The organism is Bacillus sp. OTU2372, from assembly GCF_038440275.1.
Lineage (GTDB): Bacteria > Bacillota > Bacilli > Bacillales > Cytobacillaceae > Neobacillus > Neobacillus bataviensis_B.
Window position 1 is genome coordinate 57,672 of the sequence record NZ_JASATK010000002.1, and the last position, 115,343, is coordinate 173,014.

Annotated in this window: 107 protein-coding genes, 2 pseudogenes and 1 riboswitch (2 of these 110 cut by a window edge); of the genes and pseudogenes, 23 read left to right on the forward strand and 86 right to left on the reverse strand. The window is 38.5% G+C overall.

Going from position 1 to position 115,343, the window contains the following annotated elements; all coding sequences use genetic code 11:
* The 16 genes from AAHB15_RS05260 to AAHB15_RS05335 form a co-directional block, all read right to left on the reverse strand.
* Positions 1-483, reverse strand: partial view of a branched-chain amino acid aminotransferase gene (locus tag AAHB15_RS05260; protein ID WP_335575164.1) — the 5' end (the start) only. 588 nt of this gene lie to the left of the window's left edge; the window shows 483 of its 1,071 coding nt (coding positions 1-483); its start codon is at positions 481-483; its stop codon lies beyond the left edge, outside the window.
* A 222-nt stretch (positions 484-705) separates the two neighbouring features.
* Positions 706-2,112: a GntP family permease gene (locus AAHB15_RS05265; RefSeq protein ID WP_342041913.1), complete on the reverse strand. Its 1,407-nt coding sequence runs from the start codon at positions 2,110-2,112 to the stop codon at positions 706-708.
* Positions 2,113-2,333: 221 nt separating this feature from the next.
* The gene (dmpG, locus tag AAHB15_RS05270; RefSeq protein ID WP_335575166.1) at positions 2,334-3,350 is read right to left on the reverse strand and encodes a 4-hydroxy-2-oxovalerate aldolase; all 1,017 of its coding nucleotides are present in this window, start codon (positions 3,348-3,350) and stop codon (positions 2,334-2,336) included.
* A gap of 24 nt (positions 3,351-3,374) precedes the next feature.
* Positions 3,375-4,262: an acetaldehyde dehydrogenase (acetylating) gene (locus tag AAHB15_RS05275; protein ID WP_342041914.1), complete on the reverse strand. Its 888-nt coding sequence runs from the start codon at positions 4,260-4,262 to the stop codon at positions 3,375-3,377.
* A 54-nt stretch (positions 4,263-4,316) separates the two neighbouring features.
* The gene (locus tag AAHB15_RS05280) at positions 4,317-5,093 is read right to left on the reverse strand and encodes an IclR family transcriptional regulator (RefSeq protein ID WP_335575168.1); all 777 of its coding nucleotides are present in this window, start codon (positions 5,091-5,093) and stop codon (positions 4,317-4,319) included.
* Positions 5,094-5,263: 170 nt separating this feature from the next.
* On the reverse strand, positions 5,264-5,533 hold the full coding sequence (locus AAHB15_RS05285; RefSeq protein WP_335575169.1) for an iron-sulfur cluster biosynthesis: 270 nt from the start codon (positions 5,531-5,533) through the stop codon (positions 5,264-5,266).
* Between the two features lie 139 nt (positions 5,534-5,672).
* Positions 5,673-6,371 (reverse strand): Na-translocating system protein MpsC family protein, encoded by a 699-nt coding sequence (locus AAHB15_RS05290; RefSeq protein ID WP_335575170.1) that lies wholly within the window; start codon positions 6,369-6,371, stop codon positions 5,673-5,675.
* A gap of 86 nt (positions 6,372-6,457) precedes the next feature.
* On the reverse strand, positions 6,458-7,150 hold the full coding sequence (locus AAHB15_RS05295; RefSeq protein ID WP_144567327.1) for a Na-translocating system protein MpsC family protein: 693 nt from the start codon (positions 7,148-7,150) through the stop codon (positions 6,458-6,460).
* Positions 7,151-7,403: 253 nt separating this feature from the next.
* On the reverse strand, positions 7,404-8,534 hold the full coding sequence (locus AAHB15_RS05300) for an ATP-binding protein (protein ID WP_335575171.1): 1,131 nt from the start codon (positions 8,532-8,534) through the stop codon (positions 7,404-7,406).
* A gap of 256 nt (positions 8,535-8,790) precedes the next feature.
* Positions 8,791-10,248 (reverse strand): protein adenylyltransferase SelO, encoded by a 1,458-nt coding sequence (locus AAHB15_RS05305; RefSeq protein ID WP_342041915.1) that lies wholly within the window; start codon positions 10,246-10,248, stop codon positions 8,791-8,793.
* Positions 10,249-10,419: 171 nt separating this feature from the next.
* A complete protein-coding gene (locus tag AAHB15_RS05310; RefSeq protein WP_342041916.1) occupies positions 10,420-11,046 on the reverse strand; it encodes a nucleotidyltransferase family protein in 627 nt (208 codons plus the stop codon).
* Positions 11,047-11,116: 70 nt separating this feature from the next.
* Positions 11,117-12,811, reverse strand: a complete 1,695-nt coding sequence (locus tag AAHB15_RS05315) for a sigma-54 interaction domain-containing protein (RefSeq protein WP_335575174.1) — start codon at positions 12,809-12,811, stop codon at positions 11,117-11,119.
* Between the two features lie 333 nt (positions 12,812-13,144).
* Entirely contained in the window at positions 13,145-14,608 is a 1,464-nt protein-coding gene (gene putP, locus AAHB15_RS05320; RefSeq protein ID WP_335575175.1) for a sodium/proline symporter PutP, read from the reverse strand.
* 117 nt (positions 14,609-14,725) lie between these two features.
* On the reverse strand, positions 14,726-16,297 hold the full coding sequence (gene pruA / locus AAHB15_RS05325; RefSeq protein WP_342041917.1) for an L-glutamate gamma-semialdehyde dehydrogenase: 1,572 nt from the start codon (positions 16,295-16,297) through the stop codon (positions 14,726-14,728).
* Positions 16,298-16,327: 30 nt separating this feature from the next.
* Entirely contained in the window at positions 16,328-17,242 is a 915-nt protein-coding gene (locus tag AAHB15_RS05330) for a proline dehydrogenase (protein WP_342041918.1), read from the reverse strand.
* 372 nt (positions 17,243-17,614) lie between these two features.
* Positions 17,615-18,844 (reverse strand): C40 family peptidase, encoded by a 1,230-nt coding sequence (locus tag AAHB15_RS05335; protein ID WP_342041919.1) that lies wholly within the window; start codon positions 18,842-18,844, stop codon positions 17,615-17,617.
* A gap of 480 nt (positions 18,845-19,324) precedes the next feature.
* Between AAHB15_RS05335 and AAHB15_RS05340 the strand changes: the two genes are divergently transcribed.
* Positions 19,325-23,299 (forward strand): endo-1,4-beta-xylanase, encoded by a 3,975-nt coding sequence (locus tag AAHB15_RS05340; RefSeq protein ID WP_342041920.1) that lies wholly within the window; start codon positions 19,325-19,327, stop codon positions 23,297-23,299.
* Positions 23,300-23,409: 110 nt separating this feature from the next.
* On the opposite strand, the gene AAHB15_RS05345 is transcribed toward AAHB15_RS05340, so the two are convergent.
* Positions 23,410-24,087, reverse strand: a complete 678-nt coding sequence (locus tag AAHB15_RS05345; RefSeq protein WP_335574173.1) for a uracil-DNA glycosylase — start codon at positions 24,085-24,087, stop codon at positions 23,410-23,412.
* 114 nt (positions 24,088-24,201) lie between these two features.
* Positions 24,202-25,716, reverse strand: coding sequence for a galactarate dehydratase (gene garD / locus AAHB15_RS05350; protein WP_342041921.1), 1,515 nt, complete (start codon positions 25,714-25,716; stop codon positions 24,202-24,204).
* A 124-nt stretch (positions 25,717-25,840) separates the two neighbouring features.
* On the opposite strand from garD, the gene AAHB15_RS05355 reads away from it, so the two are divergent.
* On the forward strand, positions 25,841-26,779 hold the full coding sequence (locus AAHB15_RS05355; RefSeq protein WP_342041922.1) for a LysR family transcriptional regulator: 939 nt from the start codon (positions 25,841-25,843) through the stop codon (positions 26,777-26,779).
* A gap of 472 nt (positions 26,780-27,251) precedes the next feature.
* Here the strand turns inward: AAHB15_RS05355 and AAHB15_RS05360 are convergent, their stop codons facing one another.
* The 8 genes and pseudogenes from AAHB15_RS05360 to AAHB15_RS05395 all read right to left on the reverse strand — a co-directional run bounded on the left by AAHB15_RS05360 (position 27,252) and on the right by AAHB15_RS05395 (position 36,234).
* Entirely contained in the window at positions 27,252-27,581 is a 330-nt protein-coding gene (locus AAHB15_RS05360; RefSeq protein ID WP_342041923.1) for a hypothetical protein, read from the reverse strand.
* A gap of 462 nt (positions 27,582-28,043) precedes the next feature.
* Positions 28,044-28,340: pseudogene (locus AAHB15_RS05365) on the reverse strand (RbsD/FucU domain-containing protein); the annotation flags it as partial.
* A 61-nt stretch (positions 28,341-28,401) separates the two neighbouring features.
* A complete protein-coding gene (rbsK, locus tag AAHB15_RS05370) occupies positions 28,402-29,280 on the reverse strand; it encodes a ribokinase (RefSeq protein ID WP_342041924.1) in 879 nt (292 codons plus the stop codon).
* Positions 29,273-30,261 (reverse strand): annotated as a pseudogene (locus tag AAHB15_RS05375) (LacI family DNA-binding transcriptional regulator). The gene rbsK and the pseudogene AAHB15_RS05375 overlap by 8 nt, the downstream one beginning before the upstream one ends.
* Before the next feature lie 295 nt (positions 30,262-30,556).
* The gene (locus AAHB15_RS05380) at positions 30,557-31,555 is read right to left on the reverse strand and encodes an agmatinase family protein (protein WP_342041925.1); all 999 of its coding nucleotides are present in this window, start codon (positions 31,553-31,555) and stop codon (positions 30,557-30,559) included.
* Positions 31,527-32,822 (reverse strand): imidazolonepropionase, encoded by a 1,296-nt coding sequence (gene hutI / locus AAHB15_RS05385; protein ID WP_335574167.1) that lies wholly within the window; start codon positions 32,820-32,822, stop codon positions 31,527-31,529. The genes AAHB15_RS05380 and hutI overlap by 29 nt, the downstream gene beginning before the upstream one ends.
* A gap of 21 nt (positions 32,823-32,843) precedes the next feature.
* Positions 32,844-34,517 (reverse strand): urocanate hydratase, encoded by a 1,674-nt coding sequence (gene hutU, locus AAHB15_RS05390; protein ID WP_342041926.1) that lies wholly within the window; start codon positions 34,515-34,517, stop codon positions 32,844-32,846.
* A gap of 196 nt (positions 34,518-34,713) precedes the next feature.
* Complete coding sequence (locus AAHB15_RS05395; protein WP_342041927.1) at positions 34,714-36,234, reverse strand: helix-turn-helix domain-containing protein; 1,521 nt, start codon at positions 36,232-36,234, stop codon at positions 34,714-34,716.
* 346 nt (positions 36,235-36,580) lie between these two features.
* Between AAHB15_RS05395 and hutH (AAHB15_RS05400) the strand changes: the two genes are divergently transcribed.
* On the forward strand, positions 36,581-38,095 hold the full coding sequence (gene hutH / locus AAHB15_RS05400) for a histidine ammonia-lyase (RefSeq protein WP_342041928.1): 1,515 nt from the start codon (positions 36,581-36,583) through the stop codon (positions 38,093-38,095).
* Between the two features lie 206 nt (positions 38,096-38,301).
* Positions 38,302-39,786, forward strand: a complete 1,485-nt coding sequence (locus tag AAHB15_RS05405) for an amino acid permease (RefSeq protein WP_342041929.1) — start codon at positions 38,302-38,304, stop codon at positions 39,784-39,786.
* 667 nt (positions 39,787-40,453) lie between these two features.
* Here AAHB15_RS05405 and AAHB15_RS05410 read toward each other — a convergent pair.
* Positions 40,454-40,933 (reverse strand): CBS domain-containing protein, encoded by a 480-nt coding sequence (locus tag AAHB15_RS05410; protein WP_342041930.1) that lies wholly within the window; start codon positions 40,931-40,933, stop codon positions 40,454-40,456.
* A 62-nt stretch (positions 40,934-40,995) separates the two neighbouring features.
* A complete protein-coding gene (locus AAHB15_RS05415; RefSeq protein ID WP_342041931.1) occupies positions 40,996-42,195 on the reverse strand; it encodes an MFS transporter in 1,200 nt (399 codons plus the stop codon).
* 170 nt (positions 42,196-42,365) lie between these two features.
* Between AAHB15_RS05415 and AAHB15_RS05420 the strand changes: the two genes are divergently transcribed.
* Positions 42,366-43,256, forward strand: a complete 891-nt coding sequence (locus AAHB15_RS05420) for a LysR family transcriptional regulator (RefSeq protein WP_335572657.1) — start codon at positions 42,366-42,368, stop codon at positions 43,254-43,256.
* Positions 43,257-43,553: 297 nt separating this feature from the next.
* On the opposite strand, the gene AAHB15_RS05425 is transcribed toward AAHB15_RS05420, so the two are convergent.
* The 3 genes from AAHB15_RS05425 to AAHB15_RS05435 all read right to left on the reverse strand — a co-directional run bounded on the left by AAHB15_RS05425 (position 43,554) and on the right by AAHB15_RS05435 (position 45,886).
* Positions 43,554-43,940 (reverse strand): DUF5071 domain-containing protein, encoded by a 387-nt coding sequence (locus tag AAHB15_RS05425; protein ID WP_342041932.1) that lies wholly within the window; start codon positions 43,938-43,940, stop codon positions 43,554-43,556.
* 28 nt (positions 43,941-43,968) lie between these two features.
* On the reverse strand, positions 43,969-44,610 hold the full coding sequence (locus AAHB15_RS05430; RefSeq protein ID WP_342041933.1) for a hypothetical protein: 642 nt from the start codon (positions 44,608-44,610) through the stop codon (positions 43,969-43,971).
* Between the two features lie 250 nt (positions 44,611-44,860).
* The gene (locus tag AAHB15_RS05435; protein WP_342041934.1) at positions 44,861-45,886 is read right to left on the reverse strand and encodes a DUF1835 domain-containing protein; all 1,026 of its coding nucleotides are present in this window, start codon (positions 45,884-45,886) and stop codon (positions 44,861-44,863) included.
* Positions 45,887-46,134: 248 nt separating this feature from the next.
* On the opposite strand from AAHB15_RS05435, the gene AAHB15_RS05440 reads away from it, so the two are divergent.
* Complete coding sequence (locus AAHB15_RS05440) at positions 46,135-46,668, forward strand: tubby C-terminal domain-like protein (RefSeq protein WP_342041935.1); 534 nt, start codon at positions 46,135-46,137, stop codon at positions 46,666-46,668.
* Between the two features lie 88 nt (positions 46,669-46,756).
* Here AAHB15_RS05440 and AAHB15_RS05445 read toward each other — a convergent pair whose 3' ends face one another.
* The 6 genes from AAHB15_RS05445 to AAHB15_RS05470 all read right to left on the reverse strand — a co-directional run bounded on the left by AAHB15_RS05445 (position 46,757) and on the right by AAHB15_RS05470 (position 51,349).
* Positions 46,757-47,038 (reverse strand): hypothetical protein, encoded by a 282-nt coding sequence (locus AAHB15_RS05445; RefSeq protein ID WP_342041936.1) that lies wholly within the window; start codon positions 47,036-47,038, stop codon positions 46,757-46,759.
* A gap of 134 nt (positions 47,039-47,172) precedes the next feature.
* Positions 47,173-47,793, reverse strand: a complete 621-nt coding sequence (locus AAHB15_RS05450; RefSeq protein ID WP_342042123.1) for a DUF3885 domain-containing protein — start codon at positions 47,791-47,793, stop codon at positions 47,173-47,175.
* Between the two features lie 544 nt (positions 47,794-48,337).
* The gene (locus tag AAHB15_RS05455; RefSeq protein WP_342041937.1) at positions 48,338-49,177 is read right to left on the reverse strand and encodes an Imm26 family immunity protein; all 840 of its coding nucleotides are present in this window, start codon (positions 49,175-49,177) and stop codon (positions 48,338-48,340) included.
* A gap of 202 nt (positions 49,178-49,379) precedes the next feature.
* Positions 49,380-49,934 carry a hypothetical protein gene (locus AAHB15_RS05460; protein WP_342041938.1) on the reverse strand — a complete coding sequence of 185 codons (555 nt, stop codon included), beginning with the start codon at positions 49,932-49,934 and terminating at the stop codon, positions 49,380-49,382.
* 104 nt (positions 49,935-50,038) lie between these two features.
* Positions 50,039-50,806: a DUF4304 domain-containing protein gene (locus AAHB15_RS05465; protein ID WP_342041939.1), complete on the reverse strand. Its 768-nt coding sequence runs from the start codon at positions 50,804-50,806 to the stop codon at positions 50,039-50,041.
* Positions 50,807-50,962: 156 nt separating this feature from the next.
* The gene (locus AAHB15_RS05470; protein WP_342041940.1) at positions 50,963-51,349 is read right to left on the reverse strand and encodes a DUF5412 family protein; all 387 of its coding nucleotides are present in this window, start codon (positions 51,347-51,349) and stop codon (positions 50,963-50,965) included.
* A gap of 507 nt (positions 51,350-51,856) precedes the next feature.
* Here AAHB15_RS05470 and AAHB15_RS05475 point away from each other — a divergent pair.
* Complete coding sequence (locus AAHB15_RS05475) at positions 51,857-52,141, forward strand: hypothetical protein (protein WP_342041941.1); 285 nt, start codon at positions 51,857-51,859, stop codon at positions 52,139-52,141.
* 24 nt (positions 52,142-52,165) lie between these two features.
* Here the strand turns inward: AAHB15_RS05475 and rlmD are convergent, their stop codons facing one another.
* The 9 genes from rlmD to cax all read right to left on the reverse strand — a co-directional run bounded on the left by rlmD (position 52,166) and on the right by cax (position 61,211).
* Positions 52,166-53,554, reverse strand: a complete 1,389-nt coding sequence (gene rlmD, locus AAHB15_RS05480) for a 23S rRNA (uracil(1939)-C(5))-methyltransferase RlmD (protein ID WP_342041942.1) — start codon at positions 53,552-53,554, stop codon at positions 52,166-52,168.
* 275 nt (positions 53,555-53,829) lie between these two features.
* The gene (locus tag AAHB15_RS05485; RefSeq protein ID WP_144567298.1) at positions 53,830-53,988 is read right to left on the reverse strand and encodes a DUF1540 domain-containing protein; all 159 of its coding nucleotides are present in this window, start codon (positions 53,986-53,988) and stop codon (positions 53,830-53,832) included.
* Between the two features lie 70 nt (positions 53,989-54,058).
* Positions 54,059-54,826: a delta-lactam-biosynthetic de-N-acetylase gene (gene pdaA / locus AAHB15_RS05490; protein WP_342041943.1), complete on the reverse strand. Its 768-nt coding sequence runs from the start codon at positions 54,824-54,826 to the stop codon at positions 54,059-54,061.
* 64 nt (positions 54,827-54,890) lie between these two features.
* Entirely contained in the window at positions 54,891-55,856 is a 966-nt protein-coding gene (locus tag AAHB15_RS05495; RefSeq protein WP_342041944.1) for a nuclease-related domain-containing protein, read from the reverse strand.
* Between the two features lie 269 nt (positions 55,857-56,125).
* A complete protein-coding gene (locus tag AAHB15_RS05500) occupies positions 56,126-57,673 on the reverse strand; it encodes a fumarate hydratase (RefSeq protein WP_335572652.1) in 1,548 nt (515 codons plus the stop codon).
* A 151-nt stretch (positions 57,674-57,824) separates the two neighbouring features.
* On the reverse strand, positions 57,825-58,022 hold the full coding sequence (locus tag AAHB15_RS05505; protein ID WP_342042124.1) for an SE1561 family protein: 198 nt from the start codon (positions 58,020-58,022) through the stop codon (positions 57,825-57,827).
* Between the two features lie 129 nt (positions 58,023-58,151).
* Entirely contained in the window at positions 58,152-58,961 is an 810-nt protein-coding gene (locus tag AAHB15_RS05510) for a YfkD famly protein (protein ID WP_144567294.1), read from the reverse strand.
* 102 nt (positions 58,962-59,063) lie between these two features.
* Positions 59,064-59,684, reverse strand: coding sequence for a YczE/YyaS/YitT family protein (locus AAHB15_RS05515; RefSeq protein WP_335572651.1), 621 nt, complete (start codon positions 59,682-59,684; stop codon positions 59,064-59,066).
* Positions 59,685-60,152: 468 nt separating this feature from the next.
* On the reverse strand, positions 60,153-61,211 hold the full coding sequence (cax, locus tag AAHB15_RS05520) for a calcium/proton exchanger (protein ID WP_144567292.1): 1,059 nt from the start codon (positions 61,209-61,211) through the stop codon (positions 60,153-60,155).
* A 173-nt stretch (positions 61,212-61,384) separates the two neighbouring features.
* On the opposite strand from cax, the gene AAHB15_RS05525 reads away from it, so the two are divergent.
* Positions 61,385-62,563: an MFS transporter gene (locus AAHB15_RS05525; protein ID WP_342041945.1), complete on the forward strand. Its 1,179-nt coding sequence runs from the start codon at positions 61,385-61,387 to the stop codon at positions 62,561-62,563.
* A 302-nt stretch (positions 62,564-62,865) separates the two neighbouring features.
* Positions 62,866-64,782: a heavy metal translocating P-type ATPase gene (locus AAHB15_RS05530; RefSeq protein WP_335572649.1), complete on the forward strand. Its 1,917-nt coding sequence runs from the start codon at positions 62,866-62,868 to the stop codon at positions 64,780-64,782.
* A gap of 231 nt (positions 64,783-65,013) precedes the next feature.
* On the opposite strand, the gene AAHB15_RS05535 is transcribed toward AAHB15_RS05530, so the two are convergent.
* Positions 65,014-65,850 (reverse strand): YihY/virulence factor BrkB family protein, encoded by an 837-nt coding sequence (locus AAHB15_RS05535; protein ID WP_335572648.1) that lies wholly within the window; start codon positions 65,848-65,850, stop codon positions 65,014-65,016.
* 25 nt (positions 65,851-65,875) lie between these two features.
* Positions 65,876-66,241, reverse strand: a complete 366-nt coding sequence (locus tag AAHB15_RS05540; protein ID WP_342041946.1) for a YtxH domain-containing protein — start codon at positions 66,239-66,241, stop codon at positions 65,876-65,878.
* A gap of 218 nt (positions 66,242-66,459) precedes the next feature.
* Here AAHB15_RS05540 and AAHB15_RS05545 point away from each other — a divergent pair, with 218 nt between their 5' ends.
* Positions 66,460-66,684 carry a DUF1128 domain-containing protein gene (locus AAHB15_RS05545; RefSeq protein ID WP_335572647.1) on the forward strand — a complete coding sequence of 75 codons (225 nt, stop codon included), beginning with the start codon at positions 66,460-66,462 and terminating at the stop codon, positions 66,682-66,684.
* A 176-nt stretch (positions 66,685-66,860) separates the two neighbouring features.
* Here the strand turns inward: AAHB15_RS05545 and map are convergent, their stop codons facing one another.
* Positions 66,861-67,610, reverse strand: coding sequence for a type I methionyl aminopeptidase (gene map, locus AAHB15_RS05550; RefSeq protein WP_335572646.1), 750 nt, complete (start codon positions 67,608-67,610; stop codon positions 66,861-66,863).
* A 308-nt stretch (positions 67,611-67,918) separates the two neighbouring features.
* Here map and AAHB15_RS05555 point away from each other — a divergent pair, with 308 nt between their 5' ends.
* The gene (locus tag AAHB15_RS05555; protein WP_098532827.1) at positions 67,919-68,248 is read left to right on the forward strand and encodes a helix-turn-helix domain-containing protein; all 330 of its coding nucleotides are present in this window, start codon (positions 67,919-67,921) and stop codon (positions 68,246-68,248) included.
* A gap of 44 nt (positions 68,249-68,292) precedes the next feature.
* On the opposite strand, the gene AAHB15_RS05560 is transcribed toward AAHB15_RS05555, so the two are convergent.
* Positions 68,293-68,436: an anti-repressor SinI family protein gene (locus tag AAHB15_RS05560; protein ID WP_144567268.1), complete on the reverse strand. Its 144-nt coding sequence runs from the start codon at positions 68,434-68,436 to the stop codon at positions 68,293-68,295.
* A 29-nt stretch (positions 68,437-68,465) separates the two neighbouring features.
* Positions 68,466-68,557, reverse strand: a riboswitch (cyclic di-GMP riboswitch).
* A gap of 457 nt (positions 68,558-69,014) precedes the next feature.
* Entirely contained in the window at positions 69,015-69,389 is a 375-nt protein-coding gene (locus AAHB15_RS05565; protein WP_144567267.1) for a DnaJ family domain-containing protein, read from the reverse strand.
* Between the two features lie 127 nt (positions 69,390-69,516).
* Between AAHB15_RS05565 and AAHB15_RS05570 the strand changes: the two genes are divergently transcribed.
* Entirely contained in the window at positions 69,517-69,729 is a 213-nt protein-coding gene (locus tag AAHB15_RS05570) for a hypothetical protein (protein WP_420489660.1), read from the forward strand.
* A gap of 12 nt (positions 69,730-69,741) precedes the next feature.
* Here AAHB15_RS05570 and hutH (AAHB15_RS05575) read toward each other — a convergent pair whose 3' ends face one another.
* A complete protein-coding gene (gene hutH, locus AAHB15_RS05575; RefSeq protein WP_335571426.1) occupies positions 69,742-71,259 on the reverse strand; it encodes a histidine ammonia-lyase in 1,518 nt (505 codons plus the stop codon).
* A 436-nt stretch (positions 71,260-71,695) separates the two neighbouring features.
* Here hutH (AAHB15_RS05575) and AAHB15_RS05580 point away from each other — a divergent pair, with 436 nt between their 5' ends.
* Complete coding sequence (locus tag AAHB15_RS05580) at positions 71,696-73,786, forward strand: DNA topoisomerase III (RefSeq protein WP_335571425.1); 2,091 nt, start codon at positions 71,696-71,698, stop codon at positions 73,784-73,786.
* Positions 73,787-74,094: 308 nt separating this feature from the next.
* Positions 74,095-75,327, forward strand: coding sequence for an aminopeptidase (locus tag AAHB15_RS05585; protein WP_335571423.1), 1,233 nt, complete (start codon positions 74,095-74,097; stop codon positions 75,325-75,327).
* A 62-nt stretch (positions 75,328-75,389) separates the two neighbouring features.
* Here the strand turns inward: AAHB15_RS05585 and AAHB15_RS05590 are convergent, their stop codons facing one another.
* From AAHB15_RS05590 to AAHB15_RS05600, 3 genes are read right to left on the reverse strand one after another with little or no spacing between them, the layout of a single operon-like run.
* The gene (locus AAHB15_RS05590; RefSeq protein WP_342041947.1) at positions 75,390-76,718 is read right to left on the reverse strand and encodes a DUF6230 family protein; all 1,329 of its coding nucleotides are present in this window, start codon (positions 76,716-76,718) and stop codon (positions 75,390-75,392) included.
* Positions 76,719-76,730: 12 nt separating this feature from the next.
* Positions 76,731-77,114 (reverse strand): DUF6114 domain-containing protein, encoded by a 384-nt coding sequence (locus AAHB15_RS05595; RefSeq protein ID WP_342041948.1) that lies wholly within the window; start codon positions 77,112-77,114, stop codon positions 76,731-76,733.
* A 19-nt stretch (positions 77,115-77,133) separates the two neighbouring features.
* The gene (locus AAHB15_RS05600; protein WP_335571419.1) at positions 77,134-77,709 is read right to left on the reverse strand and encodes a DUF6230 family protein; all 576 of its coding nucleotides are present in this window, start codon (positions 77,707-77,709) and stop codon (positions 77,134-77,136) included.
* 201 nt (positions 77,710-77,910) lie between these two features.
* Here AAHB15_RS05600 and AAHB15_RS05605 point away from each other — a divergent pair, with 201 nt between their 5' ends.
* The 3 genes from AAHB15_RS05605 to AAHB15_RS05615 all read left to right on the forward strand — a co-directional run bounded on the left by AAHB15_RS05605 (position 77,911) and on the right by AAHB15_RS05615 (position 80,605).
* On the forward strand, positions 77,911-79,404 hold the full coding sequence (locus tag AAHB15_RS05605) for a LuxR C-terminal-related transcriptional regulator (protein WP_342041949.1): 1,494 nt from the start codon (positions 77,911-77,913) through the stop codon (positions 79,402-79,404).
* 93 nt (positions 79,405-79,497) lie between these two features.
* On the forward strand, positions 79,498-79,890 hold the full coding sequence (mscL, locus tag AAHB15_RS05610; protein ID WP_098532814.1) for a large-conductance mechanosensitive channel protein MscL: 393 nt from the start codon (positions 79,498-79,500) through the stop codon (positions 79,888-79,890).
* Positions 79,891-79,966: 76 nt separating this feature from the next.
* Positions 79,967-80,605, forward strand: coding sequence for a Bax inhibitor-1/YccA family protein (locus AAHB15_RS05615; protein WP_342041950.1), 639 nt, complete (start codon positions 79,967-79,969; stop codon positions 80,603-80,605).
* 318 nt (positions 80,606-80,923) lie between these two features.
* On the opposite strand, the gene AAHB15_RS05620 is transcribed toward AAHB15_RS05615, so the two are convergent.
* From AAHB15_RS05620 to safA, 12 genes are all read right to left on the reverse strand, one after another.
* Positions 80,924-82,663 (reverse strand): aromatic amino acid hydroxylase, encoded by a 1,740-nt coding sequence (locus tag AAHB15_RS05620; RefSeq protein ID WP_342041951.1) that lies wholly within the window; start codon positions 82,661-82,663, stop codon positions 80,924-80,926.
* Between the two features lie 47 nt (positions 82,664-82,710).
* On the reverse strand, positions 82,711-83,220 hold the full coding sequence (locus AAHB15_RS05625) for an RNA polymerase sigma factor (RefSeq protein ID WP_342041952.1): 510 nt from the start codon (positions 83,218-83,220) through the stop codon (positions 82,711-82,713).
* Positions 83,221-83,308: 88 nt separating this feature from the next.
* Positions 83,309-84,643: a polysaccharide biosynthesis protein gene (locus tag AAHB15_RS05630; RefSeq protein WP_335571414.1), complete on the reverse strand. Its 1,335-nt coding sequence runs from the start codon at positions 84,641-84,643 to the stop codon at positions 83,309-83,311.
* Positions 84,644-84,748: 105 nt separating this feature from the next.
* On the reverse strand, positions 84,749-86,509 hold the full coding sequence (locus AAHB15_RS05635) for an FTR1 family iron permease (protein WP_342041953.1): 1,761 nt from the start codon (positions 86,507-86,509) through the stop codon (positions 84,749-84,751).
* A 30-nt stretch (positions 86,510-86,539) separates the two neighbouring features.
* A complete protein-coding gene (gene efeB / locus AAHB15_RS05640; RefSeq protein WP_342041954.1) occupies positions 86,540-87,829 on the reverse strand; it encodes an iron uptake transporter deferrochelatase/peroxidase subunit in 1,290 nt (429 codons plus the stop codon).
* Positions 87,830-88,678: an iron uptake system protein EfeO gene (efeO, locus tag AAHB15_RS05645; protein WP_342041955.1), complete on the reverse strand. Its 849-nt coding sequence runs from the start codon at positions 88,676-88,678 to the stop codon at positions 87,830-87,832. It lies immediately after the preceding gene.
* A gap of 136 nt (positions 88,679-88,814) precedes the next feature.
* Complete coding sequence (locus AAHB15_RS05650; RefSeq protein ID WP_342041956.1) at positions 88,815-89,447, reverse strand: response regulator transcription factor; 633 nt, start codon at positions 89,445-89,447, stop codon at positions 88,815-88,817.
* Positions 89,440-90,489 (reverse strand): sensor histidine kinase, encoded by a 1,050-nt coding sequence (locus tag AAHB15_RS05655; RefSeq protein ID WP_342041957.1) that lies wholly within the window; start codon positions 90,487-90,489, stop codon positions 89,440-89,442. Before AAHB15_RS05655 ends, AAHB15_RS05650 begins: the two co-directional genes overlap by 8 nt.
* Positions 90,486-91,220 carry a cell wall-active antibiotics response protein LiaF gene (gene liaF / locus AAHB15_RS05660; protein WP_335571408.1) on the reverse strand — a complete coding sequence of 245 codons (735 nt, stop codon included), beginning with the start codon at positions 91,218-91,220 and terminating at the stop codon, positions 90,486-90,488. Before liaF ends, AAHB15_RS05655 begins: the two co-directional genes overlap by 4 nt.
* Positions 91,221-91,589: 369 nt before the next feature.
* On the reverse strand, positions 91,590-92,234 hold the full coding sequence (locus AAHB15_RS05665; RefSeq protein ID WP_342041958.1) for a PspA/IM30 family protein: 645 nt from the start codon (positions 92,232-92,234) through the stop codon (positions 91,590-91,592).
* Positions 92,235-92,267: 33 nt separating this feature from the next.
* On the reverse strand, positions 92,268-92,615 hold the full coding sequence (locus AAHB15_RS05670) for a lmo0954 family membrane protein (protein WP_342041959.1): 348 nt from the start codon (positions 92,613-92,615) through the stop codon (positions 92,268-92,270).
* 153 nt (positions 92,616-92,768) lie between these two features.
* A complete protein-coding gene (gene safA, locus AAHB15_RS05675) occupies positions 92,769-93,380 on the reverse strand; it encodes a SafA/ExsA family spore coat assembly protein (RefSeq protein ID WP_098527293.1) in 612 nt (203 codons plus the stop codon).
* A 113-nt stretch (positions 93,381-93,493) separates the two neighbouring features.
* Here safA and AAHB15_RS05680 point away from each other — a divergent pair, with 113 nt between their 5' ends.
* From AAHB15_RS05680 to AAHB15_RS05690, 3 genes are all read left to right on the forward strand, one after another.
* A complete protein-coding gene (locus tag AAHB15_RS05680) occupies positions 93,494-93,880 on the forward strand; it encodes a DUF1360 domain-containing protein (RefSeq protein WP_335571406.1) in 387 nt (128 codons plus the stop codon).
* Between the two features lie 82 nt (positions 93,881-93,962).
* Positions 93,963-94,109: a hypothetical protein gene (locus AAHB15_RS05685; RefSeq protein ID WP_335571405.1), complete on the forward strand. Its 147-nt coding sequence runs from the start codon at positions 93,963-93,965 to the stop codon at positions 94,107-94,109.
* Positions 94,110-94,251: 142 nt separating this feature from the next.
* Positions 94,252-95,784, forward strand: coding sequence for an FAD-dependent oxidoreductase (locus AAHB15_RS05690; RefSeq protein WP_342041960.1), 1,533 nt, complete (start codon positions 94,252-94,254; stop codon positions 95,782-95,784).
* A gap of 187 nt (positions 95,785-95,971) precedes the next feature.
* Here AAHB15_RS05690 and AAHB15_RS05695 read toward each other — a convergent pair whose 3' ends face one another.
* The 4 genes from AAHB15_RS05695 to AAHB15_RS05710 form a co-directional block, all read right to left on the reverse strand.
* Positions 95,972-96,106 carry a hypothetical protein gene (locus AAHB15_RS05695; RefSeq protein WP_255286495.1) on the reverse strand — a complete coding sequence of 45 codons (135 nt, stop codon included), beginning with the start codon at positions 96,104-96,106 and terminating at the stop codon, positions 95,972-95,974.
* Positions 96,107-96,254: 148 nt separating this feature from the next.
* Positions 96,255-97,400, reverse strand: a complete 1,146-nt coding sequence (locus AAHB15_RS05700) for a DEAD/DEAH box helicase (RefSeq protein ID WP_342041961.1) — start codon at positions 97,398-97,400, stop codon at positions 96,255-96,257.
* A 100-nt stretch (positions 97,401-97,500) separates the two neighbouring features.
* On the reverse strand, positions 97,501-97,800 hold the full coding sequence (locus tag AAHB15_RS05705) for a DUF5658 family protein (RefSeq protein ID WP_144567246.1): 300 nt from the start codon (positions 97,798-97,800) through the stop codon (positions 97,501-97,503).
* A 125-nt stretch (positions 97,801-97,925) separates the two neighbouring features.
* Positions 97,926-98,774, reverse strand: a complete 849-nt coding sequence (locus AAHB15_RS05710; RefSeq protein ID WP_446715843.1) for an MBL fold metallo-hydrolase — start codon at positions 98,772-98,774, stop codon at positions 97,926-97,928.
* 268 nt (positions 98,775-99,042) lie between these two features.
* On the opposite strand from AAHB15_RS05710, the gene AAHB15_RS05715 reads away from it, so the two are divergent.
* Positions 99,043-99,399, forward strand: coding sequence for a hypothetical protein (locus AAHB15_RS05715; RefSeq protein ID WP_342041962.1), 357 nt, complete (start codon positions 99,043-99,045; stop codon positions 99,397-99,399).
* Positions 99,400-99,646: 247 nt separating this feature from the next.
* Here AAHB15_RS05715 and AAHB15_RS05720 read toward each other — a convergent pair whose 3' ends face one another.
* The 3 genes from AAHB15_RS05720 to AAHB15_RS05730 all read right to left on the reverse strand — a co-directional run bounded on the left by AAHB15_RS05720 (position 99,647) and on the right by AAHB15_RS05730 (position 103,892).
* Positions 99,647-101,614, reverse strand: coding sequence for a WG repeat-containing protein (locus AAHB15_RS05720; protein WP_342041963.1), 1,968 nt, complete (start codon positions 101,612-101,614; stop codon positions 99,647-99,649).
* Between the two features lie 150 nt (positions 101,615-101,764).
* The gene (locus AAHB15_RS05725; RefSeq protein ID WP_342041964.1) at positions 101,765-102,781 is read right to left on the reverse strand and encodes a 4Fe-4S binding protein; all 1,017 of its coding nucleotides are present in this window, start codon (positions 102,779-102,781) and stop codon (positions 101,765-101,767) included.
* A 130-nt stretch (positions 102,782-102,911) separates the two neighbouring features.
* Positions 102,912-103,892 (reverse strand): Gfo/Idh/MocA family protein, encoded by a 981-nt coding sequence (locus AAHB15_RS05730; protein ID WP_342042126.1) that lies wholly within the window; start codon positions 103,890-103,892, stop codon positions 102,912-102,914.
* Positions 103,893-104,121: 229 nt separating this feature from the next.
* On the opposite strand from AAHB15_RS05730, the gene AAHB15_RS05735 reads away from it, so the two are divergent.
* Positions 104,122-105,780: a glutamine--tRNA ligase/YqeY domain fusion protein gene (locus tag AAHB15_RS05735; RefSeq protein ID WP_342041965.1), complete on the forward strand. Its 1,659-nt coding sequence runs from the start codon at positions 104,122-104,124 to the stop codon at positions 105,778-105,780.
* Between the two features lie 212 nt (positions 105,781-105,992).
* Positions 105,993-106,457: a low molecular weight protein-tyrosine-phosphatase gene (locus AAHB15_RS05740; RefSeq protein ID WP_335575768.1), complete on the forward strand. Its 465-nt coding sequence runs from the start codon at positions 105,993-105,995 to the stop codon at positions 106,455-106,457.
* A 77-nt stretch (positions 106,458-106,534) separates the two neighbouring features.
* Here AAHB15_RS05740 and AAHB15_RS05745 read toward each other — a convergent pair whose 3' ends face one another.
* The 12 genes from AAHB15_RS05745 to AAHB15_RS05800 form a co-directional block, all read right to left on the reverse strand.
* A complete protein-coding gene (locus AAHB15_RS05745) occupies positions 106,535-107,563 on the reverse strand; it encodes a PAS domain-containing sensor histidine kinase (protein ID WP_335575769.1) in 1,029 nt (342 codons plus the stop codon).
* A 19-nt stretch (positions 107,564-107,582) separates the two neighbouring features.
* Entirely contained in the window at positions 107,583-108,035 is a 453-nt protein-coding gene (locus AAHB15_RS05750; protein WP_335575770.1) for a GAF domain-containing protein, read from the reverse strand.
* A gap of 12 nt (positions 108,036-108,047) precedes the next feature.
* Positions 108,048-108,701, reverse strand: a complete 654-nt coding sequence (locus tag AAHB15_RS05755) for a response regulator (RefSeq protein WP_098527306.1) — start codon at positions 108,699-108,701, stop codon at positions 108,048-108,050.
* 20 nt (positions 108,702-108,721) lie between these two features.
* On the reverse strand, positions 108,722-109,375 hold the full coding sequence (locus AAHB15_RS05760; protein ID WP_342041966.1) for a sensor histidine kinase: 654 nt from the start codon (positions 109,373-109,375) through the stop codon (positions 108,722-108,724).
* Positions 109,376-109,433: 58 nt separating this feature from the next.
* The gene (locus tag AAHB15_RS05765) at positions 109,434-109,715 is read right to left on the reverse strand and encodes a hypothetical protein (RefSeq protein WP_144567237.1); all 282 of its coding nucleotides are present in this window, start codon (positions 109,713-109,715) and stop codon (positions 109,434-109,436) included.
* Positions 109,702-110,013 (reverse strand): hypothetical protein, encoded by a 312-nt coding sequence (locus AAHB15_RS05770; protein ID WP_098996205.1) that lies wholly within the window; start codon positions 110,011-110,013, stop codon positions 109,702-109,704. The genes AAHB15_RS05765 and AAHB15_RS05770 overlap by 14 nt, the downstream gene beginning before the upstream one ends.
* Positions 110,006-110,197, reverse strand: a complete 192-nt coding sequence (locus AAHB15_RS05775) for a hypothetical protein (RefSeq protein WP_144567235.1) — start codon at positions 110,195-110,197, stop codon at positions 110,006-110,008. The genes AAHB15_RS05770 and AAHB15_RS05775 overlap by 8 nt, the downstream gene beginning before the upstream one ends.
* Positions 110,187-110,711 carry a QcrA and Rieske domain-containing protein gene (locus AAHB15_RS05780; protein ID WP_342041967.1) on the reverse strand — a complete coding sequence of 175 codons (525 nt, stop codon included), beginning with the start codon at positions 110,709-110,711 and terminating at the stop codon, positions 110,187-110,189. Before AAHB15_RS05780 ends, AAHB15_RS05775 begins: the two co-directional genes overlap by 11 nt.
* A 12-nt stretch (positions 110,712-110,723) precedes the next feature.
* Positions 110,724-111,284 carry a 4Fe-4S dicluster domain-containing protein gene (locus AAHB15_RS05785; RefSeq protein WP_098527312.1) on the reverse strand — a complete coding sequence of 187 codons (561 nt, stop codon included), beginning with the start codon at positions 111,282-111,284 and terminating at the stop codon, positions 110,724-110,726.
* Positions 111,284-113,452, reverse strand: coding sequence for a molybdopterin oxidoreductase family protein (locus AAHB15_RS05790; RefSeq protein ID WP_342041968.1), 2,169 nt, complete (start codon positions 113,450-113,452; stop codon positions 111,284-111,286). The genes AAHB15_RS05785 and AAHB15_RS05790 overlap by 1 nt, the downstream gene beginning before the upstream one ends.
* Positions 113,439-114,524 carry a hypothetical protein gene (locus AAHB15_RS05795; RefSeq protein ID WP_342041969.1) on the reverse strand — a complete coding sequence of 362 codons (1,086 nt, stop codon included), beginning with the start codon at positions 114,522-114,524 and terminating at the stop codon, positions 113,439-113,441. Before AAHB15_RS05795 ends, AAHB15_RS05790 begins: the two co-directional genes overlap by 14 nt.
* Before the next feature lie 147 nt (positions 114,525-114,671).
* Positions 114,672-115,343 carry the 3' portion of a hypothetical protein gene (locus AAHB15_RS05800; RefSeq protein ID WP_342041970.1) on the reverse strand. It continues 516 nt past the right edge of the window, so 672 of the gene's 1,188 nt are visible here — the last part of the coding sequence; its start codon lies beyond the right edge, outside the window; the stop codon is at positions 114,672-114,674.

Here is a 115,343-nt window from a genome sequence, read left to right on the forward strand (position 1 = left end):
AATCATAAATTGATAGCTGTTCGCAGGATGTACTCCCAGAAATGCTTCAGTCGCAATCATAAAAGGACGAATATAGAGGGATGTTCCTTCTCCAGAAGGAATCCATTCACGGTCAATTTGAATTAATTGCTTCAAAGCGCTTAATGCACCTTCTTCATCCAGCTTAGGCATACATAACCGGTCATTGGATCGGTTAAACCTTTTCATATTTTCATCAGGTCTAAACAATAAAATTTGTTCATCTTTTGTTAAATAGGCTTTAAGTCCTTCAAAAACCGTTTGCCCATAATGAAATACGGTAGCAGCCGGGTCTAACGTAATAGGCTGATACGGAATAATTCGTGCGTCATGCCAGCCTTTTCCTTCTGTGTAATTCCATACAAACATGTGATCAGTGAAGCTTTTTCCAAACTCCAAGTTATCAAACGATGGCTTTTGTTTCTTTTCTGTACTTAAAGTAACGTCAATTTTTAACTCCTGCATGTTTTAAGCTCCCATCCTTAGTCTCTATAAACTTTCTATAAAAGATATAGTTACATAATTTTAATACTATTTCGATTATTTTAACATATTTTTCGAAGAATAGGGTTAAATTTGATAGTATCTAATAAAAATAGGAATGTAACTTTTTGGAAAAGAAAAAGCAAGTAAACTTGTCAGATTAAAGACATTGTTTACTCGCCTAGTCTACTCTTATTTCTTCTATTAAACTAGTCCTGTTACTAAATAAACGCCAATGATAAAGAAGGCGGCGATTGTTTTAATAATAGTGACTGCAAAAATATCACGGTAAGACTGTTTATGTGTTAAACCTGTAATCGCAAGTAATGTGATGACCGCACCATTATGTGGCAGTGTATCCATACCGCCTGAGGCCATCGAAATAACCCGGTGCATGACTTCAAGAGGAATTCCAAATTGGTTGGCCAATTCAATATACTTGTCAGCCATAATTCCTAATGAAATTGCTATCCCCGCTGAAGCAGAACCAGAAATAGCCGAAAGAACGTTTGTGGTCACCGCACCGTTTAATAACGGATTAACAAATAATTTAGAAATGCCATCTCTCGCAATCGTAAAACCAGGCAGTGATGAAATAACAGCGCCAAAACCATATTCAGTAGCTGAGTTCATTATTGCTAATAGGGCTCCGGCAATCCCTACATTTATACCATCTTTAAAGTTAAGAACAATTGGTTTTCGATTATATAGAATAGTAGTAAGAATACCAACAATAAGTGCAATTTCAACCGACCATATACCCACTACCTGTGAAGTTTCAATATTAGGAAAATTTAAACCAATCTTTGAAAAATCAAATCCATTCGGATACCACGTAGGAATTAGGGTGGTTAACACTTTATTTAATACACCGACAAGTACAACCGGTACAAAGGCCAATATTTTACGTGCCATACTTTCTTGTAAATCAAGGTTAACCTCAATTTGTTTTTCTTTAATCGTTCCGAAGCAATCGTATCCTTCACCAGCTTTTTCAGCCTTTTTCCTGCGTGAGTTTAAATAAAGCATACCAAGTGTGAAGATAAAAATCGCACCTATGATTCCAAGGGTTGGTGCTGCATAAAGATCTGTTTTGAAAAATGTGGTCGGGATAACGTTTTGCACCTGTGGAGACCCTGGTAGTGAATCCATCGTAAAGGTGAATGAACCTAGCGCAATGGTACCCGGAATTAATCGTTTAGGAATGTTAGATTTTCTAAATAGGTTTGCTGCAAAAGGATAGACAGCAAAAGCAACTACTACCAAACTGATACCACTATAGGTAAGAATCGCACATAATAATACAATGACCAGCATGGCACGTTTACGCCCTACTAATTGTATAAGTGTTGTTGCAATAGAACGTGCTAATCCAGACATTTCAACAACCTTGCCGAAAATAGCTCCTAATAAGAAAATTGGAAAATATAGTTTAATATATTCAACCATTTTTCCCATAAATACATTTGAGAAAAACGGTAAAACGAAATCAGGACTTGTTAGGAATACGGCAAATAATGCACAAATAGGCGCAAACAAAATAACTGAAAATCCCCGGTAAGCAATAAACATTAACATTCCGAGTGCTAATAGGATAATAACGAGTTCCATAAAATCTCTCCTCTAATTCACGAGTTGATTCTAAGAAGTTGCAGCGAGGTATATTTTAGCAACCGAAGATAATGATCACAGAACATTAAAACCGCTTTCATTAAGTACTGCAGTAATTCGAAAAATATATATCCTTGCGTCAGTATGTTGGCGGAAAGGGTAATGTTTCCCTTTTCCGCCAATTCTTAGAAGTTATGAATCTTTTAATATTTAGCTTAACGCTACTTTACTATTTTTTTAGCAATCTCGGCCGCCACTTCGACAATCATATCCTCTTGGCCGCCAACCACTTTACGTTTTCCTAATTCTATTAAAATATCACGAGAATCAACGCCAAATTTTGCAGCAGCACGTTTAGCATGAAGGGCAAAGCTTGAGTATACGCCCGCATATCCTAATGTTAAGCTGTCTTTAGTAATTTCCTGCGGTACTTGTAAGATAGGAGCAACAATGTCCTCTGCTAAGTCCATCATTTTATATAAATCTACCCCTGTTTTAATTCCCATCCGTTCACAAACGGCAACCAATACTTCTGTTTGTGTGTTACCTGCACCTGCTCCCAAACAGCGTACACTTCCGTCAATTCGCGTTGCCCCTTCTTCAATCGCTGCGAGAGTATTGGCCATTGCGAGTGATAAGTTGTTATGACCATGGAACCCAACATTGATGCCAACTGATTCTTTCAAGGCATGAATCCTTTCACGTACTTGGTTAGGAAGTAAATATCCTGCAGAATCCACAACATAAACTGTATCAGCACCATAGCTTTCCATTAATTTAGCTTGTTCAACTAATTTATTAACGGGAGCCATATGATTCATCATGAGGAATCCAACTGTCTCCATCCCTAATTCCTTTGCATAAGCAATATGTTGGGGAGCTACGTCTGCCTCTGTCACATGAGTAGCAATCCGGGCCATTTTAGCCCCTAAATTAGCGGCTTCTTTCAACTCATGCAAAGTACCGATTCCTGGTAATAGAAGAACAGCAATTTTAGACTTATCAGCAACGGATACCGCAGCTTCAATTAATTCCATTTCATTTGTACGGGAAAGACCGTACTGTAAAGAGGAACCTGCTAGCCCATCTCCATGGGATACTTCAATAAATGGTACGCCCGCATCATTCAATGCTTTGGTAATTTTAAGTACTTGTTCCACTGTATATTGATGATTAATCGCATGACTTCCGTCCCGTAAGGCTACCTCGGTAATCAGGATATCTCTCTCATTTGTCATTTTTCTTTACCCCTTTCTAACAGCTTAAACTGTTTCTTTCGTTAATAGTTTTTTTGCAAATGCTTCAGCAATTCTTACACCAGCAGAAGTCATGATATCAAGGTTACCAGCATACACCGGCAAGTAATCACCAGCACCTTCTACTTCAAGGAAGATGGTCACTTTATTGCCATCGAAAATGGCTTCAGTGCGGAGACGGTAGCCTGGCACATAGGATTGAACTACTTTTTCCATTTCAGTGATGGATTGTCTAATGGCTGCTTCATCCATTTTTCCCTCTTCCACAAGTGTATAAACTGTATCACGCATCATAATTGGCGGTTCAGCTGGGTTTAAGATCATAATGGCTTTCCCTTTTTTCGCTCCTCCGACTACTTCAATTGCTCTGGAAGTGGTTTCCGTAAATTCATCAATATTGGCACGTGTTCCAGGTCCCGCACTCTTACTTGCAATGGTAGCAACGATTTCTGCATACTCAACTGGTGCAACACGGTTTACAGCATGAACCATTGGGATGGTTGCTTGACCGCCGCAGGTAATCAGATTGATATTATCTTTATCTAAATGGTCTTCAATATTAACGGCCGCACATACATATGGTCCTACTGCTGCTGGAGTCATATCAATTACTTTTATGCCGGCTTCTTTTAATACTTTTGCATTATATAAATGCGCTTTTGCAGATGTGGCATCAAAAACGATGTCAGCTTCTAAAGTTGGATCTGCAAGAAATCCATCAATTCCTGTATCAACCCCGGCATAACCTAATTCTCTCGCACGACGGAGTCCATCTGATTGTGGGTCGATCCCAATCACAGCAGTTAACTCTAATAGTTCAGAACGGCCTAGTTTAATCATCAAATCTGTACCAATGTTCCCTGATCCAAGAACGGCAACTTTTACTTTTGACAAGATAATTCTCCTCCAATACCTAAATTTATTAATTTATTCTCTGTGCTTTCTCTATTAAGATGCATTTTTCCCCTTATAACCTAACTGTCTTGAAATCTCAGCTGCTGCTTGTTTAATTCCCTTTATTACTTTAGGCAGACGCTCCTCATCTAACCTCATTTTAGGGGCAGCACAGCTTATTGAAGCGACAACATTCCCTTGATGATTAAAGATGGGTGCAGCTATGCATTTTAGTCCTAGTTCAATCTCTTCATCATCGAAGGCATAACCTTGCTCCCTGATTGTTGGCAAAATACTCTTGATCTCCTCGATATTTGTCATCGTAAATTCCGTGAATGCTTCCATGCTGACGGATGATAAAATACGATCTACCTCTTCTTCACTTAATTGGGACAGGATGGCTTTACCAACACCTGTACAATGAAATGGGGCCCTTTTTCCAATATGTGAATAAATCGTTAAGGCACTTGGACCTTCTACCTTTTCAATGTAAATTAGTTCATCACGCTGAAGCGTTACTAGGTGAACGGTTTCATTTAGTTCTTCAACAAGATCCTTTATGATAGGTCTGGCAATTCTTCCTATATCAAGATGTTTTCCTACGTAATTACCTAGTTCAAAAAGTTTAATTCCCAGTCGATATTTCAGATTGTCTGAATTTTGCTCCAGGTAACCTCGATGTTCCAAGGTTTTAATAATGCCGTGGACAGTACTCTTTGATAAGTTCAATCTGTCACTAATTTCTTTAATACTTTGTTCAGGATGTGAAGTCAAAAAAAGTTCGAGGATATCTGCAGCTCTTTCGATTGATTGAATCAAGCGTTCAGTCACTTTGTCCCTCCTCTACGTTCGACATTATCGAATGACATTCGTAAATACTAAGTACACTTTTATAGTACTCTTCGGTCATAATTCTGTCAACGTTTTCATTTGTACTATTTTCGATATAAAAAGCCGAATTCTCCTATTGGAAAATACGGCTTTTTTTAAAAATGATCGGACTAAATAATCTCAAATTGTTTAAATCCAGTGTGATCCGGAATATAATCTAACGTTTTATGATTGAAATAATGGCATTCTCCTGCATCAATAATGAAGTGCAGCCCCTCTTTTATGACTTCTGTATCACTTGCTTGAATAGCTTCTTCTAATGTTACCTTCACTTTCATAAAACAACTTTTCCGCATTTGCATCCGAATAAACTGTTTATGACCAAATTGCTGTAACCGATTTTGCAGCTCTTGATTTGCCGTTTCTGTAACAATAAACATAAAATCACCCCGTTTCTATTCATACCTAGGATGATTATGGCAGATTAACGGATGCATGTCATGGACAATAATTTAAGCATCCTATTTTAAAACTCTGCCAAAGTGCTGTTGTTATTACTTATCATATTGCTTTTACTTATTAACCCTTAAGAACGAAACACATAATGCTTCTATCCTCACTAAAGTCCCAATCCACAAAAATATCTGCAACAGGATTGCTAAAAATTTCTTCAAAGCGCCCATCCCGATGCAAATAAGATTTTTCCAGTTCATCTTTGGTGACCAAAAGCGTTTGTTCATATCCTTTTTCGATTAATGCCTTTTCAATCTGAACTAAAATTCCATCTCGTTTTATCAAATAAATTTTTGGCGAAATAAAATATGCTTCGGTTTTTTCAGGTCTTTTTTGTACCAATATACTAATCCTTTCAACCTCATCAATTAAAGGTTTGAGGTCCACAGGGTTACTAAGCTTACTGCCAACTTCCTCAATAATGTCACCTTCAAATTGGACAGTTATCATTCCTGTGTTTTGTGGATAATTCCAATCATGGTAAAAGGATTCAATATCTTGCGCAAATTCCAGCTCAAGAATACCTTTTAACTGGTTATGAACAGTTTTCATGACTATATTTCGTGAAATTTCGATATGATCGGAATTACCGTTCTCCAATAAAGCAGCTTCCAACGGCGACAGGAATCCCCTTATGTAAAAAACCAGAAACCTTTTATTCGCAAACGCATAACAGGATTCCGGCCCACGTCCAAAATTTTTTCTTAACAATTTACTAGTTAAACTGCTTATATCCATTAACTTTTGTTGTAGTGGAGATGACATAAGAATTTCAACCTCACTTTCGAAAAGGGCAAAAAAATACTGCCTGTCATTATCATGCCCAGGCAGTAAAATTTTTATCGTTTTTTTCAGATATATACTTTGTTGAAACTAAAGATCAAGTAACTTTTATTGTTTTTAAAATCCCGCATCATAAATAAATCCTCAATCGACCGATTAAACAGTTCTTCAAATAATTCCCTATGCTGATAATAACCCTTTTTAATTTCTCTAGTATATGTAAATAACAAGTCAGAATTCCCCTGTTCTACCATCAAATAGTCTAGTGGCAGCATAACACCTTTTGATTCAATCGCACAGATATTCTGAGTGTACTTAACAACCTTTAACTCGCTGGGAATTTTATGAAGCTGCGAACCCACTATTCGTACTAATTGAAATAACTTCCTCTCAAAACTTTCATCTATCTTCACATCAGGATTGAAACTATTATTCACTAATAGCAATATACCCGAGTTCGAATTATAGTTCCAATCTTGATAGAAGGAATCGAAAGTAATTCCTAAAACAAGCGATGCCTCTTGCACCAATTCTTGAGACAAAGCAGTTATGACAGACGACCGAAAATTCATCACCAAATTAAATTCTTGCTTTTCCGCTAAAATTTCTTCGGCCGGTGTCATAAAGTTACTGATATAAACGTATAATCTGTTTGCCCTTAAGACCGTATAACAGGTTTCAGGACCTCTACCAAACCCCCGCTTTATGACTTTACTAAAAGAACTGCTCAGAGACAGCAAATCTTCTTTAGTTGCAACCATTCAGATCCCCCTTGATACAATATAAAAAGGCCTAACTTCACAAAAAGGAAGTTAGGCCACGGTTAAGACGACTTTTAAAAAAATAGTTTCTACCATTTACCATCACAATGAGAATATATTTTTATAATAAAAATAGACTTTAAAACTGGTTTTTCAAAACTAATGACAGCAAGACATTAGACAAAATTCATAATAACATTAAATTTACAGGATAACAACAAAATTAGGTGAAAAAATAACGATGAATGAAAAATTATTGTTCAGAAGATAAAGGAAATTCTACATGAATAGTTGTTCCATTCCTACTACTTTCTATAAATAAATCCCCTTTATGTTCTTTTATTATTTGCCGGCTAACCAGCAACCCTAGCCCCGTTCCATTTTCTTTTGTGGTAAAAAAAGGCTGGCCTATTTGATTAAGTATGTCTTCAGGAATTCCGCTGCCTTGGTCAGTTATACTAACTCGGACCTGACCGCCAACAAGAGGGCTTGCATTTATTCCCAGCATCCCCCCCTCGGGCATTGCTTCGATTGCATTTTTTATATAATTAATAAAAACTTGTTTCAATTGATTATTATCGCCAATGATCCACGTATTAGTGAAATCAAACTGTGTTTCAATTTGAATATTATTTAGGAGGGCCTGCGAAGCCATTAAGGTTATCACCTGCTCTAATAAACTGTGAAGATTTACCCGCTCATATTTTTGTTTGGTTGGCTTTGCAAGGACCATTAATTCTTTTAGAATTTCTTCAATCCGGTCAATCTCTGAATTAATGATTTCAAAATAGATTCTATTACCAGCGTTTTCTCCCATTAGTAATTGTAAAAATCCTTTTATAGCGGTAATGGGGTTGCGGATTTCATGGGCAATCCCGGCAGCCAGCTGACCAGCAGTAGCTTGTTTTTCCGATAAGCGGGATAAATTGTTAATTAAGGTATGATACTCTTTTTCACGTTCCATTGTTAACCTTTTCTGTTTTATCGACGTTATATCCTTAATAACTAGATACGCGCCAAGGTAATCCTGTTCAAAAAAAATAGGAATTGAGGTAACATTTACATCTAAGATACTTCCATCAATGACTTGTATCTGGGCATCAAAGTTATCAAGTTTTTCCTGTACTCTCCCTTTAAAGAAGGTTTGCTCTTGAGTTAAAAAGTCTAAGACAAACAATTTATTTAGTGCTATTTGATGCAACGTATCCCTCGAATAACCTAATAAGGGTTCACAAGCATGGCTGGAATATTCAATTTTCCCTTCCAGGTCAACTAATATAAATGCATCACGGTTTTTAGATAGGATCGAAAAGTCCTTATCCATGTTCGTATCTCTATATACTTTTAACAGAACACTCTTTCGGCCGGTTCCATGCATAACCATAAGGCAGACCCTCCTTTCTTAATTTATCAAATAAAAAAGCCACAATAAGTGCAGGGGACTCCCTACATCTTACTGTGGCTTAAACATCTAGCATCAATTTCTAGAATTCGTTACCATTTTAAGTTTTTCCTATTTACTCAATTATCCGTTAGAATAGAGCATTTACTCTATATCCATCTTAACTATATTATATTTTTCCATTTTCGGCAATAAGTTATCAGTATTTTCTCAAAGTTCCATTAAAAATTTTTTCCACTCAAGTACCGCAAAAGGTTTGGTAAGGACGAGTAGACGGCTCGGGCAGTGTACAATATTCCTCCTGTCCAGGATTGTGTGCATACGGGTTTGAGAGTACTTGTAAAAGTTCGTTCATTACACTGTAATCTCCTTGAGTAACTGCTGCTGCAAGTGCTTCCTCTACCCGGTGGTTCCGGGGAATTACCGCAGGGTTACTGTTTTGCATTAACTGATTTGATTCTTCTTCCGTTTCCTTCTGCCTTCCAAGTCTGGCCTGCCACCGCTCCTTCCATTGTAAAAATTCAGGTTGCCCAAATAACTTGTTATCATCATATTGAGCATAGGTTAAGGAGCGGAAAGTATTAGTGTAGTCGGCCTGATACTTATGCATTAGATTTAGGAGCTCTTCAAATAATGATTCATCCTGTTCCTCTTCGTTAAAAATGCCTAGTTTTCCTCTCATTCCTGTGAGCCAATTGGTTTGATACAATTGTGTGAATCCTGAAATGGTCTCTTGCGCTAATTGGACAGCTTGCTCCTGATTTTCATGAAGAAGCGGCAATAAGGTTTCCGCAAATCGAGCCAGATTCCATCCGCCAATATACGGCTGATTAGCATAGGCGTAGCGCCCTTCTCTGTCAATGGAACTGAAAACAGTTGACGGATCATACTGATCCATAAAGGCGCAAGGTCCATAATCAATGGTTTCACCACTAATTGTCATGTTATCAGTGTTCATCACTCCATGGATAAAACCAACCAACTGCCATTTGGCAATTAGTGCAGCTTGACGTTTGATGACTTCTCGAAGCAGTGATACATACTTGTATTCATTATCTTTAATGTTTGGATAATGGCGCTTTATGGTATAGTCAGCCAATGCCCGCAGATCATCTATTTCCCCTCTTCCTGCAGCGTATTGGAAGGTTCCAACACGGATATGACTAGCAGCCACTCGTGTAAGAATGGCTCCAGGCAGCAGGGTTTCGCGAATAATGGTCTCGCCAGTTGTAACCACTGCCAGGCTGCGGGTGGTTGGGATTCCTAATCCATGCATAGCTTCGCTGATGATGTATTCACGCAGCATAGGTCCAAGTGCGGCACGGCCATCTCCTCCCCGCGAGTATGGGGTTCTGCCTGAACCTTTGAGCTGGATATCTACTCGTTCCCCTTTGGGTGTTATTTGCTCCCCAATCAATACGGCCCGCCCGTCTCCTAACATGGTAAAATGACCAAATTGATGGCCGGCATAGGCTTGAGCAAGCGGCTCGGCACCTTCAGGAATCTGGTTTCCTGCAAACGCTGCTATACCCTCCTCACTTTGAAGTGCCGAGATTTCAAGGCCTAACTCCTCTGCCAATGGTTCATTCAAAATCACTAGCTTTGGTGAATTTACAGGGCCTGGGTTTTGTCTTGTGAAAAATGATTCAGGAAGATGGGAGTAACTGTTATCAAAATTCCATCCTGTTTTTGTCATAGCAGCTCCTTTTCTACATATAATGCTCATTTTATTGTTATTCTTCGTAAAAAGGTGATAGCCCTTTTTAATTTTTGCCTTCGCATAGTTATTATACCTTTTCTCCTTCAAGGTAATGTGAGGTATGCATTGATCAGTTATAAAAAAAGCAGCTCCCTGAAGAGAGCAGCCTCATATAGAATGGTTAACTATATTTTGATAATCATCTTTCGTATCCACATCCAAAATCGTCCATTCATCATTTATTGGCACGTAAATATGTTGATCAGCAAATTTAAAAATCGGTTTCGCCCCCTGGTCACCGGTTATTGTTTTTAGATAAGGGATCATTGAGGCAGAAATAAAAACAGGATGTCCTGGAATTCCATTGTAGGTTGGTTGAACAATACATTTGGATTGAGCGAGTCCCTTTTCTATAATAACTTTGAGGATTTGGTCGATTGTCGATGGCCTTAAAAGGGGCTGGTCACCCAAGAAAACTAAAACACCACTTGTTTCATTATTACCGAAACAAATTGCTGCCTTTATCGAACCACTTAACCCTTCTAAGAATTTTTCATTAGTGATCCAATTGAACCGATCGTCTTCAAGATTTATCGCCTCTTTTAGTTCCTGTCCTTTATACCCAACAACTGCTAAGACTTCTTGAAACGGAAACGATAAAACTTTTGTTAAAACAATCTCAAGCATAGGTTTTCCATCAATCGGAAGCAAAGGCTTAAATTTTCCCATTCTTGAGGAAACACCTGCAGCTAAAACTACTGCTCTTATCTGTATCAAATTTATGGGTAGCCCCATGAATTTTTTCCTCCTCTTTTATCAAGCGTGAGGTCTAAAAAGACACACAGATGGTGTTTAATAGAATAGCTCAACCTAAACCATATTCTTTTATTTTGTTATAAAGAGTCCCCCGTGAAATACCGAGCAAACTAGCCGCCGCACTTTTATTTCCATATGTTTTTCTTAATGCCTCTTCTATTTGCAATGCTTCCGCATTCTTTGAGGAAATTTCTGCCAGGGTACTTTCCACTCCTTTTCCCTCGTTATTATTGTTGATTATTTTGCTCTTTATGTTCTCAGGCAATTGTTCACTTGTAATAGATGGCTTGTCATTCAGTAGAACGATTCGTTCGATGGTATTTCTGATTTCACGCACATTCCCAGGCCAATCATAGTTCACTATGTGGAGCATCGTTTCGGGATGAACCTCTGGAACCACTTTTTTATACTTAGCACTAAATTCATTGATATATTTATCAACCAATGTGACAATATCCTCTTTTCTGGTCCGAAGCGGAGGGATATCGATTGTTATCACCGAAAGATGGAAGTAGAGCTTCTCATTTAAACTCCCTTCCCTTAGCAGCAAATCAATGGGTTCAGAGGTGGACGTTATAATCCGGGTAGTAGATGCAATCTTCTCTACCCCTCCAACCCTGTAGAAACTATGGTCGACTAAGTAGTCCAGCAACTTGCCCTGGATGGATAGCGTCATTTTATCAACATCTTCAATATATAACGTACCATTAGACGCCTGCTCAATCCTTCCAATTTGTAAAGTTTGCTGCTCGGAGGTGTCGGTATCCTTTTGAAAACCAAAAAGTTCAATTTCTAATAATGCCGCAGGAATTACCGAGCAATTTAAAGTGATAAAAGCTCCATCTGCTTTTGCTCCACCATAGTGAATCGCTTGCGCTAACATTTCCTTGCCTGAACCAGGTTCCCCTGTTAAATGGACCGGTATATCAGCATGCGCTACTTTTTGCGCAATTTTCAATGACTCTTGAAATCTCGGGCTTCCAGTTACAATTGCAGAGAATGGATTTGTTTGAGGGACGAGTAAAGATGAGTTTGAGTCCAATTCTTCATTAAGCCGTATAATATTGGTAATATTATGTTCTGTAGCGACACCGCCGATAATTTTGTTTTCAATTATAATCGGTAAAGCATTAATTAGAACATGCGTATCTTTATTTGGACGATGGTACTCTCCTCTTACAAACCGCCCTTCATTCAGAATTCTATGAAGAATAACCGAGTCATCATTAAAGTGCTCACCAATCTTCTTACCCAGGATAAATTCCTTTTTAATCTTGTATATCTCTTCTGCCGTTGTATTCCAGTAAACAACATTTCCTGATTCATCCACAGCCGTAACAGAATCACTTATGGTCTCAGCCAAGGTTTCAAAATAAGCTGAAATCTTGTTCTTCTCTTCATTAAGTTTTTTAATTTCCTTTCCTGATGTTAAGATTCCCATGTATTCCCCTTCATTTTTAAAAAGGACCGGCCTTCTCCAGTCCACTTCCGACGGAAGACCTTTGTCAGTGGAAACGACAGTTGAAGGCAGCCATTTGAGATGCCGAAGCCAGTCAATAATAGGCATAGAATCGTTCCCTAAAGCCATCAGGTTATATTCATAGTTATTAATGATAAAGTATGTTCCACCTGCGACAATGACAAAATTATACTCGTTCAGTTTCTTTTTAATTTCAGTTAATGGTGTACGATCATTTACAATTGTAAAGGAGTAATCTAATTGATATTGTGCACTTTTGAACATACTAAAATCCTTTCTCACTTTTCTTTCACTTTAACACAAAATAAAACGCTATATCCATTTAATCGCATCAAAGATTGCTTCAACGCCTATAAAGCAAAAACATTATTATAATCACTGATTTTGTCTGAATTTTTAACAACGAGTTAATCTTTGTTAGATATTTTAACGCGCTGATTGTCAATCACAAAAGCTCAGATTAAGTATAAAAAAGCTGAACCCGTATGGAACGGGCTTCAGCTTTTTTAAATGGAATTACTGAATACATACCCACCAACTTAATCTAGAATTTTGACTTAACAATCAAAATCAGAAATATCTCTTGGGACTAAACGATTATGCTGATTGTTTGTATTGATCAAATTCTTTCTTTAATTGGTCACTCGGTTCCGGTGTAACCAGGCTGACAAACCATATTGCCGCTAACCCGATAATGAACCCTGGAATAATCTCGTAAAGACTTTTTGCCAATACAGGAACATTCGCCCAAACAATTACAGTAACTGCCCCGCCAATCATACCAGCAAGAGCCCCCCATCGATTCATCCGTTTCCAGTATAGGCTCAACAGAATAACGGGCCCAAAAGCTGCTCCAAAGCCAGCCCATGCATAAGCAACAAGGGAGAGAATAGTGCCATTTTTATTAAAGGCCAGAAAAACAGCTATAAAGGAAACAACAAGGACTGAAAGTCTGCTTACAAGCAACAGCTCTTTGTCTGTTGCTGACCTGCGGAAAAAAGTCTTATAGACATCTTCTGTCAAGGAGCTTGCCGTAACCAAAAGTTGAGAAGAAATCGTACTCATGACGGCAGCTAATAATGCCGCTAACAAAAATCCAGTAATGAGTGGATGGAAAAGAATTCCGCTTAATTTAATAAAAATTGTTTCTGGATCTGAAAGATTAAGTCCTTGCTTTGAATAATAGGCTAGGCCAATAAAACCAGTAAACATCGCGCCACCGACAGAGAAAATCATCCATCCCATACCTATTCTCCGAGCTTTCTTAATCTCTTTAACGGATGAGATTGCCATAAAACGAACAATGATATGAGGCTGTCCAAAGTAACCTAACCCCCATGCCATTAACGAAATAATCCCGATCAAGGAAGTCCCTTTAAAAATATCAAATAATTTAGGATCGATCCCTTTGATCTCACCAAATGCGGAGTCAAATCCGCCTACTTGCATAATAGTGACAGCGGGAACAAGAACTAGAGCAATCACCATGATTATTCCTTGGACAAAGTCGGTCCAACTAACCGCTAAAAATCCGCCAAATAAAGTATAGCCAATGACAACAGCAGCGATTATCCAAAGACCTGCCTGATAGTTAAGATTGAACGTTGACTCAAACAGAACCCCGCCTGATACCATTCCAGAAGAAACATAGAAAGTAAAGAATACAATAATGACAAGTCCGGAAGTTAACCGCAGTATTGACGATTTATCCCCAAAACGATTTTCCAAATAGGCCGGAATCGTCATTGAATTATTGGCGGTTTCCGTATAAATTCGCAGTCTTGGAGCGACGTACAGCCAGTTTAAATATGCGCCTATCGTCAGACCGATGGCAATCCAGGATGCACTCAAACCTTGGGTAAACATCGCACCAGGAAGCCCCATTAGCAACCATCCGCTCATATCGGATGCCCCTGCACTTAAAGCGGTGACCGCAGCGCCAAGTCCCCTTCCGCCAATCATATAATCGGACAGATTAGAAGTTCGTTTGTAAGCGAAATAACCAATTAATAGCATTCCCACCATGTAAATACCAATCGAGATAAGTATCTGTGTATTCAATCGTCATCCCCCGTTCTCCGTAATAATCCCCCAAAATAAAACATTTACATACATGAATTATCTCTGTCTAGTCTTCTGAAAAGAGCCCCCCTTCCAGGAGCTCCCCAATCTTTATTGTTAAAATAGTTTTTTAGATTTTAACTTTGCCTGAGTAAATAGGAGCAAGTAATCGTATCCTCCTGCTTTAGAATCGGTTCCAGACATATTAAATCCGCCAAACGGATGGGCTCCAACTAACGCGCCAGTACACTTTTTATTAATATACAGGTTTCCACAATGCATATTTTCAAGAGCATAATTGATGCGTTCCTCATCCTTAGAATGATAGGCACCTGTCAACCCATATTCAGTATCATTATAAATCTCAATTGCTTCCTTCCAGTCAGCAGCTTTTGCAATGGCAAGAACCGGCCCAAAGATTTCCTCCTGCATGATGCGGGCTTTCGGATTTACATCAGCAAAAATTGTTGGTTCAATATAAAAGCCGTTCCCTTCCGCTCTTGAACCGCCAGTAAGCAATCTGCCTTCCGTTTTACCAATTTCAATATAGTCCATAATTTTATCGACCGATTTCTGATCGATTACTGGACCAATTGGACAGTTTTCTTCAGGCAGACCAATGGATAGGTTCTTCGTCAATTGTACTACCTTTTCCACCACTTGGTCAAAAACTGATTCTACGATAATCGCTCTAGATCCAGCTGAACATTTTTGTCCTTGAAAACCATAAGCTGAAGCCACGATTGCTGCCGCCGCTGCATCCAAGTCAGCTGTTTCATCAACGACAACACCGTCTTTCCCACCCATTTCGGCGATGACACGCTTTAACCATAACTGGCCTGGCTGTACCTTTGACGCCCGCCCATAAATCCGGCATCCTACAGCACGTGAGCCTGTAAACGAGATGAAACGTGTTTTTGGATGTTCAACCAGATACTCACCCACGTCGATTCCATCCCCAGGCAAATAGTTAAGTACACCTGAAGGAAGTCCAACTTCTTCCATTAACTCCACAAATTTAGCTGCAATCACAGGAGTTGCATCTGCAGGCTTTAAAATAACTGTATTCCCAGATACAATCGCTGCCACTGTCGTCCCTGCCATGATGGCCAATGGGAAGTTGAATGGAGATATGACAATACCAACGCCCAGCGGGATGTAAGAAATTTGGTTGTCTTCCCCTTCGATTTTAGTAAGCGGCTGATGAATGCTTGTCTCACTCAGGCGAATCATTTCCCTCGCATAAAATTCCATAAAATCTATTGCCTCTGCTGTATCTGCATCCGCCTCAGCCCAGTTTTTACCTGACTCATATACAAGATAAGAAGAAAACTCATGCTTACGCTGTCTCATTAGGTCAGCTGCTTTGAATAAATACTCTGCACGTGCTGCAGGGTCAACCTTTTTCCAGGTTTCAAATGTTTTCAAAGCCTCCTGCATTGCCTTTTCAGCTAACTCCTGATTCCCTTTACTAACAGTTCCAATAATTTCATCGACATTTCCCGGATTAATAGAAACTGTTTGCTCTTCGGTAAACAGCTTATCTTTCCCAACTACTATAGGATACTTTTTGCCAAGCTCCTTTTTAACTTTTGCAAGAGCTGCATACATGGATTGTTTATTTTCCTCCATTGAAAAATCTGTAAAAGGCTCGTTTTTAAATGTAGCTGCTTGAATTGTTGTTGTCATAAGATTCCTACTCCTCTTTATATAAATTTGTTATTTTAATAGATTTTTAAGTACAAACCAGACATTTGCAGGTCTTTCTGCTAATCGTCTCATGAAATAACCAAACCAATCGACCCCATATGGTACATACACACGGACTTTAAAACCTTCTTTTACAAGTCTTGCTTGAATCTCTTCACAAATACCATAGAGCATTTGGAATTCAAATTGCTCTTTCGGTATTTGATGCTCATTAACGATAGACTTTGTATATTCAATCATTGTTTCATCATGGGTTGCGACAGCTGTATAGTTACCGTTTAGAAGGTGCTGCTTAATAATTTTTTTGTAGTTTTCATCCACATCTTTTTTCTCAGGAAAAGCTACAGACGGTGATTCTTTGTAAGCCCCTTTCACAAGGCGCAAGTTTGCATTCAATTGATTTAAGTCGGCGATATCCTGCTCGGTCCTAAATAGGTATGCTTGAATGACAAGGCCAACATTGTCATAATCCTTACGCAACTCTTTGTAAATATCGATTGATAGTTGGCAATGCTCATAATCTTCCATATCGATTCGAACAAAATTATTATGGAGTTTAGCCCGGTCAAGGATTTTACGCATATTTTTCATACATAGCTCTTTGCTTATATCAAGTCCAAGAGATGTCATTTTAAGGGAAAGATTTGAATTAACGCCTGCCTCATTAATAGCATCCAAGGTTTGAATACACATGGCAGCCGATTCAAGTGCCTCTTCATCGGTATAAACAAATTCACCTAAATGGTCCAAGGTCACAACCTTCCCCTCGCTATTTAGCCTTTTAACAACCTCAATAGCAGACTTAATAGATTCACCTGCTACAAAGCGGCTTGCCCCAAAACGTAATCCATATTTCTTTGCGAGTTTATTAGCAGAAGTGTTTTTCCCAAGTGTTTGAAACATGTTTCTCATTATTAATTCCAAATCCTTCAATCCTCCTTAAAATATTATGTAAGCTCTTACATAATTTTAATATTATTTAAACACTTTTGTCTACATATTTTTAATTTAAACAATATTGTTAACTTAATAAATTGATAATAAAGTATAATCGACACTTTTTGAACATTACTGTCACATTTTCTGACACGGTATTTACAATGGTGTTTATTCTATATGTTCACGAGTAAATATACAATTGGGGAATTTTGATATCCCTTAAGAACAAATTTATCCTTTTCTAATTTTCTAGTTACAAATCTAGTAACAAACTTTACTGCTCCACAAAAAAACATCCTATTCTCATAAATAGGATGTTTTTAGGATTATAGCTATATATATCAAAATGGATAGACCCTAACGTAAAACTCGAGCCGCACTTGAAAACTTAGACGGATCATAAGCAGCAATTTTCACAACGTCACCTGTTTGTGGTGCGTGAATATATTGTCCGCCTCCGATATAGATACCGACATGATAGGCTGGGTTACCTCTGAATACCAAATCTCCCGGCTGAACTTGACTCGGAGAAATTCTGGTTCCAACATTCTGCTGGTCTCGTGACACTCTTGGAAGATTGATTCCAGCTGCATTTCTAAACACGTATGATGTGAATCCCGAACAATCAAATCCACTTGGCGTAGACCCGCCCCAAACGTATGGAACACCTAAAAATTGTTTTGCATAGGCAATAATTGCACTTGCCGATCCAGAATTAGCTGGAGGGGCTGCAACTGTCGGTGGTGTAGACTCAGAAGGTGTGCTACTTACTGGCGTTTGCTGTATAACTGGCTGTTTGGTTTGTTGCGCAGGCTTTTGAGCCTGTTGAGTAGGCTTTTGAGCCTGTTGAGTAGGCTTTTGAGTTTGTTGTTGTGCTTGTGCTTGTTGTAGTGCAAGTTGTCTGGCCTGCTCAGCCTGTTGTTGTGCAAGTTTTCTAGCTTGTTCAGCCTGTTGTTGAGCCAATTGTGCCTGTTGGTTTTGTAATGTGTTTTTCGCGGCTGCTAATTCTGTTTGAATTTCTTTTTTATCTTGTTCAATCTTTTGTTTTTCAGAAGCTAATTCATTTTGGCTCTCTTTTAATTGGTCGATCTCAGTATGTAATTTTTCCTCTGCACTTTTTAATGCTTGTTCTTTTTCATTTAAACCATTTAGCAAGTCTGTATCACTTTGCATAATACTAGAAATGGCAGTAAACCGAGTTAAAAACTCAGAAATGTTATCAGATGACAACAAAAGTTCTGCGTATGCAGCTACGGATTGTTTTCCTTCTAATTGAATGGTTTTAAGCCTTTCAGCGTAGACTTCCTTGTGAGCATCTAGGGACTTTTGGGCTTCTGTGATTTCAGCCTTTGTTTCTTCAATTTTCCCTTGTTGTGTTTTTATTTGATCGTTAAGTTTTTGACTTTTCTCCATTGCAACCGAGATTCTATTGTCTAATTGTTGAACCTTTGTTTCAAAGTCATCAATTTGATTTTGTGTTTGATTGATTTGTCCTTGTGTGACTGGATTTGCAAAAGCAGGTGTAGCTGATATCATAGTGGCGATAATGGAAGCGGATACGGTATATTTTATTAACTTTTTTATCATTATAATATCTCCTCTTGTAACCTATCATTCTTAATAAATTCTTAATATGTTTCTAGTTTATATATTAAAGGGACGAAAAACAATGAATGAGTCGATAATGTAATATAAATGTAATTTTATGTAGAATAATCTGAAACAAATTCGACATATGCCACTTCTTTTTGAAATTTTTGTAAACAATAAATAAAAAAAGAAACAGGATATTCATGTCATTTCAATGGTTTACTTGTACATCCGACTCAGCTTTGCTAAATAGTGTGTATCGTACCTTCATGCAGCCTCCATGTTAAAATCCAATTTCCATCAGCAATTAGTAAGAATATTTAGTTTGTTAAGTATTATCTTTAGTTTTTATGGGTTAAATGTTTTGGTTGCCAAGCTAGAATAAAAGAAGAATAGATTGGGAGGAGGTTAGTTTCAGTTTTATTCTAAACGCTTCACCCTTTGTGATAAAAAATTTTTTATGGGGGAATGCAGTAAATGAAGAGAAAATTGAAAAGCTTGATTTCTTTACTTCTTGTAGCTTCTTTGGTAATCCCGTCAGGCTGGATTACGCATGTTGCAAAGGCGGCAACGGTAGATATTCCCGTTCTTTTGTACCATCGAATTGTCCAAACTCCTTCCAATCAATGGACGGATACTAGTATTGACCATTTTAACCAAGCCATGAAGTACCTTCACGACAATGGTTATAACACGTTGTCAGCAGAAGAATATGTGAACATTATGGAAGGTAAAGAAACGGCCCCTGCGAAGCCTGTTTTATTAACCTTTGACGATGCTACTCCAGACTTCGTTACCACCGCTCTTCCAGTATTGAAACAATATAACATGAAATCGGTTCTGTTTGTTGTCAGCAGTTGGATCGGCGGTAATTACAGCATGTCGCTAGCGCAGTTGCAAAGTTTAGTGAATGAACCTAGCGTCAGTATAGAGAATCATTCCAAAACTCATGACGCTGCTATTTGGAAAAATGGCGCTGCGGGTTCTAGCAGCATGACGGCTGAGCAAGCTACAGATGAAATTGTAACAGCAAGTGAATACTTAAAAGCATTGACAGGAAAATCCCCAATCCTATTGGCTTATCCTTATGGTTCTTTTAATAATACTGTAAAAGATGTAGCTAAAAACAACGGCATCAAGTATGCATTTAAAGTTGGCTACCCTAATGGTGACGATTATGCCATGGGTCGAGACTATGTATTAGATGCAGATTTAACCCAAATTGCAAACTGGGTTGGTGGACCGGCACCAACAACGACTCCGACAACTGGAGGCCAGACCTCGACGCAAACAACTTATCATGAAACCTTTGACAGTGGCCAGGGTGTTGCAACAAAAGCAGGCAACCCGCAAATAGATGCGGTTTCTGGAAAAGTTTTTGAGGGCAATGATGACGGAAAAGCGATCTATGTAAGCGGTCGAGTAAACAACTGGGATAGCGTTGATATCCCATTCAGCAAAGTTGGCATGCAAAATGGTAAAACATATACAATTACCGTCAAAGGTTATGTTGATGTTAGTGTAAGTGTTCCTGCAGGTGCACAAGCTTTGCTTCAGAATGTAAACAGCTATAATGGCTTGTATGTAGCATCGGATTATAAAGCAGGACAAGCTTTTAAGTTAACTGGAGAGTACACCGTTGATACGAGCAAAGATAACGCACTTCGCATTCAATCTAACGACGCAGGAAAAACAGTTCCGTTCTACATCGGAGATATTCTGATCACGGAAAAGGTAACTTCCGGCGGTGGCAGTGATCCCGTGGATCAAAGACCAGCTGCGCAAACCTTCAATCCAATTACGTTTGAAGATCAAACAAAAGGTGGCTTCGAGGGTAGAGCTGGTACTGAAACGGTTACGGTAACCAATGAAGAAAACCATACTTCTGGCGGTTCCTATGCTCTAAAAGTTGATGGCAGAACACAAGCTTGGAATGGTCCATCCTTACATGTTGAGAAATACGTTAACCTTGGACAAGAATATAAGATTTCAGCTTGGGTCAAGCTGATTTCACCAGAAAGCTCACAGCTTCAGCTTTCCACACAAGTAGGAAATGGCGGAGCTGCCAGCTACAATAACCTTCAAGGTAAAACAATCAACAAGGCAGACGGCTGGGTTAAGCTAGAAGGCACTTACCGTTATACCAATGCAGGCGGTGAATATTTGACGATTTATGTAGAAAGTTCAAATAACGCTACCTCCTCTTTCTTTATTGACGACATCACCTTTGAACCTACTGGTTCAGGTCCGATTGCAATCCAAGATTTAACTCCGATAAAAGATGTCTATAAAAATGACTTCTTAATCGGAAACGCAGTTTCATTGGCAGATCTTGATGGTGTTAGACTTGATCTCCTTAAAAAGCATTTCAATATTGTCACAGCAGAAAACGCCATGAAACCAGATCAAGCTTATAATGCGGATAGACAATTTGACTTTACTGATGAGGATGCTCTCATCAACAAAATCACAGCCGCAGGCCTAAAACTGCATGGACACGTCCTTGTTTGGCATCAACAGACACCAACATGGTTGTTTACTGCTGACAGCGGCCAACCATTGAGTCGAGACGAAGCACTCGCAAATTTACAAAACCATATTAAAACCGTCATTGAACATTACGGCAACAAAGTCGTTTCTTGGGACGTCGTAAACGAAGCCATAAATGACGGCTTGTCGAATCCGACAGATTGGAAAGCAAACTTGCATCAATCCGGATGGTATAAAGCGATTGGATCTGACTACGTGGAGCAGGCCTTCCTGGCAGCAAGACAAGTAGTTGACGAACATGGCTGGAATATTAAGCTTTATTACAATGATTACAATGAAGATAATCAGAATAAAGCTGAAGCAATCTATCAAATGGTCAAAGAACTCAACGATAGATATGCAAAGTCACACCCTGGAAAACTGCTAATTGACGGCGTTGGTATGCAGTCACACTACAACTTAAATACAAACCCGGCAAATGTGCAAGCATCTATGGAGAAATTTATTTCCTTAGGTGTACAAGTAAGCGTCACGGAACTTGATATTGCCGCTGGCAGCAACAGCCAACTTACCGAAAAGCAAGCGAACGATCAAGCTTACCTATACGCTCAATTGTTCAATATTTACAAGGATCACAAGGATCACATGGGACGCGTCACATTCTGGGGATTAAATGATGCGACTAGCTGGAGAGCTGCCCAAAGTCCGCTTGTTTTTGATAAAAACTTGCAAGCGAAACCAGCTTACTACGGTGTCACCGATCCGGATAAATTTATCGCAGAACATGCACCGGAAGTAAAAATCGCAAAACAATCTACTGTTTTATTCAGCACACCTACTATTGATGGAACAGTAGATGATGTTTGGAAGAATGCGCAGGAACTTCCTGTTAACCACTATCTACAGGCTTGGCAAGGGGCAAACGGCGTTTCCAAGGTCCTTTGGGATAAGGAAAACCTGTATATTTTAACGCAGGTGAGCGACTCCCAGCTTGACAAATCAAGCCCTAATCCATGGGAGCAGGATTCAGTTGAAGTCTTCGTCGACGAGAACAATGCAAAGACATCGTCTTACGAAAACGGAGACGGACAATATCGAGTCAACTTTGACAATCAGACTTCCTTTAACCCTGGAAGCATTGCCAATGGTTTCAAATCTGCAACCCATGTATCTGGTAATAGCTACGTCGTTGAAATGAAGATCCCGTTCAAAACAGTTACACCACAATACAATACGAAGATTGGTTTTGACGTACAGATAAATGACGGTAAAGATGGTGCCCGTCAAAGCGCTGCTACATGGAACGACACAACTGGTAATGGATATCAAGATACATCTGTATTTGGCGTCCTAACACTTGTTGATACCACTGCTCCTGTGACAACCGATAACGTGCCAACAGATTGGGTTAATAAAGATGTTACTGTTGATCTTACTTCAATCGATAACGGTTCAGGAGTTAAAGCTACGTATTACAAAATTGGTAACGGAACTGAACAAACTGGAAATTCCATCACCATTTCTGATGAGGGGGTCCACACGATCACCTATTGGAGTGTAGACAACGCTGGAAATGTCGAGGCGCAACATTCAGCCACAGTCAAAATTGACAAGACAGCACCAACGTTAAATATTACTCTAAATAAAACCACAATATGGTCACCTAATCATAATATGGTGCCAGTTACGGCTACTATTAGTTCAGCTGATGCCGCATCAGGAATTAACTCAGTTGTGTTAACTTCCATTACTAGCAATGAGAAGCTTCAATCGGATGATATTCAGAATGCCAAATTGAATACTCCTATTACTGATTCAACTGCTTCCTTTGAACTTCGTGCAGATAGATTAGGAAACGGTAATGGACGTGTATACATCATTATTTTTACGGCAACAGATAAAGCAGGTAATGTGACAACTAAGAGCGTTAACGTCACTGTTCCACATGACCAATCTAAATAAAATTTGAATTGCAAAAGACCCTGAATGTGCATCATTCAGGGTGCTTTTTGTTAAATAAAATATTCTAAGTTAACTTGCTATACGAAAATTAATCTTTGAGCCGCTCCGTCTTATTCGATGTTTGAGATTGTCCAGTCAATCTCCTTTTGCCCGATTTTCCGTAAAAACTCATTGGTCCGGGAAAATGGCCTGCTGCCAAAGAAGCCACTGTTGGCAGAAAACGGACTAGGATGAGGCGATTTTATAATAAAGTGCCTTTGTGAAGTGATTAGCTCTTGCTTTTTCTGAGCAAATCTCCCCCATAAGATAAAGACGACCTGTGCCTCCCTATCATTCAAGATTTCTATGATTCTATCAGTAAACTTCTCCCAGCCAAGCCCTTTATGCGAGTTAGGGTTCCCCGCCTGTACAGTCAGCACCGTATTAAGCAGCAGCACCCCCTGCTCCGTCCATTCCGTTAGAGACCCATGATTTGGTATCTCGCTGCCTATATCAGCATGTAACTCCTTATAAATATTTTTCAAGGAGGGCGGAATGCCTACCTCCGGCTTGACCGAGAAACTAAGTCCATGAGCCTGTCCTGGTCCATGATATGGATCCTGTCCGATTATGACCACCTTTGTATTCTCAAAGGAAGTAAAAGAGAGTGCATTGTAGATATCTTGCATATCAGGATAAATCACTTTCTCTTGGTATTCTTCTTTTAATATCTGCCGTAAACGCATATAATAGTTTTTTGTAAATTCCCCTTCCAGTAAAGGAGCCCAGTCATTTTTTAAAATTGTCATTACTTTAAACACTCTTTTCATTTTAAGTTGTCTATATTTATTATAAAGACACTTAGAAAAGGATATCAATGAACAACCATCGACAGGCGGGAAAACAGCTGTTTATCCTTTTAATCAGGTTATTGGTGCTGGATTAAACAGGGTAAAATCATTATAAATTTCGTATTTTTCTGCAAAAGTTTGTTTTCTTCCGCTGGCAACATCGATAATTTCGTTGAATAATTGAGTTCCAATTTCTTGAATGGTTGCTTCACCTGTTGCAATTGGCCCTGCATTTACATCTATCAAATCTTGCCACATATCTTTCATATCATTTCTTGAACATACTTTGATTACTGGTACAACTTCTAATCCATAAGGAGTTCCTCGTCCTGTTATAAAGACTTGGAGCGTGATACCACTAGATAACTGGCATGAGCCACATACAAAGTCACTGGCTGGAGTTGCTGCAAAAATCATACCCTTTTTCATTGGTCTTTCTCCTGGTGAAAGAACTTCTACAATCGGAGATATACCAGATTTAGCAATCGACCCCATTGCCTTTTCAACAATATTCGATAGACCACCCTTTTTATTTCCAGGTGTTGGATTCGCTGAACGGTCCACTTGACCATTATTTAGGTATTGATCATACCATTTCATCTCATCAGCTAGTTTTTTCCCAACTTCTTCGTTCACACAACGCTCTGCAATGATATGGACACCATCACGGACCTCGGTTACTTCAGAAAACATGACGGTTGCACCCGCATTGACTAACATATCGGCAGCATAACCGGCGGATGGATTAGCTGTTACACCTGAGAAAGCATCACTTCCACCGCATTGTAATCCAATGCATAACTGAGAGAGAGGCAGTTCAACACGAACTCTTTCATTCAATTTTTTTAATTTGTTTTCAGCCATTTTCATAATTTGTGCCATGATAGCATAATGACCTTTTTCGTTTTGAAACGTAACCACATTGTCTGAAGTGTTATATTCCGCATCCAATAACATTTCTAATGTTAGTTTTTCACATCCCAAAGAGATAATCATAGTCTCTCCACCGAAATTCGGATGTTTGACCATGTTTTGCAACATTCGAATCGGGATTTTTGCTTCAGGGGCATTGATCGCAACACCGCATCCATATGCATGATTTATCACTACAACATCATCTACATTTGGATATTTAGGAAGAAGTTCTTGTTTAATTCTCTTTACCGCATTATTTAAAACACCTGTTACGCATTGAACAGTTGTGACAATTCCCAGTATATTTCTTGTTCCAGCATATCCTCCGTTTTTGTTTGGATAACCCATGAACGTCCTAACTGGTGGTTCTGGCAGATCTGTAATTAAATTGGTTGCAAACTCCATCTCATCCAATGATGGAGGAATTGGAAGTTCCAACATATGTTCATTGATCCAGTCGCCCTTTTTAATGGAATGTAATGCATATCCTAAAGTGACGCCATACCGGACTATTGAATCGCCTTCTCCGATATTGCATAATGCAATTTTATGTCCTTGGGGAATATCTTGGTTTGCTTGAATAGCATCGTTGACAATGGTACCGGCTGGAATGGCATTTACTGTGATGGCAACGTTATCATTATCATTAATTTTAATAATACGATTTTCCACTGCGTTACCTCCTAAACTCTTGTTCTATTCTCAAAACAATTGTACTCTTAGATCGTATATAAAGTAAAAGTGATTATTTTTAGAATTCTATAAGAAAAACTAAGAGTAATGAGGAGAATTTCAAATGGATCTAAAACAGTTGGAATATATGATTAAAATCGCTGAGGAAAACAATATTACAAAAGCTTCCGAAAAACTTTTTATAACTCAATCAGCATTAAATCAGCAGCTTTTAAAATTAGAAAAAGAGCTGGGAACACAACTTTTTGTTCGTTCAAGAACCAATTGGCATCCGACGCAGGCAGGTGAAATTTATATTGAAAATGCCAAAAAAATGGTACGTATAAAAAAAGATACCTACAACCAAATTAATGATTTAGTGGATATAAAAAAAGGAAAGCTTAGTATTGGCTTAACTCCCGAACGCGGTCCTGAAATGTTTGCATCTATCTATCCTGCTTTTTACAAAAATTATCCAAATGTAAAAATTGAACCCATTGAACTACCTGTGAAACAACAACAACATGAAATATCAATTGGGAATCTCGATATTGGGTTTGTAACTTTGCAAGATTACCAAAAAACAAATGATGAATATATTCAAATCGGTTTGGAAGAAATTATTTTAGCAGTTCCCAAAGGGCATTCCCTTGCCCATATCGGAGGAAAACTCGGCGATTTACTTCCTGAAATAAGCTTAGACCGTTTTAAGAACGATACTTTTGCCCTTATGCAAAAAGGATCAACTCTTCGAGAAATTTATGATAAGCTCACTAACGCCGAAGATTTTAATCCATATATATTGTTAGAAACAAGGAGCTGCCATAACTTATATAATATGGTTGCTGAAGGAATATGCTGTTCCATCATTCCAATTGCTTATGCCAAACAAAACTCAAACGTCACTTACTTCTTAATCAAGCAAAAACCTGTTTGGGAAATATGTGCATCTTATAAGAAAGGTACTTACTTAAGTAATCCTGCTAGAGACTTTATTAAGATTGCCGGTAATTATTGGTCCACTAAATTAAATCACCCAAAGGGAATGAGCTGTAACCCATAAAATGGACAGATAAAAAAAGACCATTTTATGGCAGTTAGAGTGTCGACTTAGTTCAACACTCTACACGACTCCCCGTCGCACAAAAAGGCCCCTTTGTATGGGACCTTTACTCACTGTTACAACCTTTTCCCCTTTTTGCACAAAAAAAGAAAAATTCATTTTTTTACTTCATCTATCAATCTATTAGAAATCGATTATTTCATCGCCAATAATGTAAAACGAATCTCTCTTATCTCGTTAATTAGACGACCACCGACAGAGGATGATTAGTAATATTAATAGGGTACATGAATTGAATTTGTCGATAAAATAATAAATGTCTAAATTTAGCAGGACTTTTTTGGGGGATAAAAAAAATTCATAAGATTTTCTGGAGATGGAATGCTAGTATTTACATATGAAGGTAATTGCTACTATAAAGTTATATGGATATACAGCGAAATTGAGGATTTTAGCAAACAGTCTTAATACATTAGCCAAAATATACTCTTACACCCCCTTCCATTTTTGCTGTTGCTAAACAATTTTGTATAAAATTCAGGATTTGTTTTTGATCCCAAGGTAAGGAATCACTTTCTAACAGGGAATCGCTATTTTTATAAAATTGTTTAAAGGCATTCAAAGCCTTTTCAATTTGTTGTATCGAGAAGGTAGAACTGCCGCCTGATTCACTAACTCCTGCATAGTAATTATTTGCATCAAGTAAATTATACAGTATGGTAGCATTATAATTCCCCATGCTAAAACGAGCATAAGCAATTTCTTCTCCTACTTTATTGTATCCTGATATATCGTGGCCCATTATCATTCTCCTTCAGATATAAATTTACTTATCAGAAATAATTAGTCTTAGGAAACTTATAATGATATGTTTACATGGTTTACTATCCTTCCAGGTCTATTTTTTTATTAAATGATTTTCTTGAAATAACATGGAAGGAATAGGTGTAAAAGTGGAAAAATGTGAAGATTTAATAAGAAGGTTGTTCATAAACGTTTTCATAATTTAAAAGGTTTTCATAAAATCATTGTTTTGATGGGGAAAATGCCGGTGGACAAAAACTCTAAAATTTAAAAAGTAATTATTGTCATGTTTCCATTTTGCCACCTCCTATAGATAGAATAATATCACATTAGAATTCATATAAATTTAGTCTTTTCAAAAGCTTTTCTACAATTATGTGAACATATTAGTAAATCATTAAAGTACCCTGATAGTGGTATCCTTCAGAATCTCTTCTTCCACTTAATATAACTTCATACCCTAATATGTGTTGTTGCTCGTCCAATTAACATTGGAGTACTTCTTCCAAAATATCAAAAAAAATTCTGTAACCCGTTCCACTTCTATATCGGCAAATTTATTTGTTAAATATTGTTCCATTTGGGGATTTCCCGCTTCTATTTCAGATGCTATAATACACTTTTCAATTACCATATCGTCTGCAACTACGTCCAAAACCTCTTTAAAGGAAGGCATTCCTGGTTTGAGAGCTAAATCAATTCTAGTAACGCCTTCCGGAATCAGTAATCCCGCATCCGCGATGACAATATGATCCGTATGACCAAGGTCAGTTTACACTTTAGTAAAATGACTGTTTAATATTCCATGGCGTTTCCTTTTACATACTCTCCTCTACTTCTTTCCGTGTTGGCATCCCGCCCTGTGCACCAAACTTTGTAACCGATAATGAGGCAGCACGATTGGCAAATCGAATACTTTCTTCAAAGCTTTTTCCCTCAGCAAGTGCAACAGCAAAGGCAGCGTTAAAGGTATCTCCTGCACCTGTTGTATCTAAAGCCTCAACCGGGTACGAAGGAACAACTATCTCCTTTTCACCATTATGGAAGCGGACACCATTTTTGCCTTCAGTGATAAATACCTTGTTTGGATACTCTATTAATGACTCGTGCAGATTTTTTTTGTCGAAAAGAATCGATGTTTCCAGCTCATTTGGTGTAAGATAGGCTGCCTTTTCGATTACCTCTTTACGGATTGGCCGAGCCGGCGCAGGGTTTAGTAATAGTGGAACTCCAAATTGGTGGCATTTTTCGCTGACATATTCAACTGTTTCTTCAGGGATTTCCTGTTGAATAAGAACAATATCTGATTCACGAATGACATCCAGGGCCTTTTCTACAAATTCAGGTGTTACATAATTATTGGCACCCTTTACGACAATAATGCTGTTATCACCCTCCGCAAGGGTAATATGAGCAGTACCGCTTTCCATACCTGTAACCGGTTCCACATAAGTCGTTAACACATGATTCTTCTTAAAATTTTCGAGTATAGCTTTTCCGAATGCATCGTCCCCAACACATCCAATCATATATACTTCTGCACCCAACCTGGAGGCTGCAACAGCCTGGTTTGCTCCTTTGCCGCCGGGGACAGTTTTAAATGATTCTCCCAAAATAGTTTCACCCTTACTTGGTCTTTTTGGGGCGGTAACAACTAAATCCATCGATGAACTTCCGATAACTGTTAATTTAGCCAATGTACTCAACCTTTCTAGTTGTTTGCCTGTTAATAAATGTAACGGGCAATTGAATATTTTTATGCTCTATGACCTCATTATCAATAATTTCAATTAATAGTTTCGCTGCTTCTCTTCCCATATCATACGCTGGCTGCCTAATCGTTGACAAAGGTGGAAAAAGTAAACTGCTTAGCGGTATATCATCATAGCCAATAATTTGCTCATCATCTGGAATTAAAATGCCTCTTCTTAATGCTTCATGCAAAATAGCTGCAGCACCAAGATCATTACCGGCAATCACTCCATCTGTTTCAGGAAATTTTTCAAATAATTCTCGGGCTGTTTTTTCAGCATCAGCAAAAGTAAACGATGCAGTGGTCATTACATTAAAATCTACATTAGAATTACAAAGCTCATCTATTGCACTTTAAATCGATCCTGAGCTGTCCTTAGTTCCATCGGTCCTTTAAGCAGAGTAATCCGCTTACTTCCCCTTCTAATGATTTCTTTTGCTGCCATTTTTCCACCAGCCAATCCATCCGCATAAACAGAGGGATGTTGATTGGATGTCCGGTCGAGAAATACTACTGGGAAGGTTAAATTTTCATAGTGGCTTATTTCTGTTTGATTCGTCGCTGAGATGATACCGATTACATTGTTTTGTTTAAAAGTTTCAATATAATCAATTTCTTTTTCTGGTTTCTCATCCGCATTTCCAATAATCAGCCGTAGACCATGCTCCTGCATCTCATCTTCAACACCCCGTGCTAACCCAGGAAAAAAGGGATTTCGAATATCCGGAAGCAATAAACCAATTAACCTTGATTTTTTTTTATATAAAGACCTTGCCACTTCATTTGGCTTATAATTTAATTCTTTAATCGCTCCTTCTACTAGTTTTCTAGTATCTTCATGAACATATCCATTATCATTTAATGCTCTGGAAACCGTTGCTACAGATACTCCTGCTTTTTTTGCAACATCCCGTATTGTAGCCATTTTGTTTCACCTCTAATATGTAATCGATTACACAAAAAGATTAACACCTATTATTTTTTTATGCAATAAATATAATGTCACAGTGCTGCCCTCAACAATTCTTTTTTCACAGATTTGTTCCACGGATATGATACAAAAAAAATAGCCCAATCATGTATAGATTAGGCTTGTTTTTGTTTCGAACTTATAATTATTGCTACACACTCCACATGTGTGGACTGTAATTGACAACACAAGGGATGTTGGTGATTTTACAAAAAAACTAGCCGAACCAGTATCACCTGATTCCTATCAATTATCCTTGCCGCAGCATTACGCCGGTAAGAAAGGTTAAAAATACATGCGTACCAAGTTTAACTGTTGGCTGTACTTGAGAATCCTTTAGTGGATCCAGACAGACGATGTCCATTGCCTTTACCTTTGGATGGCACCCCGCTGCTAGTACTCCTTCCAGCAGTTCTGTTGTTGTCATGCCTCCCGGCGTTGAGGCCGGCACCCCTGGAGCATAAGCAATATCAAGTACATCCATATCAACAGTTAAATAGATAGTATCAACTTTTGAAGCTAACTCTTCTAAACTTTGGAGTACAGTTTCTTTAATACCTTTCTTTCTTGCATTGCCAATTGTTATATAGTTAACAGCGTGTTCATCGGCATATTTTTTTAGGTCCTTTGTATTAAAAAATCCATGAAGACCGATATTGTACAAATCGCTGCCACGGACGACGCCACTTTCAATCAAATTCCGCATCGGTGTGCCGTTGGAAGGTCCATTATCTGTCATATCCCTTAGATCAAAGTGTGTATCAAACTGCAGGATACCAATTTTTTCATTTGGCTTTGCCTGATGAAGCCCTTTTACCATCATTGCAGTAATTGAATGGTCTCCTCCAATCGCACAAATCACAGATGTTTGGAAATGTTTATGAAGGGATGCAGATGCCTCGATGATATTATCATGGCATTTTTTTATATCAGTTACATGCATCGGAACATCCCCGACATCAAATGCCGTCCGATCAGATAAATCAATATCTTCATCAAGATTATATGTAGAGAAGCCTTTCCATGCACGTCTGAAAAAGTCTGGAAATTCAGATGCACCTGATGCACTGATGGATGACCGTGAAAGCGGGACGCCGACTACGACGAAGTCAGTGGTTTTACTTTTCTCGGGATCGCTTTCTTTTGTTATTGGCTGAATCCATTCATGAACTTTTGAAACAACACCAGATTCCGGCCTAACCCATGTAAAACTTGGAGGATTAATTTTTGGAAATAGAAAGCTCTTCAATTAATTTTCCTCCTCTCACAACCACCTGACCGTTTTTCACAACGGTATCCGTATGATTCACTCCATAGGAATATTGAAGCCTCATATAATTTCCTACATTAAAAATGGTTATGTCACCCTTTTTACCAACTTCTAAACTGCCAATCTCTTTACCGCGGTTGATTGCATGTGCTGCATTAATTGTTGCAGCCGTGATCACCTCAGCAGGAGTCATGCCCATCTTCATACAGCCTAGATTCATAATAAATGGCAAAGATACCGTTGGGGATGAGCCTGGGTTACAATCGGTGGAAAGTGCCACTGGTACTCCTAAATCAATCATTTTTCTTCCATTTGCGGACTCAGCCATTAAAAAATAAGCGGTTCCAGGGAGTAATACAGCGACAACGCCTTTTTCAGCCATTGCCTTCATACCTTGTTCTGAAGCTTTTAAAAGGTGATCAGCTGAAATGGCACCAATTTCTGCAGCAAGTTCCGCACCTTGATATGGCTCAATTTCATCAGCATGGATTTTTGGAATCAAACCGCAACTTTTGCCAGCTTCAAGAATTCGTTTGGATTGCTCCGGTGTGAAAACTCCATGTTCACAGAAAACATCATTAAATTCCGCCAAGCCGAGTTGCGCTACCTTTGGAATCATTATTTTAATAAGAAGATCGATGAACGCCTCGGGATTTTCTTTATATTCTCTAGGTACAGCATGGGCACCCATAAAGGTTGGAACCACATCAATGACATGCCTCTCATTAAGTTCCTTCGCTACCTCAAGCTGCTTCAATTCAGTTTCCCACTCCATCCCGTAGCCGCTTTTCGCTTCAACGGTTGTCACACCATGAAGTAGAAATTGATTTAATCGTTCATAGCTTTCATTAAAAAGTTCATCTTTAGTTGCTGCCTTGGTTGCTATAGTTGTTGCGTGGATTCCGCCGCCGCCATTCATGATTTCCATATAGGTAGCACCTTCTAGCCGCATATTAAACTCACTTTCCCTGCTACCTGCAAAAACGAGATGTGTATGTGGATCGACAAGTCCTGGTGTCACGAGTTTTCCGCTTGCATCGATTATTTGTGCTTCATGTAGACGCCCTTTATACTTTGCAACAAGATCTTCATCTTTGCCAACAGCATGGATGATACCGTTTTCGATCCAAACACTTCCATTCTCAATTATGGTAAGCTCAGACATCGCTTCCTTTACACGGGGAGCATGAGAGTTCCCCTGTAAAGTAACGAGCTGAGAAGCATTTCTAATAAAAAGTGCAGTCATTTGCTTCTCATCCTCTCCATTTTAATCTTGTGGCAGCATTGGCATTTTGATGCCTTTTTCTTTTGCAGTTTTGATTGCTAACTCATAACCTGCATCTGCGTGACGAACAACGCCCATTCCCGGGTCAGTAGTTAGTACTCTTTGCAAGCGGATTTCAGCTTCTTTCGTGCCATCGGCTACAATTACCATACCGGAGTGTTGAGAATAACCCATACCTACGCCTCCGCCGTGGTGAAGAGAAACCCAGCTGGCACCGCCGACAGCATTGATCATTGCATTGAGGATCGGCCAGTCGGAAACTGCATCACTGCCATCTTTCATTGCTTCGGTTTCACGGTTTGGTGAGGCAACAGAGCCTGCATCCAGGTGATCACGTCCGATAACAATTGGCGCGGAAACCTCTCCTGAAGCAACCATATCGTTAATAACTTTGCCGAAGCGGGCACGGTCCCCATATCCTAACCAGCAAATACGGGCAGGAAGTCCTTGGAACGCAATTCTTTCCTGTGCCATTTTAACCCATTTGCAAAGATGCTCATCATCTTTAAATTCTCGAAGTAAAGCTTCATCTATTTTACGGATATCTTCAGGATCCCCTGATAAGGCAGCCCAACGGAATGGACCTTTCCCTTCACAGAACAATGGACGAATGTACGCTGGAACGAAACCAGGGAAGTCAAAAGCATTATCAACCCCTTCATCCTTTGCGACCTGGCGGATGTTGTTACCATAGTCAAATGTTACCGCACCTTTTTGCTGCATCGTTAACATTGCTTTTACATGTACTGCCATGCTTTGTTTGGAAAGTTGGACGTATGTAGCAGGATCTGCTTTTCGTAATTCTGCGGCTTCCTCTAAAAAATAGCCTGCTGGTACATATCCATTCAATGGATCGTGTGCAGAAGTCTGGTCTGTTAATACATCAGGGTTGAAGCCCCTTTCGATCATAAGTGGTAAAACTTCAGCTGCGTTCCCTAATAAACCAATAGATAAACCTTTTCCCTCTTTTTTAGCATCGAATGCCCATTTAAGTGCTTCATCTAAATCGTTAGTTTTTACATCAAGGTAGCGGGTTTCAATCCTGCGGTCGATCCTTGTTTCATCTACATCAATCGCAATACATACACCATCATTCATGGTTACTGCTAAAGGTTGAGCGCCGCCCATTCCGCCCAGTCCCGCTGTTAAAGTAATGGTATGTTTTAATGATCCTCCAAATTCCTGTCGGGCAAGCTCAGCAAATGTCTCGTACGTCCCCTGAACAATCCCCTGACTTCCGATATAAATCCAGCTTCCGGCAGTCATTTGTCCATACATCATTAGGCCTTTTTTATCAAGCTCGTGGAAATGTTCCCAATTGGCCCATGCAGGAACTAAGTTTGAATTTGCAAGTAATACCCGTGGTGCATCCTTATGAGATTTCCAAATAACAACTGGTTTACCAGATTGAATTAAAAGCGTTTCATCTTCCTCTAATTCTAAAAGCGATTTAACAATTGCATCGAAAGATTCCCAGTTACGTGCTGCCTTGCCAATCCCACCGTAAACCACTAAGTCTTCCGGTCTTTCAGCAACTTCTTGGTCAAGGTTATTTAACAGCATACGAAGGGCAGCCTCTTGAATCCAGCCCTTGGCGTGTAATTCAGACCCATTGTAGTTTTTAATTAGTCTCTTTCCAGCTGTATTCGTTTCCATAAAATTCACTCTCCTAGAATTAAATTTTCTATACTTGCAATTCTAAGATGTCAGTCATTTTAAATAAATCATGCTGAGAATAGATAAGTGATAATTTTTTTTGAAAATGATGCTTATCCTATAAATAAGAATGGTAAAAAAGATGATTTTATTAGAAAATTAGCATTTTCTTTAGTTTTTTTATCAAAAAAATGACTCAGTCCTGTGACTGAGTCATTTCTCCTTTTATTTGCTGTGCGTTTGTTAATCTGAATTCTTTTGGAGACATCCCGTTCATTTCTTTAAAGCTCCTGCTAAAATAGTTGGCATTATGGTAGCCAACGAGCAGCGAAATTTCTTTGATAGGCTTGCTTGTTTCGGTTAATAACCGTTTCGCTTCTTTCATCCTCATCCCCGATAGGATCTCAGTAAACCCTTTGCCCGTTTTTGAAATCAGCATATGACTGAAATAGGATGAATTTCTATCCACATATTTTGCAACATCATCAAGCTTCAAATCAACTTGAGCAAAATTTGTTTCCATAAACGATATGCCGCGCTCAATCGGATCCTGTTTATAATTTCTGGAATTCGTCTCTGCCCCGGAAACTATCTTTTGAATAAATAGAATCAGATTTTGGACTGTGCGGTAAAGAACAGCATCATACAAAATCGAATTGAAAATAAACCGATATTCCCATTCATAGATTTCGTCCGCAATCAAATTGTTCGTTCTCATAAATCTTCTTATTTGAGCAAGGATACTTGTAAGACGAATCCTAACTAATCCCGGATCGGGGAACGAATCTTTAAGCTGTAAAAATTCATCATAAAGCCATTTTTTAATTTTATCTAACTGCAGGTTTGAAAGCATGTCAATCCAATCCCTTTGTTCCGGAGGTGTTAAAAATGGATCAATATGCGCCCAATCTGAAGAATAGTCAAATTCAAAGACCTGCCGGTACCCTTTATAATAGGTGAATTCCAACATCTTCCTAGTTTGGAGATACTTCTCATGGAGAGTCAGACCTAAGGATTTTCCTGTATCGATCACAATTGCCAGTGATTCAGAAAAATCCTCTTCCCACTTTCTAATTGCTTTTTGGCATTGTTCTTTTAAGTCAAGGCATTTTTCCTTGAACAAAAGGATGACCAGATCACTTAAAGCGAAAACACCATGTAAGTCTTTAAATGGGTATTCAGCTAAAAAGGAATAGAGTGTCCCAACCTTATCATTATTTTCAGATTGAAATGCAGCTAGTTTAAAATTCTCGTTATTAGTTGAATGAGAAGAGATAAATAAGGATTCATATGTTATGTCTTTATTGGAATTTGTGTGTAAACTTCCATGTTCATGATTATTTTTGGTAAATTGCCTTGCTGCAGATTGATAAGCAGTTTTAACCTTGGTTGTTGAAAAGGGCTTAATCATTAAGTCCAATGCCTGCAGGTCAATGGCTAATCTGGCTTTTTCAAATGTTGCTTCTGCACTGGTCAGCAGCAATATAGGACCATAAATCTGGATCAATTCACGGAAGGTTGACCATTCCTCATTTGCAATCATATCGAGTTCCATTAAGACAATATCAGGATTTTTTTGTTCAAACAACATGATAAACTCCTGAAAATTAGAGGCTAAAAAGATGTTATCAACAGGAATGGAAGATGTCTTTAACAGCCATTTTAATCCTTCTCGTTCGTTTAAATCTCGGTCAGCAATCAGCCATTTTCCTTCCACATTTCGTCCCCCCTCTTCAATCGAGTATACAACAAAATATGGATTGTCTAAATCAGTATTATTTAGATTGGCAGGTTTTACGCCTTTCATTTATTATTGTGCTAAAGTGATATTGTGCTAAAATTCAGAAAAATATATTGACAAATATAGATGCTGCAAAATAGAATTATTTTCATAGCAATAGGATTAAAAATAGAAAGGGGTGGAAAACCGATGAAACAGAGACTGCGTAAAAAAACACAACAAAATTTAATCAATGATTTAAAAGAGGCTGGACTCCAATTTTAAAAAAATCGGAATCCAGCCTCTTTCTTTATTCTACTAAAGTGATAGAGGAGAGAAAAAAATGATTACATTGACAGGGCAAAGTTTAACACTTGAACAAATGAAGGAAGTTTTATACGGAAAACAAAAGATCAGCGCTTCAGAAAAGAGTATGCAAGCTGCCGCAAAAAGCCGGGAAGCAGTAGAAAAAATCGTTTCAGAATCCAGAGTCGTCTATGGGATTACCACAGGGTTTGGTAAATTTAGTGATGTTCTCATTAATAAAGAATATGTTCAGGATCTTCAGCTTAATCTAATTCGCTCCCACGCATGTGGAGTAGGTGATCCTTTTCCCGAGGTTGTCGCAAAAGCAATGGTTCTACTCCGTGCTAATGCCCTTTTAAAAGGCTATTCCGGAATTAGACCGCTTGTTATCGAAAGATTAATAGATTTGGTAAACAAAGATATTATCCCTGTCATTCCGCAGCAAGGTTCTCTTGGAGCAAGCGGAGATTTGGCACCGCTTTCACATTTGGCGTTAGTGCTAATCGGCGAAGGCGAAGTATTCTACAAGGGAAATCGACTACCTTCACTTGAAGCTTTTCAGCAAGAAGGAATTTTCCCGGTTATACTTGAAGCAAAGGAAGGCCTCGCTCTGATTAATGGAACCCAGGCAATGACAGCTATGGGAGTTGTCGGCTATCTTGAGGCGGAACAACTTGCATTCCAAAGTGAATTAATTTCCTCCATGACGATTGAAGGATTAAATGGGATTATTGATGCCTTTGCTGAAGAGGTTCATATAGCAAGGGGATATCAACAGCAAATTGATACAGCCGCACGTATCCGCGGGTACTTAAGCGATAGTTCATTGACAACCCAGCAAGGGGAATTGCGAGTCCAGGATGCTTATTCTCTCCGCTGCATCCCGCAAGTTCATGGTGCTACATGGCAAGCACTTGATTATGTTAAAGAAAAACTGGAAATCGAAATGAACGCAGCAACAGATAATCCATTAATTTTTAATGACGGTGAAAAAGTAATATCTGGCGGTAATTTCCACGGCCAACCAATCGCTTTTGCGATGGACTTTATGAAGATTGCTGTTGCGGAAATGGCAAATATTTCCGAAAGACGGATTGAACGGTTAGTCAATCCACAGTTAAATGATTTACCGCCATTTTTAAGCCCAGAGCCAGGCCTGCAATCAGGTGCTATGATTATGCAATATGTAGCCGCTTCTCTTGTATCAGAAAACAAAACGTTGGCGCATCCAGCAAGTGTTGATTCAATTCCATCTTCCGCCAATCAAGAAGATCATGTGAGCATGGGAACAATAGCTTCAAGGCATGCACATCAAATTATACAGAATACAAGAAGAGTCCTGGCTATTGAGTTGATTTGTGCGATGCAAGCGGTTGAATACCGTGGTTTTGAAAAAATGGCGAGCCAAACAAAGCTGCTTTATGAAAAAGGAAGAGAAATGGTTCCTTCTATTAAAAAGGACCGCATATTCTCAAAAGATATTGAAAAAGCTGCTGAAGGCCTAAAAACAATGGATCTTAAAGTCCTCAAGCAATTGGACTTTATCAAATAAATATTACTTAATAAATATCTGAAAGATTGGATAATTCTTAAAGTTCATAAGGAGCCAGCCACGGGAATAGTGGGGAAACTATACCCGGGCTCCTCAGTATCGAGTAAACAGTTCTATAAAGAGCACTCCCACTTGTGTCCATTTGTATTTTAATAATTGTTGTAAACAGAATGATTGATCAAATAAATGCTAAAAAGAGGTGTTTTATGCAAAATACGGCACTAAAACGAAAAACTCAGCAGACAACCCCTGGAGAAAAACACGAACACCTAGAAAGGAAATTAAAGACAAGACATCTTTCAATGATAGCCATCGGAGGAACGATTGGAACGGGGCTTTTTTTGGCAAGCGGTACTACCATTCATGATGCAGGTCCTGGAGGTGCGATTGCCGCTTATCTTATTGCGGGGATCATGGTTTATTTTATCATGACCAGCCTTGCGGAAATGGCCGCATTTATACCAATTTCAGGTTCATTCAGTACGTATACATCAAGATTTGTTGACCCAGCCTTAGGGTTCGCAGTCGGCTGGAATTATTGGTATAACAATGCGGTTATTCTGGCACTTGAATTATCGTCTGCTTCCTTGATTATGAAATATTGGCTGCCTACTATTCCAAGTATTGTCTGGAGTGCAACCTTTTTGGTGATTATATTTGGTCTAAATGTACTATCTGTAAAGGGTTATGGTGAATCTGAATTTTGGTTTTCGATTATCAAGGTTGTCGCCATCATCATTTTTATTGTTGTAGGAATACTGATGATTTTTAAAATTATGAGTGGTCATACTGGTGGATTTGGAAATTTAAAATTAGGAGAAGCACCATTTAAGGGCGGGCTTTTATCCATTTTCAGTGTATTTATGGTAGTCGGTTTTGCCTTTCAAGGAACTGAATACGTTGGGGTGGCCGCAGGTGAAAGTGAAAACCCTGAAAAAAATATCCCTAAAGCGATTAAGCAAATTTTCTGGCGAATTCTTTTATTCTATGTTTTAGCTATATTCATCATCGGATGCTTAATTAGCTATAAAGATCCAAATTTATTAAGTTCCGATCTTACAAACATTGCCGTTAGCCCATTTACTCTTGTTTTTAAACATGCCGGGCTGGCATTTGCCGCATCTGCTATGAATGCTGTCATTCTTACCTCTGTTTTGTCAGCAGGTAACTCAGCTTTATATGTTGGTTCACGAGTCCTATGGGTTCTAGGAAAAGAAGGTAAAGCACCTTCATTCTTGAAAAGAGTAAATAATGGGGGCGTTCCTGTAAGCGCTTTAGTAGTTACTACGTTTGTAGGAATGCTTTGTTTCCTCACTTCTCTCTTTGGAGACGGAACCGTTTATTCATGGTTATTAAATGCTGCTGGTTTATCAGGTTATCTATCTTGGTTAAGTATTTCTGTTGCACACTTACGATTCCGTAAAGCATATATTGCTCAAGGCAGAGACATCCATGCACTTCCATATATTGCAAAATGGTTCCCATTAGGACCTATTCTGGCGACCATATTATGTTTAATAGCAATGCTAGGAACGAATTATGGGGCATTTTCCGGTGGAAAAATCGACTGGTATGGAATTCTCGTTTCTTATATTGGACTACCTTTATTTTTGCTTGGATATTTTGGCTATAAAATTGTTAGAAAATCAAGAATGGTTCCATTACAAGAGGCTGATTTCAGTAGGGAATAAGTTTACTTTTACTGCTGAACCTTGAAGTTTCAAGGTTCAGCGGATAGCTTTACAAAAAATTAAAAAAATAATATTTTAAGAGGTGTCATTATGGCAATTAGTCCGTCATAAAGGAGATAGCTAAACACAACAAGAATCATTGAATATGCTCCGATCAAAGTCTAAATATATGAATTTTAGAAGATGATTGTACAGATGAAATACTCCTATAACTAATATATTCTGAATGGTGGCCGATTGGTAAAAAACCAAAAATGGTATATTTGGATTTAATCAAATAGACTTTTATTCGTTATCTCAATATGGGTAGTTAACCAAAAAAAGAATATAATTAATCAACAAGAATTCGAATAAATAAGTTTTTCAGAGTGCAATAGATTAATTCAAATTAGGATATCTTTCTTCAACCAGCTTTAAGGATCTTATTTTTTTGCTTTCAAAGTTAAAAAGGAGCTGCTTGTTTTTCTAAGCTTTAAGGAACTTTCACCAGAAGTTAAGATAGATTAATCAGCGAGTTGAAGTGAAAAAAGATGGGACAATGATAATCAAATATCGTTTCTCATCTACAGTAACATAATAATACAGGAACCTTAATGGGCTCCTGCTTCTTTTAAAACTATGTGCGCGGGGTGTATGACAACACATGGGGTGCAGGTAAGTATATAGTCTATTGTTCCTGAACTGATTCTTCATTAAATATTGATTTTGATAAATTATGAATAATATCTCCACGGCTTATAATCCCTACAACCCTGCCGGCTCCATTCACGACAGGAATCTTTTTAAAATGATGCTTCGATATTAAACGAATGGCACTTTCAAAGTCATCATCGGGTGATAATGTCTTAATATTTTTCTTTACCATAATTTGCTCAATGGGAGTATTCATTCTTTCTCTTAAAATATCTTCTATTTTTTGAGCTTCTTCTACATACACAGTATAATATGCTAAATATAGTTTTTCTTTATGCGGAGAAAGAAAACGTACGATATCCCCATCTGAAACAATGCCAACTAAATTTCCTTTATCATCAACCACTGGGACACCGCCAATTCGATTCGTTTCTAAAATAGAAATCAATTCTTTGACAGTTGTTGAATGCTTAGCTGTAATTACTATTCGAATCATAATATCGCGTACTTGCATGTAGACCTTTTCTCCTTTCTTGTATCTGTATCCTTCTCCTTTAAGGGATTATATAATCTTTATTAATTATATTCTTCAACTACATGGCGATCCTCATTTTTCCTCCTGCCCGTTAAAGCAAAGTAAGCAAAACCTCCTGCGACAATAAGAACTATTCCACAGATAAAAACACTGCTATAACCGAATGATTTTGCTGCAATTCCCAGCACAAATGCACCAATAGCCATTCCTAAATCCATTGAATTGAAAAACAACGAATTGGCAATTCCGACACGATGTTTTTCAACAGAACTAATAACCTGTGTTTGAAGTATTGGTGTAACAGAGCCATACCCAATTCCAATGATTGCTCCTGCCAAAATCATAATAACTGCTGTTTGAGGCAATGAGAGTATAACCATCCCAATTGCAAATAAAATAATACAAGGATAAACAATTTTGTTTGCCCCGTAACGGTCAGCCCATACACCTGTAAAAGGCCGGAATACAAACATTAAGCCCGCATAAAGAATAAAGAACGTACTAGCGGCTTTTACAAGGTTAATTTCCTGCGCATACAAAGCTAAGAATGAAGCAATACCTGAATATGCACATGCTAAAATAAATACTACAAGTGCAAATGGTGCAGCTTTTTTATCAATCAAATCATTAAGATCAAATCTTTTACTTGTTTTAGAAACTTTTTCTTGCTTCCCTTGTTCTGGGACATGAATAACCATTGATAGAAAGATATTTAATACTGAAATGACAATACAAATAATGTACGCTGTGTTGTATGCTCCAATGTTAGCTAAGTTAAGACCTATAACTGGCCCAATAACCATCGCTAGTCCCATTGCTAATGAGAACCAACTCATTCCCTCCCCACGTCTTGAATCTGGGATGATTTCCGCACTGATTGTTCCTTTTACAGTAGTTATAACCCCAAAGGTGATTCCATGAATAATCCTCAGGATAAATAATGTCCGAATATTTGTTACAAATGGATAAAATAGTGTGGGAATAAAAAATGCTGCTGCAGAATAAATCAGTATTTTCTTTTGTGATCCTACACTTACCCACTTCCCAGCAAATGGCCGAATAATAATAGCCGCAATTAAAAATAAGGTTAATAATAAACCAGCCTGATCGGCGCCCCCACGAAATTCTTTCGTTAATTGAAGTGGCAGTGCTGTTAATAGGATATAAAATGCTAAAAAGATGAAAAAGCTGATAGTAGTGATATTTATGAAATCCTTAGTCCATAATTTTGGTTTATCCATATATATTTCCTCCTTTTTTCTCTTGTCAATTAACTGATCAATTAACGATGGTTTCCTTGAAATATAAGTGACTTATTTAGTATATATCTTTTTACTATGCATACATAATTGTATTTTTTATATTATCCATGCATAATAGTAATATCACTTATTTACCAAGGAGCATGCGAATGGATTTTGATCAACTTTTTTATTTCCATACAGTTGCAAAATATAGTAGTTTGACAAAAGCCTCCGAAGAATTAAACCTTTCACAGCCAGCGTTAAGCCGTTCTATTTTGAGGCTTGAAGAAGAAATTGGTGTCCCTTTACTCGAAAGAAAAAGCCGTGGAGTCGTTTTAAACCAATATGGGAAGACTTTTCTAAGTTATGCAAACCAGGTATTATCAGAAATGAAAGAAGCAAAGCAAAAAATCCATGATATGGTCGATCCAAACCATGGGACCATTTCACTTGCATTTATCCAAACGCTTGGCTCGAGTTTTGTACCTGATTTAATCAGTGCGTTTCAAAAGGAGCTTCCAAACATTCAATTTCAATTATCTCAAAATATTTCAAGTAAAATTTTACAAGAAATACACGTTGCTAACATTGACATTGGCTTCTGTTCACCGCTGGAACCGCACAATGATCTGTGTTCCATTCCAGTTTTGTCCGAAGAATTATTCCTAATTGTTCCTGCTGCCCACAGGCTGGCAGGAACTGAGCGAGTCAATTTAAGTGAAGTAGCAGATGATCCGTTTATCTTTTTCAAGCCTCAAACAGCCCTTCATGATTTAATAGAAAATCTCTGCAATGAAGCAGGATTCCATCCAAGGAAGGTTTTTGAAGGATATGAGGAGAGGACAGTCTCTGACCTAGTAGGGGCCAATTTGGGTGTTGCCATTGTACCGTACATTCCTAATCTTGACGAAAGTAAAATTTCAATGGTCCGCGTACAGTCACCTAAATGCTTTCGAGTAATCCAAATGGTATGGAGATTGAATGGATTTATGTCTCCTGCAGTAAAGAATTTTAAGGAATTTGTGGAGAAACGGGCTATAGGTATTACAAAGGAATAAATATAAAACGATAAATCTTTTGTTTTCCCCTCTCTTCTAACACGTAAAAAAGCCCAGTCATTAATAATAACTGGACCATATTATTATTCTATTCCTTTTTAAAGATAAGCTTAACAACAAATATAAGGTTAAGAGATGAGTCAGTTGCCTTATTTTAAAATGAGTCGTGAGACACACTCCACACGTGTGGAGTGTAATTGACAACACAATGGATGTTGGTGGGTTTATCAACATTCTTAAAGACCTCTTTCTCTCAGAAAACACACTTGTTAAACTAACGCCTCCGTTAGTGAAAAATCAAAATTGATTTAATATCTCTTTAGCCTTAACATCAATTTCCTCTAATTTCTCACCTTCCGTAGGTCTTTCTGCTAATCGGATTAATTCATTCGTTAATACCTTTCTTGAATCAGATGGGAGATGCTTAACCAAAACATCCAAACACCAGAATTTCCAGATGTCGTCCTCTGTTTCAAATACTTTTCTAATGTGTGGGATAATTTCATTTGGATATTCTAACAGAAGCTCGGCTATTTTAGGGGATATTACCCAATTCATATCCTGAATCCATTCAAGAAGTTTTGGCAAAAGGGAGATTATTTCTGACCGACAAAGCCCTTTGATTTTTTCAACTGCCTCTATATCAAATTTATCTTTAGGAAGAAATTTGTTTAAGTGTTCCATAATTTACTCCTTTTTAGAAACGCCCCCGTTACTTGAATAACGCATCTATTCTTTTTTTCTCTTGTTCAAACAAGTGATTGTACATTTGAAGCTTCGAATGGTCCCTTAAATGTTGGGCAAAATATTTTGCCTTATAATATTTGTGATAGCCGTTATGTTGCTTTTCTATATTGCTAAATGCTATTTCTAAATTTGTATTTGTTTTATACCAATTTAATCCATCAATCATAAAAGACTTGCTAACTTCTAATATTACCTCCTCTATATTAGAGCCATCAGGTTGAACCCACCAAATATCATTTCGATTTTTTTCAGCGGGGTTGTCTAAATGATTGATGTAATTTGATTGGTCGAGATTACAATATAACTGTTCTTGCAGATGACATTGGTGGAATTTGGGAAGTAATTGATCATTAGTACCTTTTTTTATTTCATCATCCTCAGTCGGTATCAAGTCGTAATAAATTCCTAAGTCAACTTGAAGAGACATAGGAGACCAACCTGTAACATCGGAAAAATACTTTCCAACGGCTCCGATGTCTAATACCCATATACAATGATCATACCATCCCAAATTATGTCGGGTATTTACTTTATCAAAGCCGTTATCTTTTAAAACAGGAGAAAGAATTTTTCTAATTACTTTATTTATTTCAGGAGAGCCAATCATTTAAATTCACCTCTAATACCTCTTGTTCCCTCTATTATAAATCTGCTCTTCTTTAATTACACTGAGCGTAAGTGAATAAAGAAAAAAATGACCACCGCAGCGATCTTTGCCGTAAAACGATCTTTAACTCAAGCCTCCGTTTAAGTACAATTTTACGAAAGTTATAGAAGATCATAAAAAAAGAGAAACTCATTTTTGGAGCTTCCCTCAATGTATCTTTTCACTGTGCCTTCCAATAAAACAAAAACATTTACTTAAATTTAATACCGTAATAACGCATTGCCTCAAGGCTACCTTCATATTCAAAAATTCCCTTTTCAATTAATTTCCTAACCCTATATTCCAAAAAGCTGTCACCAATATATTGAAGAATATGTCCATAAACTTCACCGACTAATCTTGCACACATAATAAATCCCTTTTTCTTTCCAATCAGGTACTTAGCTTTTTCAATAATAAAATCATCGTAATAGTCTTCAGCTACATCTTTTATTTCTCCGTTTTCCCAAATTCTTAATGTACCAGGATTGTTTGAGAGGTCTAGCCACTTTTTTTCAAAATGCTTACGCTCTATGTCTGATAAAATCTGCTTGTTTTCTTGGCTATATTTATATATGGTTTTTAATTCTTCTAATATTATTTCACCTGAAAAAAAGGGTACATACTTCTTAGCCTTTTTTTCAAACAATTTTCTATACAATGTTGCAGTATCAATAATAGAAATATTGTTTTTTAGTTCCCGCAATAAATACATTGTAAATAGAAGAGCTGTTTGTTCATTTGCATTTTCTGATACCCATATGTAAATTGGAACATTTTCTGGAATTGATAATAATTGAGAAATTACTCTCGGAAAATTCTCTTTATAATATTCAACTTCATATTCATTAGATAGGTTGTTTTTTAACCAATCAAATCTATCTGTTTGTCCCTTTTCGGTATCTAAACTGTATACAGGAGCAATAGAGAAATTTTCGTTGAAAGCAATAATAAACTCTTCTTCAAGTAAGTTTAATTCTTTTAATGGTTGTCTTAAATATGGGTATCCAAATTGTATATGAACTTTTTTGTAATTACCTTTTCCAAATGAATCTGGGTCTGAAACTTTTGGATAGAGAATTTCATTAAAAATTTCTTTAAGATCATTTGCAAACTCAACTAATGAATTCTCTTTTTCCTCCAACAATGCAATCCTAAAAAGAATAAATTGCAAGTATGACCTTACTTCTTGTTCTGGCAAGTCCTTGACTATATTCTTTATATCGAGAATATCCACCTAAAAACTCCTTCTATAATCTATTAAAAGTATTAAACATAAATAAAAAATGTCTCTTTTTGAAGTTATTTTTCCCAAATATTCATAATCTAACTGCCCATTACTTGAATAACGATAATGAAAAAGAATTGCCGAAACAGGCTATACAATTAAACACCCGTTGATGAAGAATTCTAAAAAAGCGACTTTTCATAAAGAATCTTTTTTATATAATAATAAATGGTGAATAGAATGTGCTGGGGGAAACTATGGAACAGTTTACTTATCAAGTACCTAAAAAGGTGCATATTTCAACAATAATACCAATAATAAACGAACAAGGAAAAGTTGTATTCGAAATAAGAAAACAGCAACATAAATTCCTTGCACGTATCGTCCACAACTCATTACGTGGTGGCATTCCTTATAGTTATAAAATAGCTAATGGGTATGGGAAACCACTATATACTATAGACTGTGCGTTTCCTGGCATTAGGTACAAATTGACAGACCATTTATCCTCACAAACCGTGTCGATAGCTTCTCAAAGAGTTCACTTAATTGAAAAAGCGTATCATTTTAGATTAGATCACCACGAATATTTTTTTGAAAAAGATTATACGAGTGCTGGTTACTTAAAATGCAATAATAACCAAGTAGCCACTGTTTCGATACCTATTAACACAAATATTTCGTTGTTCAAAGAGTTGGAATTGGATACTATTATTATAAAATCAACGACGCAAGAAGTCGCTAGTCTTGCAGCCGTATTGTATCATACGTTTTATTATTACGGTGCTTAAAAGTAATATACAAAAATCAAACTGTTGTTCAACAAATGCCCGATAGTGGAACAAGAAAAGCCGTCAAAATGACAGCTCTTTTCCAAACTCAACGTTTTAATTGTTTATCTAAAATCATTAGAAACTTTTCTCTAGCTTTATTACTTCGAATAATCTTTTTAGTACGATTGTTGCTCTGTAAGTAACGCCTAATGTGTTTATTGGTAAAAAATAATCTGTGGTATTTCTCATCTTCGTATATCACTTTAAACCAACCTTGTGTTCGCAGTATATCAATATTCTTATCAATCTTTCTTGTATCAAGGTTGCCATCGCTAACAAAAATGGCTTCAATAAATTCTTCTAGTAGTGAGAATAAAAAGTCTAGCATTTAATCAGCACGCCCCATTAATTTCACATCAATTAACTATTGCATCGTTTAGCACAATAAAGAAACGGGATCACCGCAACCATCCCATCATTAACATAAGCCACTAGTAGCGAAAGAAGAAGAACTATATTCCTTTATTTAAACACCTTGTCTATTTCATTCCTATCGTAATCTAAAATCCAATCATTGTATTTTTCATAAATATCTCTAATTGTTTTGGGTGATGTCGCTAATAAATCACAACCTCTGTCATCGTATACGTGAAAGATAGTTTTCTTATTGATAGTTATGACGTAAACTCTATGGAAAATATTTGGCTTTAACCCTAAGTCTTGATTGCAAATTGCTTTTAACAATGGAATGTATTTAAAATCAGATGTTTTGCAGTATAGAGAAAATCTATGAGTTTTATATGTACCTTCTTCATCATCCTCTGGGAATATATAAGGCATTACTTGATGTTTCACCCTAAACAATAATGATTTTTCAACATAGCGAGAAAAGTTCTTTAACTGATGTCTAATATTTTTCCCTTTATCAAAATCATTTACATCCATCACGACAAAAAGTTCCTCTGTTGGAGAATGTAAGTCTTCGAATAAAGTAATAGCCCTTTTATAACACCCCAGTATATAAGGGTTGTCAGGATAATCATATTCTCTTTTCCACTCCACCCCTAGTTCAAAACGTATACCAATATCCCAACTATAAAACAAAGGTGGTCTAAGCTCTAAATTGGGGAAATTCTTATTCATAAAGTGGCTTAATTTCATTTCCGTACCTCCTTTATTTCCTTCATTAAACCAATCGTACTTTAACTAACCTTCCTCTTTAGCTAAATAAAAAAGAAAGACGGCCGCAGCAACCTTGTGATTAACAAAAGCTATCCGTTTGCTTAAGAACTTATCCTTTAGTTTTGCTTCTTAATTGTTTTATCAGTTCAAGTACCAGAAGGACAAATATAATTGCTCCAAATATACCGTATACATATCTGTGGTCTGTAAAATTCAATATTGATACTATCAAAGATAAAATAGCTGAAATCATTAACCTTATTTGCCCCATACTATTTCCTCTTTTCTACTCCATTTGTTAAACATTTTCCATTAAGGTTCCCAACCTCTTCTTCAAAACTATCCAGCCCTTTGCAATAAGAAAAGCTGCCTAAATGACAGCCTGATCAGTAACTCTTGCCCCCATTTGAGTTTAAGTGCAATTTTTTAAAAACTTATAGAATATGACTTATTTATTAAAGTTCTTTTTAGAAATTCAAGTAAAAATACTGATTTATGAATTTATTCAATATAATATCTTTTGCTCTTTTGTTAGGATAATAACATCATTAGGTCGGGCTACACCTGGCAAAAGAAGCGTATCCATAAAGCTATCTTTAAATGGTAAATGGTTCCACGGTCTTATCGCAAAATATGCCTCGATAAAACTTTCTAATATATGTTCTTGATATATCTTTGAACCTACTCCAGGCTTGCCACAATGTTCTATTGGAACATTTGATTTTTCTATCACTAATGAATGTTTACCTATTACTTTCCATTTGCCACTGTTTAAATCAGATATATTTTTTACTGTCAAAACCGATATAACTGTTGATTGAACTATGGCTCGTATTGGTTTAATTTCATTACTTCGACAATCAAATATTGCACAGGTAACGGATGATTTTTTATTTTGGTGCCATAATACTTGTCCATATCCAAATGTCCTATCGGATAATGGAATGGCAAATAAATCACCTTCTTGCCATTTTTGCGGTTTAGGACGTTTCCAGGTTGTCAGAACTTTTCCTGCTTCTTTGATATGTTCAGAAGTTAGTTCTTGATGAAATGGTTGTGTCGCGAATTCATTAATTATAATTGCCACTTCGAGAATACTATTACCTTGCTTTGAATTTGCACTTATAAAAACACAGCCAGATTCTGCGTCAATTTTTATTTTTTTATAGATGTCTCTATCCTTGTTTTTCAAAGTATTGCGTAATTTTTGTTCAGCTTCATAATTGATTTCTAAACCAAATTCCTCACCCAGACTTTGTGCAATCATAAAATTCGGATTAATTGCATCAGGAAGATGAATTTTAACTATTCCAATATCTAAGGTTAAATTTTCATTATCAACCATATTAGACCTCCCGACACACATATATTTATTTGATTCTATAACAACAATACGGACTAAAACTATGGGGTAAGGTTGCTCAATTATTCTGTCCGCTATAAAAAAAAGATTGTTCTAATTGAACAATCGTAACCCATTAGGAAAATAATTGTTATATTTAACAATTCTTTTTGATAGGCTTTTAATTTTGAAATTTGATTTACATTTATTTATTTAGGATGCTTAATTCCATTTTTAAATTACTTTTATAAATCTCTTTATACCCTGCTTTTCTATTCTCTAGAGGAAACTTAGAATTATTTTTTATATAGTATTTTAATTTCAGAAATGAACTAAGCGGAAATTCGTGTTCATACCACATTTCTTTGTATCCAACAATCCCATATTCATTAAGTATTCTATCTGCTTCACTCATTACTTTACTCAAAAATTCATCATATGAACACTCAGTTTGCAATATTATTTTAGGCTCGAGGGAAGAACTAACATCTTCATATTCAGTAATTTCTAATAACATTTTATCATCGCCTAAATATCGAAAATGCCATTCAGCCCCCCTTGGTTCTTCATCCCAAAAAAATTGAGCACCGTTTTCAATATATACTTCCTCTGTGTATAGTGGGTTTATATTCAAAAGTGTTTTAAGAAAATCACCTAAAGAATCAGTTAGATAACCGGCACTGAAGGAATACTTCTTTGAATTTATTTCTAATTCACATTGAGCCCATCCTGCTCCAGTTAATCGATATTGAAATTCCATCACTATTCCCCCAGAACTTTAGTGGTAAAACTCTTTAATTGAAAATCTCAGTTATTGGATTATCGCTCCCAGTAGCTCAAAAAGAATAAGGGAAAAACGCAGGTTTACAAAACAATTTGTCCATTTTCAATATCATCATCAATGGCGACTTTGTATGCACCATTGCGAATTCTGTTTAGTATTTCTTGACCTTTTTCCTGTTCACCGTTTTTATAATAAAGATGCCCCAACTGATACATCATTTGTTCTTCAATTTCTCCTTTTGGTTCATCATTTCTTAGATGTGCAATTAATGACTCGGCATCTGGAATTGATTGAAAGAAGGGGAGTATGATATTTTCAATATCCTCGACCAAAACTTTATTAAATCCTACGCCAGTCTTGAAATTATAACGATTTTCCCAATTTGATTCGAATGATTTCTGTTTTGAAATTTCAGTTGCATTCCATTCAAATTCATAATAAACAACAGAAGGTTTCTCTTGGCTATATGCTTCTAAGTAATACCAATCATCAACACTGGCGGGCAAATTATACGCCCATCTTACTACTTCTCCGAAAGAATGATCACAAATGGTTGTGTTGAGCTTATTGCTTTCCTGTATTCCAAGTGTGGTGTATAAAGAAGGAATTGCGGTACTTATGTTATAAGTAAAACTTGCAGCCGTTCGGTGATTTCCTCTTGAATATTGCACTTCGCAAATTTCAATAATCCCTTCACATTCTCGATAAAAAGTCTTTCCTTTCTGTTTAAATCCGTGCTTTTTAAAATCAGGTGTAATCACCTGTTTAAATGCATCGTGCAACATATCCTTGTAATTGTATTTTTCAATAAGTTTATTGTACTCTTCCTCATTAAAATGATTAGTCATATCCAACCTCCCTTCGAATAACAATGATTCTTTTCCATTGTGAATAAATAATTATCCGCTATTCAACCTGAACATTAGTACAAAAAGAAAACAGGATCGCCGCAGCCATCCTATCTTCAACAAAATCATTCGTTAGTGAACAAGACATTCTCTCTCTTATTTTCCTACATAATCAATTTTAATACCACTGACGCTTTCATCCATTTCGTAAGTTTCAGATTTCTTTTCATAAATAACTTGTAATTTTTTGTTGCTAAGCCATCTGATAGAGAATTCTTTATCTGACCTGAATGTATTTCCTGATATATTTTGAAAGGTATCATTCTTATTTAAAATTGTTAACTGCGGTGAAATGCCCGTTGTTGCACCACAATCTCTTGTAAAGATATATGCCACTTTTTCACCACTAGGAGAAGGGACTTTTTGTAAAATCTCATTACCACATATATCTCCAAATAATGTATCCAATAAATATTTACCAGCTACAAATAGAACAAGTATTACAATTATTGTTATCAAAATAGCTTTCAACTTATTTGTCATTAAATTCACCTGTACTTTAAAAACATACGACTTCTAATTAAAAAGGTTCCGAAACAGTCCATTTTTTTGTGGAACTAAAGACCCGTTCGTGAAAGTACATTTTTTCACAAACTCAATTTCAAAAATAAAACCCTGCTGTTTGAAGAAATAACAATAATCCCTTTAATCTCCGGCAATGGTAATGTTGTCGTACAGTTTATTACTTAAAGTTATAACTAACTCATCAATTTCACTTTTATATTTATCTGGGAGTAACTCCTTAATGGATAAAAGTTTTTTTACGAATTCATCAATTTGGAGTCTATTTAATCTAGCTACCGAACGAGCACCATAAAGAACATTATCCAAGATGATCTTCAAAATCTTTTTCAATCTTTTCAGAATAAGCCTTTTTTAGAGTCTTTGCTAAAAAAGCTGAATACAAAACAACGGAAGATTCAAAACGAACTTCAAAATGTTGATAAACAGATAAAGGAACTACGTAAGAGAAAGTTGGATTACGTCAATATGTTTAGCGACAATTTAATTTCCAAGGAAGATTTAATTGAATACAAAGAACTAACTGATCAAAGCCTAAAAGAATTAGATTTGGCTAAGACCCAGCTTGTAAAGAAACTCGAAGAATGTACAAATGAAAACTACACTCTTGAAATGGGAAAAAAGCTAAAGGATTTTCTTTCGCTTAAAGATCTTACCTCACAAGTATTACATTCACTTGTTGATAAGATTACCTGTAACAGCCAAGGTGATATTCGTATCCATTATAACTTTGTAAATCCTTTTCAGGAATAGTAAAAAAGGCAACACCCAAATGGGTTAGTTGCCTTTCTTTAAAATGAGTTGCGAGATACATTCGACGTGTGCCGTGTGCGGGAACATGTCCACTGGTTGAATATATTTCACAGCATATTTTGAACTTAAAGTTTGAATGTCCTTTGCTAAGGTAGAAGGATTGCAAGACACATAAATAAGCTTCTCTGGTTTCACCTGTAAAATGGTTTGAAGGAGTTGATTGTCTAACCCCGTTCTTGGCGGGTCGACAACAATAACATCAGGCTTCCAACCTTTTTTGACCCATTTTGGCAATACCTCTTCCGTTTTCCCAGGTACATACTTTGTATTAGTAAATCCATGTCGCTTAGCATTTTTCTTGGCATCATTAATGGATTCCGGGATGACATCCATACCGCGTACCTCTGCGGCTTGGTCTGCGAGCCATAAACCGATTGTGCCGACGCCACAATAAGCATCTACGACCTTCTCTTTTCCTGTAAGGGCAGCTGCTTTTTTTACCTCATCATAAAGCTTTACTGTTTGAATCGGATTAAGCTGAAAAAAAGTTCTTGCTGATAACTCAAATTGTAAATCTCCTAACGTTTCCTGAATGAACTCCTCCCCGGCAAGGGCAAGGGTTTCTTCGCCAAAAATAAGCGAGGTTTTTTCCCCATTTATGTTTTGTACAATGGATTTCACTTTAGGCAGCCTTCTCTGAATTTCCACTATTATAGACTCTTTCTTAGGGAGTTCTTTTTGAGTGGTGATCAGGACAACCTGAAGTTCTCCAGTTTCCACTCCTACACGTGCGACAATTGTTCTAACAATACCTTTTCTGGTTTTTTCATTATAAATAGGAACCTGCAAGTCTTGGAGAATGGATTTTACTGTTGTAACAGCCTCATTGGTCTGTGAATGCTGTACTGCACAATGTTCAATATCGATGAGCTGGTGTGAGTTCATCCCGTATAATCCGGCTAACACCTTGCCATTTTTCTGCGCTACCTGGAAGCTGCTTTTATTCCGATAGCCCCAAGGATTTTCCATTCCAATTGTTTCGCAGATATCGAGTTGGTTCACATTCAACTTTGTATGCCGTTCTAGTGATTGAATAATAATATCCCGTTTTTCTTTTAACTGCTGACCATATTGCAAATGCTGAAGCTGACATCCGCCGCATTGCTCATAAAACGGACATGGCGGCTGAACACGATGCGGTGATTTAACACGAATTTTTTTAATCTTCGCTTCAGCAAATTTAGGATTGATTTTGGTTGCCTCAACGACTACCTCTTCTCCAGGCAGGGCACCGGGAACAAAGACGACCTGCTTTTTAAAATACCCCACGCCTTCCCCATTGATTCCGAGCCTTTTGATTGTTAAAGGAAAGGTTTGTTTCAATTGTATTTTTATACCTTGTTCGGTTTTCATTTTGCTCACTCCAAATTTTTCAAAAGCTTGAGTTGTATTATAGCATGATTCATGGTGAAAAGCCGAATTCTGTTGAATCCGACCTTTCATTATATCACATAGATTTGAATATAAAATCAGGATGGCTCTACAAAACGGTTGTCAATAACATGCCCTTCCTCCGCAAATTTATATACAAGCTCATGCTTTAAATTTAAAGGTGGCCATTCAAAACCAGTTTTGTTATGTTAAGAAAAGGAAGATGGACGGCAAGTTGCCGTCCATTATTTTAAGTCTTATCCACGATGCTCAAATGTTTTACAAGCGGTTTCCTCTACCGTATCAGCCTCTCTGCTGCTGTTGGGACCGATGACATAGATTGAATCTGCAACACATTGGTCACCTTCTGCCCAATACTTGCAATTCTCAACATTACATTTTACTTCCAATCTCATGAAGTATCCCCCTCTAAAAAAGTTGTATTATACAGATACCCCTTTTAGAAAGAGATGAAACACATACTTATTACTTAGGTTTCGGAAAATCATCGAGGCTTTTGAATTTGTAGCCTTTCTTTTTCAAATCCTTAATCGCCTGTTCGAGTGCATCTGCGTTATCTTTTGAAATAGAATGAAGCAGGATTACGCATCCGGGATGGATTTGCTTCATGATATTGTTGTAGGAATATTGCCAGCCTTTTTGTTGATTCACATTCCAGTCAACAAAGGCAAGCGACCAAAAGACATGGGTGTAGCCCTCTTCCTTCGCAATTTGCAGCGTTCTTTCACTGAAAACACCGCGTGGCGGACGTAGATACTTCATTTCCTTTTGCCCTGTTACTTCTTTTGCTTTAACCTTAACTTTTTGAAGCTCCTCCCGGATTTTTGCATCACCGACGGCTGTAAAATCTGGATGGCTCCAGGAATGATTGCCGATGATATGTCCTTCTTTTACCATTTGTTTGGAAAGCTCAGGCTGCGAATTTAAAAAGTGGCCTGTTACAAAAAAGGCAGCTGGCACTTTTTCCTTTTTCAAGACTTCAAAAATTTTTGGCATGTAGCCATTTTCATACCCGCTGTCAAAGGTCAAATACAAGACTTTGGATTTCGGGTCTCCTTTATAAAAGGCACCGTATTTGGCGAGAATCTGGTCATACTGGGCTCCTGCTTCCGGCGGAATCTCATTTTGGGCTTTTTTAAACCCCCAGTTTATTGGCTGATTGGATACTGCTGCATATGTACTTGTTGGGAGTAGTAAGCACATGATCGTAAGAAAAGTGATTAAGCGTTTCATCCATGTTCCCCCTATGTTTATTTATTTTAGTGTTTGTTATTTAAGGGGAAAGGATAATTAGTATTTAAAGGAAATCTTTAGGCTGATGGTAGACACGACCTTTTTTCGTTCCTATTGATGGTAAATTTAGCAATTCTAGTTGATAGGAAGAAGCCCTTCTTGTGGGTAATTGTAGAAATTCTCGTAGTTCCGAATTTGTAATTGAGGTGTTAATGAGAAGAAAATAGTCATTAATCGCTTCAAGGCTGCCTTCTTTAGATATTTTGTGACAAACTGAGCATATCCATTTGTTTCTATTGTAGTCCATAGGTATAAACAAACAGTCTGAACATCGAACCCCTGGTAAAATATCAGTTCTATCTATACCCAACGTTTTTAAGAAGTTGGATCTAAATGGTGTATGTTTACTTAAAAGTAGTCTTTTTATCTTTCCAATCGTTTTTTGATCGACTTTATCCTTAGAGTAGTATTTCTCAATTTCATCTATTTTCTTCAAAAGGTTGCTAGCTTTACAAATCTTTTTTTCTGCCTCATGATATCCATTAGCAATTTTAATTTCTGAAGATGAATTAGTGAAAACGACTACAGTTTCGATCGGAATGGGGGGAATTTGATATTTCAGAAAAAAATATTGTAAAAGTATTTTATGTCGATTAACCTGTGCAATTGGATTATCATAAACAACTTTTGTATGATTAATCTCTTGGGTTAACTGCTGTTTTTCTAAAGTAAGTGTACCGGAGTAGTTTTTTGACTCTAAGAGAATGATTAGTTTTGGGGAAAGAAGGTGAGCATCCATTTGGAAGAAAGAATCTCTTGCAGGAAGTCGGAGACCGTGAAAAATATGATAATTTTTTTCGGGGAGTAACCCTAGAAAGTAATGTAAAGTCTTCTCTCCTTTATATCCTGACGCTAATTTCCTGATTTTCAACTCCACTTCTGCCATCATTGGATGGTTACTTGGCAATCTTCTTTGAGCAGCTTCTGCCTGTTTTAATGTTATGGGTTTAATTAAAGGTAAATCAAACAAATTTTCCCCTCCTTTAGCTAATTTATTGTCTATTTCGACACCTTTTATAAGAATTCCTGCTCCTTTTATTCTGATCAATATTGCTTTAATGCTTTATTAACAAATTTATGGTCTTTATTAACAAAAATTTGAGGAAATTAACAAATTTTGTATTGATATTAACAAAATTTGATTGGATATTAACAAATTTCAGGATATATTAACAAAACCCCCAACAACACAAAAAAAGAGACAGGCGCACCACACACGCCTATCCCTCCAAGCCAATATTATTTAAAAACCGGCTCCTTAAACTGAGCTAATTTCTCCAATGAAGACTTATCTACATCAGCATGCAAACTGTTACCATGCGAATCCATCGTTACAACAGCAGTAAAGCCTTCCACTCGCAAGTGCCACATCGCTTCTGGAATACCAAACTGCATTAAATCAACGCCCTCTACGCCTTTAATACAATCCGCATAATACTGAGCTGCCCCACCGATTGCGTTCAAATAAACCCCGCCATGCTCTTTCAACGCTGCCAATGTTTTCGGACCCATTCCGCCCTTACCAATCACAGCCCGGATACCAAACTTCTTCATGATATCACCTTGATAAGGCTCCTCACGAATACTCGTTGTCGGACCAGCAGCTTTGACATGCCACTCGCCATTTTCGTCCTTCAACATAACCGGACCGCAATGATAAATCACCTGACCATTCAAATCAACCGGTGCCTCATGGTCACTTAAATACTTATGAATCGCATCACGGCCGGTGTACATTAATCCATTAATTTGGACAACGTCGCCAACCTTTAACGAACGAATCTTTTCCTCTGTAATCGGTGCCTCTAACGTAATAACATCAGAGGATGATGAAGCTGCAGCTGTTTCCTTTTCAGCTTCCGTTTCTGCAAAATCAATGAACTCACCTTCTTGGTATGCCCACTCTTTAATCTCACCCGTTTCAGCATCCACACTCACACCTAAACGGCGGAAAGCCCAGCAGTTATAAGCAACGGAAACGTAGAAGCTGGCTGGAATACGATTCATGACGCCTACTTTACATCCTAAAAGGGTCGCTTCTCCACCGAAGCCCATCGTCCCAATTCCTAATTTATTCGCATTTTCCATTACATACTCTTCTAGCTTGCGAAGATCCTCGTTTGGATTGACATCCTCAACCGAACGGAATAATTGCTCTTTGGCTAAATCATAACCTGATGAACGATCACCGCCGATTCCTACACCAATAAAACCGGCGCTGCAGCCTTGGCCTTGTGCTTGGTAAACCGAATGCATGATGCATTTGCGGATCCCATCAAGGTCACGTCCTGCACGGCCAAGCCCTTCTAATTCACATGGGAGGCTGTATTGAATGTTTTTGTTCTCACAACCGCCGCCTTTTAATATCAGACGCACGTCAATATAGTCTTTTTCCCATTGGTCGAATTTGATGACCGGTACGCCGGCGCCAAGGTTATCGCCGCTATTTTCACCTGTTAAAGAATCAACCGAGTTTGGACGCAATTTACCTTCTTTTGTCGCAAGAACAATGGCATTTCTAATGGCCTCTTTAATTTCTAATTGGTTAACGCCCACAGGTGTCTTAATTTTAAAGGTTGGCAGGCCCGTATCTTGACAGATTGGCGATACCTGATCGTCAGCCATTTTAATATTATTGGTGATCGTGGCAAGACTCATGGCAGCACTTGTTCCTGCATTTTCTTTTTGCTTTGCAGCTAATACAGCACGGCGAACGTCTTTCGGAAGTTTAGTTGATGTTTCAACAATTAGCTCGTACATGCTTTCTTGAAGTTTTTCAATATTCAATTCGAGTACCCCTTTCCCTTTGTTCCCCAATTTTCATCTATTTTCAATTTTACAACTTTTTGTACGCTTACATTATACTCCTATAATCACTCAAATTAAAGGATAAGCTTGCTATTGGCAACATGTACAAGTCATAAAAAAGGCCTGTTATTTAAACAGACTCACTTACTTCACGGTTATTAAATTCACGGCACTTAGTCTCCATATCATCCAGCATCGCGATTAAACGGTCGATATCCTCTAAATCAGCATCTTCAGGGTCGATCGCATCAAGTACATCAATAAACATGTTTAAACGGTGTTTTAAAAAATCGACTTGCGTATTTTTATTTTGAATTGGGCTGCCCAAATGATCCACTCCTTTCATTACCGTTCCATCCTATCGAAATATAGGAACTTTGGCAATGGGTTAATCCTATTTTGCCCATTATTATTGAAAAAAGAACCCCTCAGTTTTGAGGAGTCCTGAAAATTTTCGTTATCTTGGCCGTTCCGAAGCCGCAAAACCAAAGGATACATAATCCTGAACAGGGATCCATGCACCAATGCCTTGAGAAGTAACGTTCTTGATAACAATAAACTTCTTACTTCCTTTAAGCATCAAATAGACTTCCCCGTAGGTTACCTTTCCTTTTTCATTCACCCCTGGGGCATAGGCATATAAGTAGCCTAAGCGATTTGGAGGAATGTTGTAGATATGGTCGTTCTTTGTCCCTGTACCAATTATCGTTTCAAAAGCAAGAGGAAGATTAGTCTTTTCCATAGCCTTTAACAGCATCATCTTTTTTACTTCCTCGGCATTTGGGATTTTGGATGTCAGACCGCCTCGAATTACCTTCTGTGATTCCTGCACATATTTGATTTGAAACGGCGTCTTGCCGCCGCGATTATCGAAATAATTGGTGTTAATTTTTTGATACTCCCAGTTAGGGGAGGTTTCAGATGATTCGTAGTTTAATGGCCACTGTCCAAGATAGATAATGGCTCGGTATCCGAGAGCAAACGGAGTGCTGTTAATGCTTGACTCATTGAGCATCCGAATGAGATCAGGATTTTGAATTTTAACTCTTGATGAATTAATGAGCTTTTTGGTCAAATCACTTGGCTGCAGTAACGGTAAATCCTGGGTTGAATTCGGATACGTATTTTCTTTTGAAATATTACGAACAGACGGTGGAACTTGATATTTTACTGCGTTTTGTTTTACCGGGGCTTTTTGAGCCAAAGCTGACGGGATAAAGGATAACATTAATAGAAATGTCATAAGTAAAGAAACATTTTTCTTCACGGGTTGGAACTCCTTTCACTAAGAACATTAATCAGTCTGCTACTAGTTTTTTCGGAGTTCCCTCATATTATCCATTTCCCTCTAAGACTTTTTTTACCTAACCTATGAAAATTTCGTTTGCAATCGTTGCATAAATTTTTCAAAAGAGGGAAAAAACAATTGGATTGCCGGTCCTACTGTAAACGTGATGATAATCGTTCCATACGAAATAGGTCCATTTAGGAAAAAAGCCGGGATTAAAGCGGTAATTTCACCGATTGTTTTCGCTAGCATTAAATTCACACGGAACCGTTCTTTAATCGCTAACATAAAATTGTCAATCGGGCTTTGAGGAAACTTAGCCTGTAAATAGATGGAGGCCCCAAATCCGATAATTAAAATTCCTACCAATAACATTGCCAGTTTAGCAAGTAACTGCTCTACATCAAATAAATTAAATACAGTGTCAAGCCAAAAATCCACTAACAAACCAATGACAATAATCGTCAGAAGTGATAGAATGTCCGGCCTTCTTTTGACTAATAGGGCATTAACAAGGACTAAAATGGCGCCATCTATCATAACCCATTTTCCTACAGATAGCCCCACTCTTTCTGTCAGGGCCACATTTAAAGCATCCCATGCGCCCACTCCAATATCAGCAACCTTGATTGTCATACATACCCCAAAGGTCATGATTGCTAACCCGATTATAAAAAATAATAACCTTATAGTAAATTTCATTTCTCGCTCCTTATGTTCTGGTTCAGAAGTAACATAATTGTAATAATCTGATTATTTACAAAACTTTAACTAGGATTTATAATAAACTTAACCTTTTAAAAAGGAGGGCAGTAATCAATCGGCTTACAATTTATTTTGACTAAGGAGGTTGGGATTCCCGTCTTATATGAAATTCAACACTCGTGTTTTTCTAATGATTTCCACTAAACATGAAGGTTGGTGATTGATGGCCCCACGAAATGAAAACGATTGATTTAGAACCCTAAAAATAGTGCTGTATCATTATAGCATATAGAAACAGCTTTACCGTACATTGAAAAAGTTAATTAGAAACCTCGGACGATTGGCGAGCCCAAAAGGGCGAAGACAGAGGCGTAGTTGCAATTATGCCTGTTAGGAAAGTATATACTTCTCCTTCGGCTGAAAAAAGGAGACTCTATACCATTTGGCATAGAGTCTTTTCTATTTTTATAGTAAGAAAAATCCAATCCCCATAATGACATAGGCAGCTAGTAACGTTAATCCTTCAAACCAGTTGGATTCTCCATCGTTTGAAATCACTACCATCAATAAGACAGATGAAACCATGGCGATTAATTCCTGCCAGCTAAAAATAAGAGGCATCGAAGTTTCAAACAGGAGTGAAATTAGTACTAACACAGGCAAAACAAACATCGCAACTTGTAGAGTAGAGCCAATCGCGATTTCAACAGAGATATCCATTTTATTTTTATAGGCCATTAACACGGCTGAAGCGTGTTCTGCGGCGTTCCCGACTATAGCGACAATGATTACCCCAATAAATAAATCTGACCAGCCAAATCTCTCCCCAACATATTCAAAGGTATGAACAAGATGCTCAGATATATATGCGACAGCAATGGTCGCGATAAGGAGAACAGCGATTGCTTTCCCTTTGCTCCATTCTGGAATCTCTTCCTCGTGGGCATCTTTAGGGGCTGCTGATTGATATACTCCGCGATGGGTAACCAGCTTAAAGAATAGGGCAGATAAATAAAGGAGAATTAAAATCACAGATGTCCCTATGCTTAATGTTAACGTACTGGACTCATTCATGTTGATAGAAAACACTTCCGGAATTACAAATGCAATCATGACCGCGAACATTAGCAATCCGGAGTTATGTCTGGCATCATATACATTGAATTCCTGGCGCTTAAATTTTAATCCGCCAACGAAGAATGAAAGTCCCGCAACAAGGAGTAAGTTCCCTAAAACCGACCCGGTTAACGAGGCTAGAACCACTTCAACCAGTCCAGCCTTTAAGGCAAAGATGGAAATAATCAGCTCAACTGCATTTCCGAAGGTTGCATTTAATAGTCCGCCAATCCGAGGACCGGCCACAATGGCAAGGCTCTCCGTTGCCCTGCCCATAAAGCTTGATAAGGAAATGATTGTTAAACAATACAGGATAAATAAGATTATGTTCGACCAATGCATCATTGTACCAATTACAGACACCGGCACCCCAATGAATGTCATTAGCATAAAAACTTTATTCGTCAACGTGTTCCCTCCAGTTTGCTCGTGCTTTTTCTTCTATAATTTTTACTTGTACCTTAATTTACCTAAAAATGAATAAAATGTCTAGGTCGCAATTTCCTTGCAAATGGCTTATTTTCTAGATACCATCATGGAGGGACTATTAAACTTACTTTAAATTAACGTGAGGATGGTTTATGAAAAAAATAAATGTACGTTTCTGGATCCTTGTCAGTATTGTGGCAATTTCTGGATTCTATCAAGGCATGCTCCTCCCTCTCATTGCTGTTATTTTTGAAAAAAGCGGTGTATCATCTTCGTTAAATGGTTTTAATGCAACTGCCTTATATATTGGAATACTTTTGGTATCCCCGTTTATGGAAATGCCGTTAAGAAAGTATGGGTACAAACCTGTAATTATTTGGGGCGGAGGCCTAGTTGTTATATCACTTGCCTTATTTCCACTTTGGAAGACATATTGGTTTTGGTTTGTGTTACGGCTGCTGATCGGGATTGGTGACCACTCCCTCCACTTTGCAACACAAACGTGGATAACTTCATCATCTCCAGTTGAGAAGCGCGGCCGCAATATTTCCTTATATGGATTATTTTTTGGAATTGGTTTTGCCACAGGCCCCCTAATGACCCCGCTGGTTAATATTAATCAATCCTTACCATTTATCGTTTCTTCGATTTTATGTTTAATTGGATGGGGTTTTGTGTTTACGTTGAACAATGAATTTCCCGAACAAAATGTCAACATCAATTCTTTTTTAGCAACGATTAAACAATTTAAACAAGCTTTTAAATTTGGATGGGTTGCATTCTTACTTCCCTTTACATACGGGTTCTTAGAGTCTTGCCTAAATGGAAGTTTTCCCGTTTACGCTCTTCGGACCAACATTAATGTATCGAGTGTCTCTGTTTTCCTATCTGTTTTCGCTGTTGGAAGCATTATTACACAGCTCCCTTTAGGAATGTTAAGTGATCAATACGGGAGAAGAAATGTCTTAATGACCGTACTGATTCTCGGTTTTTTAAGTTTTACGATGGCCAGTTTTGTGGAACACTCCTTTATTGGACTTTTCACCGCGTTTCTTTTTTCAGGAATGGTTGTCGGATCAACCTTCTCACTTGGGATAAGCTTTATGACGGATTTGGTTCCAAGGTATCTGTTACCGACCGGTAATTTATTATGCGGTATTTCCTATAGCGTTGGCAGTCTTAGTGGACCGATAATTGGCGGGTTATTTATTAAGTTTTTTCAAAATGTAAGTTTCTTTTATATTATTAGTACCATGCTTCTAGCTGTCTCCTTCATTTTATTTTCCTTTGCAAGAAAGATACAGATAAGGCTGGAACAGCAAAATTCCTAAAGATTATTGTAAGCAAATACATATCTTAAAACATACGATATATGGTAAAATAACTAAAAAGAATATAAGTTGAGATTTGCGCTGTCATCACTTGATGACAGCTTTCGTGTTTTTTAAGGGTAATGAATATGATTATTTTTCTCAGTTAGACTCAAAAGCGTAAGCGCCTTGACCAGGGGCGACAGGCATAAGACGAGCCGGCGAGAAGGTTGTTCTTTAACCTTCTTGACGGATTGGCTTAGACCTAAGAGCCCCTAGGCGCTGCAGCTGGCCGAATCAAAAATAATGAGGGGGGAGAAACAATGAGTTCTGAAGCAAAAGTTCTATCAAAGAGCATTCAGGAAGTCAGTTTGCTTGAAAAAATTAAACCACATTTCGAATTAATAGCGGCGGCGGTAAGTGGGGGCTTAATCGCTGCAGGCTGGCTGTTTGATAAAAATGGTAATGAGGTCGAATCCATTATTTCTTATTTATTAGCCTTTGTGATTGGGGGCTTTGCCAAGGCAAAAGAAGGAATCGAGGCCACCTATGAAAATAAAGAACTAAACGTCGAAATGCTAATGATTTTTGCTGCAGTCGGATCTGCCATCATCGGTTATTGGACAGAGGGGGCTATATTAATCTTTATCTTTGCCGTCAGCGGTGCGTTGGAAACCTACACCATGAATAAAAGCCACAAAGAGATCTCCTCTTTAATGGAGCTGCAGCCACAAGAGGCTTTAAGAATTACTAACGGTTATGAAAAACGGGTGGCAGTTTCTGAACTAATGGTCGGGGACCATATCCTGATTAAACCGGGCGAGCGAGTACCATCTGATGGGGTTATTATCAAAGGGCTAACCAATATCGACGAAGCGGCAATTACCGGAGAATCAATGCCTGTTTCAAAGAGTGAGCAAGCAGAAGTTTTTGCCGGCACCGTCAATTTGTCGGGTTCGATTACGGTTCAAGTAACAAAGGAAAGTACAGATACACTTTTTCAAAAAATAATCCAGCTCGTTCAATCGGCTCAAAGTGAAAAATCTCCTTCACAGCTATTTATTGAGCGTTTTGAAGGAACTTATGTTAAAGTGGTCCTGCTTGTCGTCATAAGTATGTTCTTTTTACCTTACTTCCTACTTGGCTGGAGCTGGCATGAATCTTTTTATCGGGCCATGATTTTACTTGTAGTTGCATCACCTTGTGCACTGGTTGCCTCGATTATGCCTGCTACCCTTTCAGCCATTTCAAATGGGGCGAAACACGGCATCTTAGTAAAAGGCGGGGTCCATTTAGAAAATTTAGGTCATTTAGAAGCAATCGCCTTTGATAAAACAGGTACCCTGACAAAAGGAAAGCCCGAAGTTACAGAAGTTTTAGTGAATAAAGGCATCGATAAAGAAGAACTTATTTTAAAAGCGGCTTCGATCGAAAACCTATCCAACCATCCACTAGCACAAGCGATTGTTAACTATGCAAAACAGACACTGCGAAAGGATTTATTACAGCCGGAAAGCTTAGAGGATATTCCTGGCTGGGGAGTTAAAGCATCGATTAACGGGGAACAATGGAAAATCGGTAAAGCTGCATTTGTTGGAAATGATCAGGTTGATGAGTTTGCTGAAGGAAAGGCCATAGAATTAGCTGGCTTAGGTAATACTTTAGTCTTTATTGAGATAGATGGCATGCTTAGTGCAATGATTGCGATGAAAGATGTGGTTCGTGAAGAAACAAAGCATGCAATTGAGGACTTAAAGAAACAAAACATAAAGACGATTATGCTGACGGGTGATAGTGAAAAAACAGCCCGAGCCATTGCGGCCGAGAGCCATGTGGATGAATTTTACGCAGAATGTCTTCCAGAAGAAAAGGTAGAGCAGTTAAAACAACTCAAGGAGAAATATAAAACAGTGGCGATGGTTGGCGATGGTATCAATGATGCCCCAGCATTAGCCATTGCTAATGTAGGAATCGCGATGGGTGGAGGAACAGATGTGGCCCTAGAAACTGCTGATATTGTCTTAATGAAAAATGATCTTCCTAAAATTGCTGAAGCGGTTCGGCTTTCGCAGCGAATGAACAAAATCATTAAACAAAATGTGGTTTTCTCCATTGCTGTCATTATGCTGCTAATATGCTCCAATTTCTTTCAACTGCTAGATTTGCCATTCGGAGTAATTGGTCATGAAGGTAGTACCATCCTTGTTATTTTAAATAGCCTCAGGCTGTTAAAATCATAAATAAAGGACCTGGTGAATTTCTCACCTGGTCCTTTTATGTTATGGCTTAGTGATAGCCGTTAGACCCGTTAGCAGAACCTGAAGTTTTATTCCCCTTACTGCCTTTACCCTTTTGCTTTGTACTACCATCTTTTTTCGTATGTTTTGTCATTTTTAAAACCTCCCTTAATGTTCGGGGACTAAGCCCTAATCATAGTTTGGACGGATAAGTTATTTTCATTAAGGTAAGTGTTAGCAGTTTGTCCGTTTTTTTTCACTGTAGAAGGCATTTACCTCGCCTCCAAGAATAATAATAAATGCGGATAGGTATAACCAGATCATTAACACAATGATCGCTCCAATTCCTCCGTATGTAAGGGAATAATTACTAATATTTCCAACATAGAAGGATAAACCCATTGATGATAGAATCCAGCCTATGGTGGCAAAAATGGCCCCTGGAAAAGCACTTCTGCATTTAAGCTTTACATTTGGTGCAATCCAATAAAGCCCTGTAAAAATAAGAAATAAAATAATGGCACTTCCCAGCCAGCTTAACGTATTCCATACCTTAATAAATTGTTCAGTATAGCCAAATTGCGAGAATAAAAAAAGACCTATTTCCTTTCCAAAAACAGGCAGGATAATGGCGAGTAAAAAAACGAAAATCATACCAAATGTTAATAGAACGGCCATTCCTCTTGCAACAATGAAGGACCTGCTCTCCTTCACGTTATATGCCTTATTAAAAGCCCTTACGATTGCGTTAATTCCGTTAGATGCCGACCAAATCGTCCCAATGATCCCAAATGAAAGTAAGCCGCCATTACGTTGGCTCATAATTTCCTTAACATTTTTTTCAATAAGCTTCATAGCTTCAGCAGGGGCAAAATCGCGAATCATACCGAGCATATCCTCGTGTGGAATCGGGAAATACGGTAGGAGTGTAAATAATACAATTAAGAGTGGAAATAAGGAAAGAAGAAAAAAATAGGCCAATTGCGCACTCAAGCCGGGAAGATCATCTTCCTCTATCCGATGCCAAAGTAATCTTAGCAATGATGAGCGTACATTTACTTTCTTATCCATACAGATCCTCCTTCTTATTTGTGATTTATTCTTCCTTTCTTAATACATTATTTAAAATTTCATCTTCATTATTATCAATAAAAGTATCCTTCGTTTCCTTAAGTATTTCCGTCACCTGTGGTGTCAGTTCCCTTAACTCCTCAACTTTATCTGTAATAAAGGAGATATCTTCACTAACAGTTTCAAAGGTGGATTTAAGTTTTGCAGCTGTCCCCTTTACTTTTTCTGATATTTCGTCAGGATGTCGAACAATATACCCTACCTTACCAGAAGTCCTTTTTACATTTTCCTTCATAGCTTCACGTGTATCTTTATCTAATAAGCTAAGTACTCCGCCTGCAATTGCCCCTAGCAGTATACCTTTCCAGAACTGATTTTTTTTCGTCATCATAACCTCTCCTTCGAGCATCATAATTATCATTCACTCTTATAATTGAAAATGATACCATTGTATATCTTACCATTTATTTTACGATATCAAACCTTTCAATCCAATCAGTTCGTTATCATTCAAGATTTTTCTTTGGACAAACTACAATGGAGATGAGTATTGACAGAAACTTTTTATCATGAAAAGATGGGATTAAAAATTAGAAAAGGGTGACCGAAATGAATTTATCAGAAAAGTCTGTTGAAAATGTCGAATACATGATTGAACAAATAAAAGAAAAATTAAAGGTCCTAAACCTTGGAGCCATCAAACCCTCTCATTTTGATGAGGAAATGTATGAAGAATTAAAGGAAATTTATGAAATGGTTTTGAAAAAGAAATCATTTAGTCCAAATGAAATGCAGGCATTAGTCGAAGAACTTGGAAGTCTAAGGAAAAAGTAAGAAAAGCGCAACGAGCCGGCCGAAAGGTTGCTTTTTAACCTTTTGGACGGATTGGCTGCAGACCATCGAGGGGCTAGGCGCTGGAGCTAGACAATTCTCAAAGTTAAAATTTTATACTTTTTATCTCATAATTAAGAGACCCGTTATTTCGTTTTTAAAAATAACGGGTCTTTTGTTTACCTCTGTTCAGTTAAAATGATTGGACCGTCCTTTGTAATGGCAAGGGTGTGCTCATATTGAGCAGAATATTTGCCATCAATCGTTCTAGCAGTCCAACCGTTCAAATCCATCTTGGTCTGGTAGCGGCCGATGTTTACCATTGGCTCGATTGTAAATACCATCCCCTCTTTGATTCGTGCCCCCTTGCCTGGAAGTCCATAATGCGGAACATCGGGTTTCTCATGAATGACTGCACCGATGCCGTGGCCAATAAAGTCACGAACAACAGATAGTCCTTCACTTTCTACATACGTTTGGATTGCATGACCAATATCTCCAATTCGATTGCCGGGAACAGCCTGCTCAATCCCTCTGTATAAGGCTTCCTTGGTTACCTTCAATAAATGGGTCGTTTCCTCCGAAAGCTGGCCAACCCCGTAAGACCAGGCCGAATCCGCTAAAGCGCCATTGTAATTAACAACCATATCAATAGTGACAATATCACCATCTTTTAATGGTTCCTTCCTAGGAAACCCATGGCATATTTCATCATTTATACTTGCACATGTTGCATACTCATAGCCTTTATACCCTTTTTGTTCAGGTGTTGCTCCATTATTTTTTAAAAATTGGTCGACAAATTCTTCTATTTCCCATGTGGTTATTCCTGGTTTTATTAATTTAGCAATTTCCTTATGACAGGCTGCCAGTATTTCTCCAGCCTTTTTCATTGCTTCAATTTCTCGTTGTGATTTTAATACAATCATCTGTTTCCCTGCCTTTTTGATTATATTTATGTGCATTCATTGATATTGTTCGTTGTAGTGTGGCTTAAGAAAATTATACCTTCATACTTTAATATTAACGCTATCTAGTCTTTTTTTCAAAACATACCTTCCTTAAGTCATAGGTCTAGGAAGAAATTCACATTGTTCATGATATTGTAATAATAGTCCGTTCTTAATATGGTACTTTCACATCCTTTTTGATAGAATATATGTAAAGAAGTCTGACCGATTAAAACGTAATTACATTATTAATCGGAAAAAATCAAAATGTAGGTGTGTGAGACTCAATGATTGGTGACCGCGTTAAAAAATTTCGCTTAGAAAAGAAGATGTCACTATCCGAACTTGCTGAACAAGCGGGAGTTGCTAAATCTTATTTAAGTTCACTAGAAAGAAATCTGCAAAAGAATCCATCTATTCAATTTCTTGAAAAAATAGCGGGCGTTTTAAATCTTCCTGTTGAACATCTGATTCACGAACAAATCGATAAGGACGATTTAGATAATGATTGGATGAACCTTGTTAAAGAAGCCATGAATTCTGGTGTTTCGAAAGAGCAATTCCGGGATTTTCTCGAATTTAATAAGTGGCGGATTAATCAAAATAATCATGAATAAAAAAAGCATTCTACAAAAGCGATTATTTTTGTAGAATGCTTTTTTCAATATGTACCTGATGACTTTAAATCATCATGAGTAAGAAAATTCCGCACATCCTCAATTGAGAGCCCGAGTTTTCTTGCCTCTAAAATAAGCTCCATCCATTCCTGATCCACAACTTCCACGTCTTTTTCAGTAATTACCATTTTACTCACTCCCCAAAATACACTGTATTCCAGGTAACCCGGCCATCATAGCAAATTCATTAAACGCCTTAGATCCTCGGCTTTGCGTCCCTGCTTTTCAACAGGTTTGCCCTTTTCTGATTTCCCTACTTAAGTAATACATCGTCATTTTTCCAATGTTTTATATCTAGGTCTTTTTGCTTATTCATTTAGTGATATGTTCATTATATCGATTACAATTCTTGTAATGTGTTGTAATTTGTCAGTTTTTACTAATTTTCTTACAACTTTTTCAATCAAATTTCCCGATATTTCTACAAAAATCACCTATTTATTGACAAAAATACACCAATTATCCATTAATGTTAAATTTGTCTGTTCTGTGACAATAGGCATATAATATAAATAACAAAGTAAACTAAATAGTTAAAATATTTGCAGAAGGGTGTGTTATGTATTGACGTTGATTCATGTTTTAAATTTTTCCATCCCTATCGCCTTTATTGTTATTGCTGGCTTTTTATTGGACAGAATGTGCAAACCTGTTGAACACGAAAAAAAAGCTGGTGATGAATAGACCGCACTTCATCAACCAGATTTTACTTATTTATTTTACGCTGCACCTTTAACTCATAGTTTTTAAAAAAGGATGAATTTGTTTTAACTCCTCGTTTTGCCATTAACTGATTAAATCTTAACAGTTTTTCATTTAATTTTCTTTGAAGGTTTTCCCTTTCATTTTCATCGCATTTTTTGAGCAGGTCTTCAATACCCATCATTTCTTGACGTAAGCGTCCTTCTTCTTCTGTATAACCGGCATTTTTCATTATTTTATAGGCCATGCGCAGTTCCTCAGGAATTCCAGATAAATCCTCAAGCTGCATGGGTTTTCCAAATCCAGGTAATGCATCAAATTCACCGTCTTGATAAGCTTTTTTTATTCTGTCTTCTGAAAGTATCTGAAAAAAATCCATATTTACTGCCTCCTTATCACACTCATTACTCCAATTATAACAACTCATGTACCACAGATAAATTGGAAAAATGATTCCAATTTATTTTTAGGAATGTTTGGGGAAACTACTTGCGAAGACGAAAGGAGTGTTAACATTGGCACGTGGAGAACATTTTGAACACAAAAAGAAGAATCATCCAGGTAATTTCCCAAAGGACAGCCTTACAGAAAAGCATGTAAAGGAAGCTATTGGGGATGAGGAATTAATTGTAACCCAGGAAGCTTTTAAAAATAGAATCGAGGATGAGGATGAACAGCGTGTAGATACTGGCCGCTGGCTCCCAAATCATATGAAGTAAAAGGCGTGATTTTCACGCCTTTTTTGCATTTTCTTTTATAAATTGATGAAATTCAAACATCCTTAACCAATCAGCCGCCTTTTCGATATCCTTAGAAAATACCCGATCTCTTTCAATGGAAGGTACTTGTTTACGCCCTTCTTCATATAACGCTTTTGTATATTTTGCCATTTTATTGGTCCCGCGAATTTCAACTGCCTGCATGGCACAAATCAATTCAATCGCAAGGACTCTTCTAACATTTTGGATAATTTGATACGCATGCCTAGCGGCAATCGTCCCCATACTGACATGATCCTCTTGGTTAGCAGAAGATGGGATTGAGTCGACACTTGCAGGATGTGCCAGTGTTTTGTTTTCTGAAACAAGTGACGCCGCTGTATATTGCATTATCATGGCACCAGATTGCAAACCAGGCTTAGGACTCAAGAAGGGGGGCAAATCGTTTAGCTGCGGATTGACTAATCGTTCAATCCTTCTTTCCGAAATATTGGCCAGTTCTGCAACAGCAAGTTTCATAAAGTCCATTGCAAAGGCAATCGGCTGCCCATGGAAGTTACCACCTGAGATTACTTTTTCCCCTTCATTAAAGATTAGCGGGTTATCTGTTGCCGCGTTCATCTCAATTTCTAATTTTTCTTTTACATAATCCAGAACCTGCCAGGAGGCACCGTGAACCTGCGGGATACATCGTAACGAATAAGCATCCTGAACCCTTAACTCCCCCTGTTTTGTTGTTAACAGACTATCGCTTAAGTAATGACAGATTCTTGCGGCTGTTTCAATTTGTTGTTTGTAACCTCTTGCGATCTGGACCTCCTCTGCGAAGGCATCCTTGATTCCATTTAAAGCTTCCATCGTCATAGCGGCTATTAATTCACTTTCAAAGCCCAGCTTTTCTGCTTCTAGATATCCTACCACTCCCATTGCAGTCATAGCTTGTGTACCATTTATGAGGGCGAGACCTTCTTTAGCTTCTAATGTCACAGGTAAAACCCCTTCCTGCTGAAGGGCTGCAAGAGAATCCATCCGTTTTCCTTTGTAAAATACCTCCCCTTCGCCAATTAATACCAGGGCAAGGTGAGAAAGTGGAGCGAGATCCCCGCTTGCTCCGAGCGACCCTTGCTGAGGAATGACAGGAATAATGTTTAAATTAACTAATGATAATAATTTTTCAATAATAATGGGTCTAATCCCCGAATACCCTTTTAACAATGCATTGGCTCGAAGTAGAACCATCGCTTTAGAGACTACTTCTGGAAAGGGTTCTCCTAATCCGCACGCATGGGAGCGGATTAAATTTAGCTGAAGATCCTGAACATAGGCTTTATCAATTAAGACGTCGCTAAATTTTCCAAACCCTGTTGTGATTCCGTAGACGACTCGAGATTCTGAAACAATTTTTTCAACTGCCTCCCTGCTTTTTTGGACAGCCTCCATACTTCTCGTTGAAGCGGTGACCTTTTTATTAGCGTATAACACCTCTTTTATTTGCTCTAAGGATAAATCGTTACCTGTTAACGTAATCATTTGTCTCTCTCCTCTACCAATTTAGAAGAATAAAGAAAGAGGCTGGATTCCTTAACCGTTTAGATTAGGAAGCCAGCCTCTTTTATTGATTCAAATTTATTTTTTAGAGAATGCCGCATAACTCATCATTCCATTCTTAACTATTCTGATAATTTTATTGTATGTGCGGGGAGCCCTCAATGTCAATGGAGTCGGAAAGTGGTTTTTCGACTAATTCAGGGACATCTTTCATAATTAGGAATTTCGTATCGGGGCTCTCCGTGATGATAGGTTTTTTCTACAATTCTAAGTGGTATTCGACAAATTAAACTAATTATTCAACAATATATGTATAATATTGCCGCTATACTTATACACTTCTCCAAATTACAAAATCCCTCCATTTTCCGCTATACTATAAAAAGGTAAATTTGTGTTTTACCTGAAAGGAGAAAATATGAAATCACTTGTACTTGCAGAAAAGCCTAGTGTCGCGCGTGAAATTGCCCGTGTCCTTGGCTGTAATCAAAAACATAAAAGCTATATGGAAGGCAATCAATATATTGTTACTTGGGCACTTGGTCATCTAATCGAATTAAAAATGCCAGAGCATTACGACACGAAATATAAACAATGGAACCTAGAGGACTTGCCGATTATCCCGCCAAAAATGGGACTAAAGGTAATGAAACAGACCAACCACCAATTCCGGGCAATCGAAGCTCTAGCTAAGCGGAAAGATATTAATGAATGCATCATTGCCACTGATGCCGGCCGCGAAGGAGAACTTGTCGCCCGCTGGATTCTAGAAAAACTCCATTGGAACAAACCATTGAAAAGACTGTGGATTTCATCGCAAACAGACAAAGCCATTAAAGAAGGCTTTAAACAATTACGGCCTGGAAAACAATTTGAAGACCTCTACCATTCAGCTGTTTGCCGGGCAGAGGCAGATTGGCTGATAGGCCTAAATGTAACTCGGGCGCTGACTACTAAATACAAAGACCCCCTTTCAGCAGGACGCGTCCAAACGCCAACACTGGCGATGGTCCTAGACCGCGAACAGCAGATTCAAAAATTTGTTGCAAAAGAATATTGGACTATTCGTGCTGAAATTGGAGCACTCGCAACGGACTGGGAGCGGGACAATGAAAAGCGCATCTTTGATAAGCCTAAAGCTGAAGCTATAGTTGCCAAGATTGAGGGCAAAAAAGCACAATTAGAGAAAATCGAGCGAAAGAAAAAGTCGGAACAGCAGCCGCTTCCGTATGATTTAACAGAACTGCAGCGAGATGCCAACAAACGCTTTGGCTTTTCTGCGAAAAAGACATTAACGGTCCTGCAGCGCCTTTATGAGCAATACAAATTGGTAACCTATCCAAGAACGGATTCAAGGTACCTGACTACCGACATGATCGGAACGATGACAGACCGCTTGCAAGGGATGCTATCCGGTTATAAAGAGGAAGTTCGTCCATTGCTTGCTAACAATGGGAAGGTGCTTGCGAAACGAGTATTCAATAATGAAAAGGTAACAGACCACCATGCTATTATACCGACAGAGCAGCGGCTAAATTTAGGTGAACTCGATAACGATGAACGAAAACTGTATGACCTGATTGCCCGCCGCTTCCTTGCTTTATTTTTACCAGCGTATGAATATGAAACCATTCATGCCGTCTTCAAAGTTGAGGGCGAAACCTTTACAGCCAAGGAAACTAATGTCCTGGATTTAGGATTTAAGAAAGTCTTAGGAAAAGACGAAACTGAGGCATCCACAACTGGCGTTCAGAGAATGGTACAAGGGAAAGACTATATGGTTAAAAACAGTACCCTTAATCAGAAGTGGACAGAACCACCATTAAGATACTCTGAAGCCGATGTACTGGCCCAAATGGAGAAATTTGGACTAGGAACACCAGCGACGAGAGCTGAAATTATTGAAAGATTGGTTGAAACAGAGGTCGTCGAACGACAGAATGGCCGTTTTACACCGACGAAAAAAGGTAAACAGTTAATCGACCTCGTCAATGATGAATTAAAGTCTGCGGAATTAACGGCGAAATGGGAGCAGGAGTTGGAACGAATTTCGAAAGGGAAAGCCGATCCAAAGGCATTTTTACAAAAAATCCGCCGACAGACAGAACAGCTAGTCTCAGAAATAAAGGCAAGCGATAAATCCTACCGAGCACATAATCTAACTGGCTCGAGATGTCCAGAGTGTAATGAATTCTTAAAGGAACGAAACACCAAAGATGGAAAAATCCTTGTTTGTTCCAGCCCAACATGTTCGTTCCGAAAACGGAAGGATCCCAAGCTGTCCAACCGCCGCTGCCCGCAGTGCCATAAGAAGATGGAACTCCATGAGGGTAAAGCAGGTGTGTACTTCCAATGCCGGCGCTGTAATGTCGTCGAAAAAGCAGAAGAAAAGAAAAAAGCGGTAAATAAACGTGAAGAAAAGAAACTGGTCCAAAAATATTCGCAAAAGGAAGATTTCGGTACTAGTCTTGGCGATTTACTCAAACAGGCACTGCAAAATAATGATTGATCGAAAAGGCGGGAATCCCGCCTTTTTTTCTTGAAACCACTTCGAGCGGGCTAGGATTCACTTTCAGCTTGACAATTGCCCCCCTTGCCATTCCAATGACTGTTTGGGTAGGTTATGACTGGACTTTCTATATTCTTTGTCTGCTGGCCCTTGCAAGTTCGGGATTATATTGGTTGATGTTTTATGTGTTTGAAAAACAAAGAAGCAGAATCACAGTGTAAACGCCTTAATCACTATGGTTTATGGTTTATTTTTCCTTTTAAACACGCTACAATAAAGGAAGATTCTGATAAAAGGAGTTACATAACATGAGCGATTTTAAAAAGAGTCTTGAAAAATATGCAGAGCTTGCTGTCAAGGTTGGGGTTAATATTCAAAAAGGCCAAACCCTAGTGGTCAACGCCACTTTAGAAGCAGCTGAATTTGTCCGTCTTGTTGTCAAAAAGGCATATGAAACAGGGGCTTTAAATGTCATTGTGAATTGGAACGATGATATCGTGACAAGAACAAAATATGATTTGGCACCAGATGAGGCGTTTTTAGAGTATCCGGTTTGGCGTGCAAAGGAAATGGAGGATTTAGCAGATAATGGGGCTGCTTTCATGTCGATTATTTCTTCAAGCCCTGACTTGTTAAAAGGTGTAAATCCTGAACGAATCGCTAACTTCCAAAAAGCAGCTGGAAAGGCGCTTGCAAATTATCGGAAAGCTGCACAATCTGACAAAGTCAGCTGGACAGTGATTGCTGCAGCATCTAACGATTGGGCTGCAAAAGTATTCCCGGATGAGCCTAGTGAAAATCAAGTAACTAAGCTTTGGGAGGCTATTTTTAAATCTGTTCGAGTTGATACAGAAAATCCAGTAGAAGCTTGGAAAAAGCATGACGAAACACTTCATGAAAAGGTCCACTATTTAAACGGAAAAAGATACAAAAAACTTCATTATACTGCTCCCGGAACGGATTTAACGATTGAACTGCCTGAGAAGCATCTTTGGGTAGGTGCAGGCAGTGTTAATCAAAAAGGTTTTGAGTTCATGGCCAACATGCCTACTGAAGAAGTTTTCACTGTACCTTTGAAAACTGGTGTTAATGGTACCGTTGCCAGCACGAAACCTTTAAGCTACGGCGGCAATATCATTGACCGCTTCTCGATCACGTTTGAAAATGGAAAAATTGTCGGTGTGAAGGCCGAAGAAGGCGAAGAAATCTTAAAGCGTCTAGTTGATACAGACGAAGGTTCGCATTATCTAGGAGAGGTAGCGCTTGTTCCTTATGACTCTCCTATTTCAAAATCCAATGTCCTTTTCTTTAATACGCTTTTTGATGAAAATGCTTCGAACCATTTAGCGATCGGCAGTGCCTACGCTTTCTGTATTGAAGGTGGAAAGCAAATGTCTTCTGAGGAGTTAGCACAAAACGGACTTAACGAAAGTATTACCCATGTGGATTTCATGATTGGTTCCGCTGAAATGGACATCGATGGAATCACAGCTGATGGAAAAACAGAACCTATCTTTAGAGATGGGAACTGGGCATTCTAAAAAGTCTGGAGGAGTTCCTGTAATCTAGGTAAAAAAGAGCAGAATCTAATCTGCTCTTTTTTCTATGGTTTAAAAATAATCGCTCCATCCTTTTCTTTTAAGACTCTTTCACGCATTTTAGTTAGTTGTTGGACTGGGTCCTCTAGTTTGATATTACCCAATAGATCAAACAATCCGAGCGATTTTAATAAATCTTTTTCCATTATTTGAAGCTGATTCGTAAGTGAGGTATCCTTCTCACATAATTTACTTAAAGGCAATGTCTTATCAAGTCCTTCGTCAATTAAATCCAGTGCGAGTTGTTTATTCACGACTCCTTTGCTTTCCTTTGCGAGCACACACACTGTTGGGATCGTCGAATCGCCTTTTGTTATATGGTCAAGCGGATTCAATACAGTCTCCACTGGCTTCGTCACCTGTTCCAACGGTTTCAGCACTGGCTCCAGCGGCTTCGTCACCGGTTCCAGCGGTTTCAGCACTGGCTCCAGCGGCCTGGTCACCGGTTCCAACGGTTTCAGCACTGGCTCTAGCGGCCTGGTCACCGGTTCCAACGGTTTCAGCACTGGCTCTAGCGGCTTCGTCACCGGTTCCAACGGTTTCAGCACTGGCTCTAGCGGCCTGGTCACCGGTTCCAACGGTTTCAGCACTGGCTCTAGCGGCCTGGTCACCGGTTCCAACGGTTTCAGCACTGGCTCCAATGGTTTTGTTACAATCTCCATTGTTCCCTTTGCAGGGTCAAGTATGGTACCATCAGAATCTGTCAACGCTCCTGCCTTTGAAAAATCCTCACACATTAATGGCAGATGACCTGTCACTATTTTTTCAATTTGTTTATCGATTTCATTCATCGGGAGTAAACTCAAATCTTGTAATACTTTAATCGTACCTGGCTTTTGTGGATTTGTTTTTCCAGTTATTGTGGTCAAGGTCAATTGATCTATTAAACTATCCACCGATTTCATATAGTGGGCCGCCATCACCACGCTTTCCATGCCAAGCTCGGGTATCGTCTGATTCGCATTAATGCAGGCCCCTTTAAATGAAATGGCCGTTGTGTCAACAGTCATATTTTTTACGGTAACAGGGCCATTTGCTTTTAAGCTGATGGTTACAGCCCCATTGGGTGTGTCGATTTGCTTTGTTAATTTCATTCCATAGATCGTTGCTGATTGATACTGAATCCGGAGCATTGGTTTCTCTTTGTTCTGAGAGGTCTCTTGTTTAACAATTGTTGCAAACATACCGGAGCCAACCACTCGGTCCGCCTCGATAATAAAACCCTCGTCCTTCGTTTTTTCTGCGGCGAAAACAGGGTTACCGAGAGAGCATAATGTCAGCATCAGCAACTGAATACAAAAGCATAATAAGATGCGCTTTCGTTTCCACCACATAATTTCTCCCCTTTAAACAGAGTGTGTTTTCTCAAGTCCGTTTGGAGGTGCAGTCTTCACTTTTACAGGTTCAAGGCGCCATCCCATTAATAAAGCTCCTCCAATAATTCCGAGTAATGTTCCAAATAAGAACCCTCCTAAGGCACCAACTACCGAGAGAATCGAAAGGAAAATCGTAAAGATTCCTAGTATCTTAGAAGCATTCGGAAAAAAGATTGCGACTATACCAATTAAGGTGATGACACCTCCAAATAATAAACCGATGCTCGCAATGGAACCTGGTAAAAAGGTGCTTAAATACAGATTTAATGGAACCCATAAGATCATTAGCCCACTTAGGATAGTGATGAATGCTCCCCATAGCGGCCGGCTTTTGCTCCACTTTTTAGCCCCCATTAGCTTCTGCCCCCCCAGCCTACTTCTTATTGATTTTTTCAACCGTTAGCCGCATACCGTTCATATTAATTGTCTTTTGAAATAGATAGTGAGTTTTTAATTTTGCATGCTCAAGCGTAATAGTTGAAGACGTTTGCTTAAATTGTTTCTGCCAGTCATCACTATGCTTTTCTTGGAGGACTAAATTTTGGAACTTCGCATCTGCTTCTATCAACCCGGCATCATGTTGCAAACCAGTAATCTGAACAGGCTTGGAAGCGGTTATTTTGACACGGATCCATTCACCGCCTACTTTAAAATCCTTATATAATTGAAGATTATCTATGGTCAGAGTTTCAATTAAATTGGTTCCTTGTGGTGCAGAAGCTGATGAGCCTGTTTCACCCATTTTTGGATAGAAAGTATAATTATTCCCTACTAATTTATCAAACTCTACATAAAAGTCTCCTACACCTGCAATTGGAACTGCATAGGCAACACCCGAAATCCCAAATGAAATTAGCAGTAGTGCTAACGTCAATAACCCTGTCGCCAGCGCCGACCAAAACACCTTTTTACTCGTGGTACCCTCAACAAGTTGAAAAGAAGCCTCCATCAAATCCCTCCTTTTTTTCTAAATATTTAAACAATAATTCTTACCTCTAGCATACAATCCTTGTTTTATTCAAACAATCACGGAAAATATCGTGTAAATTATAAGCACCCGTCAAATGTCGGGGTGGTCTTTACACTACGGACATAATAGAAAAGAGACTTACGTAAGATTTAATAAGAGAAGAGTGAGGATGGATGATGCATGAAACATAAAATTGATCAGCTTTTACTCAAAGGACTTACTCTCCTATTTGAGCATAAAGAACCTTTTTTAAAACGTTGGAAACATCAGCTGACAAAATTAAATTATCAAAATGACGATTTAGTCGCCAGATTTGAAACCATTATTGAGATGGCCATTATGAAGCCTGTTGATGAAAGGAATCCTAATGTTGACTCGTTGATCTTTTCACTGTTTACGGAGTGGCAGGCTCGATTTTCTAAAAAAGAAGAGGAAAATGAATCTATTTTTCTCCTTACGACTATAGAAAATCTCTTTCATCAACTGTTAGCACAAAAATCGTCAACGACATTTCTAGACCATCAAGCCGTGCATTCGTTTTTTTCTAGAATCCTAGACCAAACCTTTTTATCCCAAAATGTTGAAGCTCAAAATCAAAAATGGTTAAAATCAATTATCTCAACCAATATGGTCCCTATTAAGTGGGTAGCAGTGGTAAAAAAAAATCAGCAAGACTATCAAGTTGAAACAGTAATTTGTTCCGATTCGTATAAAGTGGACAACCATTTACTTGATATATGTACAAGTTTAAAGGCAGGGGAAATCGACCATCTTTCGTTAGCGATTCAGAAATTAGTCGGTGCAAGTTCCGATGATTATGAAATAATCCAAATACCATGTATAAATGATAATCTCCTAATTTGTCCAGATGATTTGCTGTCTGGGGAGCAGATTTCTTTTATCAAGGGGATGTATTTACGGCAGCTTAAGCTCCACCAGCTCGAGAGTAAAATGGAATGGAAGGATGCTTCCCTCCTATTTCTACAACATCTGATTCAAACGAAGAGTGTGGATGATGGCCTTAACGCCATAACTAGAGGACTAGTGGATTATATGCCATTCAAGCGCTGCGCCTTATTCTTATATAACCACTATGTGGATAAAGGAATCGGAGTTTCCGGTTATAATGTAAGTGATTTCACCGTTCAACAAATTAAAGAGGAAATCTTCACACTGCCCTTAATAGACAAATACTTTTATTCTTTGACCCATTCACAGCCTCTATATTTTTCAAATGCGCTAGATATTTTGCCGAAAAGATATGTTCAGGAATATCAGCTGAAGTCCCTCGTTGTCTTGCCTATTTTCGTACCGACCAAAAACAAGTTACTTGGAATTGCCCTGTTAGATCAAGGGGCAGAAACCCCATTTGAGGTCTTACCTGAAACCATGACGACACTAATAAAATTTGGACAATATGCCGGAGAACTTTTATATTCTATTTGGGATGAGACACTCCAGCAATTTGGGTGTCCGCAAACTATTTTAACGCTTCGGGAAAAAGAAGTCCTGCAATTAATTGCTGATGGGGCTTCCATTAGTGAGGCAGCCGAAAAGTTGCATCTTAGCAGCTACACAGTCCGAGACTATGTATCTGCCATTATTCAAAAATTAGCGGCTAAAAATCGGACCGATGCGGCCGTGAAGGCTATTAAAATGAAATTAATATCATAACCGCTTGGCCTAAAACAACAAATATAGTTGCCTTTCTTGATGGGTCAGGATAAAATGAACAATTAAGAAAAAACAAAAAGGGGGTCTGCTTCTATGTGGAATGAATTTAAACAGTTTGCCATGAAAGGCAATGTCATTGATTTAGCAGTTGGGGTCATAATTGGAGGGGCATTTGGAAAAATTGTCTCTTCACTTGTCGCAGATATTATCATGCCATTGGTTGGATTATTACTAGGGAAAGTAAACTCTTTTGCTGAACTTTCCTATCATAGCCTAGCTTACGGGAAATTTATCCAATCCGTTGTTGATTTCTTTATTATCTCATTTTCCGTTTTCTTATTTGTGAAATTAATAACGCGTTTTAAAAGGAAGGAAGTACCTGCAGAGGTTGTTGTGAAAGTAGAGACCCAAGAAGAGCTATTAACGCAGATTCGTGACTTATTAAAAGAAAACCAAGAATCTTTAAGAAAAAATGAAACATCTTGACCACTTATACGTATATCTTAATAAGGGAAGTCAGTACAAAGGACTTTCTATCTAATTCTATTTGAGGTGAAGAGCTTTGTATACACAAACATCGACTGAATTTATGCCTTCCGTTTTAAGGACGTTTGCTATTTCATTAGCGATCGCTTTCTTAGGAACGATGGCAGGGGCATTTGTCGTACCGCCTGGGCTGTTTATGCCGTTAATGATTTTAGAATTTGTTATGCTGATTAGCGCCTTTTTCTTTAGAAGGAGAAAAGCTGTTTCATATGCATTTTTGTATATTTTTACTTTTATTTCAGGTATTACTTTATATCCAATCGTAGCTTATTATCTGTCAACATCTGGAGCAAATGTAGTCGGCATGGCATTTGCCAGCACAACGGTTGTCTTTTCTGGGATTGCTATTTACGCCGCAAAGTCCAAACATAATTTTTCTTTCTTAGGCGGGTTTTTACTTGCAGCTATCTTAGCATTAGTGGCCATTTCGATTTATAATATTTTCTTACCATTAAGCTCAACAGGAATGCTTGCATACTCCTTTATCGGTGTTTTAGTATTTAGCGGATACGTTCTTTTTGATATCAGCCGGATGAAGCACTACGGAGTAAGACCTGAAGACGTTCCGTTGATGGCATTAAACCTATACCTAGATTTTGTTAACTTATTTATCAGTATTCTACGTATTCTTGGAATCCTTTCAAGTAGGGACTAAGAAAAGCGCAAGCGCCTTGGTCAGCTCCGACAAGCACAAGACGAGCCGGCCGAAAGGTTGTTCTTTAACCTTTTGGATGGATTGATCTAAATGGAGGCGACTGTTCTGGGACGAATGCATAAGACGCACCCTGTAAGAAGGCGTTCTTTGCCTTCCTCAGGGGGTGGCTTATGACTTAAGTCCCAAGGAGCCGCAACTGGATGAGCTTGTGATCTCGAGGGGCTAGGCGCTGGAGCTAGACAATTCTCAAAGTCAAAAACTTTTATACTTTCTTATCTCAAAAAACAGGAGTTTGGCAAATGCCAAGCTCCTGTTTTTTTATATCTGTTCAATTAATGCTATGCCTCGGTCAATCATTTGTTTAACGGAGGGATCCCAGTTCGTATTTTTCAGCTTATCCAAGATAACGCTTACATTTCGATGGATAGCCTGATTTATTTTAAATAGCTCTAATATTTCAATCCGTAATAGCCATTCATTTGGATATTTTTGATCGAGAATGGCTAAAACCCGATTTACGTGCATTAAATTAGTTTGCTCCCACTTGCCCTCTCGTAAGTCTCGGATTTCTGCATACAGGTTTTCTAGTTCAGTCAAACATTGCTGTTCAACTTCTTCCATGCTTTCATCGTTTGTCGAAGGGGAATCATAATAATGGTTCGGGTCAGCTGCTCCCGAAAAAACCGACGTAACCCTTGCGCCAACAGCCATATCAAATATTCCCCATGAAGGTTCGAAAAGAACAATATTCTTGTACGTCACTTGACAATTAGTAAAACTAATCAAAATCGGATTCTCATCATAAAATAATATATTTTTAACATGGCCTTCCACTGTTACCCCGCTTTGAAATTCTAATACGGCATTATTTCCCTCTTTAATACCTAAAGCTTGCAATTGCTGTGCGGTACAAGCTTCTATTACAATACCTCCTTTTAATTTACCGATTGGTGTTCCAAATCCTTTACGGTGTATATCCGTACCTTGATCCTTCAATTGTTTATGATCATAGGACAAAGCTGTAGGGCCTTTTGTTCTTACATAAATGGCCTCCGCATTTTCATCCTTTAAAATAGCGGTCAGCGTACCGGTAACCTGGAGGCCTGACGATAAAACCATTGTGGCAACACTGCTCGATTCTAGTGCTTGATCCAGACTTTCCGTGCCGCCTTTACGGAAGGCCATAGTCGAGGCGAATTGTTCAATCTTCTCCACTAAATCATTAAAGGAACTACATACAAATAATTGCGGCTGTGGCTTTGTAACATCATAAGGAGTATTGATACATTCTTCAACGGAGAAGGGAATTTTTTTCACATCTGGTTTCAGACAGCTTTGACTTTCCCCTACTGAAGACAGTAGTCCCGCTCCATAAATTTTAGGGTTGTTCACATCTCCTATTAATCCGTACTCAACTGTCCACCAAAACAGCCTAGAAACTTTGTCAGCCTCAGACAAACCTTTGACTCTGCTCTTGGCTTCAATAACTTGCCGTTCAGCTTCTTGGACCTGCTCATGAGTTGAATCAGGGTCCTCGGCAATAATCGTCAAATGGCGAACCGCTTTAAATACTTCTAATTTCTCTTTACTCGAAAGGGCCTTAGCTCCCATTTCACCAATTTTCCTGACAAAGTCCCGGTAAGTTTCATCCAATAATATTGGTGCATGCCCTGCCGCTTCATGGAGCATATCCGGTGCAGGTGTATAGGCTATATTTTGGATGTTCCGAATCTCCGTTGCAATCGGGAGAATCCTGTTAGCCAAAAAGCCATAAAAAGCCGAGCCTGGAATTAACCCATCAATTGTAACGGCACCCCAGCCGATTATTGCCAAACTTGTATTCATATCATCAACCCTTGGAACCCGATCTGTCTTAATTCCCGAATCTCTTAATCCATTAACATACGCAGGATAGGCTATATCCTGTAAGAAATAATGGTTCTGTTTCATAACAAAGCGCCAAACGGCATGGTCGATTGGCGTGTAATGGTGGTAGTATTGCGTTGATATATACGGCTGCAAATGCTTTGGAATCTGTGGCTTTTCTTTATCAGTCATTTTGACCTTCCCCTTTTCCAACCTTATTTGATTAAGGACGGGAGCAATCAAGCAAGTGACTGCATTTTTGGACGTAGTCTCTCCTTCGCTCTTCTCATTCTCGTTTTCACTGTCGACATTGGCAGATTCCCTTTTTCCGCAATTTCAAGCAAAGATAAATCTTGATAGTAATATAGAAAAATAGGATCACGGTAAATGTCCGGCAATGTCCTTACCTTTTCAGCCATTTGTTCTCTCGAGTATTTATTCAGAATTTCCTCTTCGGGAATGGAATGTGGTTCAAACAGGACTGAATAGGCATAAACCTCTTCTCTCCAAAAATGCTTCGATTTTTTTTCTTTCCGCCAAAAGTCACGGCATTTATTCATCGCAATCCTAAAAATCCAGCTTTTATATTTTGATTGCTCCTTAATGGAAGGATATGCGACGTATGCTGAAAGTAATACCTCTTGAAAAAGGTCTTCCGCAAGTTCTTTCTGTCTCGTTAACGATAAAATATATTTAAATGTAGCCGCACCATGTTCATTCACTAGTTTCTCAAATGCAAGGTCGTTCATCCTAACCATCCATCCTTCCTTCAACAACATCTTCTATATAATAGACGGAAAGGAGCTGCACCCCCCTACACTTTGTGTAAAAATAGTTTCACCTTTCAGTTGCTTCCGTAACGAGACCTTTCATAAAAATAGAAACTCCAATCTTCTTACAGATGGTTAAATAGTGCATAAGTGCTAATAGAACAGCTCCCGTATTCATACCGATAATCACCCCGTTCATCTGCCAATCGTGGGAGGAGCCGAGCCAAAGAATCAAAGCAAATGAGATGATGGTCGACCAAATAATATGAAAAAATAATTCTTTTAACATATCAAGACCAATTAAGAAAGCCTGCATTGGCATGATAAAGAAATGAAACAGGAAAAACGGCCAGAGTAACTGCAGATATATAGCAGAGGTATCCGATTTAAAAAATAAAGATGTTAAATCTGGTGCAAAAAAGTAAAAAATGACGACCGCTGGAGTTCCGTACAAAAACGTAATCGTCATCACTTGCTGGAGCATTTTTTGTAGGGTTGTGAAATCTTTTTGCGAATGGGTCTTTGATACAGCCGGAATCAGCACAATCATTAAGGAGTGAGCAATAAAGGCCGGAAAAAATCCAATTGATGCTGCCACACCCATCAGCATTCCAAATTGTTCTACAGCGAGCGTACTGGATAATCCTGAGTAAACCAAGGCTCCCTTTATAACAAATGGTTGTACGGCATTCATGATAGCGGAGAACAGCCGCAGTCCTGTCGTTGGAATCGACACCGCAATTAAGTTTTTCCGTACCCCTTTTCGGTCCATATTGGAGAAAGGCTTTCTTTTCAGCTGTTGGAATTGAATGATAAACAAGTAGAACAGATATAAAAACACCACAACTTCACTGCCTATCAAGGCACAAATAGCAATTAATAAGGATGCCTCCGCATCGAATTCAAAAAAGCGAAACAAGATAAACAGTCCTATAAGCTGGATAGACTTGCGAAGAAAGTTTGAGACCGCTATTTTCCCCATCTCCTGGACTCCCATAAAATAGCCTCTAGCTACGGATGTAAAGGAGATGACAGGCACTAATGCCAAGACAAGCCATCTCACATATGGGTGGTAAGCATTAAATACCGGGATAAATGGAATAAGCGCGGCGGCTGCTAAGAAAAGAATACATGTAAAAACAATGGTAATGGTCAAGGCATGATAGAGAATATTACGATGGTAGCGCTGATCCCGTTCCGCGATAAATTTCGAAATCGAGACCTGTAATTCAAAGCTGGACAATAAGACAAGTAAAAATATTGAGGGAAGAATCGTCATATAAAGCCCTAACCCGTGTGACCCCAGCTCTCTTGCCAAAATCATATTGATTAGGACCTCAATCATTTCACCTAAAAAAGCAGAGGCAGCTAGAAAAAAGATACTTTTATAATAAATATTCAATTTACAAATCTCCCTTACTCTCATCTCTTTTAATAACTTATGAGACAAGTCCCTTGAATAGTAGGAGAAATTTTGCAAAAAGAAAAAGGGCTGTTACCAGCCCTCTTAAAGATTTGTTGATATTACTTGTTTACCATCACTTTTTTTAACCAAATAGGTTGTTATGAAAATGATTAACAATAGAAGTATTTGCGGTAAAGTGGTTTCGTACGTTGGATAGAGTCCAAGCCAGTCAATAAATGGTAAGCGTTCCACCGTTGTGGTCGAAAGCACATCTGAAATCTGCAATGCATGAATACTGATCCCTAAAATTTTAAACGCTAAAAAGTAAATTAAGATTGTCGCCGTTCTAAAGAACAAGCGAATAGGAATTTTTACACTGTAATGAATGATGGCAAATCCGGCAATGACTAACAACACAAGGGCCAAACAGATTCCCATCACGAGTTCCGCTAAACTTATATACGGGGTAATGCCGGTATAGAAAATAATCGTCTCTGCACCTTCACGGAAAACTGAAAGAAAACTAATAAAGGCAAAGGACATAAGGCTTCCTTTCGCGATGGCTTGCTGCATTTGCTGATTAATATATTTATTCCAATTACCGATGCTTGACTTATTATGAAGCCATGCCCCAATCGTCAGCATCATGACCACAGCAACTATACCAGTAATCCCTTCAATATACTCCCGGCTTGACGCGGCAACAAATTTGGAAAAGACTATATTGATGATAACGGCGAGGATCGCACTGGCTAAGATACCAGCAACCACCCCAGACCATATCCACTTTTGCTGCGCGGGTTGCCCCATCTTTTTCAAAAAAGCAATGAGGGTCGCGACAACTAATAAGCCTTCTAATCCCTCACGCAATAATATCAGGGCTGCATCCCATAATGAGTAACTTGTTTTACTTAATAATGGGGCAAGTCGATCTTCTAAGTCCTTAACAATATCGGTGGCTTTATCGGCGTTTACATTTTCAGAATTTAATAGACTGATGGCAGTTGGGACCTTCGTCTCCATATCACTGTACAAACCGCTGTCCCTAGTTTGGACATCGCCTTCCACCATTGGCCAGATGGTCAAAATTTTATTTAAATGCTCACTGGCCCCTTTGTAGTCACTTTGAGAAATAGCTTTTTCAGAATCACTTAACAAAGTAGCTAAGTCATTCAAGGAATAATCTCCTTCTACCTGTTTCGATACTTTACCGGCAATAAAGTTATCTACTTCGCTTTTTAATTGATCCAAGTTTTGACTGGCTTTCTCTAAATCCGCAGGTTCCTGTGTAATCGCAATTCGAATGAGGGCTGTGTATTTTTCAATATTTCCATATGCAGCAATACTCTCATCGTGAACAGCCTTCTCTGAAGCAGTCCAGCCATTCATTAATTTTTGATATTGTAGATTTAATGAAGCTGTATCTCCTTTTTCTATCGAGTCCTCCATAACAGTAATAAGCGGAAGTAACTGCTTAATCTGTTCTTTGGCTTTTTCTTTATCTTTTGGATTTTGTTCCTCATCGTATTGGACGACTGCACTTGAAAGGGCCGAGAGACTTTTCGAGAGTGCCTCTTTATCGACGCTGTCTTTAGCTAGTAGACTTTGAACTTTTTTTAACTCTTGGTCCACCTTTTGGGCTTGTTTGCTGCCGGCTTTTTTAACGGACTGCCATTCGCTTGCAAACTGCTCCATGTTATTGGCCACGACAGCCTGCTCGCCATTCTTTGCTTTCATTAAACTATCACCAATTAGTACAAAAAGTTCATCACTATTTTCCGCTGCCTTTACGGGAGGGCTCATTTGAAAAAAACTGATTAGTAGGATGAATACTAATAAATACTTCCAATTTAAACGCTGCATAATTCTCTCTCCTCTGTAAAAGAGAAATCACTAGTTAAATAGTGTCTCTCCGATAAAACCGCCCTGTTTAGCTCCTGGTAAACAGGCAAAGATGGCACTTCCACGATGGGACGTATATTCATTTAACTTATCCATTTTAGCTAACCTGTTCTGAATCGGGATAAACTGCTTACTTGGTGTACGCTGAAAACATAAAAACAAAAGACCTGCATCAAAGCTGCCTGTTTTCAAATCCATCCCATCTGCATAGGAATAGGCCCGGCGGAGAATCTGCTGTGTTCCATCTCCATGGGACAAGCGTACATGAGAATTGGCAGGGATCACGTCTTCGCCGGTTTCTTTCTTTTGGGTGAAATCAGGTTTATCAAATTCATTCTTTTGCCCTAACGGTGCACCACTGTCCCGGTATCGTCCAAAAGTGTTTTCTTGCTCCCTTAGATTGGTTCTATCCCAGACCTCAATAAACATTTGAATCCGGCGGACTACAAGGTAACTGCCATTAACAAGCCAATCCGGTCCATCACCCTGCTGGACCCAAATATGCTCATTCACCTGTTTTTTACTGTCAACATCAGGGTTTACCGTACCATCTTTGAAACCGAATAGGTTTCTCGGTGTTTCCTTTTTAGGATCAGCCTCCTTAGATCGCTGGAAACCAGTTTGCGCCCAGCGCAATGTTGCTTTCCCTCTGGCGATTCGGATAAGATTTCTGACCGCATGAAAGGCTACCTGCAAATCATCTGCGCAAGCTTGAATACAAAGATCTCCACCGGTCCATTCCTCTTCCAATGCATCAAGCTGGAAAGCGGGAAGATCGACCAATTCCTTCGGCTGCTTGTGTTTTAACCCAAATCGGTCTTGATTGTCTTTTACAAAAAGACTAGGACCGACCCCAAATGTAATCGTTAAATTGGATGGCGATAAGCCTGCCGCCTCCCCTGTATCATCCGGAGGTAAAAATTCGTTGCTAGAAAGCTTGCCGACTGCCTTCCCCTCTGTCATTAAAGCAGAAGCCTTGGTCCATTCCTTAAATAGTTTGGACAAGTCTTCTCGTTTAGATGTCGTTACATCTAAGGAAACAAAATAAACATGATTTTGTGGTTTTGTCGTAATACCGCTCTGAAATTCACCATAAAAAGGAACAATCTCTTGATTCGACTCAGGGCCCGATGCCTTACTTTCCTTTAGCGAAAGAACACTGCCGAGACCTGATGCTCCTAGAATGACTCCAACACCGCCAATTCCGGCGGTTTTCAGAATGTCTCGTCTTGATACCTTTTTTTCAGCTAATGCCTCTAAGTTGGTTGGATTGTTTGTCAATTAAGACGCCTCCGTAATAATACCTATTTGTGATAATGGTTCAGCTAGTGCATCAATGGCCTGGCTAAGTTCTTTTACTTGCGCTTCCGTTAATTCTGTATAAAGCTTGTAGCGATCACCATTTTTATGCTGGTTTAATAGACTATAAACATCATCAAAACGAGCCTGAATCTCTGTTGAAACGTCTTTGTCTTTTTTCTCTAGTGCTGGTTTAAGCAGCTGATAGATTTTCTCCGCTCCTTCAACGTTTGCCGCAAAGTCGTAAAGATCAGTATGGGAGTAGCGATCCTCTTCTCCGGTTACTTTTGAAGTGGAAACTTCATTTAGAAGGTCGACAGCTCCGGTAATTAATAAATCCGGCGTCACTTCCACTGTATCTGCTTTTGCACGTAACAGGTTTACATCTTTCATTAGCTGATCAGCCATTTGTTCATACCCTTTTGTCGTGTTTTCGATCCATAATCCTTTTTCAATCCGGTGATATCCGCCCCATTCTGCGTCGGGAACGTCTCCTTCTCGTGCATCAATTTTAGGGTCGAGGTCACCAAAGCTCTCGGCGATTGGTTCAGCACGCTCATAGTGCATCCGTGCCGGTCCATAAAGCTCCTTGGCTTTATCAATTTCACCGTTTTTAACTGCTGTAGTAAAAGCCGCTGTGGCTTTAACAAATTCTTCAATCTCGGAAATCGCATATTGTCGATATTCATCCGATACCCCTTTAAACGATTCTGTAGATGTGTGTTGTGTTTCCTTTGCTTTTTCAGTGGTCGAAGCTTGATCCGAATTGGAACAGCCAAATAATAGACTGCTAGATAATAGAACAAGGCCAGATAATTTATATATTTTCATGTATGAATTTCCTCCAGATAGAATGATAGTGAGAATGATTTTCATTATTATAATAATAACAGTAAGTGAGAACAATTTTCAATCATTTTTTTAAAAATTAAAAAACCTCCCAACATAAGTTAAGAGGTTTGCATGTTTATTTAATTAATGAATTCTTAAATGCATAGATAACCGCTTGGGTGCGGTCCTGTACGTTAAGTTTGCTTAGTATATTACTGACATGGGTTTTAACCGTCTTCAGTGCGATAAATAATTCATCCGCAATATCCTGGTTGGTTTTCCCCTCTGCCATCAACAGTAAGATTTCAAGTTCGCGGCTGGTTAGTTCTTCATGTGGCAGTTGAGTATTTTTTTGACGCATTTTGACCATCATTTTCCCGGTGACTTCAGGTTCAAGAACGGATTGGCCATGGTAGGTAGCACGGACAGCATTGGCAATTTCACTGGCCTTTGACGTCTTCAGCATATAGCTGGTCGCCCCTGCTTCAAGCGCCGGATACACTTTCTCATCATCCAAAAAGCTGGTGACGATAATGACCTTTGCTTCGGGCCATTGCTCAATAATTTGCCGGGTTGCTTCGATTCCGTCCATTTCCTTCATCACCAAGTCCATTAAAATAATGTCAGGACGTAAAGCTAAGACGAGTTCTACTCCCTTTTTTCCATTATCGGCTTCACCCACCACTTCAATATCCTCCTGCGCAGAAAGGTAAGAAGATACACCGATTCTAACCATTTCGTGGTCATCGACAAATACTACTCTAATCATTGATACCATCTCCATTAATCATCACCGGAACCTTTACTTCCAGCCTTGTTCCTTTATTTTTAACACTAACTACTTTTAATGTACCGCCAATTTCAACCGCCCGTTCGTGCATGTTTTGCATACCATAGGAGCCGGCTTTCATTTCATTCACTTCAAAACCAATTCCGTCGTCTACAATCCTAAGAATGATAAGGTCATCCCGCTTCACTAATAAAACCTCAAATTTGCTGGCTTTTGAGTGCCGTAGGGTATTAGAGACAGACTCCTGCAGGATGCGGAACAGATGATCTTCTACCCCTTTATCTAATGGAAAATCTTCAACTTTCCATTTAATATCCATTGTCACCTTTTGAGATAATTCGATTAACAGCTCCTCAATTCCTTCTTGCAGCGATTTATTCTTTAAGGCAGCTGGGCGTAAATGTAACAGAAGGGCCCGCATCTCTAACTGTGATTGGTGAATCATTTCTTCAACGAGTTTTAATTGTTTGGTTTCACGGTCATCTTCAGACTGGCCTTTTGTTTCATTAATTGCCGACATCATCATCGAAGCAGCAAATAATTGTTGGCTGACGGAGTCATGCAATTCCCTTGCAAGCCGATTCCGCTCCTGTTCAATGATCTGCTGAATTCTTTCTTCTTGGCCCTCTACCTTTTCGGTAGCTAACCGCTGTGACAGCTTTGCCTGCTCAGACATTTGCCTGCCAACGTTCTCAATTCTTTTAGCAATGGCTTGGATTTCTGAAACAGAGGGCTTTTCTGACACTACGACTTGTCTTCCTTCCTCGAGCTGATGCAGAGAATGTTCGACTGAAAGTAATTGTTTACGCCAAAAAAGGCCTGAAATTCCGCCTAAAAATATTCCAATTGCAATACTAAAGACAGGAACAAAAATCACAATCGGAATATTCATGAATTGTCTCGACCATAATTCAGACCAGTTTCCCAATGGGAATACATAAATTAGAACCGCTCCAATGACTAACGCGATCAGAAAGCAGAACAGAATATGCCAGATCATTTGCCGCTGGGTTGAACTCATATCCGGCTCACCTCTAAATTCCCGACCACAAGCGAGGAAACAATTTTCACCTTGGTCTCAGAAGTTTCATAACCGGAAGTTTTCAAAGTGAAAACTTGGTTGAATATTTTATCTCTGTCATTGCCAAATACTTTAGCTGATCCTACGACACCAGAATGGTGAATACTTACTTCCGTTTCGTATGGTACAAGGATATGGATATTTCCGATGATATTTCGGATAAAAATAACTGCTTCTCCCTTTGGCAGCATCGTATAGCTAAGATCAATAACGGTATCGCCAATACCCGTTTGAATATTCACATCATCCCACTCGTATACACCTAAAGGCGTTTTTTGCTGTCCAACGAGAATATTACTAAACAATGGTTCCGAACTAATCAACGTTTCTTCTGATTGTGCTGGTTCAGAAGAAACAATATCCGGCACTATTTTTTTTGGCTGTCTTTTCGTTTGAAAAAATTGAATGAAAATGTGCAATAATATGGCTAGTAATAGAAACTTAAAGGTCATCATATTGACAATACTTAGAACAAAGAAGATGATCCCTACAATAAACAGGACTTTCCCTAATCTTTTACCCGCCTTTTTCCGGCCTAAATAGATCATCCCGCCTGCAATAAAAAGAGAGAATATCAGCCCCCTGTTAAAAAATAAAATCTCTAAGAGCAAGATTACAATCCCGATGATAACAAGCCAGCTGAGATAATCACTTTTTTTATTTTTAAACATTGGCCACCCTCCTTTTAATGCAGTAGTTTTACAGGTAAAAGGCGCAGTTAGACTACGCCCATTACGAATTCCTTATTCCTTGCGCTTTTCTAATAGAATAGTCCAGTCCAGCTCCAGCGCCTAGCCCCTCGAGGTCACAAGCTTATCCAGTTGCGGCTCCTTGGGACGCAAGTCTAGCCATCCCCTGAAGAAGGCAAAAAGCGCCTTCTTGCATGGGCCGTCTTAGCCTAGAGTCCCAGGGCAATCGCCTCCACCTTTAGGTCAATCCGCCCAAAAGGTTAAAAAGCAACCTTTCGGCCGGCTCGTCTTGTGCTTGTCGGGGCTGAACAAGGCGCTTCCGCTTTCTTTTATAGAATACCATTTTTTTGATTAAATGGACTTGCTTTCTTCTAATTTCATTTCTTTTTCTAATTGTGCAATTCTCGCATCGATTGTATTACGGTAAAAAGAACTGTTAACTTGATGTTCGAGACGGTCAAGATAGTTTTCAATTTCTTTAAATCTTAAGTAGGATTGATCGGAATCAGAATGGGCATCAAGCACTTGGTTTATTCGCAGATTTGCCCGAGTTACATTTTCACGGCCCATTAACTCCATACGGCGCAAATGCATGTCTTTTAATTTATGTTTCATTTCTTCGTATTTTCTTTCTAAATCTCCAATCTGTCCCGTGACTTGATCAAGTGATACCTTAATGCGGCCAGACCTGTCTTGATATTGCTGATACTCAGCCGAAGCAAAATCGGATAACTCTGTTTCTCCCGCTTTGGAAGCAATTTCTACCTGATGCTTTCTTTTATTGGCTAACTCCTCCGCCTGATGATATTCTCTCGTAAATTCATCCTTTAAAGTATATTGACGCTGCAAAAGTTTTCTTACCTTTTCCGTTTCCTGCTCACATTCGCGAAGATATTGGTTCAACATAGCAATTGGGTTCTTATTTTCCTTCTGGTCGAGCGCCTCATGTAAATCGGCAGTAATCGTATTTTTAATCCTTGTAAATAAGTTTGTCATGTTCATTCTCTCCTTTTAATAGGGTTAGCATTTCTAATACTGTTTCAATTCGCTCCATTGTTTTTCAAAATTACTAAATGGATCATCAGCCTCGATTATTTTGCTGACCTTACTCTTGTTCCACTTTTTATAAACAAGGTATAAAACGTATGCTGCTGCTATGCCAATAATTGCCGGTACATTGTGAAGCGATGCAATTAGGACAATAAAGCCAATGATTCCCAGACCAATTCGTCCCACAATAGATTTTGTCTTTAAGAATTGCTTAAAGATGAAATACAGAAGAACCACACTTACAAGTAATCCAACCATTGGACCGATGGTTGAAAGCAGGATGAATGCCGCAATTCCCCCGGCTAACAGTAAACCAAACTTTTTCATCGTTGTTTCACTCCTTTCCTTTCTTGTTTTCATCATACCTGTTTTCCTTAGCTCCCATAATTGAGCCTAAGCTTGATTTTTTTATCGGTCTTAAGACGTAGAAAGGGTCAGCCTCTTAAGCAATTGCTTAAGAAACTGACCCTTGGCTTTAGATTATTTAGATATAAACATCTGAACCCAGTAATAACCATAGGAACCGCCCTTAGCGTAACCAACTCCAATTCTAGTGTTGGAGCTTAGGATATTGGCTCTGTGACCTGAGCTATTCATCCATGACTGTACCACCGACTGTGGTGTAGTTTGTCCGGCAGCAATATTTTCCGCTGCAGAACGATAAGTAATACCAAAATTCTTCATCATCGTAAAAGGACTGCCATACGTTGGACTTGTATGACTAAAATAATTCTTGTCCCGCATGTCCATTGCTTTGTAGCGTGCAACCCTTGACAGTTCCCAATCAGCAGTCATGGCTGGTAACCCGTTCTTTGCACGCTCTTGATTTGTAAGCTGAATAACTTGGTTTTCAATTGATTTTACTCCGCCTAAATCAGGAATGGTTACCTTTTGACCAGGATAAATCATGTTAGGATTCTTAAACTGCGGATTTGCTGAAATAAGCTCACTAATCCCTACTTGATACCGGACAGCAATTTTCCAAAGTGAGTCCCCAGATTGAACCGTGTAGATTTGTTGGGCAAAAGAGACACTTGGAATGCAGAAAAGGGATAGTAAGAACAGAAAACTGAACCAAAAAGATTTTTTCATTTTATTCGCCTCCTCGATATATAATTTTGATTTCAGGCTCAAAATATACAGGCAGCGAAAAAAACTTTTCTAAAAGTAACATTAAAACAAACCGTCTTTGGAGGACTAAAAAAGTGGCAGACATTTCTGGGATGACTTATATCATGTTAATTTTAGCAAGCTATCGATTAACCCATTTGATCGTTTTTGATAAAATCACCGAATTTATCCGAAGACCATTTGTAAAAAAGGTTAAGGTAGAAACGAGCGAGGGAACCACAACAAAGGAAGTTCCTACCTCCATGTTTGGTTACTTATTAAAATGTTATTGGTGTGCCGGCATGTGGAGCGCTTTTTTATTAGGCGGCGCCTACTTGCTATTCCCCAAGGTCACCTATGTCATTATTTTAATTCTCTCTATAGCAGGCGGCCAATCGATTATCGAAACTTTTGTCGGAGTAAACATAAAAAAGGTCGATTACTACTCCGAGCTTCACAAAAAAGACAATAACAAATCCTAAGACAAGTGGAAAAATTTCTCCCCCTTGCGCATATATTTAGTTATGCTTCTGTAGCTAGGCATATGTAAAGGGGGATTCTCAGTTGGCAATTTGGTGGATTACAACCATCGCTTTTGTCCTTTGTCTCGGTTTTGCAGGCGGAACCTTTATTCATTTCTTACGACAGGGGCTGGATACAGACGACGCTAAACGGATTGATAAAATTAATTCCGATCAAGAATCCATGTAACATCCCTCATTTTGTGAATCACGATGACTCGCCTATTGGCGAGTTTTATTTTTTCTAAAAAATAAGTTCTCCCTTACATCACATGATTTTTTCATTTTAGGAAAAATTAAACATGTGATTATTTTGAAGTGGAGGAATACATATGAATTCATCTGAAAACACCCAAAAGTTTCCTCGAACATATTGGCGTGAAATTGAATTACCAACATTCAAGCCATTAGAACAGGATATTAGTGTAGATGTTGCCATTGTTGGAGCTGGAATAACAGGGATAACTGCTGCCTATCTACTGACTAAAGAAGGTCAAAAAGTAGCCTTACTTGAGGCTGGGGGAATCTTAAACGGTACAACCGGACACACAACGGCAAAATTAACTGCTCAGCACGGGCTTATTTATGATGAGTTTATTAATCATTTTGGTAAAGAAAAAGCGAGACTATATTATGAATCAATGATGATGGCTGTTCAGTTTGTGGAGAATACGGTGAACGAGAAGGGCATAAAATGTGATTTTAGTAAGCAGGATGCCTATGTATATGCCACAACGGATGAGTATGCCGACAAGCTAAAAACTGAGTGGGAGGCTTACAAGAGTCTTAATATTGAGGGAGCCTTGAAAGATTCGATTCCCTTTAATATTCCAGTAAAAGCAGCTTTGATGATGAGTAACCAGGCTCAGTATCATCCATTGAAATTTTTAAAAGCACTGTTAGATGAGGCCGTTCAAGCGGGCTGTTCCGTTTATGAAAATACCATTGCTGATGGTATAGAGGATGACCATTCAGAGCCAAAGGTTATTACAAAAAACGGGCAAAGAGTGACAGCTAAGCATGTAATCATTGCTTCACATTTTCCTTTTTATGATAAACCAGGACTTTATTTTGCAAGAATGTATGCGGATCGTTCTTATGCTATCGGGGTCAAAACGAAGCAACAATATCCTGGCGGCTTGTACATCAGCGCTGACAGCCCGTCACGTTCGATTCGGTACACCCCGCTCGATAATGGCGAAAGTTTGCTGATTATTGGCGGCGAGAACCACAAAACGGGGCAAGGCGTTGACACGCTAAAGCACTTTGAAGAGCTTCAAACCTTTACTGAAGAGGTTTTTGGCATCAAGGAATACCAATACCGCTGGTCTGCTCAAGATAATGTGACCCTCGATAAAATGCCTTATATCGGTCCATATACAGCAGAACGAAAAAATGTTTTAATCGCAACCGGTTATAAAAAATGGGGGATGTCCACTGGTATTTTAGCTGGGCATATTTTAAAAGATCATATTGTTGGCGGAACGAATCGTTTTGCAGCATTATATTCACCATCACGCTTTCATGCTGATCCAGATTTAAAGGAAGTCATTTCGACTAATGTCGATGTTGCCAAACACTTACTCAAAGGTAAACTTGAAATAGTTGAAAAGGTTCCGGAAGATTTACAGGAAGGTGAAGGTTCGGTTGTGATGTTTCATGGCAAAAGAGCTGGTGCCTATAAGGACGAGAATGGCAAGCTTTATATTGTTGACACGACCTGTACTCATCTGGGGTGTGAATGTGAATGGAATCGTGCCGAAAAGTCTTGGGACTGCCCATGCCACGGCTCCCGCTATTCGTACGCGGGCGATGTGATTGAGGGTCCAACTAAAAAGTCGTTAGAACTGCTTCAAGGAGAGTAATTTTCCTAGGGGAAATTACTGATATTAACAAAAAATCGTCTGATATTAACAAAAAAATCGATATATTAACAAAAGCTTAAAGGTTATTAACAAAAAATCAGATATATTAACAAAAAATCGGGATATATTAACAATTCCATACTAGAATTCAAAAAACGCCCCCTTCCCATCGAAGGAGGCGTTCCTTTTATTTGCTATTCGGACGATTCAGCTTTAATTCTTCTCCCGTTGTAAATTCCACTAATTCAGCACTATCTTTCATGCCCTTTTTACGATTGTTATTACGCTGGGCATTGGCATTACCAAGCTTCTGTTTTCCCACACTACCATCTCCTTTTCAAGAAAATCATTTATAGTATGGGTGAAACAGATTCCGCCTATTCCTAACCTAAAACTGGTGGTTTTCGATTGCAGCTAAAAAAATCCCTCTTTAATAGAAATAAGCAGTGGAATATTCCACTGCTTTCCTCTTACCGTTTTAACTTTTGATGGCGTTGGTCTTCCGCCACAATTTTTCCTTGATAAAATACTCTTTTATCGAGCGGAATTTGTAATTCCTTGCAAAAACGCTTTAGTTCGCGTTCTTCACGCTCGGTTACTAATGAGATAACGGTACCGTCAGCCCCCATTCTTCCTGTTCTCCCAGCCCTATGCACATATTGGGTAATATCCTTCGGAAAGTCGATCTGTACCACATGGCTGATACCTCGGATATCCAGCCCTCGGGCGGCAATATCAGTGGCAATCAGCATTTTCATTTTCCCATCACGGAAGTCCTTTAATGCGGCCTGACGCTCCAGCTTTTTCATATCACTATGGAGGATGCCAATGGATAATTCTTTAAACAACAATTTTTCTTTAAAAACTTGAATTTCACCAATATCATTTATAAAGGCAAGTGATTTACTATTCTCAAGACGTGTTATTTTTTCAAGCAGCTTTATTTTATCCCTTTGCTCAACCAAGAAATAGATATGTTCCACTTCCCCAGAAGATGCGATCTCGTCTTTTTCAATCCGTAATACTTCCGAATCATTAGTCATTTCTTTTGCTAACTTTTCTGTTGCCGGCTTCATGGTAGCCGAGAATAAGACGACTTGGCGGTCGCCCAGTGTCGATTTTACAATTTGCTGAACCGTCTGCAAATGCTCTGGAATTAACAGCTGGTCACCCTCATCAAGGACAACCATCTTGGCTTCGTGCATTTTCACCTTTTTTTGCTTGATTAGCTCCAGTAAGCGTCCAGGTGTAGCAAAGATAACATGCGGCCGCTTCTTTAATTTATCAAGCTGGCGTTTTAAGTTGGCACCGCCAATTATAGAGGTACCTCTAATACCACTACCTTCTGACCACTTTTGAAATTCTTGAAAAACCTGCATGACTAGCTCCTGTGAAGACGCTAAAACAACTGCCTGCAAGGACGGGGTATTACTTTCGATTTTATGTAACAATGGAAGTAAATAAGCAAGTGTCTTCCCCGTACCTGTCGGCGACTCCGCAATCACATCTTTGCCCTCGAGTATGAGCGGAATGGCTGTTTCCTGGATGGATGTTGGTGCTTGGAAGCCAGACTTTTGCCATGCTTCCTTTAGAAACGGTTGTAAGGTGTTTAACATTTTATACTCCTTCTATATTTAACATCATTTTTTACTTTATTATTTGTTATTCAATATCGTATTGATACTATCTTATTATTCTTAAGGTGTCTAGTTTTGATTATGCTGAAGTATTAAGGTAGAGTACGACCCAGACCATATGATAAACAAGAACGGATAGATATAGGACACAGGTTGAAATGAGCAGCATTCGAATAGTTCCCTTAAAGGGCTTTAGATAAAATAAACCAAGAAGCAAGAGCGGTAGGAATATCTTGATCAAATAAAAATAGGACCAGCCCTTGTTAATGACTTCTTTCATCATTGGGTTTCCTTCTTCAATAAAACCGGATGAAATTCCGACATGTGTCAAGATAGCATCTAACAAACCAGCAGCGAGCAAAAAGATACAAGGTTTCATAGTTCCTCCTTAAGACTAACTGTTAAATAACATTCTTTCTAAATATATATATGCTGATACATTCTTTATTACGAACATACAGACGGAGTAAAAGGCTGCTGGTTAAAGCAACCTAAGCATTTATTTTAATTTACGTATTTCCCGCTTTCAGGTTTAGCCATTTCATTAAAATGCTCCACTAAGTATTGAAGGCTCGTTGAAAGTTCATTCCCACTCATCGGGACCCCATGCCCCGTCACTGCCAATTGCGGTTTTAGTGCCTCCAATTTTTTAACAGACTCATAAGCCGCTTCCCAATCAGTCGTATAATATCTTGGCGGTCCGCTTATTTCCTGTGTTTGTGTCAAAACCTTATAAAGGGATTCCTGTTTTACAGTAACAAAGGCATCCCCTGCAATTAGGATTCTATCTTGTTCTCGGAATAAAGAAATATGACCCGGAGTATGTCCAGCGGTATGTATACATTTCCAGCCCGGCATATTAGGAACCGTTCCATCACTTGAAAGAGGCTGAACATGAGCACTAATATCAATCCCATGGTTTGGGAACAATGGAGACATCTTGGCTACTAGGCCGCTGTCCACATTCGGATCCCCAGGCGGGTAATCCTCTTTTCCCGTTAAAAAAGGGAGCTCCTGTTCATGTGCATATACAGGAATATCCCAATCCTCTAATAGAGCTGCAATCGACCCAACATGATCGAAATGCCCGTGTGTCAGTATGATCGCCTTCGGTATGGCACTTTCCCCAAATCGCTTATGAATCATATTCTTAATTTGCTCGGCCGACTTTGGCATCCCCGTATCAATCAGCACAAATTCACTTGTCTCACTTGGATTTCCCACTAAAACAAGATTGACGATTTGATCGGTATAACAATAAACATCTGGCACCACAGCAACACCAATCCCGTTGCCAATGGAAGACATCGGCAGAAATGAATCTTCAAATTTACTATCCTGAGTCTGATCCAATGAAATACCCCCTTTTTGTATATTATTTAACCCAGAAATTAAATTTATGACCGTCTCTACATGACAAAAGATAAAAACATTATAACAAACAAATTTGTTTTCAATAAAGAATAAATACTTTAACAATCGTTACCTTTGTTCAGGGAAACTTATACAATTTCAAAGTTTCTTAAATTCGAAAGGTTTGTGAACAATGCCGCTAATTCGATTAAAACCCGTGCATTGGTGATAAAATGAACATCAAGATAACAATATATTGGAGTTGAATATGATGTTTAGCAGAATTGCACTTTTCGTCTCATTTTTGTTCTTTATATCTGGAACAAATGGATTTGCTTATACACAATCAGAAAAATCTACTCCTAAATTCGATTCTGTCCAAGCAGATTCAGTTCATAATAATTCAACATTAACTTTGGTGACAGTCTCAGATAAGAACACAAATATACAAGCTACCGACACAAAAGACACCAAGAATGAAACAGAAAATGCTGTTTTGCTTACGAAAAAAAACCAAACTGTTGAACCTTCTATTAAAGACTACGTTGTTCCTGCAGTTGTATGTCTTTTCCTCCTTATCGGTCTTAGCAGCTACTGGTTTGTTTTTAGGAGGAAGCATGTCTAGCAAAAGAACAAAAGCGCAAGCGCCTTGAACAGCCCCGACAAGCATAAGCCACTCAGGGAAAGAAGGCGTTCTTTGCCTTCATTCCCTGAGTGGCTTATGACCTCGAGGGGCTAGGCGCTGGAGCTGGACGTCGACAGTCCTTTTATTAACAGTTATCCACAAGCGAAAATAATATAATTTCCTAAACGACCAAAAAAGCGTGTAACCACATGGTATACACGCCTTTTCATTATTATCTTTCCTCAACTTAATGAAAGGTCCTCCAAAATTCTCCGTTGACATCCATCCATTCCATAAGTTCATTAAAAGGGATTGTAAAGGTAGGAAAACCAGCCGCAAAAGCAGCGATTTCATAAGGTTGAAAGAAGATATTTAAGCCTGCATCATTGATAAAAAACGGCTGATCTGATTGAATACCATGGTATTCATTTGGAAAGATATATGAATTTTGATCATTACTTTTTATCTGATCCTCAATTAAATCACTAATTACCTTTACATAAGGGCTTCCTGTTATAAAAAGATCTTTTAACTGGTACAACCTGCCCGTTTTAAGGTTTATATGTGCATATTTCTTTATTGGCATGCCATGAGCGGCACAAAAGGGATAATCGTAGCCTGTTATTTCAATCACCAATAAATTTTTCTTGTAAAAAGTAATCTCATAATCACCTGTGTAATTGGATTTCAATGGATTGGAGGGCACTGGTTTAACCCCGGCCATATCTTTTAAGGTCTTATTAACTTGGGCTGAATGCTCCATCCCTTTAATCTCGGGGTAATAAACGAGATAATCAAAATTCGGCTTATATTTATGTTCCACAACAGCATATTGGTTATTTAACGAAAAAGTGGATGCTTGTTTCCAAATCAACTCATTATTTTGACTAAAATACATCAAGCGCTGATCAATATCACCTTTTATTAGGGTCTGATCAAAACTAAGCCGCCCGCTGCCAGTTACTTGGGGCAAGTGGTTCATATGGTTCCCCTGTTTATCTATAAAGTAGGTATGCTGATCATCCGAGACAGATGCCAAACCGTCCTGAAAGATTCCCATTTCGTGAAAAATAAATCCAGTAAAAATATGTCCATCATCAGTTGCCAAGGCAAAAATTGATCTCATGCATGCCTGCTTCGGATCGATTTCCTTCCCAATCGCAAACCGTTGTTCTCCTAAATATAAAATTTGATTATAATTAGGTTTTATTACAAATTGTCCCTTTTGATCAATGAGTCCATACCGTTCCTTATTATTTACTTCTAAACTGACAATGGCACGTCCGTCTATAAATCGCCCTGCCGTTGTATACCGTGGCTCAATGACTATGTTACTCTGAACATCGATATAGCCAAATGGACCATCATTACTTTTCTTAAAGGAGAGAAGACCCTGCCCATAGTTTCCAACCCATGCATAAGAGTAGGTATGCAATACTTTTCCTGTAAGATCTATTAGTTGATACTGACCTCCCTTAACTTTTACTACTGTCCTTCCCTCTGTAAATTCACTGGTCGATTCATAAATAAACGGGATAACCACTTTGCCTCTTTTGTTTAAATACCCATATAGAAAATTTCCGTGCACATCTGTTTCTGCAGCCTCTACTCGCCCCTCCTTATATTCGGGACTAATGAAAGAGTATGCTTTTTCAGTTATCTCTTTACCGCTTTCATCAATAACCTTAAAGCCTTCACGGTCATTAACCACCGAACGGCCTTCTGAAAACGGCTGGATGGTATCATATTTTGGCTTAACAATTGGATAACCTTTTTCATTAATGACGCCAGTTTCATTCATTAGGCCTACAATTGCTAAACCATTATCTTGAAAATCCCCCGCCTGGTCATAGATTGGAGAAAGAACAAATTTGCCTCTAGGATTGATAAATCCCCACTTATTTCCGCCAATCTCTTTAATCGAGGCAGGGAATAAATAAACGGCTCTTATTTCAAAGATTTCATTAAGTATTTTTAATGCCCTCTTCTCAACTTCCTTCGAAACTGGAAAGTAGGATAGATAGGCCCCATACGGATTCTTTAAAATAAATAAATATCGCTGTTGATGATAATGATAAAGGCCAAAGACTTCATGGATTCCGTCTCCATCCAAATCACCCCATCTTAGAATGGCCTGCTCGTTGTGATATAAGATTTTTGCTCCAGCCGGGAGGTAAGATAAGACAAGGCTTACCTCACGATTTAATTCAACCATGGTTTCTCACCCATTTTTTTTAATATATATATGAATTTGATGGGCGGTTTGTGTGATGATGATTTTTTCCAAATTAAAATTAGCACACCACTGAAAGTGTACTATTGTTTGAGTTCCTCAAAAAAAATACAGACAAATTGACTGTATTTTTTAATGACCAATATATCGTGCTTCCGGGATTAATTGTTTCCATTCAGCATATGTAATAATCGTATTCCAGTGACCAGTCATTTTTGCTACGCCTATGACCACGAAGAATAAAACAAAGAATGTAACCGGAACAAACCATTTATTGACTTTCTTCTTGGCAACGGTCATGTTTAACGTACCCTTAATCGGACATGCCTCTACACAAGACATGCAGGCTGAGCAATTTAGGGACGTAACTTTTTCCACTTGATGAACCTTTAATCGCTGCGGACATACCTTTGTACACATTTCACAGCTGGTACAAGTATCAACGTTTCTTTCAATTTTTGTTATTCTAAATATGGAACCCAGACCAATGAATGCACCATACGGGCATAAAAAACGGCACCAGAAGTCTCGAAAGAATAAAGATAAAATAAAAATAACAATAATGAACTTCAAGGTAAATCCACTAATGTTTAAGAATAAGAGCAGCATTTTCACATCTGAAACTTTATTGTAGTTATCAACGAGAAAACTTTTGGCACTAAAGATATCCATTTGAAGAACCATACCGATAAAAAATAACAGCAGCACATATTTTATGGGGGTTAACAGCCAGACAAGCCATTTAGGTAGGTCAAAGTTTCTTTTAAATATCTTTCTGCCCAGCCAGGCAATGAGTTCGTTTGCTGTACCCACTGGACAAATCCAGCTGCAAAAGGTTTTACGGAGAAGGATTCCTGCACCGACAAAAAACGAGAGCAAAACCAGACCAGCCGGATGAATTACATCAAAATCCCCACTGGTCAGCCAAACCTTTAGGGCAACGAGGGCACTGATTGGCAAAAATCCCTCAACAGCAGATGGGCGCTCCACAAAAGGTGTTTTTCCATTTGTTACAAAATGCTCGTAAAATTGATAAAATTGCAGACCTATATAGAGCGAAAACAGCAAAAACACAGCTTGAATAGCATATCTGGTAATTTGCACGGGCTTCCGTTTCAACTGCTTTCTATACCAAGCCTTTGACTTCATAAGGGTTCCTCCATTCATTATCAACCTAACTATAATGAACGCATTTTTGGAGGTAAGTGATATAAATCATTAGATTCCTTTATGTCGACAATATGTCACATTGCCATTCTTAAATTTGTCAAAAAATGAACTAGTCCGCCTTAAACACGATATGATTCTGCTTTCTAGCCTCTTCGGTAATCCGGAGAACGATATTACTCCAATCCTTTAATTGCTCATATTCTTCATGATTATTTGTTTCAATTATGTCCGCGATATTGATGCATTCATAAACCATGTTTTGTTCTTCCTGGTCCACACTTAGGATTTTGCTTTCCTTTGTATGTGTATCATGGAACTTAATTTCCGAGATTGGAGCGGCATCTTCAAGGACAAACGTCCCCTTCTCCCCGTGAATTTCACAAGGAATCATCGAATCTACAATTTTAGAACAAAGAATGGTGCAAACAAATCCCTCATAATTCAATAATAATGTTCCACTGCCGTCGACACCACTTCGTAAAACAACAGGGTGGTAAAATACCTTCTTAGGCTCACCGAACAGACAAACAGCTAAATATAATGGGTAAACGCCTAGATCTACTAACGCCCCTCCTGAGTATAAGCTTGAGAAAATATTGGGTTCCTCTCCTTTTAAAAATAAATCATAACGGGAGGAGTACTTCATATAAGGAAGAATTGCACTTCTTAGATCACCTGCAAGGTGCAGTTTTTCCTTGAGGATTTTAAAATTTGGAGTATGTATATTTCGGATTGCTTCAAATAAATAGACTCCATTTTCTTCAGCGGTTTGGTAGGCTTTTTCTAATTCAGCCGTATTAGAGAATATCGGTTTTTCGCAGATCACATGCTTTTTATTTTTCAAAAAGGTAAGTGTTTGTTCAAAATGAAGCGAATTTGGCGACGCAATGTATACGGCCTGAATCTCTTCATTTTTTGCCATTTCTTCTAAATCGGTAAAATAATTTGATGCGTTACATTGATTAGCGAACTTTCTCGCATTTTCCTCATTACGAGAATACACCCCAACTAATTGGTATTGCTCACTAAGCTTTGCTGCTTGAATAAAAGATTCCGTAATCCATCCTGTCCCTACTGTAGCAAACTTAATCATTTTATTACCTCTTTCTATTCAATACTTTTAGGTTCCATTTTATCCTTTTTAAGTACCGCTTTCCAATATAAACAAGTAATTTTTCCATATTCTATCTGTTTTGAACATGAATTGTTGGGAACAATGGAAAAATATCAGAATTTATGTTATATGTAATAGATATGAAGAAAAGTGCAGGGCTTTATCTCAGGGCCGGAGCAGACACTGAAGAAAAGAGGTTGTAAAGGTGGAAAATCAAACTTCTAATTTCATAAAAGATATTATGATAAAAGATTTGGAATCAGGTAAACACCAAAAGATTGTAACAAGATTCCCACCAGAGCCGAACGGTTATTTACATATTGGGCACGCTAAATCAATTATTATCAATTTCGGTTTAGCTGATGATTTTAATGGAGAAACCAACTTACGTTTTGATGATACCAATCCGTTAAAGGAAGATATCGAGTATGTTAACTCCATTAAAGAAGATGTAAAATGGCTGGGTTTTGAATGGGATAATTTATTCTTTGCTTCCGATTATTTTGAGGAAATGTACAACCGAGCTGTTTTATTAATTGAAAAAGGACTTGCTTATGTTGATGACCTGTCAGCTGATGAAATCCGTGAATACCGCGGCACATTAACAGAGCCTGGAAAAAACAGTCCTTACCGCGACCGTTCTATTGAGGAGAATCTTGACCTGTTTAAACGGATGCGTGCCGGTGAATTTGATAATGGTCAAAAGGTACTTCGGGCAAAAATTGATATGAGTTCACCAAATATCAATTTACGTGACCCTGTTATTTACCGTATCTCTCATGCAACACACCATAATACTGGTGATAAATGGTGCATTTACCCAATGTATGCTTTTGCTCATCCGCTTGAGGATGCGGTTGAGGGGGTAACCCATTCTATTTGTACGATTGAATTCGAAGACCAACGACCATTATATAATTGGGTTGTAGAACAATGTGAAATGAAAAGCACACCGCAGCAAATTGAGTTCGGCCGTTTGAATGTGACCAACACCGTGATGAGTAAGCGGAAGCTTAAGCAGTTAGTTGAAGAGGGATTTGTAGATGGCTGGGATGACCCGCGCATGCCGACTATTTCGGGAATGAGAAGAAAAGGCTTTACGCCGGAATCCATTCGTGCCTTTGTTAAGGAAACAGGTGTGCACAAAGGGTCTGGTGCCGTCGATTCACAAATGCTCGAACACTATGTCCGGGAAGATTTAAAATTAAAGGTACCTCGGACAATGGGTGTCATTAACCCGTTAAAAGTGGTGATTACCAATTATCCAGAAGGCCAAATCGAATTACTTGATGCGGAAATTAATCCAGAAAACCCTGATATGGGGATGAGGAAGATTCCTTTTTCGCGTGAAATTTATATTGAAAAAGATGATTTTATGGAGAATCCGCCAAAGAAATACTTCCGTCTTTTCCCTGGCAATGAGGTTCGTTTAAAACATGCCTATTTCATTAAATGTGAAGAGGTTGTCAAGGATGCAAATGGTGAAGTAATAGAACTTCACTGTACCTATGATCCTGAGACAAAAAGTGGAACGGGCTTTACTGGAAGAAAAGTTAAAGGAACGATCCATTGGGTGGAAGCTACTCACTCAGTTCCGGCTGAATTCCGCTTATATGAGCCGCTTATTTTGGAGAATACAGAAGACAGCAATGAGGAAGAGAAAACTTCTTTCCTTGACCAAGTTAATCCAAATTCATTAGAAATCCTGCAAGGCTTTGTCGAACCAAACATGAGAGAAAGCCGGCCGCAGGATAAATTTCAATTCTTCCGCCATGGCTATTTCAACGTCGACCCTAAAGAAACGACCGTTGATAAGCTTGTCTTTAACCGAATTGTTTCATTAAAAAGTTCGTTTAAAATATAACAAAAAGAACCCATGTTTTCTAATAACGGTTCATTTTAAGTAAAAAATGCTCAGGGCTAACAACTCTGAGCATTTTTTTTATATATTCGGCTGAATTAACAAAAGCCCCTGCCTTTAGTGAATTTTGCAAACATCGCCGTTCCACATTTCTGTTTTGTACATAGACTCTTATGTAAATGGAAAAAAGGAGAAATTCAGAGAGGATAAGTAACATGATCAACGTTTTATTTGTATGCCTGGGGAATATTTGCCGTTCACCAATGGCTGAAGCCTTGTTTCGAAACTTAGTCAAAAAAGAACGTTTGACAAACAAAATCGCCGTTGACTCAGCTGCAACCAGTTCATGGCAAATCGGCTTCCCTCCGCACGAAGGAACTCTTGATATTCTAAAGAAACACAAAATCCCTTCTGATGGGCTTATTGGACGCAAACTAAAGAAAGAAGACTTTAGGAGATTCGATTATATTATCGGTATGGATGAAAGCAACTTAAAAAATATTTACAGGATAACAAGCAAGACTAATCATCCAAAGATTATTAGGCTACTCGACCTGACAAAATACAGGAAAGATGTCCCTGATCCATTTTTTACGGGTGATTTTGATGAAACCTATCGTCTTGTTTCAGCCGGTTGCCGAGCATTACTCTATAAAATACGCAGCGAACATTACTTATAGCAATGCTATTATCAATGATCGTTTGTTCTAAAGTAGTTTGAAAATCCCATGAAAGGGTTCTAAACAGAACCAACAGCTTACGGAAGCCCTGGTTCACTTTTATTGAATATTGGTATATCTAAAATCACTTTTGTTCCTTTCCCCGGTGACGCAAAAATAGACAAATCACCGCCGACAGAGCGTGCCCGTTCATCCATACTGAATAGACCAACTCCAAGGGTTTGTTTCTCCATATCAAACCCTTTTCCCTTATCCTCCACCATGACTCGGACGACATCATCCATTTCTCTTAGCGTGACTGCTGCTTCTGGTACTTCTGCATATTTCCGTATATTGGTTAATGCTTCTTGAATAATGCGATAAATAGTCAATTCTATATTGATGGAAAGGCGCTGGGTTAATACACAATCAAAAAAGACATCGATATTGTAATGGTCAGAATATCGGGATAAGAAAGAACGGATTGCCGGGACTAAACCAAGGTCATCCAGAACAGATGGGCGCAGTTCCCAAGAAATTTCCCTTATCTCTTCAATTAATTGTGCCGCTTCCTCCTGCATCTGCTGCAACAGTGGATGATCAACCTCAGACATTAAGCGATTAATTGTAATTAAATGACTATAAAGATTTTGGCCAATTCCATCATGTAAATTACGTGACAAACGTTTTCGTTCTTCTTCCTGAACCTCAATAATCGAGCTCATCATTTTTTGAAGTTCTTGTTCAACACGCTTTCTTTCTGTAATCTCATATCGAATCGCTACATATTGATAGGGCTTATTTTTTTCATTTAAAAACGGAACGATCGTTGTATCCACCCAGTAATAAGTACCGTCTTTAGCTTTGTTTAAAATTTCACCCTTCCAAACCTTGCCTGCTCCGATTGTTTTCCACATCTCTTTGAAGAATTCTTTCGAATGATACCTTGAATTAACTATCCGATGATCATTACCGATGAGCTCTTCACGTGAGTATTTCGAGATATGGCAAAATTGATCATTCACATATGTAATGGTACCTCGCGAATCGGTAATCGCGACAATGGAAGATTCATCAAGGGCGAATTTATAATCCATCAGTTCATTTCTAGTCTGCTGAATATCCATCTCTATCTTTCCCCCAGATTTAAATTCCAATATAATCCTTTAATATCGCTTCCAAAGCCTGACCTGATTCTTTTACCACTTCTTGATCATTATCGTTAAACGGACGAGATTCACGGTTTCCAACCAGTAATACACCTTTTGGGACTCCATTAAAAAATAAAGGAACCGCATAGGATGTGCTCAGCTTTTCGGCAAGAGCAATCGGATAATCCGTTACCTTTCCAGCTGCTTGATGAGGAAAATTCACCATCATCATCGGGGTTCCAGTTGAGATGATTTTTCCGGCTATACCTTTCCCAAAACGGACGGTTATTCGTTTATATTTATCGTTTAAATTGCCAACTGCATAATGCCACCTTACGTCAGGACCCACTCTATTTTGAATGGCGAGACCGACAAAATCACAAGAAATTTGTCCTTTTAATCGATTACATACTTCAATAACCTTTTGCAATTCCTTTATTTCTATCATCCCGGGCTCCCCTTATATCCCATAGCCTAGGAGCCCTTTTTTCACAGCATACTCAACTAGCTCAGGCCGAGTTTTCATCTGAAGTTTCTCCATCACTTTTCCTTTGTGGGTCTCAACCGTTTTAACACTAATGACGAGCTGCTCTGCAATTTCCTTGTTTGAGTAACCCTTCGCTATAAGGGTAAGCACTTCTTGTTCGCGGTCAGATAAAAGATGATACATATCATTACTATCCTGCTTTGCCCCTGCCAAGTATTCTTCCATTAAACGTTTCTGTGCGGCAGGATGGAGATAGGCATCCCCTTTGGCCACCGATTCAATCGCAGACATTAACTCAGCATGAGGCGCACTTTTTAAAATACAGCCAGATGCCCCGCCTTCAATGGCACGGAAGAGGTACTCCTCGTCGTCATGCATTGTTAAAATTAAAATACTTACCTCAGGCATAAGTTTTTTTAATTCTGTTGTTGCTGATAAGCCATCTTTTCCATGCGGCATGCTTAAATCCATGACAACAACATCAGGTTTTAATTTTAAGGCCTTTTTGATCCCCTCATTTCCTTCCGATGCTTCTCCGACTACTTCCAGTTCTGGATTGGTATTCAACAACATCTTTAAACCGCTTCTGACTACTGCATGATCATCAACTAACAGAATTTTTATCAATGATTAAATCTCCTTTTCTTCTATAAGGGCAATGATAGTTCAATTGATGTCCCTTCTCCTATTGTAGAAGATATCGCACACTTGCCGCTAGCGAGATGCATTCTTTCTGTCATTATTGCAAGTCCTGATGAATGATGTGAGCCCTCATGTTCTTCGAGTTGAAATCCCTTACCAAAATCATGAATGGTAATCTTTAATTCTTTTTCCGTCCAAAGAAAAGACATTTTTACTTTCGATGTATCAGCATATTTTGCAATATTGGTCAGCGCTTCTTGGCAAACACGGAAAACGGCAATATTGGTGCGTTCAGGCAGACTGAACTCTTCACCAGTTGATTCTAAATCCACCAAGATTCCAAACGTAGATGTATATAACTTCAGATAGCTTTTTATTGCCGGAAGTAAGCCAAATGTGCTCAGGGTAGGAGGATGCAATTCTACAGATAATAATCTTATCTCCTGGATTGTTTTTTCAATGAGCTGCGACATTTCACGGACATAACTTTTTATATTCTGCTCGGTTATCCCGGATTCCACAAACTGCAATCCTGTTAAAATACTATATAAATTTTGACCAACACCTTCATGCAGCTCTAAGGCAATCCTTTTAATTTCCTCTTCCTGTGAGTCAATAATATAAGAATTAATCTTTTGCTTTTTCTGTATTACATCCATTAAAGTTCCCCCCTTTTAGCCCCATTTACTTGAAAATATGAAAAAAGTCAGGTTCTTATTAAAGGACCTGAACCTTTTTTAATGTATAGGTTAATCCGCTCTCTGCGTCAAACGCTGCCCATACTTCGTCTGACTGAGTGATTTTGCTTGTGAGCGGGACAGCAAGAAAATAAAAATGATCAAAATAAAAACGAATATGCGTTTTATCCGGACAATACTGAACCTCTTTAATCGTTTTCCTTACTGCAGCTGCTTGGTCGCCGCCTTGTTCATCCTGGATGATAATCTCGACTAGTGCACCAATAAATGGTTCTACATCTGCCAAATTAATGGGTTCCACAACTATTACATCCTTTCAATACCGGATAGATGAACATTTTGTAGCCCTGCAAATACTCCCAAAACGCCTCGCCAGCATGCTCTTCGATAAATTGAATCGTCTCTTCTTCTGACTGCCAATTGCTCATCCCTTTAATTTCTGCCACAACTATTTCAATACCTTCACTTATTTTTTCTTCTAAAAACCAATTTAACCGCTTTTTCGCAAAGGTCTGTTTCAATAACTCATCAATCTCCGCTGCAAAACCGCCTGATGCTGGCCTTACAAAACAAAAATCAATATAGGTCTCACTAGTCATTGACATTCACACCTTTTTTATAAATAAGCAATGCAATCGGAAATAAAATTACGTTGATGACGGCAGCTATAATGGTGTTCGTATAATTTTGATAGAAATATTGATGTACCATATATTGTGTAAAAATTATGTTTAACATGAGTACCGCTAAAAGGAGGCCAACGGGTACGTAACTACGCTTCATAACGTTTCACCCCCACGGCATAAACAGCACCGTTTTCTACTTTTACATAAACTTCAGGAAGCGGACGTCTCGGCGGCCCGGCAATTGGTTCTCCCGTTTTCACATCAAATTTTCCGTGGTGGCATGGGCATAACATCTCACCCTCGTCTTTTTTCCAAAACACTGGACAGCGTAAATGAGTACATGCATTTTGATAAGCCACATATTTATTTTCAGATAACCTGATTAAAATAGCACTGTCGTGTTCACCGGGGAAAGCAAAATCAACGGCATCCCCCACTGGAATTGCATTTACATCGATTATTTTGTGTTTTGGATACTTTTTATCACTAAGCCCAGTTAATTCTTTTGCCGCTAATGCTCCCCAGGGAAGAGAGGAAACCGCGAACACCCCTGCAGCCCCCACCAATGTTTTCATGAAACCGCGGCGGTCCAGTTTGCGCTCATTATTTCGATTAATATTGTGTGTATAGTTATCTTCACTGAACGGGATTTTATTATTTTTCTCTGTCATCTTTAATCCCTCCTAAAACAATTTAGTGACGCCCTGAAGGATCCCAGGAAGATTCACTTTAACATTTGTTTCGCCTTCTAAGTAAGGCATGCTTGTTACCCACTTGCCATTATCAAGATTAAATTGCTTTTGTTTTGCCTCAATTTCTTCGTCTGTTAGCCATTGTAATGTATTTGACGGGCAAACGCTCGCACACATTGGTGGAATTCCATCCTTTGACCTGTCGATACACAAATCACACTTATACATTAAATTCTGCTCTGTATCGAACTTTGGTATTCCGTAAGGGCATGCAATAGTACAGTTTTGACAGCCGATACACTTTTCTACAAGAGCCGATAAAACGGCTCCTGTTTCGTGAATTTGGATTGCTTGTGCTGGACAACTTCTCGCACATGCTGGATTCACACAGTGAAGACACATGAGAGGCATTGTTTGACGGTTGACGAGAGGATTGACGTCGTAAACATAGTTACGGTTCCGCTCTTCGTGCCCGCCGCATTGCGTGCAGGCAGCCAAACAAGAACGGCATCCTATACAGTTTTCAAGTTCTAAATATAATCGCTTTTTCATTACTGAACCGCCTTTCTTGCAAGTTTTTCTATCTGCGCTGCACAAGCTTTAAATTCCGGCATCCTTGACATCGGATCTAACGCGGCAATAGTTAATAGATTAATTGATTTATCGTGACCAAAATGGTAAGGAACGAATACTGTATCCTTCCGGATGGCTTCTGTAATTTTCACTTTATATTCCGCTTCGCCTCTGCGAGTAAACAGGCGGACATATTCTTCATGTTCAATCTTGTATTTTGCTGCTGTTTCTGGATGCACCTCTACGTATGGCTCTGGGCACATATCTCGTAAAAATTGAATACGGCGTGTTTGATTTCCAGATAAATAATGGAAGACAACGCGTCCAGTCGTTAAACGTAATGGATAGTCTGCATCCGGCTCTTCAGCTGGCGGACGGTACGGTAAGGCACAAATTTTTGCTTTCCCGTCTGGATGATAGAACTTTTTATCTAGGAACATATGTGGTGTTCCTGGATCGTTTTCGTCTCTGCAAGGCCAGAATACTCCGTCTTGCTTGTCGATTTTATCCCATGTTGCCCCGTAATAGTCAGCATAACCGCCCTTAGATGCTAAACGGAATTCATCTGCCACGTCTCTAGCTGTTTTTAAGTGAGAGAAGTATTTGCCTCTTCCTAAACGTTCGGAAAGTTCCACTTGGATTTGCCAATCTGGCTTTGATTCACCAAGCGGCTCTTGAGCCTTATTGATTTTAATAATCCGGCCTTCTAGGTTTGTCACTGTTCCTTCATCTTCTGACCATGTAACCGTTGGAAGAATCACATCAGCAAATTCCGCCGATTCTGATAGATAGAAATCAGCACAAACCATGAAATCCAAGCCTTTTAAAGCTTTACGTACAAAGTTTAGGTTTGGTGCAGAAACAGCAGGGTTAGAGCAGAGCAGGTATAGACCACGAATGGTTTTTTGCTCCATTAATTCGAACATTTCATAAGCAGAAACCCCTGGCTGCGGCATTTCTTCTGGAGTAATTCCCCATACCTTGCAGACTTCTTCTACATGCTTAGGATTTGTTAATTTACGGTAACCAGGTAGTAAATCTGATTTCTGACCATGTTCACGGCCGCCTTGGCCATTACCTTGACCAGTGAAAGTAGCAACACCTGATTTTGGCCGGCCAATCTTTCCAGTAACTAGCGCCATATTAGTGTAGGCAGACACGTTATCGACACCTTTATGCTGCTGCTCAATTCCGCGGGCGAACATCACAACGGCATTTGGAGCTTTACCGTAGATTTCTGCGGCACGGATAATCTTCTCGACAGCAACTCCGGTAATCCGGCTTGTATATTCTGGAGTAAATTCTTTTACTAGTTCTTTCGTTTCTTCAAAACCATTCGTATGATTATTTACAAACGCTTCATCAGCATAACCGTTTTGGATCAATAGATTTAGGATTCCGTTAGCAAGTGCAAGGTCTGTTCCTGGTCGTAAATCTAAGTGAACATCTGCCCTTCTAGCAACTGGTGTTTCACGCGGGTCAGCTACAATCAAGTAACCGCCTCTTTCTTGTACATTCCAAACACGGAACATTGATGTTGGGTGACATTCCGCTGTATTGCTCCCAGCAATAAACAAGCAATCTGATTCATGGATATCTGTCCATGGTAATGTCGAACCTCGGTCTACTCCAAAAGAACGAAGGAAGCCGCCGGCAGCACTTGACATACAGAAGCGGCCATTATAGTCGATATAGCGTGTTTGCAGTGCAACGCGTGCAAATTTTCCTGTTAGATAGCATTTTTCATTGGTCATGGATACACCACTGAATACAGATAATGTATCTTTTCCATATTTCTCTTGAAGTTCTATAAATTTCTTCGCAATTAAATCATAGGCTTCATCCCATGATGCTTCTCGGAAACCCTCTTTCGTTCCCTTTAAAGAAGCATCGTCACGGATTAACGGTTTTAAAATACGATCTGGATGGTTGGTTTGCTGGTAAGCAGTAACCCCTTTGGGACACATTTTCCCAACGTTTACTGGCCAGTCATAGCGGGGTTCAACCCCGATGATTTTGTTTGTTCTTGTATCTACACGCAAGTTCATGCCACACTGCATACCGCAATAGCTACAATGGCTTTTAACAAGCGTTTCATTTGGATGACGTACATTTTCGATTTCTTTAAAAAATTTATCCCTTGGCATTCTGGTTTGCCTCCTTGACCTTTACTTGATGTGTTGGGAATCCAGAGAATCTAGCAATGCGATATTTTCTGCGGCACTGCAGGCACAATTCGGCAAGATTAAATCCATCTTCCATGTTAAATTCCATTTGGTTTACACCTAAAACATTGATAACATCATTTGATTGTTCGACTGATACAAAGTGATCTCCGCACACTTTACATTTTTTCATTTCTTGTTCTCCGAAATGTTCACGGTAGTTTCTTGCAAAGACACTCATTGGACGGAATGGTATATGGGCTAACTTCCCGAATGGAAGGTAAATTAAAGTGACAATCACGGAAAATTGGTGAATCAGCGACATTTGTGGCTGCATCCATCCATGTAAAAGAACATTTTGGACAGTTAATAAAAGTCCTGTAACAGAAATAAACAATAATAGATAAAGCGGTAAGAAGTCATACATAAATTTTTGTTCTGCTCTTGCCTGCATATTTTTCAAGCGGCGGTGTAGCGCCATACATACGCCTGTAGTAACCATGATCGCTGCAATATTTAGGGCATTATAGGACATCCAAGCAATGATTCCCTCTGCTTTTACATGCATGATGTTCATTCCGAATAAGACGATTGTGTAGTACCCATTGTCTTCCATCGTGAAGTACATCCAGCTGAATACCAGTGGGAAAGTAACTAAACATGCTAGCACACAGCCCCAGCCGATTAAAATATGCTGAACCCATCGGTAAATTCCCCGATTGCGAATGAAATCGTAAATGGCTAAGTGATTTACAGCTGTCTTAGGTGTGCTCTTCCTAAGTAACAGTTTTAAGCCTTTTTTGATAATAATTTTGGTTGGCGGTCTTTCCCCCCATGCTATAAAGCGATAGAAGAACCCACCGATAAAGACGAAGGTTCCGACCACGTATCCGTAGAGGTTTAAGTCGATATGTGTAAACATTCTTGTTCCGATAAATGTTAAAATGACAAGTCCTATGATCGTTAAAAACATGGATTTAGCAAAATGGGAAGCAAAGGCATCATTAACAGAACGTCCCGCTTTTTTTGTCGCTGCTACAGTAGTTGATTGCATTTTTTGATCCTCCTCAAAAAAAATAACACATCCGTTTTTCTTATCTTTATTGTAAGAAAAACGGATGTGTTATCTATATCAGGGAAATCCCCTATTATGCGGGGGAAAAACCCCTAATAAAGTTATTTTAGACAAATTCTTGTCACATTATCTTTGTAAGTATTTTTTTCGCCATGAGTAGAGAAGTAGTGCTAGTCCAATTAGTATTTGTAATGAAAATAGGGTGGCGTCCCAGCATGAATAGGAGCCGAACCCTTCTGTAAACCCAGGTAGGACTTTTTTCCAGGCAAACAGTAATTGTGGGATATAAAAGAAAGTGTATATGCTTACTGTTAATACTACACCCAATAAATAGAATATAGAATATGTTAAGACAGTCTTCTTCTCCCCTGTAAAAACCACTTCTTCATGAACATATGATTTTTTTATAGGAAGCCATCTTTTAATTAATTGTTGAGCGTTCTCCATTATGTTATGGCAACCAGATAAGTTTTCAAATAAATAATAAAGATCAGTCTTCATATAAATACAGCATTGGTAAACAATACGGAGAAATATATTTAACACAACTACAGACATTATTCTCATGAAAATTCCTGATCCACTTACAAAAATGAGTTGACTAATTAAAGCAGAGAATAGGATAACCATATCAAAACATAAGCCGGCGATATATATTACATTACGTTCTTTAGAAGGTAACTTCCAAACTGTGGTGATATCAGACTCAAGTACTAATAAAAACAGCCGATGTCCTACATTTAGATTAGTCGAAAGGTTTTGTGCCCTCATTGCTAATATATGACCGAATTCGTGAAT

Coding starts and splice junctions, on each gene's coding strand:
- AAHB15_RS05530 (WP_335572649.1), top strand. CDS start 62,866: ATGAGTTCTGAAGCAAAAGTTCTATCAAAGAGCATTCAGGAAGTCAGT.
- hutI (WP_335574167.1), bottom strand. CDS start 32,822: ATGACTGCACTTTTTATTAGAAATGCTTCTCAGCTCGTTACTTTACAG.
- AAHB15_RS05775 (WP_144567235.1), bottom strand. CDS start 110,197: ATGAAGCGTAGTTACGTACCCGTTGGCCTCCTTTTAGCGGTACTCATG.
- AAHB15_RS05620 (WP_342041951.1), bottom strand. CDS start 82,663: ATGACTGATAAAGAAAAGCCACAGATTCCAAAGCATTTGCAGCCGTAT.
- AAHB15_RS05725 (WP_342041964.1), bottom strand. CDS start 102,781: ATGAAGTCAAAGGCTTGGTATAGAAAGCAGTTGAAACGGAAGCCCGTG.
- AAHB15_RS05450 (WP_342042123.1), bottom strand. CDS start 47,793: ATGAATAAGAATTTCCCCAATTTAGAGCTTAGACCACCTTTGTTTTAT.
- AAHB15_RS05740 (WP_335575768.1), top strand. CDS start 105,993: ATGATCAACGTTTTATTTGTATGCCTGGGGAATATTTGCCGTTCACCA.
- AAHB15_RS05665 (WP_342041958.1), bottom strand. CDS start 92,234: ATGACAAACTTATTTACAAGGATTAAAAATACGATTACTGCCGATTTA.
- AAHB15_RS05475 (WP_342041941.1), top strand. CDS start 51,857: ATGTTTAGCGACAATTTAATTTCCAAGGAAGATTTAATTGAATACAAA.
- AAHB15_RS05565 (WP_144567267.1), bottom strand. CDS start 69,389: ATGGATTTTTTTCAGATACTTTCAGAAGACAGAATAAAAAAAGCTTAT.
- AAHB15_RS05705 (WP_144567246.1), bottom strand. CDS start 97,800: ATGAAACCTTGTATCTTTTTGCTCGCTGCTGGTTTGTTAGATGCTATC.
- AAHB15_RS05440 (WP_342041935.1), top strand. CDS start 46,135: ATGGAACAGTTTACTTATCAAGTACCTAAAAAGGTGCATATTTCAACA.
- AAHB15_RS05285 (WP_335575169.1), bottom strand. CDS start 5,533: ATGTTTATTGTTACAGAAACGGCAAATCAAGAGCTGCAAAATCGGTTA.
- AAHB15_RS05470 (WP_342041940.1), bottom strand. CDS start 51,349: ATGACAAATAAGTTGAAAGCTATTTTGATAACAATAATTGTAATACTT.
- AAHB15_RS05420 (WP_335572657.1), top strand. CDS start 42,366: ATGGATTTTGATCAACTTTTTTATTTCCATACAGTTGCAAAATATAGT.
- AAHB15_RS05715 (WP_342041962.1), top strand. CDS start 99,043: ATGATGTTTAGCAGAATTGCACTTTTCGTCTCATTTTTGTTCTTTATA.
- AAHB15_RS05335 (WP_342041919.1), bottom strand. CDS start 18,844: ATGATAAAAAAGTTAATAAAATATACCGTATCCGCTTCCATTATCGCC.
- AAHB15_RS05425 (WP_342041932.1), bottom strand. CDS start 43,940: ATGGAACACTTAAACAAATTTCTTCCTAAAGATAAATTTGATATAGAG.
- AAHB15_RS05750 (WP_335575770.1), bottom strand. CDS start 108,035: ATGATAGAAATAAAGGAATTGCAAAAGGTTATTGAAGTATGTAATCGA.
- AAHB15_RS05295 (WP_144567327.1), bottom strand. CDS start 7,150: ATGGTTGCAACTAAAGAAGATTTGCTGTCTCTGAGCAGTTCTTTTAGT.
- AAHB15_RS05515 (WP_335572651.1), bottom strand. CDS start 59,684: ATGAAATTTACTATAAGGTTATTATTTTTTATAATCGGGTTAGCAATC.
- AAHB15_RS05635 (WP_342041953.1), bottom strand. CDS start 86,509: ATGCAGCGTTTAAATTGGAAGTATTTATTAGTATTCATCCTACTAATC.
- map (WP_335572646.1), bottom strand. CDS start 67,610: ATGATTGTATTAAAATCACAACGAGAAATTGAAGCAATGAAAAAGGCT.
- pruA (WP_342041917.1), bottom strand. CDS start 16,297: ATGACAACAACAATTCAAGCAGCTACATTTAAAAACGAGCCTTTTACA.
- AAHB15_RS05560 (WP_144567268.1), bottom strand. CDS start 68,436: ATGGTAATTACTGAAAAAGACGTGGAAGTTGTGGATCAGGAATGGATG.
- AAHB15_RS05580 (WP_335571425.1), top strand. CDS start 71,696: ATGAAATCACTTGTACTTGCAGAAAAGCCTAGTGTCGCGCGTGAAATT.
- AAHB15_RS05540 (WP_342041946.1), bottom strand. CDS start 66,241: ATGATGACGAAAAAAAATCAGTTCTGGAAAGGTATACTGCTAGGGGCA.
- AAHB15_RS05465 (WP_342041939.1), bottom strand. CDS start 50,806: ATGACTAATCATTTTAATGAGGAAGAGTACAATAAACTTATTGAAAAA.
- AAHB15_RS05405 (WP_342041929.1), top strand. CDS start 38,302: ATGCAAAATACGGCACTAAAACGAAAAACTCAGCAGACAACCCCTGGA.
- AAHB15_RS05760 (WP_342041966.1), bottom strand. CDS start 109,375: ATGGATGTAATACAGAAAAAGCAAAAGATTAATTCTTATATTATTGAC.
- AAHB15_RS05265 (WP_342041913.1), bottom strand. CDS start 2,112: ATGGAACTCGTTATTATCCTATTAGCACTCGGAATGTTAATGTTTATT.
- AAHB15_RS05345 (WP_335574173.1), bottom strand. CDS start 24,087: ATGACAATTTTAAAAAATGACTGGGCTCCTTTACTGGAAGGGGAATTT.
- AAHB15_RS05690 (WP_342041960.1), top strand. CDS start 94,252: ATGAATTCATCTGAAAACACCCAAAAGTTTCCTCGAACATATTGGCGT.
- AAHB15_RS05455 (WP_342041937.1), bottom strand. CDS start 49,177: ATGGTTGATAATGAAAATTTAACCTTAGATATTGGAATAGTTAAAATT.
- AAHB15_RS05525 (WP_342041945.1), top strand. CDS start 61,385: ATGAAAAAAATAAATGTACGTTTCTGGATCCTTGTCAGTATTGTGGCA.
- AAHB15_RS05460 (WP_342041938.1), bottom strand. CDS start 49,934: ATGGAATTTCAATATCGATTAACTGGAGCAGGATGGGCTCAATGTGAA.
- AAHB15_RS05785 (WP_098527312.1), bottom strand. CDS start 111,284: ATGAAAAAGCGATTATATTTAGAACTTGAAAACTGTATAGGATGCCGT.
- AAHB15_RS05315 (WP_335575174.1), bottom strand. CDS start 12,811: ATGTTCAAAAGTGCACAATATCAATTAGATTACTCCTTTACAATTGTA.
- AAHB15_RS05650 (WP_342041956.1), bottom strand. CDS start 89,447: ATGATTAGAGTAGTATTTGTCGATGACCACGAAATGGTTAGAATCGGT.
- AAHB15_RS05605 (WP_342041949.1), top strand. CDS start 77,911: ATGAAACATAAAATTGATCAGCTTTTACTCAAAGGACTTACTCTCCTA.
- AAHB15_RS05770 (WP_098996205.1), bottom strand. CDS start 110,013: ATGACTAGTGAGACCTATATTGATTTTTGTTTTGTAAGGCCAGCATCA.
- AAHB15_RS05300 (WP_335575171.1), bottom strand. CDS start 8,534: ATGGTTATGCATGGAACCGGCCGAAAGAGTGTTCTGTTAAAAGTATAT.
- AAHB15_RS05290 (WP_335575170.1), bottom strand. CDS start 6,371: ATGTCATCTCCACTACAACAAAAGTTAATGGATATAAGCAGTTTAACT.
- efeO (WP_342041955.1), bottom strand. CDS start 88,678: ATGAAAATATATAAATTATCTGGCCTTGTTCTATTATCTAGCAGTCTA.
- AAHB15_RS05790 (WP_342041968.1), bottom strand. CDS start 113,452: ATGCCAAGGGATAAATTTTTTAAAGAAATCGAAAATGTACGTCATCCA.
- AAHB15_RS05555 (WP_098532827.1), top strand. CDS start 67,919: ATGATTGGTGACCGCGTTAAAAAATTTCGCTTAGAAAAGAAGATGTCA.
- dmpG (WP_335575166.1), bottom strand. CDS start 3,350: ATGACAAATGAGAGAGATATCCTGATTACCGAGGTAGCCTTACGGGAC.
- hutU (WP_342041926.1), bottom strand. CDS start 34,517: ATGGAAACGAATACAGCTGGAAAGAGACTAATTAAAAACTACAATGGG.
- AAHB15_RS05310 (WP_342041916.1), bottom strand. CDS start 11,046: ATGGGGCTACCCATAAATTTGATACAGATAAGAGCAGTAGTTTTAGCT.
- AAHB15_RS05700 (WP_342041961.1), bottom strand. CDS start 97,400: ATGTTAAACACCTTACAACCGTTTCTAAAGGAAGCATGGCAAAAGTCT.
- AAHB15_RS05780 (WP_342041967.1), bottom strand. CDS start 110,711: ATGACAGAGAAAAATAATAAAATCCCGTTCAGTGAAGATAACTATACA.
- AAHB15_RS05595 (WP_342041948.1), bottom strand. CDS start 77,114: ATGGGGGCTAAAAAGTGGAGCAAAAGCCGGCCGCTATGGGGAGCATTC.
- AAHB15_RS05545 (WP_335572647.1), top strand. CDS start 66,460: ATGAATTTATCAGAAAAGTCTGTTGAAAATGTCGAATACATGATTGAA.
- AAHB15_RS05670 (WP_342041959.1), bottom strand. CDS start 92,615: ATGAAAAAGTTTGGTTTACTGTTAGCCGGGGGAATTGCGGCATTCATC.
- AAHB15_RS05655 (WP_342041957.1), bottom strand. CDS start 90,489: ATGAGTTCAACCCAGCGGCAAATGATCTGGCATATTCTGTTCTGCTTT.
- AAHB15_RS05625 (WP_342041952.1), bottom strand. CDS start 83,220: ATGAACGACCTTGCATTTGAGAAACTAGTGAATGAACATGGTGCGGCT.
- pdaA (WP_342041943.1), bottom strand. CDS start 54,826: ATGAAACGCTTAATCACTTTTCTTACGATCATGTGCTTACTACTCCCA.
- rlmD (WP_342041942.1), bottom strand. CDS start 53,554: ATGAAAACCGAACAAGGTATAAAAATACAATTGAAACAAACCTTTCCT.
- AAHB15_RS05410 (WP_342041930.1), bottom strand. CDS start 40,933: ATGCAAGTACGCGATATTATGATTCGAATAGTAATTACAGCTAAGCAT.
- hutH (WP_342041928.1), top strand. CDS start 36,581: ATGATTACATTGACAGGGCAAAGTTTAACACTTGAACAAATGAAGGAA.
- AAHB15_RS05585 (WP_335571423.1), top strand. CDS start 74,095: ATGAGCGATTTTAAAAAGAGTCTTGAAAAATATGCAGAGCTTGCTGTC.
- AAHB15_RS05720 (WP_342041963.1), bottom strand. CDS start 101,614: ATGGTTGAATTAAATCGTGAGGTAAGCCTTGTCTTATCTTACCTCCCG.
- liaF (WP_335571408.1), bottom strand. CDS start 91,220: ATGTTTAAAAATAAAAAAAGTGATTATCTCAGCTGGCTTGTTATCATC.
- AAHB15_RS05340 (WP_342041920.1), top strand. CDS start 19,325: ATGAAGAGAAAATTGAAAAGCTTGATTTCTTTACTTCTTGTAGCTTCT.
- AAHB15_RS05745 (WP_335575769.1), bottom strand. CDS start 107,563: ATGGATATTCAGCAGACTAGAAATGAACTGATGGATTATAAATTCGCC.
- AAHB15_RS05360 (WP_342041923.1), bottom strand. CDS start 27,581: ATGGGCCACGATATATCAGGATACAATAAAGTAGGAGAAGAAATTGCT.
- AAHB15_RS05590 (WP_342041947.1), bottom strand. CDS start 76,718: ATGTGGTGGAAACGAAAGCGCATCTTATTATGCTTTTGTATTCAGTTG.
- AAHB15_RS05430 (WP_342041933.1), bottom strand. CDS start 44,610: ATGATTGGCTCTCCTGAAATAAATAAAGTAATTAGAAAAATTCTTTCT.
- safA (WP_098527293.1), bottom strand. CDS start 93,380: ATGAAAAAATCTTTTTGGTTCAGTTTTCTGTTCTTACTATCCCTTTTC.
- AAHB15_RS05445 (WP_342041936.1), bottom strand. CDS start 47,038: ATGCTAGACTTTTTATTCTCACTACTAGAAGAATTTATTGAAGCCATT.
- AAHB15_RS05795 (WP_342041969.1), bottom strand. CDS start 114,524: ATGCAATCAACTACTGTAGCAGCGACAAAAAAAGCGGGACGTTCTGTT.
- AAHB15_RS05600 (WP_335571419.1), bottom strand. CDS start 77,709: ATGGAGGCTTCTTTTCAACTTGTTGAGGGTACCACGAGTAAAAAGGTG.
- mscL (WP_098532814.1), top strand. CDS start 79,498: ATGTGGAATGAATTTAAACAGTTTGCCATGAAAGGCAATGTCATTGAT.
- AAHB15_RS05415 (WP_342041931.1), bottom strand. CDS start 42,195: ATGGATAAACCAAAATTATGGACTAAGGATTTCATAAATATCACTACT.
- AAHB15_RS05485 (WP_144567298.1), bottom strand. CDS start 53,988: ATGAGATTGGAAGTAAAATGTAATGTTGAGAATTGCAAGTATTGGGCA.
- AAHB15_RS05535 (WP_335572648.1), bottom strand. CDS start 65,850: ATGGATAAGAAAGTAAATGTACGCTCATCATTGCTAAGATTACTTTGG.
- AAHB15_RS05305 (WP_342041915.1), bottom strand. CDS start 10,248: ATGACAAAAACAGGATGGAATTTTGATAACAGTTACTCCCATCTTCCT.
- AAHB15_RS05355 (WP_342041922.1), top strand. CDS start 25,841: ATGGATCTAAAACAGTTGGAATATATGATTAAAATCGCTGAGGAAAAC.
- hutH (WP_335571426.1), bottom strand. CDS start 71,259: ATGATTACGTTAACAGGTAACGATTTATCCTTAGAGCAAATAAAAGAG.